Source organism: Serratia sp. JUb9 (assembly GCF_014298095.1).
Classification (GTDB): domain Bacteria; phylum Pseudomonadota; class Gammaproteobacteria; order Enterobacterales; family Enterobacteriaceae; genus Serratia_B; species Serratia_B rhizosphaerae.
In genome coordinates this window covers 4,588,944-4,704,286 of record NZ_CP060416.1, presented here as the reverse complement: position 1 = coordinate 4,704,286, position 115,343 = coordinate 4,588,944, and the positions used below count along the sequence as shown (strand labels likewise).

Genomic DNA, 115,343 nt, shown 5'->3' with positions numbered 1-115,343 from the left:
TCGATGCCGGTGCGGAATATAACGGTTATGCAGCGGACTTGACGCGCACCTATGCGGCGGACGGCGATAGCGATTTCGCCGCCCTGATTAAAGACCTCAATGCTGAACAGCTGGCGCTGATCGGCACGCTGAAGCCCGGCGTGCGTTATACCGATTACCACGTGCAGATGCATCAGCGTTTGGCCAGCCTGCTGAAGAAACACCGCCTGGTGAATGACATCAGCGAAGAGGCGATGGTTGAACAAGGGCTGACCTGCCCGTTCCTGCCGCATGGTCTGGGCCACCCGTTGGGGTTGCAGGTGCATGACGCCGCCGGCTTTATGCAGGATGAAAACGGCACCCATCTGGCGGCGCCGGCCAAATATCCGTTCCTGCGCTGTACGCGGGTGCTGCAGCCGGGCATGGTATTGACCATTGAGCCGGGGCTGTATTTTATTGAGTCTCTGTTGGCGCCGTGGCGCAGAGGCGAGTTCGCCAAACACTTTGCCTGGGAGCGCATTGATATGCTGAAGGCTTACGGCGGCATCCGCATTGAAGACAACGTCGTGATTCATGAAAAGCGGGTGGAAAACATGACGCGCGATCTTAATTTGGCGTGATGGAAGCATACCCGGTTCCTGCAGAGGCTATCAGCGTCAGTGAGGAGATAAAGAAAAGCCGCTTTATTACGCTGTTGGCACCGACCTGCGGTGTGGAAGCGGCTAAAGCTTTTATTCAGCGGGTCAGAGAAGAGCATCCAACGGCCCGGCACCACTGCTGGGCTTTTGTCGCCGGCGCGCCGGAGGATTCGCAGCAGTTGGGGTTTTCCGACGACGGCGAGCCTTCCGGCACAGCAGGGAAACCGATCCTGGCCCAGCTGATGGGCAGCGGCGTGGGGGAGATAACCGCAGTGGTGGTACGCTACTACGGCGGGATTAAATTAGGCACCGGTGGCCTGGTCAAGGCCTACGGCAGCGGGGTACAGCAGGCGTTAAAGCTGCTGCCGTTGGTCAGCAAAGTGCCGCAGTTGGAATATACTTTGCAATGCGACTATGCGCAGCTGGCGTTGGTTGAGAACCTGCTACAGCAAATGGAAGGGCGGATTCTGCACGGCGAATACGGTGCGGATGTTGTGTTGCATCTGGCCTTGCCGGCAACGGAAACCGAGACCTTTGGGAATAAATTACGTGATCTGAGTCGCGGTAATTTGCAATTAACCCCCATTTCGCAATAATTCCCTCCAATTAAATTGCTAAGGATCGTGTGAAATGCATTTTCGCGCCATAACCCGTATCGTAGGTGTATTGGTCATCTTATTCTCCGGGACAATGTTCCTCCCTGGGCTGGTGGCGTTGATTTACCGCGATGGCGCGGGACGGGCATTTACGCAGACCTTCTTTGTCGCTGTCACTATCGGCCTACTGCTGTGGTGGCCGAACCGTAAACAAAAGCATGAGCTGAAGCCGCGCGAAGGATTTCTGATCGTGGTGCTTTTCTGGACGGTGCTGGGCAGCGTGGGGGCTTTACCCTTCCTGTTTTCTGAGCGGCCCAATCTCTCGCTTACCGATGCATTTTTCGAATCCTTTTCCGGTTTGACCACCACTGGCGCAACGACGCTGGTCGGGTTGGACTCGCTGCCAAAAGCCATTTTGTTCTACCGGCAGATGCTGCAGTGGATGGGCGGGATGGGGATCATCGTGCTGGCGGTCGCTATTTTACCTATTCTCGGCGTCGGCGGGATGCAGCTGTACCGTGCAGAAATGCCGGGGCCGTTGAAAGACAATAAAATGCGTCCGAGGATTGCGGAAACGGCGAAAACACTGTGGCTTATCTATGTGCTGTTGACCTTAGCCTGCGCATTGGCACTGTGGGGTGCCGGGATGTCGGCGTTCGACGCTATTGGTCATAGCTTTTCAACCATCGCCATTGGCGGTTTCTCCACCCACGACGCCAGCATCGGCTATTACGCCAGTCCGACAATTAACACCATCATCGCCGTGTTCCTGCTGATTTCCGGCTGTAACTATGGTTTGCACTTTGCGTTATTGAGCGGCCGCAGCCTTAAAGTGTACTGGCGCGACCCTGAATTCCGCATGTTTATCTTTGTGCAATTGACGCTGGTGGTGGTGTGTTCGGTGATCCTGTGGGGGCATGGCGTCTATCAGTCAGGTATGGAAACGATCAACCAGGCGTTTTTCCAGGTGGTGTCCATGGCGACGACGGCAGGTTTCACGACTGACAGCATCGCCAAATGGCCGCTGTTCTTGCCTATGTTGCTGCTGTGTTCCGCCTTTATCGGCGGCTGCGCCGGTTCTACCGGCGGTGGCTTGAAGGTAATCCGCATTTTACTGCTGTATCTGCAGGGGTCGCGTGAACTGAAAAGGCTGGTGCATCCCAATGCGGTGTATACCATTAAGCTGGGTAACCGTGCGTTACCCGAACGTATATTAGAAGCAGTATGGGGGTTCTTCTCCGCTTACGCGCTGGTGTTTATCGTCAGCATGCTGGCGATTATCGCTACCGGTGTAGATGATTTCTCCGCCTTTGCTGCCGTGACCGCCACGCTGAACAACCTGGGCCCGGGTCTGGGGGTTGTCGCCGATAACTTTACGACTATGCCGCCGCCGGCGAAGTGGATACTGGTGTTGACGATGCTGTTCGGGCGCCTTGAAGTTTTCACACTGCTGGTTCTGTTTACGCCGACCTTCTGGCGTGAATGATCCTAGATAAGGAGTAACGCCATGAAGGCACTGATTCTCTATTCAAGTCGCGATGGGCAGACTCACGCAATCGCTTCTTATATTGCGAACAAACTGCAAGAGGCGATGTGCTGTGATGTGGTCGATCTGCTTCAGGCGGAAAACGTCGATCTCAGGCAGTATCAACGCATCATGATCGGCGCCTCGATTCGCTACGGGCATTTCCATCCTGGGTTGGATAAGTTTGTAAAACGTCATGCTGAACGCCTGAACCAAATGCCGAGCGCCTTTTTCTCAGTCAACCTGACGGCGCGCAAGCCAGACAAGCGTTCACCCCAAACTAATCCTTATACCCGTAAGTTCCTGCTGTCTTCGCCATGGCAACCGACACAGTGTGCGGTCTTTGCCGGCGCGCTGCGTTATCCGCGTTATCGCTGGTTCGACCGTATTATGATTCAGTTCATTATGCGTATGACCGGGGGAGAAACGGATAGCAGTAAAGAAGTGGAGTACACGGATTGGCGTGAGGTCGAGCGCTTTGCCCAGGAATTTCGCCAGCTTTAGTATGAAAAGTGACAAAAACGCTGGCTTGAGCAGCGTTTTGTTGAAAAAGAAGGCAGTTGAAAAATTTTTTGAAATTAGGGGTTGCGGCGTTCTGAGAACTCCCTATAATGCGCCTCCACTGACCGGGAACAACGACTGACAAGCCGCCGGGTCAGCGAGAAGAAAGCGAAATAAACGCTTGACTCTCCGGGCGAAAAGCGTAGTATACGCAGCCCGCGCCGATGAGAATTATCTCCGGCGATGCTCTTTAACAATTTATCAGACAATCTGTGTGGGCACTCACAAGACGATATCCAGCATCCTCGGATGCAAAAAAAATATCAAGTCTTGAAGAGTGACTAACTGAAGTAAAATTCATGCAGTAAATCTTTGAGCAACAGCTATTAACTTAGCGAATCAAGCTTTTAATTGAAGAGTTTGATCATGGCTCAGATTGAACGCTGGCGGCAGGCCTAACACATGCAAGTCGAGCGGCAGCGGAAAGTAGCTTGCTACTTTGCCGGCGAGCGGCGGACGGGTGAGTAATGTCTGGGAAACTGCCCGATGGAGGGGATAACCACTGGAAACGGTGGCTAATACCGCATAACGTCTTCGGACCAAAGTGGGGGACCTTCGGGCCTCACACCATCGGATGTGCCCAGATGGGATTAGCTAGTAGGTGGGGTAATGGCTCACCTAGGCGACGATCCCTAGCTGGTCTGAGAGGATGACCAGCCACACTGGAACTGAGACACGGTCCAGACTCCTACGGGAGGCAGCAGTGGGGAATATTGCACAATGGGCGCAAGCCTGATGCAGCCATGCCGCGTGTGTGAAGAAGGCCTTCGGGTTGTAAAGCACTTTCAGCGAGGAGGAAGGGTAGTGTCTTAATACGGCATTACATTGACGTTACTCGCAGAAGAAGCACCGGCTAACTCCGTGCCAGCAGCCGCGGTAATACGGAGGGTGCAAGCGTTAATCGGAATTACTGGGCGTAAAGCGCACGCAGGCGGTTTGTTAAGTCAGATGTGAAATCCCCGAGCTTAACTTGGGAACTGCATTTGAAACTGGCAGACTAGAGTCTCGTAGAGGGGGGTAGAATTCCAGGTGTAGCGGTGAAATGCGTAGAGATCTGGAGGAATACCGGTGGCGAAGGCGGCCCCCTGGACGAAGACTGACGCTCAGGTGCGAAAGCGTGGGGAGCAAACAGGATTAGATACCCTGGTAGTCCACGCCGTAAACGATGTCGATTTGGAGGTTGTGCCCTTGAGGCGTGGCTTCCGGAGCTAACGCGTTAAATCGACCGCCTGGGGAGTACGGCCGCAAGGTTAAAACTCAAATGAATTGACGGGGGCCCGCACAAGCGGTGGAGCATGTGGTTTAATTCGATGCAACGCGAAGAACCTTACCTACTCTTGACATCCAGAGAACTTTCCAGAGATGGATTGGTGCCTTCGGGAACTCTGAGACAGGTGCTGCATGGCTGTCGTCAGCTCGTGTTGTGAAATGTTGGGTTAAGTCCCGCAACGAGCGCAACCCTTATCCTTTGTTGCCAGCGGTTCGGCCGGGAACTCAAAGGAGACTGCCAGTGATAAACTGGAGGAAGGTGGGGATGACGTCAAGTCATCATGGCCCTTACGAGTAGGGCTACACACGTGCTACAATGGCGTATACAAAGAGAAGCGAACCTGCGAAGGCAAGCGGACCTCATAAAGTACGTCGTAGTCCGGATTGGAGTCTGCAACTCGACTCCATGAAGTCGGAATCGCTAGTAATCGTAGATCAGAATGCTACGGTGAATACGTTCCCGGGCCTTGTACACACCGCCCGTCACACCATGGGAGTGGGTTGCAAAAGAAGTAGGTAGCTTAACCTTCGGGAGGGCGCTTACCACTTTGTGATTCATGACTGGGGTGAAGTCGTAACAAGGTAACCGTAGGGGAACCTGCGGTTGGATCACCTCCTTACCTAAAGATATCCTGACTGTGCAGTGTCCACACAGATTGTCTGATGAAAAAGTAACGAGCAGAAATACCTTTATAGGCTTGTAGCTCAGGTGGTTAGAGCGCACCCCTGATAAGGGTGAGGTCGGTGGTTCAAGTCCACTCAGGCCTACCAAATTCTTCCTTATGCTGCGTTATGCTCTCGGTCGTTTACCAAAGTAAACTTCCCGGTCGCATGCCTTGCCTAAGAAAGAATTAACTCTTTACGAGTTGGTAATAACAAAGGTATTGCACGCGATTATATGGGGCTATAGCTCAGCTGGGAGAGCGCCTGCCTTGCACGCAGGAGGTCAGCGGTTCGATCCCGCTTAGCTCCACCATATAAGTCCGAAAATCAATACTTCAGAGTATATTGGCAACAGTATGCTGCGAAGTATTTTGCTCTTTAACAATCTGGAACAAGCTGAAAATTGAAACATGGCAGCTGAAACTTGTCCCCCGTAGACGTTCGGGATGAGGAGTAACCTGTCATAGAGTCTCTCAAATGTAGCAACGCGACGATGTCGAAAGACACCTTCGGGTTGTGAGGTTAAGTGACTAAGCGTACACGGTGGATGCCTAGGCAGTCAGAGGCGATGAAGGGCGTGCTAATCTGCGAAAAGCGTCGGTAAGGTGATATGAACCGTTATAACCGACGATACCCGAATGGGGAAACCCAGTGTGTTTCGACACACTATCATGTCATGAATACATAGTGGCATGAGGCGAACCGGGGGAACTGAAACATCTAAGTACCCCGAGGAAAAGAAATCAACCGAGATTCCCCCAGTAGCGGCGAGCGAACGGGGAAGAGCCCAGAACCTGAATCGGCTTGTGTGTCAGTGGAAGCGTCTGGAAAGTCGCACAGTAAAGGGTGATAGTCCCGTACACGAAGATGCACAGGTCGTGAGTTCGATGAGTAGGGCGGGACACGTGTTATCCTGTCTGAATATGGGGGGACCATCCTCCAAGGCTAAATACTCCTGACTGACCGATAGTGAACCAGTACCGTGAGGGAAAGGCGAAAAGAACCCCGGCGAGGGGAGTGAAATAGAACCTGAAACCGTGTACGTACAAGCAGTGGGAGCACCTTCGTGGTGTGACTGCGTACCTTTTGTATAATGGGTCAGCGACTTATATTTTGTAGCAAGGTTAACCGAATAGGGGAGCCGTAGGGAAACCGAGTCTTAACTGGGCGTCTAGTTGCAAGGTATAGACCCGAAACCCGGTGATCTAGCCATGGGCAGGTTGAAGGTTGGGTAACACTAACTGGAGGACCGAACCGACTAATGTTGAAAAATTAGCGGATGACTTGTGGCTGGGGGTGAAAGGCCAATCAAACCGGGAGATAGCTGGTTCTCCCCGAAAGCTATTTAGGTAGCGCCTCGTGAACTCATCTTCGGGGGTAGAGCACTGTTTCGGCTAGGGGGCCATCCCGGCTTACCAAACCGATGCAAACTCCGAATACCGAAGAATGTTATCACGGGAGACACACGGCGGGTGCTAACGTCCGTCGTGAAGAGGGAAACAACCCAGACCGCCAGCTAAGGTCCCAAAGTCATGGTTAAGTGGGAAACGATGTGGGAAGGCACAGACAGCCAGGATGTTGGCTTAGAAGCAGCCATCATTTAAAGAAAGCGTAATAGCTCACTGGTCGAGTCGGCCTGCGCGGAAGATGTAACGGGGCTAAACCATGCACCGAAGCTGCGGCAGCGACGCTTATGCGTTGTTGGGTAGGGGAGCGTTCTGTAAGCCGTTGAAGGTGTGCTGCGAGGCATGCTGGAGGTATCAGAAGTGCGAATGCTGACATAAGTAACGATAATGCGGGTGAAAAACCCGCACGCCGGAAGACCAAGGGTTCCTGTCCAACGTTAATCGGGGCAGGGTGAGTCGACCCCTAAGGCGAGGCTGAAAAGCGTAGTCGATGGGAAACAGGTTAATATTCCTGTACTTGGTGTTACTGCGAAGGGGGGACGGAGAAGGCTAGGCTAGCCGAGCGACGGTTGTCTCGGTTTAAGCGTGTAGGGGGAGTGACCTGGTAAATCCGGTTACTTGTTAACCCTGAGGCGTGATGACGATGCACTACGGTGCAGAAGTAGTTGATGCCAAGCTTCCAGGAAAAGCCTCTAAGCTCCAGGTAACACGAAATCGTACCCCAAACCGACACAGGTGGTCAGGTAGAGAATACCCAGGCGCTTGAGAGAACTCGGGTGAAGGAACTAGGCAAAATGGTGCCGTAACTTCGGGAGAAGGCACGCTGGCGCGTAGGTGAAGTCCCTTGCGGATGGAGCTGAAGCCAGTCGCAGATACCAGCTGGCTGCAACTGTTTAATAAAAACACAGCACTGTGCAAACACGAAAGTGGACGTATACGGTGTGACGCCTGCCCGGTGCCGGAAGGTTAATTGATGGGGTTATGGGTAACCAGAAGCTCTTGATCGAAGCCCCGGTAAACGGCGGCCGTAACTATAACGGTCCTAAGGTAGCGAAATTCCTTGTCGGGTAAGTTCCGACCTGCACGAATGGCGTAATGATGGCCAGGCTGTCTCCACCCGAGACTCAGTGAAATTGAACTCGCTGTGAAGATGCAGTGTACCCGCGGCAAGACGGAAAGACCCCGTGAACCTTTACTATAGCTTGACACTGAACATTGAGCCTTGATGTGTAGGATAGGTGGGAGGCTTTGAAGTGTGGACGCCAGTCTGCATGGAGCCAACCTTGAAATACCACCCTTTAATGTTTGATGTTCTAACTCGGCCCCCTAATCGGGGGTGAGGACAGTGTCTGGTGGGTAGTTTGACTGGGGCGGTCTCCTCCCAAAGAGTAACGGAGGAGCACGAAGGTTAGCTAATCACGGTCGGACATCGTGAGGTTAGTGCAAAGGCATAAGCTAGCTTGACTGCGAGAGTGACGGCTCGAGCAGGTGCGAAAGCAGGTCTTAGTGATCCGGTGGTTCTGAATGGAAGGGCCATCGCTCAACGGATAAAAGGTACTCCGGGGATAACAGGCTGATACCGCCCAAGAGTTCATATCGACGGCGGTGTTTGGCACCTCGATGTCGGCTCATCACATCCTGGGGCTGAAGTAGGTCCCAAGGGTATGGCTGTTCGCCATTTAAAGTGGTACGCGAGCTGGGTTTAGAACGTCGTGAGACAGTTCGGTCCCTATCTGCCGTGGGCGTTGGAAGATTGAGAGGGGTTGCTCCTAGTACGAGAGGACCGGAGTGAACGCACCACTGGTGTTCGGGTTGTCATGCCAATGGCATTGCCCGGTAGCTAAGTGCGGAAAAGATAAGCGCTGAAAGCATCTAAGCGCGAAACTTGCCTCAAGATGAGTCTTCCCTGGGCCTTTAAGGCCCCTGAAGGAACGTTTAAGACTAAGACGTTGATAGGCTGGGTGTGTAAGTGCAGCGATGCATTGAGCTAACCAGTACTAATGAACCGTGAGGCTTAACCTTACAACACCGAAGGTGTTTTAGAGACGGATGACAAAATCGTCGGGAACGATTTTGAACAACGCGGAGCGTTGGCCCCGAAGGGGTGAGTATCAGGATGATACGAATAATTTTCAGCGAAGTTCCGAGATTGGATTGACTGGCGACGTGGAAGCGTTGCGGGTTGATTGAAACAGAATTTGCCTGGCGGCAATAGCGCGGTGGTCCCACCTGACCCCATGCCGAACTCAGAAGTGAAACGCCGTAGCGCCGATGGTAGTGTGGGGTCTCCCCATGCGAGAGTAGGACACTGCCAGGCATCAAACAAAGTAAGAAGCCTCATGCGAAAGCATGAGGCTTTTTGCGTTATTCATCGCTAAATAATCTGTAATATCCATGCCTGGTGACCCAGTAATAATACGTATAGTTGGGTTATTGTTTATTCAGTCGATGTTTATCCATTGGGAAAGCATATAAAGCTGAAATAAATTACTACGCTAATAAACAATGTATTTATACGTTTCCTCTACGACTGTGTTATTAGTCTGATCGCGTGCAGAATAATTTTCTATTGCCATGAGTCTGGAATTATTGCGATATTTCATCCAGATAGATTGAGAGTCACCTTGCTTTGTTTCATGATTTTGCCTGCTACTACGCATTATCAAAAAACAAATAATAGCCACAAAAATTTATTCGAGTAGACTAAGTGCAATTATTCCGGAATGGGTATTCAATATCATGTCTACTGAAAGCGCGTCTTTAAAAAATCACAATACCTTTGCGCTCCCGGTCAATGCAGCGCAATTGGTCATTGCAGAGAACATCGAGTTAATGATTAAGGTCTGGCAGAAGACGAAAAAACGTCAAGAGCCGCTGCTGGTTCTTGGAGAGGGCAGTAATGTCCTGTTTTTAGAAGACTTTGCTGGCACGGTCATGATTAACCGCCTGCACGGTATTAAGGTCAGGGAAGAGCAGGATAGCTGGCATCTTCATGTCAGCGCCGGTGAGAGCTGGCATGAGCTGGTAAAAAGAACGCTCGACGGCGGTATGCCCGGTTTGGAAAATCTGGCTCTGATCCCTGGCTGCGTCGGTTCGGCTCCTATCCAGAATATCGGCGCGTATGGCGTTGAATGGAAAGATGTCTGTGAATACGTCGACCTGCTCAATCTGACGACCGGAGAGATCGATCGGATGGTGCCTGAACGCTGCAACTTTGGCTACCGGGAAAGTATTTTCAAACATCAGTTTAAAGTCGGCTATCTCATCGTTGCCGTCGGTATACGGCTGAATAAACAGTGGCAGCCGCTATTGAGCTATGGCGATCTGACTAAGCTGGATAAAGAGACGGTAACGCCGCATCAGGTATTTGACGCAGTTTGCGCGATGCGTCGCAGTAAACTCCCGGATCCGAGAGAAACCGGCAACGCCGGCAGCTTTTTCAAGAATCCGGTGGTGGAGAAGGAGCAGGCCACAGAACTGTTAGCTGCTTACCCTGCTATGCCGCATTTCCCGCAGGCGGATGGTCGGGTGAAACTGGCCGCAGGGTGGCTGATCGATCAATGCGCGTTAAAAGGCTATCGTATCGGCGGGGCTGCGGTGCATAGTAAGCAGGCGCTGGTGTTGATTAACCAGGATAATGCCGTTAGCCAGGATATCGTTGCGCTGGCGCGCCACGTGCGCAACACGGTTGCAGAGAAGTTTAGCGTCTGGCTTGAACCTGAGGTGCGCTTTATTGCATCGGCAGGTGAAGTAGACGCTGTAGAGGCTATTTCATGAGAGATACGACGGTTCCATTAAAGCTCATCGCCATGCTGGCCGATGGAGATTTCCATTCGGGTGAACAGCTGGGTGAATATTTGGGCATGAGCCGTGCCGCGGTTAACAAGCATATTCAAACCGTCAGAGAGTGGGGCGTAGACGTGTTTACCGTCCCGGGGAAAGGCTACAGCCTGCCGGCGCCGATTCAACTGCTGGAAGCGCAGCGTATTACAGCATTGCTGGATGAGAAGCAGGTGACGGTGTTGCCGGTAGTGGATTCAACCAACCAGTATTTGCTCGATCGTATCGCCAGTTTGCAATCCGGCGATGCCTGTGTGGCAGAATATCAGCAGGCGGGGCGAGGTCGTCGCGGGCGCCAGTGGGTGTCTCCGTTCGGTGCCAACCTCTATTTGTCGATGTTTTGGCGTTTGGAGCAGGGACCGGCGGCGGCGATTGGCCTTAGTCTGGTGATCGGCATCGTGATGACCGAGGTGCTGCAGCGTTTGGGGGCAGAAAAAGTCCGGGTGAAGTGGCCGAATGATCTTTACCTGAATGACCGAAAACTGGCGGGTATTCTCGTTGAATTGACCGGTAAAACCGGCGATGCTGCACAGATTGTGATCGGCGCCGGTATCAACCTGGCAATGCGGGATACGCAGAGCGACAGTATTAATCAGGGTTGGATTAACCTACAGGAGGCAGGGATTGCTATCGATCGCAATGAGCTTGCCGCTACGTTACTCAATGAGATGCGTCAGTCATTGCGGCAGTTTGAAAGTGAAGGACTGTCGCCTTTCATTGCACGTTGGCGTGAGCTGGATAACTTTATCGATCGTCCGGTCAAACTCTTGATTGGTGAGCAGCAGATCCTGGGGATTGCGCGCGGCATCGATCAGCAGGGTGCATTGCTGCTTGAACAGGATGGCGTGATCAAACCCTTTATCGGCGGTGAGATCTCATTACGCAGTGCCGAGTGATCGTGTAGCCAGCAGGGGACACGGTTGTCCCCTGCAAAACGCTACTTTCTAAGGCGCACATGCTCGACGGCATGATTGGCGCTTTTTGTCATGATCAGACTGGCGCGCTCACGCGTCGGCAGAATATTCTGTTGTAAATTTAAGCCATTAATCTCATTCCATAGCTGAGTGGCGATTTTCACCGCTTCACTCTCCGAGAGTTTGGCATAGTTATGGAAATAGGAGTTTGGGTTGGAGAACGCGCCCTGGCGGAACTTCAGGAAGCGGTTGATATACCAGGTCTGCAGCAGATCGGCAGGTGCATCGACGTAAATAGAGAAATCGACAAAGTCTGAGACAAAGACGTGGTGTGGGTCGTGCGGATAGTCCATGCCGCTTTGCAGAACGTTCAGGCCTTCCAGAATCAGAATATCCGGCTGTTCAATGACCTTATTGCCATCGGGCACGACGTCATAAATCAGGTGTGAGTAAACCGGTGCGGTGACGCGTTTAGCGCCTGATTTCACTTCTGAGACAAATTTCACCAGGCTATGCATGTCGTAAGACTGCGGGAAGCCTTTCTTTTTCATCAGACCGCGTTCGTTCAGTACTCTGTTGGGGTGCAGGAAGCCATCGGTGGTGACCAGTTCAACGCTGCGATGTTCCGGCCAGCTGCTAAGCAGCGCCTGCAGCAGACGTGCGGTGGTGCTTTTACCTACGGCAACGCTGCCGGCGATGCCGATCACATAGGGAATTTTCTGCCCGTCGGTGCCAAGAAATTGCTCCAGAACGGCCTGACGGCGTAGATTGGAACTGATGTAAAAGTTCAACAGTCGCGACAAGGGGAGGTAGATCTGCGCGACTTCCTCTAAAGAGAGATCTTCGTTAATCCCTTTCAGTTTAACAATTTCTTCTTCTGATAACGTCAGCGGCACCGAATCTCGCAACGCAGCCCATTGGGTACGATCGAACTGTAGGTACGGCGTTGCTAAAGATTGATCTCTTTTTATCATAAGCCAAATTCTGCCTGTTAACGCAGGTTGGGAAAGGCGCCGGACGCCAACTCCAGATAATAAACAAGCTGCATATTATAGACAGCTTCGTTTTTGGCGTAGACTTTTTTCAACTTTGTTGTCGATTGCGGTGAGAGAATGGTAATTGTGCGAACGGGCACGCACTTGTGAATGCGTGCGTTACAAGGCGATATCAGAGAAAAGTAATGATACCGCGCGGGGTTCAGCTGGCCAGTGAGCGGGATGCCGGATTGACCGCGAACAGTCGCTTATAGTAAATCACGGTAGGGTGGTAATAACCATCTGGGGTGGCGGCGTAGTCCGGCAGTTCTCCGAGGCAGTGGTACCCCATGGCACGATACAGCGATTCGGCGATGCTGCCAGCTTGCGTATCGAGATAGAGCAGGCCGCGCTGATGCTGTAGCGCCGTATTTTCCACGGTTTTCATCAGCGTGCGGCCGATGCCTTGACGACGCGCCTGGCTGTGCACCAGGAGCTTTTGAACCTCTGCGCGGTTGCGCCCATTGGGTTTTTGGCACAGTTCCAGCTGCACGCAACCGGTAACACCGCTTTCGTCTCTGGCAATCCATAACAGTAGCTCGCCTTTCGCCAGCGCCGGGCGCAGGCCGTGGAAGTAGCTGGCCGCCTCTTCTGGCGTAATGTCCTCGGTATAGCCGATTGATGCGCCCCCTTTTACGGCATCCAGCAGCAGTGCTGCCAACTCGCTGCGGTAGACCGGTAGCGTACTGGCATTTATCGGTACAATTTTCATCAACAACTCCTTGGTTAATGCGGGTAAGAAACCCATGCAATAAGCACGCCAACCGTCCGAAGCCACTGCTGATACGTCAACGGGGTGACGTACGTTTGCGCGTCTGCACCATCATGGGGCGCCATGCTCGCTGATGATGCAGGCGTTGAAGAAAGGGGGAGACACCGTCAGTTGATCGCACTGAGCCGGCCGACACGCAGAAACATCGGCTCAAGACTTGCAAAAAGCGGATGAAATTGTACAGAATGGTCGTCGCGTTTGATGGTTATTTGCGCGCGGAGCGAGCTGAATCCGCTGCAAAATGCAAAAATCGACTGTTTTATGAGCGAAAGTGCGCAGAACGCAATTTTTTTGTTGCATAGCCCGCGCTCTCTACCTAGAATGCGCTGCACTTGATGCCGGCTTAGCTCAGTAGGTAGAGCAACTGACTTGTAATCAGTAGGTCACCAGTTCGATTCCGGTAGCCGGCACCATCAAGTACCTGTAGTTAAAATCTGGTGGGGTTCCCGAGCGGCCAAAGGGAGCAGACTGTAAATCTGCCGTCACAGACTTCGAAGGTTCGAATCCTTCCCCCACCACCATTTTTAACCTTGTTAGTAAGGTTAAACCGCACGGCAGCCAGTATGATGAATGCCGGGCGGGGAAGGTAAACCGGTTTGCACAGCGTGTTTAAGGCTGTACAAAACGAAGGGTGAGGAATTCAGCGACCAACCGTCCTTTCCCCATCCCAATATCTGCAGAAAAATCAGGTAGCCGAGTTCCAGGATGCGGGCATCGTATAATGGCTATTACCTCAGCCTTCCAAGCTGATGATGTGGGTTCGATTCCCACTGCCCGCTCCAAGATGTGCTGATATAGCTCAGTTGGTAGAGCGCACCCTTGGTAAGGGTGAGGTCGGCAGTTCGAATCTGCCTATCAGCACCACTTCTTATTTTCTCGCCCCCTGATTCTCTTTCTGTTCTGAATTCAGCAAGCATTAAGCTTGGTTGATGTGGTGATACCACCGATTTATCCGTGTCTTAGAGGGACAATCGATGTCTAAAGAAAAGTTTGAACGTACAAAACCGCACGTTAACGTCGGTACTATCGGCCACGTTGACCATGGTAAAACAACGCTGACCGCTGCAATCACTACCGTACTGTCTAAAACCTACGGCGGTGCTGCTCGCGCTTTCGACCAGATCGATAACGCGCCAGAAGAAAAAGCTCGTGGTATCACCATCAACACTTCTCACGTTGAGTATGACACCCCGACTCGTCACTACGCGCACGTTGACTGCCCAGGGCACGCCGACTACGTGAAAAACATGATCACCGGTGCAGCGCAGATGGACGGCGCAATCCTGGTAGTAGCAGCGACTGACGGCCCAATGCCTCAGACCCGTGAGCACATCCTGCTGGGCCGCCAGGTAGGCGTACCTTACATCATCGTATTCATGAACAAATGCGACATGGTAGATGATGAAGAGCTGCTGGAACTGGTAGAGATGGAAGTTCGCGAACTGCTGTCTGCTTACGATTTCCCTGGCGACGACCTGCCGGTAATCCGTGGTTCCGCGCTGAAAGCGCTGGAAGGCGAAGCCGAGTGGGAAGCGAAGATTGTTGAGCTGGCAGAAGCGCTGGACAGCTACATCCCAGAGCCAGAGCGTGCTGTAGACAAGCCGTTCCTGCTGCCAATCGAAGACGTCTTCTCCATCTCCGGTCGTGGTACCGTTGTTACCGGTCGTGTAGAGCGCGGTATCATCAAAGTCGGTGAAGAAGTTGAAATCGTTGGTATCAAAGACACCGTTAAGTCTACCTGTACTGGCGTAGAAATGTTCCGCAAACTGCTGGACGAAGGCCGTGCTGGTGAGAACGTAGGTGTTCTGCTGCGTGGTATCAAGCGTGAAGAAATCGAACGTGGTCAGGTACTGGCGAAGCCAGGTTCAATCAAGCCGCACACCCAGTTCGAATCTGAAGTGTACATTCTGTCCAAAGACGAAGGCGGCCGTCATACTCCGTTCTTCAAAGGCTACCGTCCACAGTTCTACTTCCGTACAACTGACGTGACCGGTACCATCGAACTGCCAGAAGGCGTAGAGATGGTAATGCCAGGCGACAACGTGAACATGGTAGTAACCCTGATTCACCCAATCGCGATGGACGACGGTCTGCGTTTCGCAATCCGTGAAGGCGGCCGTACCGTAGGCGCGGGTGTTGTTGCTAAAGTTATCGCTTAATCGCTGATAACATTTGACGCGACACGCGGTAAAAGGGCATCATTTGATGCCCTTTTTCTACGCTGTGAACTAGAACCTATCTCATCAGCGATTTTACGTTCATAATCATTGGTGAGATGGGCTCTTAAAAGCGTATTGACAGGGTACGTCATCGCGTAAAACACCGAATGCTGTTTGAAGAGCATCTAATCGGTTTGGTTTGCCTCGCAATGCGAGGCAAAGTTGTTTGTTCTGAATCATAAGTGACAGGTTGGTTTATGAGTGCGAATACCGAGGCTCAAGGGAGCGGGCGCGGCCTGGAAGTGATGAAGTGGCTAATCGTCGCCGTTCTGTTGGTTGTGGCTATTGTCGGTAACTATTACTACCGCGATTTCAGCCTGCCATTGCGTGCGCTGGCTGTGGTTGTGGTGATTGCTATTGCGGGCGCCATCGCCCTGATGACGACCAAAGGTAAAGCCACCGTAGCGTTCGCGCGTGAAGCGCGTACCGAAGTACGTAAAGTGATTTGGCCAACGCGCCAGGAAACGCTGCACACCACATTGATCGTTGCCGCGGTAACTGCCGTGATGTCTTTGATTCTGTGGGGGCTGGATGGCGTTCTGGTCCGTCTGGTATCGTTTATTACTGGCCTGAGGTTCTAAAATGTCTGAAGCTCCAAAAAAACGTTGGTACGTCGTTCAGGCGTTTTCTGGTTTTGAAGGTCGCGTAGCGCAATCGCTGCGTGAACACATCAAACTGCACGATATGGAAGAGCTGTTCGGCGAAGTCATGGTGCCTACGGAAGAAGTGGTTGAAATCCGTGGTGGCCAGCGTCGTAAGAGCGAACGCAAATTCTTCCCGGGTTACGTGCTGGTTCAAATGGTGATGAACGATGCCAGCTGGCACTTGGTGCGCAGCGTTCCGCGCGTGATGGGCTTTATTGGCGGTACGTCGGATCGCCCTGCGCCAATCAGCGACAAAGAAGTTGACGCCATCATGAACCGCCTGCAGCAGGTTGGCGATAAGCCACGTCCGAAAACGCTGTTCGAACCGGGTGAACTGGTGCGCGTTAACGACGGTCCGTTTGCTGACTTTAACGGCGTGGTGGAAGAAGTGGATTACGAAAAGAGCCGCCTGAAGGTTTCCGTTTCCATCTTCGGTCGTGCAACGCCGGTAGAACTGGACTTCAGCCAGGTGGAGAAAGGCTGATCGTTTAATCATCAGCTATCCGGGCTTTACGTCTTGTATGAGGCGCGAAATTAAACTATAATTTCGCGCCTTTTGTTTTTAGAGGCCTTGCTCATTGGTTTGAGCGGGGTGAAACACGGGGAGCCTCTTGCGAGGCGATACTACCCATACGAGGAAATTTCAATGGCCAAGAAAGTACAAGCCTACGTTAAGCTGCAGGTTGCAGCTGGTATGGCTAACCCGAGCCCGCCAGTCGGTCCAGCTCTGGGTCAGCAAGGTGTTAACATCATGGAATTCTGTAAGGCGTTCAATGCTAAGACTGACAGCATTGAAAAAGGTCTGCCGATCCCGGTTGTTATTACCGTTTATTCTGATCGCTCCTTCACCTTCGTTACCAAAACTCCGCCAGCAGCAGTTCTGCTGAAAAAAGCGGCTGGTATCAAGTCTGGTTCTGGCAAGCCGAACAAAGACAAAGTCGGTAAAGTGACCAGTGCTCAGGTACGTGAAATCGCAGAAACCAAAGCTGCGGACATGACTGGTTCCGACGTTGAAGCGATGATTCGCTCCATCGAAGGTACTGCTCGTTCCATGGGCCTGGTAGTGGAGGATTAATAGATGGCTAAGCTGACCAAGCGCATGCGCGTGATCCGTGACAAAGTTGATGCTACTAAACAGTATGACATCACCGAAGCTGTTGCTCTGCTGAAAGAGCTGGCCACCGCTAAATTCGTAGAAAGCGTAGACGTTGCCGTTAACCTGGGCATCGACGCGCGTAAATCTGATCAAAACGTTCGCGGCGCTACCGTTCTGCCACACGGCACCGGTCGCAGCGTACGCGTTGCCGTCTTCGCTCAAGGCCCTAACGCTGAAGCTGCAAAAGCAGCTGGCGCAGAGCTGGTAGGCATGGAAGATCTGGCCGATCAGATCAAGAAAGGCGAAATGAACTTTGACGTTGTTATCGCATCTCCAGATGCAATGCGCGTTGTTGGCCAACTGGGCCAGGTTCTGGGTCCACGTGGCCTGATGCCAAACCCGAAAGTGGGTACCGTTACGCCGAACGTTGCTGAAGCAGTGAAAAACGCTAAAGCAGGTCAGATTCGTTACCGTAACGACAAAAACGGCATCATCCATACCACTATCGGTAAGGTTGATTTCGAAGCAGCTCAGCTGAAAGAAAACCTGGAAGCCCTGCTGGTTGCGCTGAAAAAAGCGAAACCATCTCAGGCTAAAGGCGTTTACATCAAGAAAGTTAGCCTCTCCACCACCATGGGTGCTGGCGTTGCTATCGATCAGAGCGGCCTGACTGCTGTAGCGAGCTAATCGTTTAGACGATTAATCGCTTTGACTTGGGGCATATTTTCGCCTAGAATCTTATGCCCCAAGGTTCTGCCGTTTTTATCGGCGGGACACAAGAATTTTCGGTTGGAGCCTGGCCTAATCCAGGCCTCCGTCCAAGACCGCAGGTGTATCGCAAGATACTTAATTTTCCTGCGTAGACGGTGACAGAGCCTAAAGAAATTTTTTATAAAAGAATGTCTTTGCTGGATTCTGCTCACCGTGTTAAGCCGCTTGATCTGCTGTTTCGGCAGCGATTAAGTGAAGTGAGTTCCGGGGATGTTCCCCGGCTAATCCAGGAGCAAAAAGCTAATGGCATTAAATCTTCAAGACAAACAAGCGATTGTTGCTGAAGTCAACGAAGTAGCCAAAGGCGCGCTGTCTGCGGTTGTTGCGGATTCCCGCGGCGTTACCGTAGGTAAAATGACTGAACTGCGTAAAGCAGGTCGTGAAGCTGGCGTTTACATGCGTGTTGTTCGCAACACCCTGATGCGTCGCGTTGTTGAAGGCACTCCATTCGAATGCCTGAAAGACACGTTTGTCGGTCCAACCTTGATTGCATTCTCTACTGAACACCCGGGCGCTGCTGCTCGTCTGTTCAAAGAGTTCGCGAAAGCGAATGCAGAGTTCGAGGTTAAAGCTGCGGCCTTTGAAGGTGAGCTGATCCCTGCGGCGCAAATCGACCGCCTGGCAACGCTGCCAACTTACGAAGAAGCAATCGCACGCCTGATGTCGACCATGAAAGAAGCCGCTGCCGGCAAACTGGTTCGTACTCTGGCTGCTGTGCGCGATCAGAAAGAAGCTGCATAAGCCGCTCTTTCTTAGCCTTTGCTAACGTATTTAAACTATTTCTGAATCTTAGGAACAATTGTTATGTCTATCACTAAAGACCAAATCCTGGAAGCAGTAGCTGCTATGTCCGTAATGGACGTTGTTGAGCTGGTTTCCGCTATGGAAGAAAAATTCGGTGTTTCTGCTGCTGCTGCTGTAGCTGTTGCTGCTGGCGGTGCTGCTGAAGCTGCTGAAGAGAAAACTGAATTCGACGTTATCCTGAAAGCTGCAGGCGCTAACAAAGTTGCTGTTATCAAAGCAGTACGTGGCGCTACCGGCCTGGGTCTGAAAGAAGCTAAAGACCTGGTTGAATCTGCTCCAGCCGCTCTGAAAGAAGGCGTGAGCAAAGATGACGCTGAAGCTCTGAAAAAATCTCTGGAAGAAGCTGGCGCTGAAGTTGAAGTTAAATAAGCCAACCCTTCCGGTTGCAGCCTAAGCGATTAGGCTGATGGCTGGTGACTTTTTAGTCACCAGCCTTTTTGCGCTGTAGGGCGCCAGTAGCGTTTCACACTGTTTGGCTACTGGATTGCCTCCCAATATTTGTTTCTATCGACGACTTAATATACTGCAGCTGTGCGCTCCAGGAGTTCTGGGGGCAGGTGCAATGAAATGGTTTAAGAGTGATAGCAAGAGGTATTGCGGAAAGTGTCCTCGCTTTCCGGTCGACAAAATAGTGTTGCATGAACTGTCCTAATCGGACGGACAGAGAGGTTCTACTTTTCAGCGAGCTGAGGAACCCTATGGTTTACTCCTATACCGAGAAAAAACGTATTCGTAAGGATTTTGGTAAGCGTCCACAAGTGTTGGATGTGCCATATCTCCTTTCTATCCAGCTTGACTCGTTCCAGAAGTTTATCGAGCAAGATCCAGAAGGGCAGTACGGCCTTGAAGCCGCCTTCCGTTCTGTATTCCCAATCCAGAGCTACAGTGGCAATTCGGAGCTGCAATACGTTAGCTACCGTCTTGGTGAGCCGGTGTTCGACGTCAAAGAGTGCCAGATTCGTGGTGTGACGTTCTCTGCACCGCTGCGCGTTAAACTGCGCCTGGTCATCTATGAGCGAGAAGCACCAGAAGGTACGGTCAAAGACATCAAGGAACAAGAAGTCTACATGGGCGAAATTCCGCTCATGACCGAAAACGGTACCTTTGTTATTAACGGTACTGAGAGGGTTATCGTATCCCAGCTGCACCGTAGTCCTGGCGTATTCTTCGACAGCGATAAGGGTAAAACCCACTCTTCGGGTAAAGTGCTGTATAACGCACGCATCATCCCTTACCGCGGTTCTTGGTTGGACTTCGAGTTTGACCCGAAAGACAACCTGTTCGTGCGTATCGACCGCCGTCGTAAACTGCCGGCCTCGATCATTCTGCGCGCGCTGAACTACACCTCAGAACAGATCCTTGACCTGTTCTTCGAGAAAGTTGTTTTCGAAATCCGCGACAACAAGCTGCAGATGGAGCTGGTTCCTGAGCGTCTGCGTGGTGAGACCGCTTCGTTTGATATCGAAGCCAACGGCAAAATCTACGTTGAGAAAGGCCGTCGCATCACCGCTCGCCATATCCGTCAGCTTGAAAAAGACGATATCAAGAGTATCGAAGTGCCGGTTGAGTACATCGCGGGCAAAGTGGTCGCCAAAGACTACATCGATACCAATACCGGCGAACTGATCTGCTCCGCCAACATGGAGCTGTCGCTGGATCTGCTGGCGAAGCTGAGCCAGTCTGGTCACAAGCGTATCGAAACGCTGTTCACCAACGATCTGGATCACGGCGCCTACATCTCCGAGACGCTGCGTGTCGACCCGACCAATGACCGCCTGAGCGCGCTGGTTGAGATCTACCGCATGATGCGTCCTGGCGAGCCACCGACGCGTGAAGCAGCAGAAAGCCTGTTCGAGAACCTGTTCTTCTCCGAAGACCGCTACGATCTGTCCGCGGTCGGCCGTATGAAGTTCAACCGTTCTCTGCTGCGCGACGAGATCGAAGGTTCAGGTATCCTGAGCCAGGAAGACATCATCGATGTGATGAAGAAGCTCATCGACATCCGTAACGGTAAAGGCGAAGTGGACGATATCGACCACCTCGGCAACCGTCGCATCCGCTCCGTGGGCGAAATGGCTGAGAACCAGTTCCGCGTAGGTCTGGTGCGCGTTGAGCGTGCGGTGAAAGAGCGTCTGTCTCTGGGCGACCTGGACACCCTGATGCCTCAGGACATGATCAACGCCAAGCCGATTTCGGCGGCGGTGAAAGAGTTCTTCGGCTCAAGCCAGCTGTCCCAGTTTATGGACCAGAACAACCCGCTGTCCGAGATCACGCACAAGCGTCGTATCTCCGCATTGGGCCCGGGCGGTCTGACCCGTGAGCGCGCCGGCTTCGAAGTACGTGACGTACACCCAACCCACTACGGTCGTGTATGTCCAATCGAAACCCCGGAAGGTCCGAACATCGGTCTGATCAACTCCCTGTCCGTGTACGCACAGACTAACGAGTATGGCTTCCTGGAAACCCCGTACCGCCGCGTGCGTGACGGCGTGGTTACCGATGAAATCAATTACCTGTCCGCCATTGAAGAAGGCAACTTTGTTATCGCCCAGGCTAACTCCAACCTGGATGATGACGGCCGCTTCGTGGAAGACTTGGTCACCTGCCGCAGCAAGGGCGAATCCAGCCTGTTCAGCCGCGATCAGGTTGACTATATGGACGTTTCCACCCAGCAGGTTGTATCCGTTGGTGCGTCTCTGATTCCATTCCTGGAACACGATGACGCCAACCGTGCATTGATGGGTGCGAACATGCAACGTCAGGCGGTGCCAACCCTGCGTGCTGACAAGCCGTTGGTCGGTACCGGTATGGAACGCGCAGTAGCGGTTGACTCCGGCGTAACCGCCGTTGCCAAACGCGGCGGTGTGATCCAGTACGTGGATGCTTCCCGTATCGTTATCAAAGTTAACGAAGACGAGATGTACCCGGGCGAAGCAGGCATCGACATTTATAACCTGACCAAGTACACCCGTTCCAACCAGAACACCTGCATCAACCAGATGCCATGTGTCAATCTGGGCGAGCCTATCGAGCGCGGCGACGTGCTGGCAGACGGCCCGTCTACCGATCTGGGTGAACTGGCGCTGGGTCAGAACATGCGTGTGGCGTTCATGCCTTGGAACGGTTACAACTTCGAAGACTCCATCTTGGTGTCCGAACGCGTAGTCCAGGAAGACCGCTTCACCACCATCCACATCCAGGAACTGGCTTGCGTGTCGCGCGACACCAAACTGGGGCCTGAAGAGATCACCGCCGATATCCCGAACGTGGGTGAAGCTGCGCTCTCTAAACTGGATGAATCCGGTATCGTATACATCGGTGCGGAAGTGACCGGCGGCGACATTCTGGTTGGTAAGGTAACGCCGAAAGGCGAGACCCAGCTGACGCCAGAAGAGAAACTGCTGCGTGCGATCTTCGGTGAGAAAGCGTCCGATGTGAAAGACTCTTCTCTGCGTGTGCCGAACGGCGTTTCCGGTACCGTTATCGACGTACAGGTCTTTACCCGCGATGGCGTGGAAAAAGACAAGCGTGCGCTAGAAATCGAAGAGATGCAGCTGAAGCAGGCGAAGAAAGACCTGACTGAAGAACTGCAGATCCTGGAAGCCGGTCTGTTTGCGCGTATCCACGCGGTGCTGGTTGCCGGCGGCGTTGAAGCTGACAAGCTGAGCCAACTGCCGCGCGATCGCTGGCTGGAACTGGGCCTGACCGACGAAGAGAAGCAAAACCAGCTGGAGCAGCTGGCCGAGCAGTACGACGAACTGAAAGCCGACTTCGAGAAGAAACTGGAAGCCAAGCGTCGTAAGATCACCCAAGGCGACGATCTGGCACCTGGCGTGCTGAAAATCGTCAAGGTGTACCTGGCGGTTAAACGTCAGATCCAGCCGGGTGATAAAATGGCAGGTCGCCACGGTAACAAGGGTGTTATCTCCAAGATCAACCCGATCGAAGATATGCCTTACGATGAAAACGGCACGCCGGTAGACATCGTACTGAACCCGCTGGGCGTACCATCACGTATGAACATCGGTCAGATCCTGGAAACCCACCTGGGTATGGCGGCGAAAGGCATTGGTGAGAAGATCAACCAGATGCTCAAGCAGCAGCAGGAAGTGGCCAAACTGCGTGAATTCATCCAGAAAGCCTACGATCTGGGTGACGACGTTTGCCAGAAAGTCGACCTGAACACCTTCAGCGATGACGAAGTGATGCGTCTGGCAGAGAACCTGAAAAAAGGTATGCCAATCGCAACGCCGGTGTTCGATGGTGCGAGAGAGACTGAAATCAAGAAACTGCTGGAAATGGGCGGTATCCCGACCTCCGGTCAGATTACGCTGTTCGATGGCCGTACCGGCGAGCAATTTGAGCGCCAGGTAACCGTAGGCTATATGTACATGCTGAAACTGAACCACCTGGTTGACGATAAAATGCACGCTCGTTCAACCGGTTCTTACAGCCTGGTTACGCAGCAGCCTCTGGGTGGTAAAGCGCAGTTCGGTGGCCAACGCTTCGGTGAGATGGAAGTGTGGGCGCTGGAAGCATACGGCGCAGCTTATACCCTGCAGGAAATGCTTACCGTTAAGTCGGATGACGTTAACGGCCGTACCAAGATGTACAAAAACATCGTGGATGGCGACCACCGTATGGAACCGGGCATGCCGGAATCCTTCAACGTATTGTTGAAAGAGATCCGCTCGCTGGGTATCAACATCGAACTGGAAGACGAGTAATCGGCTTTCAGCCTCAGGCTCCTCGCCTAGGAGCCTGAGCGTGGTTGTTCAGGTCACACGGGAAGAGGCGATGTTTGCCTCTTCCCAACAGGTTTAACTCCGACAGGAGCCAATCCGTGAAAGACTTATTGAAGTTTCTGAAAGCGCAAACTAAGACCGAAGAGTTTGATGCGATCAAGATTGCTCTGGCATCGCCAGACATGATCCGTTCGTGGTCGTTCGGTGAAGTTAAGAAGCCGGAAACCATTAACTACCGTACGTTCAAACCAGAGCGTGACGGTTTGTTCTGTGCCCGTATCTTCGGGCCGGTAAAAGATTACGAGTGCCTGTGCGGTAAGTACAAGCGCTTGAAGCACCGCGGCGTTATCTGTGAGAAGTGCGGCGTTGAAGTGACCCAGACCAAAGTGCGTCGTGAGCGCATGGGCCACATCGAACTGGCTTCCCCAACCGCGCATATCTGGTTCCTGAAATCGCTGCCGTCCCGCATCGGTTTGCTGCTGGATATGCCGCTGCGTGACATCGAACGCGTACTGTACTTCGAATCCTACGTAGTGGTTGAAGGCGGTATGACCAACCTCGAGCGCCGTCAGATCCTGACCGAAGAGCAGTATCTGGACGCGCTGGAAGAGTTCGGTGACGAATTCGACGCCAAGATGGGTGCAGAAGCGATCCAGGCCCTGTTGAAAAACATGGATCTGGAGCAAGAGTGTGAAACTCTGCGCGAAGAGCTGAACGAAACCAACTCCGAAACCAAGCGTAAGAAGCTGACCAAGCGTATCAAGCTGCTGGAAGCGTTCGTACAGTCCGGCAACAAGCCGGAGTGGATGATCCTGACCGTGCTGCCGGTACTGCCGCCGGATCTGCGTCCGCTGGTTCCGCTGGATGGCGGTCGTTTCGCGACCAGCGATCTGAACGATCTGTATCGTCGCGTCATCAACCGTAACAACCGTTTGAAGCGCCTGCTGGATCTGGCCGCGCCGGACATCATCGTGCGCAACGAAAAGCGTATGCTGCAAGAAGCGGTAGATGCGCTGCTGGATAACGGCCGTCGCGGTCGTGCGATCACCGGTTCCAACAAACGTCCTCTGAAATCTTTGGCCGACATGATCAAAGGTAAGCAGGGTCGTTTCCGTCAGAACCTGCTCGGTAAGCGTGTTGACTACTCCGGCCGTTCCGTTATCACCGTTGGTCCATACCTGCGTCTGCACCAGTGTGGCCTGCCGAAGAAAATGGCGCTGGAGCTGTTCAAACCGTTCATCTACGGCAAGCTGGAGCTGCGTGGCCTGGCCACCACCATCAAAGCCGCCAAGAAAATGGTTGAGCGCGAAGAAGCCGTCGTCTGGGATATCCTGGATGAAGTGATCCGCGAACACCCGGTACTGCTGAACCGTGCACCAACCCTGCACCGTTTGGGTATCCAGGCTTTTGAACCGGTACTGATCGAAGGTAAAGCCATCCAGCTGCACCCGCTGGTTTGTGCGGCGTATAACGCCGACTTCGATGGTGACCAGATGGCTGTTCACGTACCGCTGACGCTGGAAGCCCAGCTGGAAGCGCGTGCGCTGATGATGTCGACCAACAACATCCTGTCTCCGGCGAACGGCGAGCCAATCATCGTTCCGTCTCAGGACGTTGTACTGGGTCTGTACTACATGACCCGTGACTGTGTTAACGCCAAAGGCGAAGGCATGGTGCTGAGTGGTCCTAAAGAAGCCGAGCGTATTTACCGCGCTGGCCTGGCCTCGCTGCATGCGCGCGTTAAAGTGCGTATCACTGAAGAAGTGAAAGATGCGGAAGGCGAGTGGACGACGCAGACCAGCCTGGTGGACACCACCATCGGCCGCGCCATCCTGTGGATGATCGTGCCGAAGGGCCTGCCGTACTCTATCGTTAACCAGCCGTTGGGCAAAAAAGCGATCTCCAAGATGCTGAACACCTGTTACCGCATCATGGGGCTGAAGCCGACCGTTATCTTTGCTGACCAGATCATGTACACCGGTTTTGCTTACGCAGCCCGTTCAGGCGCTTCCGTAGGCATCGACGACATGGTTATCCCGGCGAAGAAAGCCGAGATCATCGAAGAAGCGGAAACCGAAGTTGCCGAGATCCAGGAGCAGTTCCAGTCTGGTCTGGTTACCGCCGGCGAACGCTACAACAAGGTTATCGATATCTGGGCTGCGGCCAACGAACGCGTTGCTAAAGCGATGATGGAAAACCTGTCGGTAGAAGACGTGGTTAACCGTGACGGCGAAGTGGAACAGCAGGTTTCCTTCAACAGCATCTTTATGATGGCCGACTCCGGTGCGCGTGGTTCCGCCGCTCAGATTCGTCAGCTGGCCGGTATGCGTGGCCTGATGGCGAAGCCGGACGGTTCCATCATCGAAACGCCAATCACCGCGAACTTCCGTGAAGGTCTGAACGTACTCCAGTACTTCATCTCCACGCACGGTGCGCGTAAAGGTCTGGCGGATACCGCACTGAAAACCGCGAACTCCGGTTATCTGACGCGTCGTCTGGTTGACGTTGCGCAGGATCTGGTGGTGACCGAAGACGACTGTGGCACCCACGACGGCATCCTGATGACCCCGGTCATCGAAGGTGGCGACGTGAAAGAGCCGCTGCGTGAGCGCGTACTGGGTCGTGTGACCGCTGAAGAAGTGTTGAAGCCGGGTACGGCAGATATTCTGGTTCCGCGTAACACCCTGCTGAACGAAAAATGGTGTGATCTGTTAGAAGAAAACTCCGTTGACAGCGTGAAGGTTCGCTCCGTCGTTAGCTGTGAAACCGACTTCGGCGTGTGTGCAAACTGCTATGGTCGTGACCTGGCGCGTGGCCACATCATCAACAAAGGTGAGGCCATCGGCGTTATCGCGGCACAGTCCATCGGTGAGCCGGGTACCCAGCTGACGATGCGTACCTTCCACATCGGTGGTGCGGCATCGCGTGCGGCTGCTGAATCCAGCATCCAGGTGAAAAACAGCGGTAGCATCAAGCTGAGCAACGCCAAATTCGTTGTGAACAGCAGCGATAAGCTGGTGATCACCTCGCGTAACACCGAGCTGAAACTGATCGACGAATTCGGCCGTACCAAAGAAAGCTACAAGGTGCCTTACGGCGCCGTGATGGCGAAAGGTGACAACGCGGAAGTGACCGGCGGCGAGACCGTTGCGAACTGGGATCCGCACACCATGCCGGTAGTCAGTGAAGTGAGCGGTTTCATTCGCTTCGCCGATATGATCGACGGCCAGACGATTACTCGTCAGACCGACGAATTGACCGGTCTGTCATCGCTGGTGGTTCTGGATTCTGCAGAACGTACCGCGGGCGGTAAAGATCTGCGTCCTGCGCTGAAAATTGTTGACGCCAACGGCGACGACGTCCTGATCCCAGGCACCGATATGCCTGCTCAGTACTTCCTGCCGGGCAAAGCGATTGTTCAGCTGGAAGACGGCGTACAGATCGGTTCGGGTGATACCCTGGCGCGTATTCCGCAGGAATCCGGCGGTACCAAGGATATTACCGGTGGTCTGCCGCGCGTTGCGGATCTGTTCGAAGCACGTCGTCCGAAAGAGCCGGCAATCCTGGCTGAAATCAGCGGGATTATCTCGTTCGGTAAAGAGACCAAAGGCAAACGCCGTCTGGTTATCACTCCGCTGGACGGCAGCGATGCCTACGAAGAGATGATTCCAAAATGGCGTCAGCTCAACGTGTTTGAAGGCGAACGCGTCGAACGTGGTGATGTGGTTTCCGATGGTCCAGAGTCGCCGCACGACATTCTGCGTCTGCGTGGTGTGCATGCGGTTACCCGCTACATCACCAACGAAGTGCAGGAAGTTTACCGTCTGCAAGGCGTTAAGATTAACGATAAGCACATCGAAGTTATCGTTCGTCAGATGCTGCGTAAAGGCACCATCGTTAGCGCTGGTGGCTCTGAGTTCCTGGAAGGCGAGCAGGCTGAAGTGTCTCGCGTCAAGATTGCCAACCGCCAGCTGGAAGCAGATGGCAAGTTGGGTGCAACCTTCGCGCGCGACCTGCTGGGTATCACCAAGGCATCCTTGGCGACCGAGTCCTTCATCTCTGCTGCATCGTTCCAGGAAACGACGCGCGTTCTCACCGAAGCGGCGGTTGCCGGTAAGCGTGATGAACTGCGTGGCCTGAAAGAGAACGTCATCGTGGGCCGTCTGATCCCAGCCGGTACCGGTTACGCTTATCATCAGGACCGCATGCGCCGTCGTGCACAGGGCGAAGCACCGGTTGTTCCGCAGGTGAGCGCGGAAGAAGCGACTGCCAACCTGGCCGAATTGCTGAATGCAGGCCTGAACGGTAACGGCGACGAGTAATCGCGCCGCGGCCCGGTACGCCGGGCCAGTATTGATAAACCGTCCCTTTGGGGGCGGTTTTTTTTTGCCTGCGGACGGGTGCCGGGTGGGAGAAATGGAACCGGAGACGCATGGCGCTCTGGCCATACGCTCCGGGGTTGGTAAGGCAAGGTTATCAAGAGGGGGAGATAACCTTGGTTGGCTTCGGGATTGATAACCAACGCCGCCACTTTACGTCAATGGTCGGCGGCGGCCAGCGGTGTTTACCGAGGCTGCGCGCCGTTTCCAGCACTTTTCTCTGGCCGTTGAAAACGTTGCCGTTTATTGCGGTGCGCGTCCCAGATAGCTATCCCAGTCTTTCCATACCGGCTGCAGCCCTGCCTTGTCGATCGCCTGGGCAACCTGTTGCGGGGAGCGGCCGTCGTGCGGCTCAAACTGTTCCAGTTCCGGCGGCACATCGTCAGCGTAACCGCCCGGCTGCGTTTTGGAGCCGGCGCTGACGCTGTTAATGGCTAGCGGGATCACGTGATCGCGAAAATGCGGCGATTCGCGTGTGGACAGGGACAGTTCGACGTCAGGCGCAAACAGCCGGAAGGCGCAAATCAGTTGCACCAGCTGCGCTTCATCCATCAGTGACGCCGGTTCGATACCGCCGGCGCACGGCCGCAGACGCGGGAACGAAATCGAATAGCGGCTCTGCCAGTAGGTTTGCTGCAGATAGGCCAGATGCTCCGCCAGCAGATAGCAATCGGTGCGCCAGCTGTTGGACAGGCCGATCAGCGCCCCCAGCCCGATCTTGTCGATCCCGGCGCGCGCCAGGCGATCCGGCGTCGCCAGCCGCCAGTGGAAATCCTGCTTCTGTCCGCGCAGATGGTGCTGCTGATAGGTGGCCGGATGATAGGTTTCCTGATACACCAGCACGCCGTCCAGCCCCAGGGTTTTCAGCTCCGCATACTCCTCCTGCGACATCGGCTGCACTTCCATCATCAGCGAACTGAACTGAGAGCGGATCTGCGGCAGATGGCGGCGAAAATAGTCCATGCCGACCTTAGTCTGGTGTTCGCCGGTGACCAGCAGCAGGTGCTCGAAACCCAGCGCCTTGATGGCGCGGCACTCTAGGGCGATCTCGTCGGCGTCCAGCGTTTTGCGCTTGATACGGTTGCTCATGGAAAAACCGCAGTAAGTGCAGTCATTGGCGCACAGGTTGGATAGGTAGAGCGGGACGTAGAAGCTGACCACGTTGCCGAAACGCTGGCGAGTCAGCTGTTGGGCGCGTTGCGCCAGCGGTTCGAGGTAGGGAGCCGCCGCCGGTGAAATCAGCGCCATAAAATCGTCCCGCGTCAGCTTCTCTGCGTTCAGCGCCCGCTCCACATCGCGCGCCGTTTTGCTGTTGATGCGCAGGGTGATGTCATCCCAGTCAAAGGTTTGCCAGCGTTGCGAGAAATCATCCGCCATCAGTCCACCTCCGCCGATTGGCTGAGAAATGCGGTCAGCGGGCTGGAGGCGGCCGCGCTGCGCTGGCTGTGGCCGAGGCCTGCCTGGCGCGCCAGCTCGCCGGCCTCCAGCGCCAGGCGGAAAGCCTGCGCCATATGTACCGGGTTGCGGGCGACGGCGATAGCGGTATTCACCAGCACCGCGTCGGCGCCCAGCTCCATTGCTTCCAGTGCGTGGCTGGGGGCGCCGATGCCGGCGTCAACCACCACCGGCACGTTGGCCTGCTCGATAATGATCTCCAGAAAATCGCGGGTGCGTAGCCCGCGGTTGGAGCCGATCGGCGCGCCCAGCGGCATCACCGCAGCGCAGCCCGCTTCCTCCAGCCGTTTGCACAGCACCGGGTCGGCGCCGCAGTAAGGCAGCACCACAAACCCCTCTTTGACCAGCGTTTCCGCAGCTTTCAGCGTTTCGATCGGGTCGGGCAGCAGGTACTTCACGTCCGGGTGGATTTCCAGCTTCACCCAATGGGTGCCGAGGGCTTCGCGCGCCAGCCTGGCGGCGAATACCGCTTCCGCGGCGGTTTTGGCGCCGGAAGTGTTGGGCAGCAGACGCACGCCCAACTGCCGCAGCGGCGCGAGAATGGCGTCGTTGCCGCCTTGCAGGTCGACGCGCTTCATGGCCATGGTCACCAGCTGTGAGCCGGACGCCTGCAGCGCGTCAAGCATCAGCGCCGGGGTGGCGAACTTGCCGGTGCCGGTGAGTAAGCGTGAGGTAAAGGTGGTATCGGCGATTTGCAGCATATCAGCCTCCGGCAATCGCTTGGAAAAGCAGGATGTCATCGCCGTCCTGCACCAGATGATTGGCCCAGTCGGCGCGTGGGATGATGACGTGATTGATGGCGAGCGCGGTACCCGGCTGGTCGCGCGTCAGCTGCGACAGCAGGGCGCTGACGCTGAGCGGCGCCGCCAGCTCCAGCGTTTGGTCATTCAGGCGGATTTGCATAGATCGCCTCCGCAGATGGGGCACGACTGGGCTTTGCTCAGCTGCAGCGTATGCCAGCTTTGCTGTTTGCCATCGAACAGGCGCAGCTTGCCGCTGAGCGCGGAGGGCATGCCCGCCAGCATCTTGATGGCTTCCAGCGCCTGCAGCGTACCGATGACGCCGACCACCGGGCCGAGTACGCCGGCGGTGCGGCAGTTGCGCTGCGGCTCCGTCTGGTCAGGGTACAGGCAGGCGTAACATCCCTGCTGGAACGGCGGGGTGATGACCAACAACTGCCCGCTGAAGCCGACCGCGCTGCCGCTGATAAGCGGCTTGCCGGCGGCCACGCACGTGGCATTGATTGCGTGGCGGGTCGCCATATTGTCGCTGCAGTCCAGCACCAGATCGGCGCGCGCCACCGCCTGTTGCAGTTCTGCGCCCTGCAGGCGCTGCGCCAGAGCGATCGACTCGACCTGCGGATTAAGCGCCTGCAGGTGGCGTTGGGCCAGTTGGGCCTTCCCGTGCGGCACGTCGGCGCTGCGGTAGAGGATCTGCCGCTGCAGATTGGTGAGATGCAGCTGGTCATCGTCCGCCAGCAGCAGCGTTCCGACGCCGGCGGCGGCCAGATACAGCGCCGCCGGCGATCCCAACCCGCCCAGGCCGACGATCAGCACGCTGGCGCCTTTGAGTTTTTCCTGCCCGTCGGGGCCGATGTCTTCCAGCAACAGCTGCCGGCTGTAACGTAAGAATTCGTGATCGCTGAGCATACCGTTACTCCTTGCCTTCAATCAGGCGCAGCAGTTCCGCCGTAGCGGCCCGCCAGTCCGGCGCCTGGGTGATGGCACTCACCACCGCCACGCTGCCGACGCCGCAGGCCAATACCGCCGGGACGCGATCGAGGCTGATGCCGCCGATCGCCACCGTGGGATACGCCGCCAGCGTCGCCACGTGGCGCTTCAGCTCCGCCAGCCCCTGGGGGGCGGAAGGCATATCCTTGGTCTGGGTGGGAAAGATGTGGCCGAGCGCAATATACGAGGGCTGCACCGCTTTGGCGCGCGCCAGTTCGGCATCGTCATGGGTTGATACGCCAAGACGCAGCCCGGCGCGATGGATGGCTGCCAGATCGGTGCTGTCCAGATCCTCCTGCCCCAGATGGACGCCGTAGGCGCCGTGTTTGACCGCCAGCCGCCAGTAGTCATTGATAAACAGACGGGCGTTGTAGCGTTTGCCGAGGGCGATGGCGGCGATAATGTCGGCTTCGACCTGCTCATCCGGTTGGTTCTTAATCCGCAGCTGGATGGTGGTGACGCCTGCGTCCAGCAAGCGTTCGATCCACATGACGCTGTCCACCACCGGGTACAGCCCGAGGCGGTGCGACGTGGCGGGAAACGGGCTTGATAACTCAGCCATTGTTGTCCTCCTGCAGCGCTGCGGCGCTGTGGTACAGCTCGCTGCCGCGTGAGCGGAATTCGGCGGACATTTTTTCCATGCCGGACAGCACTTCGATCGGTTTGGCGGCTTCCTGTGCGGCGGCATAGTCGCGCACTTCCTGTGAAATCTTCATCGAACAGAATTTCGGCCCGCACATTGAGCAGAAATGGGCGATTTTGCCGGATTCCTGCGGCAGCGTCTCATCGTGATAGGCGCGGGCGGTGGCGGGATCCAGCGCCAGGTTGAACTGGTCTTCCCAGCGGAACTCAAAGCGCGCCTTGGACATGGCGTTATCGCGGATCTGCGCGCCGGGGTGGCCTTTCGCCAAATCCGCGGCGTGCGCGGCTATTTTATAGGTAATCAGCCCCTGTTTGACGTCTTCTTTGTTCGGCAGCCCCAGGTGCTCTTTCGGCGTCACGTAGCACAGCATGGCGCAGCCGAACCAGCCGATCATCGCGGCGCCGATGCCGGAGGTGAAGTGGTCATAGCCCGGCGCGATATCGGTGGTCAATGGCCCCAGCGTATAGAATGGCGCTTCATGGCAGTGCTCCAGCTCTTCGGTCATATTGCGGTGGATCATATGCATCGGCACGTGGCCCGGGCCTTCGATCATCACCTGTACGTCGTATTCCCAGGCGATTTTGGTCAGTTCGCCCAGCGTATGCAGCTCGGAGAACTGCGCTTCATCGTTGGCGTCCTGTACCGAGCCAGGGCGCAGGCCATCGCCCAGCGACAGTGAAACGTCGTAGGCGGCGCAGATCTCGCAGATTTCGCGGAAGTGTTCATACAGGAAGTTTTCCTGATGATGCGACAGGCACCATTTGGCCATGATCGAGCCGCCGCGTGAGACGATGCCGGTCAGGCGTTTGGCGGTCATCGGCACATAGCGCAGCAGCACACCGGCGTGGATGGTGAAATAATCGACCCCTTGCTCCGCCTGCTCCAGCAGCGTGTCGCGGAACATTTCCCAGGTTAGGTTTTCCGCTACGCCGTTCACTTTTTCCAGCGCCTGATAGATGGGGACGGTGCCGATCGGCACCGGGCTGTTGCGCAGGATCCATTCGCGGGTTTCGTGGATATAGCGGCCGGTGGAGAGGTCCATCACGGTATCCGCGCCCCAGCGGGTGGACCACACCAGTTTTTCCACCTCTTCCTCGATGGAGGAGGTCACCGCAGAATTGCCGATATTGGCGTTTACCTTCACCAGGAAGTTGCGACCGATAATCATCGGTTCAGATTCCGGGTGGTTAATGTTGGCCGGGATAATGGCGCGGCCAGCGGCCACCTCCTGACGGACAAACTCCGGCGTAATGTTTTCCGGCAGGTTGGCGCCCCAGCTTTGGCCCGGATGCTGCTGGCGCAGCACCTCACTGCGGATGCGCTCACGGCCCATATTTTCGCGGATGGCGATAAATTCCATCTCCGGCGTGACGACGCCGGCGCGCGCATAGTGCAGCTGGGTGACGCATTTGCCCGACTGCGCTTTGCGTGGCTGCGGCAGATGTTCGAAACGCAGGTGGTCTAACCCCTCATCCGCCAGACGCTGCTGGGTAAAACCGGAGCTGACGTGGGCCAGCGTCTCGGTATCGTCGCGCTCTGCGATCCAGCCGGCGCGCAGCTTGTCCAGGCCGCGGTGTACGTCCAGTTGGGACGCCGGGTCGCCGTAAGGGCCGGCGGTATCATAGACCGGTACCGCCTCATTCGGTTCATATTGCGGTTCGTCTTTACTGCCGCCGATTAAGGTCGGGCTGAGCTGGATCTCGCGCATCGGCACCTGCAGATCGGGGCGCGATCCTTGCAGATAGATGCGGCGGGAGTTGGGGAAAGCGACGCCCTGAAGGTTGTCGATAAACTGCTGCGCGGCTTCACGCTGTACTTTACGGGGACGCTGGTTGTTATTAGACATAGCAAATTCCTACAAGTCGGGTGAGTTGGGAAAATTGCTTGTCTGGAGCTCGGAGGGAGTAACGATGTTGGCCGATCGGCAGACGCTGGTGGAAGGTCTGCCGCTGGCGATAGATTACTCTTGTTCCCTTCGCGGGTATTAACCCGATCAGGTTCCGCGGATCCCGAATTAACGGTCTCAGCCTGGCCGACTTGATAACAAGCCTGGCGCTAGGCACTCCGACAAGAGCCCCCAGTATAGAAGGGCATTATTGTTTGCTGCAAGGGAAAGCTATTGGACCAGGTTGCCTTTTTCCGCTTCCTGTTGGCCGGGCTGCCAGGTTTCAGTGAGCAGCTGAATCAGGCGATCTTCCAGTGCGAAGCGGGCGGCCAGCGTTTCGCCGATGTCCGACAGCGCCTGATGGAACGCCAGACAGAGATCCTGATCGATCTCGGTGTCGGCATAGCGATCGTGGAACGCCATCACCTGTTCGGTATTGATCCACAACTTGGGATAAATTTGGGTGGCGAAAGACATTTTAGGACTACCGGCGCCTTCCACCTGCTTGATGACTCTGTCATAGATATGAAAATGCCCTGCGGAGAGATAATCCACCAGATTGTGGCAAAAGTTCTCCAGCGCTTTTGCATTAAGCGGCGTATGCTTTTCTTTATTCGGCTTAATGCCGACGAGCGTGCAGTAAGCAACCAGCAACTGCTTACGTGCCTCAAGCCATTGATCAACTAATTCATTACTACCACCAACGCGCTGAGTCAGGCTTTCCAAGTGGTTGAGCATTGTTGACTCCGTAAGTAAGAAAAAGTAACGGTAAGTTATAAAAATGTAACAGTGCCGATTTCTAGAGTGCCAGTGAAGCTGAGGTTGTGCAACAACGATATGGAACTTGCATTAACAGGTAACGAAAAGGGCTGGTGGATCGTCAGCCATGAAAACAAACTTTGGTTACCAAACGGTGAATTGCCGTTTGGTGCTGCCGATAAATGGGGCCTGCGCGGCGAAGCGGCGCGGCAAATTGGCGAGTGGCAAGGGGCGCCGGTCTGGCTGGTGCGCCGCGCTATGGCGCAGGAGATGGGGTCGGTACGGCAGCTGCTGGATCTCGACCGCGCCCTGTTCCAGTTAGCCGGGCGCGGGGTGCAGCTGGCCGAATTTTATCGTTCCCATCAATTTTGCGGCTACTGTGGCCATAAGATGCACCTGAGCCGCAGTGAGAATGCTTGCCTGTGCGGCCACTGTCGCGAACGTTATTATCCGCAAATCGCCCCCTGCGTGATTGTCGCCATTCGCCGCGATGATGAAATCCTGCTGGCGCAGCACGTACGCCACCGCGGCGGCATCCATACGGTGCTGGCCGGTTTTGTCGAGGTAGGGGAAACGCTGGAGCAGGCGGTGGCCCGCGAAGTGATGGAGGAAAGCAATATTGAAATCAAAAACCTGCGCTATGTCTCCTCCCAGCCCTGGCCGTTCCCGCAGTCGCTGATGATGGCCTTTATGGCGGATTATCATCGCGGCGAACTGCGTCACGATCCCAAGGAACTGCTGCATGCCGGCTGGTATCGCTACGATCGGCTGCCCCTGCTGCCGCCGCCGGGTACCGTGGCGCGGCGTTTGATTGAGGACACCGTGGTGCTGTGCCGGGACGCATGATGCGCTGGCGCTTTGGTACAACGCCCATTCTTTTGGGTATACAATAGCGCCAGCTGAATTAAGGGAGCCAATAATGACTGAGTTGAAGAACGATCGTTACCTGCGTGCGCTGTTGCGCCAGCCGGTGGATGTTACCCCCGTATGGATGATGCGCCAGGCCGGTCGTTATTTGCCGGAGTATAAAGCCACGCGGGCGCAGGCCGGCGACTTTATGTCGCTGTGCAAGAACGCCGAACTGGCCTGTGAGGTGACGCTGCAGCCGCTGCGTCGCTATGCGCTGGATGCCGCCATCCTGTTTTCCGACATTCTAACCATTCCTGACGCCATGGGGCTGGGGCTCTACTTTGAAACCGGCGAAGGGCCGCGTTTCTCATCGCCGATTACCTGCCGCGCCGATGTAGAAAAGCTGCCGCTGTTCGATCCGGAGGTGGAGCTGGGCTATGTGATGAACGCGGTGCGCACCATCCGCCGCGAGCTGAAAGGCCAGGTGCCGCTGATCGGCTTCTCCGGTAGTCCGTGGACGCTGGCGACCTATATGGTTGAAGGCGGCAGCAGCAAGGCGTTTACCAAACTGAAAAAGATGATGTACGCCGAGCCGCAAACCCTGCACCTGCTGTTGGACAAGCTGGCGGACAGCGTGATTTTGTATCTGAATGCGCAAATCCGCGCGGGCGCGCAGTCGGTCATGGTGTTCGACACCTGGGGCGGCGTGCTGACCGGCCGTGATTACCGCGAATTCTCGCTGAACTATATGCATAAAATCGTCGATGGCCTGCTGCGCGAGCATGACGGTCGCCGGGTGCCGGTGACGTTGTTCACCAAAGGCGGCGGCCAGTGGCTGGAAGCGATGGCGGCGACCGGCTGCGATGCGCTGGGCCTGGACTGGACCACCGATATTGCCGATGCGCGTCGTCGGGTCGGCGATCGGGTGGCGCTGCAGGGCAATATGGATCCGTCGATGCTTTACGCCGCGCCGCAGCGTATTGAACAGGAGGTGGAAACCATCCTGTCCGGCTTCGGCCACGGCGAAGGGCATGTGTTCAACTTGGGCCACGGTATTCATCAGGACGTGCCGCCGGAAAACGCCGGCGTGTTTGTCGAGGCGGTGCACGCGCTGTCGGCCAAATATCATCGTTGATCCCGTGCTTCAGCGATAGCGCTACAAGGAGAGTTGCCATGATTGATACCCAGACGCTGCGCGCCGAGCAGTTACAGCGCGCCGCAGACGTGATTCGCCAGGACCAGTTGGCGGTCGACCCGCCGGCCTTTATCGCCGGCTGCGACGTGGGGTTCGAACAGGAAGGCGCAGTAACGCGCGCCGCTATCGCGATTCTGCGTTATCCGTCGCTGGAGCTGGTGGAATACCAGATTGCGCGTATTGCCACCACCATGCCGTATATTCCCGGCTTTCTCTCGTTTCGTGAATACCCGGCGCTGCTGGCGGCCTGGGAACGGCTACGGCAGAAGCCCGATCTGATTTTTGTCGACGGCCACGGCATTTCGCATCCGCGTCGCCTCGGCGTGGCCAGCCACTTCGGGCTGTTGGTCGATGTGCCGACCATCGGCGTGGCGAAAAAACGGCTGTGCGGCAAGTTTGAGCCTTTGAGCGCAGAAGTCGGCGCCAAAAGCGCGCTGATGGATAAGGGAGAACAGCTGGGCTGGGTATGGCGCAGCAAGGCGCGCTGCAACCCGCTGTTTATCGCCACCGGGCACCGCGTCAGCGCCGACGGTGCGCTGGCCTGGGTGCAACGCTGCATGGCGGGCTACCGTTTACCTGAACCGACGCGCTGGGCGGACGCCATTGCCTCGCGCCGGCCGGCCTTTCAGCGCTGGCTGGCTGCGCATCCGGAGGTGTCGCCATGCGTATTTTAGGTTACACTGCGCCGCAGACTCAGCGAGTGAGACAAAATAATGCTCCGTAATCCAATTCATTTACGCTTAGAAAAGCTTGAAAGCTGGCAACATTTGACCTTTATGGCTAGTCTGTGCGAGCGTATGTATCCGAATTACCAGATGTTCTGCCTGCAAACCGAGTTTGGCGACCCGCAGGTGTACCGCCGAATCCTGGATTTGATTTGGGAGACGCTGGTAGTGAAAGACGCCAAGGTCAACTTCGACAGCCAGCTCGAGAAGTTGGAGGAAGCGATTCCGGCGGCGGAAGATTACGATCTTTACGGCGTTTACCCGGCGATTGATGCCTGTATCGCATTAGGGGAACTGATCCATTCGCGCCTCAGCGGGGAGACGCTGGAGCACGCCATCGCCATCAGCGAAACATCAATTCGTACCGTGGCGATGTTGGAAATGACCCAGGCCGGGAAAGAAATGACCGATGAAGAACTGAAGGTTCTGCCGGCGGTTGAGGAAGAATGGGACATCCAGTGGGAAATTTTCCGCCTGCTGGCAGCCTGCGAAGAGCGCGATTTAGACCTGATTAAAGGGCTACGCGCAGACCTTCGTGAGGCTGGCGTGAGCAATATTGGGATAAATTTAGCGCAATAAGGCAAGAAAACGTGATTTAACGCCTGATTTGTCATGCCTTAAGGCTTCACATCCGCACCCTGTCTGGTCTACATTTGGGGGGCGTAAAAAAAGTGGCTATCGGTGCGTGTATGCAGGAGAGTGCTGTCAATCGGCATATCCGTCGCACTCGATGCTTTGCAAACGATAAACACACTGTAAGGATAACTTATGAACAAGACTCAACTGATTGATGTAATCGCGGACAAGGCTGACCTTTCCAAAGCACAAGCTAAACTGGCTCTGGAATCTACCCTGGCTGCTATTACTGAGTCTCTGAAAGAAGGTGATGCGGTACAATTGGTTGGTTTCGGTACTTTCAAAGTAAACCATCGTGCAGAGCGCACTGGTCGCAACCCACAGACTGGCAAAGAAATCAAAATTGCAGCGGCTAACGTACCCGCGTTCGTTTCTGGCAAAGCACTGAAAGACGCAGTTAAATAAGACTGCGTGTTGGTGAAAAGATTAAACAGAGGGGCTTTGAAGCCCCTTTTGTTTGTGCGCAGGGCGCTGGCAGCCATTGGCATTGCCAGCGTCCTGAGCGCATGTAGTTGGCATCATACTCCCCCCGCCTTTACCGCCAGCGGCTACGTGGCCGATCAGGGCGTAATCCGCCTGTGGCGTAAAGACGACGAACAACAGCGTCCGGCAGTGTTGGTAACCGTATACAGCCCCTACCGCGGCGTTGGCACCGTGACAACCCGCTATGACTATCAACACGGCGCGCTGAGGCAAATCAAGCGTACTGACGCCGACGGCGACCGCGACTCTATTCAACTGCGTTTTACCGATGACGGTACGGTCAGCTTTATGCAGCGCCAGCTGGCGACGCGGCGTGAACCGCTGTCTGCGGACGATATCGCTCGTTATCAATATCAGGCGCGCCGCGTACTGGCACTAAGCGATGCGTTGCGGGCCGGCAGAGTGACCTTATATCAGGGGCGCTGGCAGCAGGACGGAGTGAAAACCTGTGCCGGGCAGTGGCGTGACCCGGAACTGGGCGACAGAGCGACGGCGTGGATTGAGCGCCGGGCGCAAAACAGCGCAGGGCCGGTCAGCGTGGCCTGGCTGGAGGCGCCGGAAGGGCGTCAGCTGTTGCTGGTGGCGAACGAAGATTTCTGTACCTGGGAACCGCAGGAAGACGCGCTGTAACAGAAGGGGACAGGACGCGGCGAACGCGCCCTGCCATGCAGCGTGATTTACTTGCCGCGCGCAATCGCGCGATAACCGATATCTTTCCGGCAGAAGCTGTCCTGCCACTCAATACCCGCCGCCAGTTGATAAGCGCGTTGCTGCGCCTGCGCCACCGTCTCGCCCAGCGCCGTCACACACAGTACGCGTCCGCCGCTGGTAACGACTTCGCCATCTTTCAACTGCGTGCCGGCATGGAAGACTTTACCGTCGGCGCTCTCCTGCTGCGGCAGGCCGTGAATCGCATCGCCGGTGCGGTAGTCGCCAGGATAGCCGCCGGCAGCCAACACCACGCCAAGAGCGGGGCGCTCATCCCACAGGGAAGTCTGTTGATCCAGCGTGCCCTCAGCACCTGCCAGGCACAGCGCCACCAGATCGGAGCGCAGGCGCAGCATGATCGGCTGGGTTTCCGGGTCGCCGAAGCGGCAGTTGAATTCGATCACTTTTGGCTGACCCTCGGCGGAGATCATCAGACCGGCGTACAGGAAACCGACATAGGTGTTGCCTTCTGCCGCCATGCCGCGCACCGTTGGCCAGATCACCTGATCCATCACCCGCTGGTGGATTTCGTCGGTAACCACCGGCGCCGGCGAGTAAGCGCCCATGCCGCCGGTGTTCGGGCCGGTATCGCCGTCGCCGACGCGCTTGTGATCTTGGCTGGTGGCCATCGGCACCACGTGTTCGCCATCCACCATAACGATAAAGCTGGCTTCTTCGCCATCCAGGAACTCTTCAACCACAATCCGGTGGCCGGCGTCGCCAAAGGCGTTGCCCGCCAGCATATCGCGCACGGCGTCTTCTGCCTGCTGCAGCGTCAGGGCGACGATGACCCCTTTGCCTGCCGCCAGCCCGTCGGCCTTAATCACGATCGGCGCGCCTTTGCTGCGCACGTAGTCCAGCGCCGTGTCTACGTCGGTAAAGTTTTGGTACTCCGCCGTCGGGATCTGATGGCGGGCAAGGAAATCTTTGGTAAATGCTTTGGAGCCTTCCAACTGGGCGGCGGCCTGCGACGGACCGAAGATTTTCAGGCCGGCGGCCTGGAAGGCGTCGACCACGCCGATTACCAGCGGTGCTTCCGGCCCGACAATGGTCAGGCCGATGTCGTGGCTCTGGGCAAAGGCGAGCAGCGCCGGGATGTCGGTGGCGGAAATGGCTACGTTTTCCAGATTGCTTTCCAGCGCGGTGCCGGCATTGCCGGGGGCGACGTACACTTTATCAGCCAGCGGCGACTGGGCGGCTTTCCAGGCCAGCGCGTGTTCACGCCCGCCGTTACCGATAACTAAAATATTCATCAGGTGCTCCACAAAAAACGGCGTGCGCCACGCGGCGCACGCAATAACAGGGGATTAATGGCGGAAGTGGCGCATGTCGGTGAAGATCATGGCGATGCCGTGCTCGTTGGCGGCGGCGATCACTTCGTCGTCGCGAATGGAGCCGCCCGGCTGGATCACGCAGGTGATGCCCACCGCGGCTGCGGCATCAATGCCGTCGCGGAACGGGAAGAAGGCGTCGGAGGCCATTGCGGAGCCTTTCACTTCCAGCCCTTCATCGCCTGCCTTGATGCCGGCGATTTTGGCGGAGTAAACGCGGCTCATTTGGCCGGCACCAATGCCGATGGTCATATTGTCGCGTGCATAGACGATAGCATTGGACTTCACGAACTTGGCTACTTTCCAGCAGAACAGCGCATCACGCAGCTCTTGCTCGCTTGGCTGGCGCTCGGTGACGACGCGCAGGTCATCTGCGGTCACCATGCCCAAATCGCGATCCTGCACCAGCAGGCCGCCGTTGACGCGTTTGAAGTCCAGGCCGGCAACGCGCTGCTGCCATTGTCCGCAGGCCAGTACGCGCACGTTCTGTTTGGCGGCCAGCAGGCTGCGTGCTTCTTCGCTGACGTTTGGCGCGATGATCACTTCAACGAACTGGCGGCTGATAATGGCCTGCGCGGTGGCGGCGTCCAGCTCACGGTTAAAGGCGATGATGCCGCCGAACGCGGAGGTCGGGTCGGTTTTGTAAGCGCGCTCGTAGGCCGCCAGAATGTCATCGCCAATTGCCACGCCGCACGGGTTGGCATGTTTGACGATTACGCAGGCCGGCTCGGCGAACTCTTTTACGCACTCCAGCGCGGCGTCGGTATCCGCGATATTGTTGTAAGAGAGCGCTTTACCCTGCAGCTGCTGCGCCGTGGCGACGGACGCCTCCTGCAGATTCTCTTCTATATAGAAGGCGGCCTGCTGGTGGCTGTTTTCCCCGTAGCGCATATCCTGCTTCTTCACGTAGTTCAGATTCAGTGTGCGCGGGAAGCGGCCGGCAGGCTGTTCGGTATCGCCGTGGTAAGCCGGCACCAGCGTGCCGAAGTAGTTGGCAATCATGCTGTCATAGGCGGCGGTATGCTCAAAGGCTTTGATCGCCAGATTGAAGCGGGTGTTGAACAGCAGGGAGCCGTCGTTGTTATCCATCTCGCCAATAATTGCCGCGTAGTCGCCGCTCTTTACTACGATGGCAACGTCTTTATGGTTCTTGGCGGCAGAGCGCACCATGGTCGGCCCGCCGATATCGATGTTTTCCACCGCGTCTTCCAGCGAGCAGTCCGGGCGTGCAACGGTCTGTGCGAAAGGGTACAGGTTGACGACCACCATATCGATCGGCTGGATCGCATGTTGGTTCATGATGGCGTCATCCTGGCCGCGCCGGCCGAGAATGCCGCCGTGTACTTTGGGATGTAGGGTTTTGACTCGTCCGTCCATCATCTCCGGGAAACCGGTATAGTCGGACACTTCGGTGACAGGCAGGCCGGCATCAGCCAGCAGGCGGGCGGTGCCGCCGGTAGACAGAAGTTCAACGCCGCGCTGTGACAGCGCCTGCGCAAATTCAACGATACCGGCTTTGTCAGAAACGCTGAGCAGGGCCCGGCGGATTGGACGAGGTTGTTGCATGGTTTTATCCCTTGGCTTTTGAGTCGCAATATAAAGAGCGTTACGTGAATCTCTACCTTTTGGCTCTCTATATAAAGAGAAACAGGAACAGATTCAGGTAACGCCCCCATAAAGGGGGATCGTTTCATCGCCGGGAATTGTAGCGAAAACGTTTGCGTGGCGCTCGTAAATTTTCCGCTCAAATACCTTCTGTGGATAAGTTTGTGCAAAAGTGGGTATAAGGGCGGCTTTTGCTGTGGAATGCAGCAAACGAACGTTTTTGTTGAAAATACCTGTTGCGGCCTGCGCGGAACTCCCTATAATGCGCCTCCATCGACACGGAACATGTGAACAACATCACAGAGTATCCGGGGTCGACAGAGAAAAAATTCTGAAAAAATGAATTGACTCTGAAAGAGGAAAGCGTAATATACGCCACCTCGAGTTAGCAAGCGAAAGCGCGTAACTCACTGCTCTTTAACAATTTATCAGACAATCTGTGTGGGCACTCACAAGACGATATCCAGCATCCTCGGATGCAAAAAAATATCAAGTCTTGAAGAGTGACTAACTGAAGTAAAATTCATGCAGTAAATCTTTGAGCAACAGCTATTAACTTAGCGAATCAAGCTTTTAATTGAAGAGTTTGATCATGGCTCAGATTGAACGCTGGCGGCAGGCCTAACACATGCAAGTCGAGCGGCAGCGGAAAGTAGCTTGCTACTTTGCCGGCGAGCGGCGGACGGGTGAGTAATGTCTGGGAAACTGCCCGATGGAGGGGGATAACCACTGGAAACGGTGGCTAATACCGCATAACGTCTTCGGACCAAAGTGGGGGACCTTCGGGCCTCACACCATCGGATGTGCCCAGATGGGATTAGCTAGTAGGTGGGGTAATGGCTCACCTAGGCGACGATCCCTAGCTGGTCTGAGAGGATGACCAGCCACACTGGAACTGAGACACGGTCCAGACTCCTACGGGAGGCAGCAGTGGGGAATATTGCACAATGGGCGCAAGCCTGATGCAGCCATGCCGCGTGTGTGAAGAAGGCCTTCGGGTTGTAAAGCACTTTCAGCGAGGAGGAAGGGTAGTGTCTTAATACGGCATTACATTGACGTTACTCGCAGAAGAAGCACCGGCTAACTCCGTGCCAGCAGCCGCGGTAATACGGAGGGTGCAAGCGTTAATCGGAATTACTGGGCGTAAAGCGCACGCAGGCGGTTTGTTAAGTCAGATGTGAAATCCCCGAGCTTAACTTGGGAACTGCATTTGAAACTGGCAGACTAGAGTCTCGTAGAGGGGGGTAGAATTCCAGGTGTAGCGGTGAAATGCGTAGAGATCTGGAGGAATACCGGTGGCGAAGGCGGCCCCCTGGACGAAGACTGACGCTCAGGTGCGAAAGCGTGGGGAGCAAACAGGATTAGATACCCTGGTAGTCCACGCCGTAAACGATGTCGATTTGGAGGTTGTGCCCTTGAGGCGTGGCTTCCGGAGCTAACGCGTTAAATCGACCGCCTGGGGAGTACGGCCGCAAGGTTAAAACTCAAATGAATTGACGGGGGCCCGCACAAGCGGTGGAGCATGTGGTTTAATTCGATGCAACGCGAAGAACCTTACCTACTCTTGACATCCAGAGAACTTTCCAGAGATGGATTGGTGCCTTCGGGAACTCTGAGACAGGTGCTGCATGGCTGTCGTCAGCTCGTGTTGTGAAATGTTGGGTTAAGTCCCGCAACGAGCGCAACCCTTATCCTTTGTTGCCAGCGGTTCGGCCGGGAACTCAAAGGAGACTGCCAGTGATAAACTGGAGGAAGGTGGGGATGACGTCAAGTCATCATGGCCCTTACGAGTAGGGCTACACACGTGCTACAATGGCGTATACAAAGAGAAGCGAACCTGCGAAGGCAAGCGGACCTCATAAAGTACGTCGTAGTCCGGATTGGAGTCTGCAACTCGACTCCATGAAGTCGGAATCGCTAGTAATCGTAGATCAGAATGCTACGGTGAATACGTTCCCGGGCCTTGTACACACCGCCCGTCACACCATGGGAGTGGGTTGCAAAAGAAGTAGGTAGCTTAACCTTCGGGAGGGCGCTTACCACTTTGTGATTCATGACTGGGGTGAAGTCGTAACAAGGTAACCGTAGGGGAACCTGCGGTTGGATCACCTCCTTACCTAAAGATATCCTGACTGTGCAGTGTCCACACAGATTGTCTGATGAAAAGAACGAGCAAAGCGTCGATGCGTTGGGGGTACGGTGACAAATAACACTGTCGCTCGATTTTCCTGGGAAAATCTCGCCCTTACACGAAATTAGCGAATCAGTGATTCGCTAAGCAAATTTCGTGTCCCCTTCGTCTAGAGGCCTAGGACACCGCCCTTTCACGGCGGTAACAGGGGTTCGAATCCCCTAGGGGACGCCACTTGCTGATATCGGGTGAAAGACGGTATCAAACGATATCTCAAAACTGGCTTGCGAGTCATGTTTGAGATATTTGCTCTTTAACAATCTGGAACAAGCTGAAAATTGAAACATGGCAGCTGAAACTTGTCCCCCGTAGACGTTCGGGATGAGGAGTAACCTGTCATAGAGTCTCTCAAATGTAGCAACACGACGATGTCGGAAGACACCTTCGGGTTGTGAGGTTAAGTGACTAAGCGTACACGGTGGATGCCTAGGCAGTCAGAGGCGATGAAGGGCGTGCTAATCTGCGAAAAGCGTCGGTAAGGTGATATGAACCGTTACACCCGACGATACCCGAATGGGGAAACCCAGTGTGTTTCGACACACTATCATGTCATGAATACATAGTGGCATGAGGCGAACCGGGGGAACTGAAACATCTAAGTACCCCGAGGAAAAGAAATCAACCGAGATTCCCCCAGTAGCGGCGAGCGAACGGGGAAGAGCCCAGAACCTGAATCGGCTTGTGTGTCAGTGGAAGCGTCTGGAAAGTCGCACAGTAAAGGGTGATAGTCCCGTACACGAAGATGCACAGGTCGTGAGTTCGATGAGTAGGGCGGGACACGTGTTATCCTGTCTGAATATGGGGGGACCATCCTCCAAGGCTAAATACTCCTGACTGACCGATAGTGAACCAGTACCGTGAGGGAAAGGCGAAAAGAACCCCGGCGAGGGGAGTGAAATAGAACCTGAAACCGTGTACGTACAAGCAGTGGGAGCACCTTCGTGGTGTGACTGCGTACCTTTTGTATAATGGGTCAGCGACTTATATTTTGTAGCAAGGTTAACCGAATAGGGGAGCCGTAGGGAAACCGAGTCTTAACTGGGCGTCTAGTTGCAAGGTATAGACCCGAAACCCGGTGATCTAGCCATGGGCAGGTTGAAGGTTGGGTAACACTAACTGGAGGACCGAACCGACTAATGTTGAAAAATTAGCGGATGACTTGTGGCTGGGGGTGAAAGGCCAATCAAACCGGGAGATAGCTGGTTCTCCCCGAAAGCTATTTAGGTAGCGCCTCGTGAACTCATCTTCGGGGGTAGAGCACTGTTTCGGCTAGGGGGCCATCCCGGCTTACCAAACCGATGCAAACTCCGAATACCGAAGAATGTTATCACGGGAGACACACGGCGGGTGCTAACGTCCGTCGTGAAGAGGGAAACAACCCAGACCGCCAGCTAAGGTCCCAAAGTCATGGTTAAGTGGGAAACGATGTGGGAAGGCACAGACAGCCAGGATGTTGGCTTAGAAGCAGCCATCATTTAAAGAAAGCGTAATAGCTCACTGGTCGAGTCGGCCTGCGCGGAAGATGTAACGGGGCTAAACCATGCACCGAAGCTGCGGCAGCGACGCTTATGCGTTGTTGGGTAGGGGAGCGTTCTGTAAGCCGTTGAAGGTGTGCTGCGAGGCATGCTGGAGGTATCAGAAGTGCGAATGCTGACATAAGTAACGATAATGCGGGTGAAAAACCCGCACGCCGGAAGACCAAGGGTTCCTGTCCAACGTTAATCGGGGCAGGGTGAGTCGACCCCTAAGGCGAGGCTGAAAAGCGTAGTCGATGGGAAACAGGTTAATATTCCTGTACTTGGTGTTACTGCGAAGGGGGGACGGAGAAGGCTAGGCTAGCCGAGCGACGGTTGTCTCGGTTTAAGCGTGTAGGGGGAGTGACCTGGTAAATCCGGTTGCTTGTTAACCCTGAGGCGTGATGACGATGCACTACGGTGCAGAAGTAGTTGATGCCAAGCTTCCAGGAAAAGCCTCTAAGCTCCAGGTAACACGAAATCGTACCCCAAACCGACACAGGTGGTCAGGTAGAGAATACCCAGGCGCTTGAGAGAACTCGGGTGAAGGAACTAGGCAAAATGGTGCCGTAACTTCGGGAGAAGGCACGCTGGCGCGTAGGTGAAGTCCCTTGCGGATGGAGCTGAAGCCAGTCGCAGATACCAGCTGGCTGCAACTGTTTAATAAAAACACAGCACTGTGCAAACACGAAAGTGGACGTATACGGTGTGACGCCTGCCCGGTGCCGGAAGGTTAATTGATGGGGTTATGGGTAACCAGAAGCTCTTGATCGAAGCCCCGGTAAACGGCGGCCGTAACTATAACGGTCCTAAGGTAGCGAAATTCCTTGTCGGGTAAGTTCCGACCTGCACGAATGGCGTAATGATGGCCAGGCTGTCTCCACCCGAGACTCAGTGAAATTGAACTCGCTGTGAAGATGCAGTGTACCCGCGGCAAGACGGAAAGACCCCGTGAACCTTTACTATAGCTTGACACTGAACATTGAGCCTTGATGTGTAGGATAGGTGGGAGGCTTTGAAGTGTGGACGCCAGTCTGCATGGAGCCAACCTTGAAATACCACCCTTTAATGTTTGATGTTCTAACTCGGCCCCCTAATCGGGGGTGAGGACAGTGTCTGGTGGGTAGTTTGACTGGGGCGGTCTCCTCCCAAAGAGTAACGGAGGAGCACGAAGGTTAGCTAATCACGGTCGGACATCGTGAGGTTAGTGCAAAGGCATAAGCTAGCTTGACTGCGAGAGTGACGGCTCGAGCAGGTGCGAAAGCAGGTCTTAGTGATCCGGTGGTTCTGAATGGAAGGGCCATCGCTCAACGGATAAAAGGTACTCCGGGGATAACAGGCTGATACCGCCCAAGAGTTCATATCGACGGCGGTGTTTGGCACCTCGATGTCGGCTCATCACATCCTGGGGCTGAAGTAGGTCCCAAGGGTATGGCTGTTCGCCATTTAAAGTGGTACGCGAGCTGGGTTTAGAACGTCGTGAGACAGTTCGGTCCCTATCTGCCGTGGGCGTTGGAAGATTGAGAGGGGTTGCTCCTAGTACGAGAGGACCGGAGTGAACGCACCACTGGTGTTCGGGTTGTCATGCCAATGGCATTGCCCGGTAGCTAAGTGCGGAAAAGATAAGCGCTGAAAGCATCTAAGCGCGAAACTTGCCTCAAGATGAGTCTTCCCTGGGCCTTTAAGGCCCCTGAAGGAACGTTTAAGACTAAGACGTTGATAGGCTGGGTGTGTAAGTGCAGCGATGCATTGAGCTAACCAGTACTAATGAACCGTGAGGCTTAACCTTACAACACCGAAGGTGTTTTAGAGACGGATGACAAAATCGTCGGGAACGATTTTGAACAACGCGGAGCGTTGGCCCCGAAGGGGTGAGTATCAGGATGATACGAATAATTTTCAGCGAAGTTCCGAGATTGGATTGACTGGCGACGTGGAAGCGTTGCGGGTTGATTGAAACAGAATTTGCCTGGCGGCAATAGCGCGGTGGTCCCACCTGACCCCATGCCGAACTCAGAAGTGAAACGCCGTAGCGCCGATGGTAGTGTGGGGTCTCCCCATGCGAGAGTAGGACACTGCCAGGCATCAAATAAAGTAGAAAGCCTCATGCGAAAGCATGAGGCTTTTTGCGTTTTTGGCCGTTAGGATCGCTTACCTGTATTTTACTCTTATCGACCATTAAAAGGCCCAGTAGGGCCTTTGAGTCACGGGTGTTTGCTTCCTTGAATTACCGACTAATGAGAACTTCCCTGGGAAATCCCGAGCCCGGTTTGCGAACGAACAAACTGGGAGCGGAAGCGCTCACGCTCCTGCTGACCCGTCAATGAACTATCGGTGACGGAGAACAGCCAGGTACCGATAAAGGCTACGATCATGGAGAACAGCGCCGGGTATTCGTACGGATAGATAGGCTTCTCATGGCCCAGAATCTCTACCCAGATCGTTGGCCCCAGAATCATCAGAAGCACCGCAGTCAGCAGACCGAGCCAGCCACCGATCATGGCGCCGCGGGTTGTCAGACGGGACCAGTACATAGAAAGAATAATGATCGGGAAGTTACAACTGGCGGCGATGGAGAAGGCCAGCCCGACCATAAAGGCGATATTTTGTTTTTCGAATAGGATCCCCAAGCCAATGGCGACGATCCCCAGCAGTACCACGGTAATTTTCGACACCCGCAGCTCTTCTTTCTCGGTCGCCTTGCCGTTTTTGACCACGCTGGCGTAGAGATCGTGCGATACCGCAGAAGCCCCGGCTAATGTCAGACCGGCAACAACCGCCAGGATGGTGGCGAACGCGACGGCAGAGATAAAACCAAGGAAGAAATTACCGCCAACTGCATTGGCTAAGTGAACGGCGGCCATATTGGTGCCGCCAAGCAGAGCGCCGGTGGCATCTTTAAAGGCAGGGTTAGCGCTGACCAGCAGGATGGCGCCAAAGCCGATAATAAAGGTCAGAATATAAAAGTAGCCAATAAAGCCGGTGGCGTAGAACACGCTTTTCCGTGCTTCTTTAGCATCGCTGACGGTGAAGAAGCGCATCAGGATATGCGGCAGACCGGCGGTACCGAACATGAGTGCCAGGCCCAGCGAGAGTGCGGATATTGGGTCGGAGACCAGCCCGCCGGGGCTCATGATTTTGCCCCCTTTCGGGTGCACCTTCACGGCTTCGGCAAACAGCGTATTAAAGTCAAAATTGACCGACTTCATCACCATCAGTGCCATAAAACTGGCGCCGGCCAGTAGCAAAACGGCTTTGATAATCTGTACCCAGGTGGTGGCCAACATCCCGCCAAACAGAACGTACATCACCATCAAAATACCGACCAAAATAACCGCTACGTGGTAGTTCAGCCCGAACAGCAGCTCGATCAGTTTGCCGGCGCCGACCATCTGGGCAATCAGATAGAGCGCAACCACCACCAGAGAACCGCATGCTGACAGCAGACGAATCGGTTTTTGCTGCAGTCGGTACGATGCGACGTCGGCAAAGGTATAGCGCCCCAGGTTACGTAGCCGTTCGGCGATCAGGAATAGGATAATCGGCCAACCAATCAGAAAACCAATGGAATAGATCAGTCCGTCGTAGCCGGAGGTATAAACCAATGCGGAAATGCCGAGAAACGAGGCGGCGGACATAAAGTCACCGGCGATCGCCAGCCCGTTTTGAAAACCGGTGATACGACCGCCGGCGGTGTAGTAATCCTGGCGGGAGCGGGTGCGTTTGGAGGCCCAGTAAGTGATGTACAGCGTCGCACCGACGAACAGGACAAACATCACGATGGCTTGAATATTTAACGGCTGGCGCTGTACCGCACCGGTGATGGCATCAGCATTGGCCAGTGTTGGCAGCAGCAGGGCGGCAATGGCAAGTAAGTATCTCATTGTTTCACCTCACGCAGAATCTCTGCCGTCAGGCGATCAAACTCGCCGTTAGCACGGAACACGTAGATACCGGTCAAGACAAAAGAGATGACGATCAATCCAACGCCGACGGGAATACCTCGGGTGATGGTGGAGCCGGCGGCGATGGGGGTACCCAGCCACTGCGGCGCGAAGGCGATCAGTAGGATAAAGCCGACGTATAGCGCCAGCGTGATTAACGACAGTAGCCAGGCGAAACGGCCACGTTTGCGCACCAGCTCCTTAAAGCGCGGGTTTTGCTCAATTCCCTGGTAAATGGTGTCATTCATTGTATGTCTCCAAAAGGCATTGATTGCGAACGCCGCGCTATATCCGCAGCCTTTCAGGATACCTACATCTGTTCCGGCATTTGTTTCAGGCAGATACCGGGTAATTCATTCAGACGCAGACTGCAACCTGAACACTTTCGGAGATAGCGGCCGCCGGCCGGACATGCACCGGGCGGCCGGGAACGGCAAAAAATTACGACGGTACTTTCATTGATTGTTTTTCTTCCAACAGCTTGTCGACAACCGCCGGATCTGCCAGCGTCGAGGTATCACCCAGATTGCTGGTATCGCCGGCGGCTATTTTGCGCAGAATACGCCGCATGATTTTGCCGGAGCGGGTTTTCGGCAGAGAGTCGGTCCAGTGCAGGATATCCGGTGTGGCGATTGGCCCTATCTCTTTACGCACCCAGTTGCGTACCTCGGTATAGAGCTCCGGCGTCGGTTCTTCACCGTGATTCAGTGTGATATAAGCGTAAATCGCCTGGCCTTTAATATTATGTGGAATACCGACCACTGCGGCTTCAGCGATTTTCGGGTGGGCAACCAGCGCCGACTCGATTTCTGCCGTTCCCAGACGGTGGCCGGAAACGTTCAGCACATCATCGACGCGGCCGGTAATCCAGTAATAGCCGTCTTCGTCGCGTCGTGCGCCATCGCCGCTGAAGTACATCTCTTTAAAGGTCGAGAAATAGGTCTGTTCAAAGCGCGCGTGATCGCCAAACAGCGTCCGCGCCTGGCCAGGCCAGGAGTCGACCATCACCAGATTGCCCTCGCAGGCGCCTTCCTGCGGCGTACCGGCATTATCGACCAGCGCCGGCTGTACGCCGAAGAACGGCTTCGTGGCGGAACCGGCTTTCAGCTCGGTAGCGCCGGGCAGCGGGGTGATCATAAAACCGCCGGTTTCGGTCTGCCACCAGGTGTCCATGATCGGACACTGGCCGTTGCCAATCTTTTCGTAGTACCACTCCCAGGCTTCCGGGTTAATCGGTTCGCCCACCGAGCCCATAATGCGCAGCGAGTCGCGTTTGGTACCTTCAATCGCTTTGTCGCCCTCCGCCATCAGCGCACGGATCGCCGTTGGTGCGGTATACAGAATATTAACCTGATGTTTGTCGATGACCTGCGACAGACGATTAACTCCGGGATAATTCGGCACGCCTTCAAACATCAGGGTAATGGCGCCGCAGGCCAGCGGACCATACAGTAAATAGCTGTGGCCGGTAACCCAACCGACGTCGGCGGTGCACCAGTAAATGTCGCCATCATGGTAGTCGAAGACGTATTTGAAGGTCATCGCCGCATAGACCAGATAGCCGCCGGTAGTATGCAGTACGCCCTTCGGTTTACCGGTCGAACCGGAGGTATAGAGGATAAACAGCGGATCTTCGGCATTCATCTCTTCCGGCGGACACTCTGCAGAGACCCCGACGGTCAGCTCGTGCCACCAGAGGTCGCGGCCTTCCTGCCAGTAGCCGGGTTTACCGGTACGTTGGAAAACCACCACATTGTCGACGCTGGTCACCCCTGGATTTTTCAGTGCGTCATCCACATTCTTTTTCAAGGGAACGGAACGGCCGGCGCGCAGGCCTTCATCGGCGGTGATCACCAGGCGGGCGTTGGAGTCGATAATGCGTCCGGCCACCGCTTCCGGTGAGAAGCCGCCAAAGATCACGGAGTGCACCGCCCCGATACGAGCGCAGGCCAGCATCGCTACCGCCGCCTCTGGCACCATAGGCATATAAATCGCCACGACGTCGCCTTTCTTCACCCCCAGACTTTTGAGCACGTTGGCAAATTGGCAGACATCGTGATGCAGTTGCTTATAGGTCACATGCTTGGATTGGTTCGGGTCGTCACCTTCCCAGATAATGGCGGTTTGGTCGCCGCGGGTGGCCAGATGGCGATCCAGGCAGTTGGCTGCCAGGTTGAGAGTGCCGTCTTCAAACCAGCGGATGCTGATATTCCCCGGCGCGAAAGAGGTGTTTTTTACCTGAGTATAAGGCTTGATCCAGTCAACAATCTTGCCGTGTTCTCCCCAGAAGGCCGCCGGGTCTTGCACCGATTGCAGATAGTATTGCTGGTATTGTGCCGGGCTAATCAGGGCATGTTCCGCAATTGCGGCAGGAATCGCATGTTTGTGCAGTTGGCTCATAGCTTTTACTCCTTGTTATAAGTTGTTAATGATATGTCAACTGGTGGTTAAGTATAGTTTGCTATGATTCTTTGTTCCTTTTTTGCGCGATAGATCACGCAACGAAGATATTGATTTGTAATAGTTACTGGCGAATTGACGGGGAGATCTGCGAGGTTAATGTGTCTTTACGGGGGAGTTCACAGTTTTTGACAACAAACCCGTATTTAAAGAACAAAAAAACATAAAGCAAGGGATGTTAAAAACGTCATGAGATATTGCATTTAGCATGGCTAAAACTGTTTCGTAATAATGTGGTTATTAATATTCCTATTCGGTATTAATTAGGCATGATATCTATGAATTGTTTTTTCTTAAAAGTTAAACGTAACGCAATAAAAAAACACCGTGAAGTACGCAATAAATACATCCAGTATTTGTAAGGATTCCCTTCTTTTGACAATCATTCATCCGCCATGTAGGCAAATGTAATTTATTGTTTTAGTATTAAAATTTGTAAGTTTGTGTAAGTTTCAGGAAGTTCCAACCATACGCTTAAATATGCATATTACGTGATGGGTCACGCATTTCCTTATTGCCGATAAATTGAACGATCTGTTTGTTTTATAGCTTAACGCACAGTGAATTATGTATTTAATAACAACGAATTATGTTAATGGAAATTATTGAGAAGTTAGCATTTCCTGCAGCGGCGCGCTTTTTGCAGGTGAAACAAGGCTTGCAGAGCATAGGCTTCAGATGGTACAGATTTAACCCGCAACACTGACAGGGCAAGTGAACGTTACATTAAATTAACATAAACCTGTATTGAATTGATTAAGTATTTCATCTGGAGTTGTTGGTAAAAAATACTTCAGAGGAATGCTTTGAGGACTTTTTTGGGTATGAGAAGTGTGAAAATTAGCCTTGCTTGGCAAATCTTGATTGCGTTGGTGCTAGGGATTGTTGTTGGAGCGATCCTGCACAATCAGACGGACTCTCGCGAATGGCTTGTTAATAATATTCTTAGCCCCGCCGGGAATATTTTTATCAGCCTGATTAAAATGATTGTCGTGCCAATCGTTATTTCTACCTTAGTCGTCGGTATTGCCGGCGTCGGCGATGCGAAGAAATTGGGCCGCATTGGTTTGAAAACCATTCTCTATTTTGAGGTGATAACCACCATCGCGATTGTGGTGGGGTTGACCTTGGCGAATGTTTTCCAACCCGGCCACGGCATCGATATGTCAACGCTGACTACCGTGGATATCTCCCAGTATGAGAAAACCACCGAACAGGTACAGAGCGGCTCTCACAGCCTGGTAAGCACTATTTTATCGCTGATCCCGTCCAACATATTCGCATCGATGGCAAAAGGCGACATGCTGCCGATTATCTTCTTCTCGGTACTGTTTGGCTTAGGGCTCTCTTCCCTGCCCAAGGAAACGAAAGAGCCGCTGCTGAACGTCTTTAAAGCGGTTTCTGAAACCATGTTCAAAGTAACGCATATGATTATGCGTTATGCGCCGGTCGGGGTCTTTGGCCTGATTGCGGTAACCGTCGCAAACTTTGGTTTTGCCTCGTTATTGCCGCTCGCCAAGCTGGTGCTGTTGGTGTATGTGGCCATCGCCTTCTTCGCCCTGGTGGTGCTCGGAACGGTGGCGCGAATGTGCAAACTGCGCATCTGGACGCTGATCCGAATCCTGAAAGACGAGCTTATTCTGGCCTATTCCACTGCCAGTTCGGAAACGGTGCTGCCGCGCATTATTGAAAAAATGGAAGCCTACGGTGCGCCGAAATCGATCACCAGCTTTGTGGTGCCGACCGGGTACTCGTTTAACCTGGATGGTTCCACGTTGTACCAGAGCATTGCCGCCATCTTTATTGCCCAGCTCTACGGTATTGAACTGTCAATCGGTCAGGAAATCGTGTTGGTGTTGACGCTGATGGTGACGTCAAAAGGTATTGCCGGCGTACCGGGCGTTTCCTTCGTTGTGCTGCTGGCAACGCTGGGTAGCGTGGGGATTCCGCTGGAAGGGCTGGCCTTTATCGCTGGCGTCGACCGCATCCTGGATATGGCGCGTACGGCGTTGAACGTTGTCGGCAACGCGTTGGCTGTGCTGGTCGTCTCCAAGTGGGAGCGCCAGTTCGACAGCAGTAAAGCGCTGGCCTATGAGAAGGAATTCCTTGCGGGCAAAGTAAAAACAGCAAGACAATCTTAATATTGCCTCTCGCTAATTATTAAAAAAGCCCGCCATTGGCGGGCTTTTTTTGTGATGTGATGCCAGCGATTGCCCTTTGAGTGTAAAGTTTCTTCAGTAAGCACTTACTTTAGTTTTTTAATACTACGGTATCATTTTTTTATTGTTAAAAATCATTGTGATTAGTAACGATTGTTAAAAGTTCCCACCTTTTTTTACTTGCCTTAATCCTCGCTGCCTCTATTTTTAATAAAGGGTTTTCCTTCTTTAGGAACGATCCTGCATGACATGAAAATGTCATGTATTAGCTTCAAGCCTTTATCGACATCATAAGTTTTTTTTATGTTATTGGCCCTGGGCGGGTAGGTGAAAGCCTGTTTGTCCCCAACAGAGAGAAGCATGCTGTGACAATACTCAAACCCCTAATAGCCAGGAATCGCAGCTGGGCGTTGCAACAGCGCCAGCGCAATCCTCATTATTTCCGTAAGCATATCGCCGGTCAGCAGCCACATGCGCTGTGGATAGGTTGTTCCGATAGCCGGGTTCCGGCGGAGGTGCTGACCGGCGCACACCCGGGTGAGCTGTTTGTACACCGTAATATCGCCAATATGGTTTTACAGGATGACGATAGCCTGATGAGCGTATTGCAGTACGCGTTGGACTATCTGCATGTCTCCGCAATCGTGCTGTGCGGCCACTATGGTTGTGGCGGCGTGCAGGCCGCAGTTAATCTGCCCGATCTGCCGTTGTCGCAGGAGAACAGCGCGTTAGCAAGGCGTCTGAAAAATTTGCGTCAGTCGCTGGCGAGCGAACTGCCGCAGTATCAGCAGAGTGAAGAGGATGAGACGCAGCGCTTGAATCGCGTGATCGACGCGCACGTGGTGACCCAGTTTGCTCATCTTGTCGACTGCCAGCCGGTGCAACAGGTCTGGCAACAGGGCCGCACTCTGGATGTATTCGGCTGCGTTTACGATTTGCATGACGGGCATCTGAAGGAGCTGATTCATCAGGACAGTGCGGAGGTGCATAATGAGCTTAAGCACTCTGCGTAATGATATTCCCGCAGGGATCGTCGTGTTTTTGGTGGCTTTACCGCTCAGTCTGGGCATTGCTCAGGCGAGTGGCGTGCCGCCGTTTGTCGGACTGCTGACCGGTGTGATTGGCGGTCTGGTGGTCACATTACTTAGCCCGTCGCGTTATGCGGTTAGCGGGCCGGCCGCCGGATTGGTAACCATCGTCGTCGGGGCGATGGAAACGCTCGGATCATTTTCTTTGCTGCTGGTCGCGCTGATTATGGCGGGGGTACTGCAGCTTATTTTCGGTTTGTTGCGTGCCGGACGCTTTATTTCATTGGTGCCCGGGACGGTTATCCAGGGCATGCTGGCGGCGATTGGCCTGTTGCTGATTATGCAACAGATACCGGTCGCGCTGGGTTATCAGGGCGAAGAGGGCCTGTCAGGGCTGTTTAGCGCCGCAGGTCAGATGTTGTCGCCGGCTTCGGTCGTGGTCGCGTTGGGTGCACTGTTTATTCTTTGGGCCTGGACGACGGCGCCGGTGAAGCGCATAAAAGTGATGACGTATATCCCCGGGCCGTTGGTGGCGGTACTGTGGGGCGGTTTGGCCGTGGTATTCGGCGAACGCCTGATGCCGGAGTTTATGGGCAATATCTCACGCATTGCCTTACCCCAATTCGACAGCGTTGACGAATTGGGCGCGCAGTTCAGCCGGCCGGACTGGCAGGGGGCATGGAGTAACCCTGCCGTTTATGTGATCGCGGTGACGTTAGCGTTGGTGGCCAGCCTGGAAACCTTGCTCAGTCAGGAAGCGTTGAAAAAGCTTAAATCGCAGACACCAGCACCATCGCCGGATAAAGAAATGCGCGCGCAGGGTGTCGGTAACATGCTGAGCGGATTTTTGGGCGGTTTGCCCATCACCGCCGTTATCGTGCGGAGTTCGGTCAACGTAAATGCAGGAGCACGCAGTAAAGTTTCTATTTTACTGCACGGGGTTCTGTTGCTGTTGTGCGGTGTGTTCTTCAGCGATTTGTTGAACGTCATTCCGTTAGCAAGCCTGGCGGCGGTACTGCTGTATACCGGCTATAAACTGGCTTCTCCGGCGTTGTTTGCCGTACAGTGGCGTATGGGACTGGCGCACTTCGTACCGTTTATCGTCACCGTTGGCGGGATTATTATCTTCGGCATGCTGGCGGGGATCGCAATTGGTCTGATGGCGCAGGTTCTGTGCAGCACCTACAAAAGCCATCACAATGCGCTGCAGCTGGCGCAGTATGACGATCACTATGTGGTGCGTTTTCATCAGAATCTGACCTTCCTGCATAATCCGCGGCTGCAGAGCGTATTGGCGCAGATTCCTGATAACTGCGTGGTGATTGCGGAATGCGACAATGCAGAATATATCGATCCTGACGTACGTGCCATGCTGGCGGACTTCGGTGCGAGTGCGGCAACGCGCGGCATCACGCTGAACCGCTGGCCGGTGTAGGTGAGATAATGGCGTGAGGAGCATATTCATCACACTTTGCTGATTACGCCGTAAACAGAAAACCCCAGGCTGCGTTTTGCGCAGCCTGGGGTTTGCTTATCGTTCAGCTTATTTGGCTGGACGACGGCCAAAGATGCCGCCGAAGATGCCGCCCAGTACGGACAGACCAGCTTCGATAACTTCACCGATGCCGTTGCCCAGGTTGGCAGCTGCGTCTTTAGCGCCTTTGATGCCAAAGTTTTCGATCAGTGCACCGATGCCGTTGCCCAATGCTTTTGCTGCATCAGCAATTGGACCTGCGCCAGAAACGTCCTGTAATTCGACTTTATTTAATTCTCTCATAATCATCATCCTTTTATATGACAGGTTTGTTTTTTCAACGTGAAGAAATAAATGGCGCCCAAGTTAAATTGGCCGGACAAGATATTTCGATGACTACTTTTATCCAAGCTGTAATTAAAATCAACATAAAACACCCTGCACATGGTATTTTATGATGATTCCTGATGTATGGTCGGAAATATCCTTATTCCTTGTGGTTGATGGAGACGGTGATATTTATTTATTTCTGGACTTTAAAACGCCCTCCCGGTTATATTTTATATAATTATCACGTTAGATGATGGTTTGGTGTTGACGATTCGATTTTTATAATTCGTGGTTATGTTTATATCGAAAATATATTTTCCTGTGAATTAATTTTAATTAGCAGGATGATTTTGTTGGTTTTTTTAGTGGAACTGCAAATCAGCTTGGATAATCGAAGGTGCTTGTATGGATACAATTGGCAGGGTTATTGAGGAGTTTTTCCCGGGGCAGGATATGTCTCCTCGCCGGCGTAGGTTAATTAAATGGGTGTTCGGCGAAGAAAAGATTGCGCCAGTATTACAAAAAGCCAAAGGAAAGCAAGGGCTTGATTGGGTTGATTCGGTAGTCGATACCCTGCAGTTGCGCTTTGAGGCACACGGTGGCGATTACGATAATATCCCCAGCCAGGGGCCGCTGATTGTGATTGCCAATCATCCTACGGTTATCGATGGGTTGGCGTTAATGAGCACGATTTCACGTGTGCGTAAAGATGTGAAGATAATTGCTAACCATGTATTAACCTTTTTGTTTCCGCAAATAAAAGATATCTCGATCGGCATCAGAAATATGCACGGTAAGATGAGCCATAGGCAATTTAAAGAGATGAGCGACCACCTGGAAAAAGGGGGCGTTCTGCTGATCTGCCCGGCAGGGCGATTAGCCGGCCTGTCGCTGGGCGGGCTGCGGGAGTCGCCATGGCATCCGGGGTTCATTCACCTGGCGCGTCGTACCCGGGCGACGCTGTTGCCTGTGCATATTCGCGGCATCAACAGCGTTTGGTATTACATGGCAGCGCTTGCCTGGCGTCCCTTGTCTAATCTAATGATTTTCCGTGAAATAGCCCGACATCAGGGCAGTACGCTACGTATGAGGATTTGTCAGCCAATCGGCGTTTCAGCCCTAAAGACGGATGAAGCGCTGGAGACGTTGGCTGCCGATTGCCGGGCTCATCTTTTGAGCGTCGGTAAGGGGAAACCGGGAGTGGTGCCTACATTGCCGGCGCTTGCCGCTCCGGAATCGAGAAGCCTGCTGGCTAATGCACTGAGTCGGTGTGAAGTGTTGAAAACGCTTGGTGATGGTAAACGGATATACCTGTATCGTTATCAGGACGAGGCGTATTCGCCAATTTTACAGGAGCTGGGCCGGCTGCGTGAAGCCTCATTCCGCGCCTTGGCGATGGGATCCGGGGAAAAGCGCGATAATGACGTTTACGATCCGGACTATTACCATGTGATACTCTGGGATCCGCAGGCATTGGAAATTGTTGGCGCCTACCGTATTGTGCCGGCAGGCGAGCAGATCGCCAGGCGTGGCGTAGAAGGTCTGTATAGCTATTCCCTCTTCCAGTATACCCGCCTCTTAACGGCTGACGTCGCCGAAAGTTTTGAAGTCGGGCGTGGGTTTATTCAGCATCAATATCAAAAAACCAATGCGCTGGATGCATTATGGAAAGGTATTTTCTGTTTTTCTCAGCGTTATCCTGATTATAAAAATCTGCTGGGGGTATTAACGATTCCCAAAAACTATTCTGTTTCAGCGCAGCGATTGATTATTGATTTCTACCAATGCTATTTCTCCGCGCCGCATCAGGCCGGCTTAATGGCGGGAGAGGCGAACTGGCCGAACAGCACATCCGGTACGCTGTTTTCCGGCGATGACTTTCGCGCCGACTGGAAGCGGCTGAATACGCTACTGGATGAAGCCGGCTATCAACTGCCATGGCCATTTAAGCAGATGGCGCGCTGGTTTTACCTTGGCGGTTCAATGTTGCTTGGGTTTAAGGACGACCAGAGTTTTAATTCTATTGCCGGCTTGAGTATTTGCAAACTGGCGGCGCTGAAGAAAAGTTATCAATCCCACTATATTAAAACGGCGTAATTATTTATCGAGAGAAATACGTCGCTGCCTCTTGGTATATAGGAATATCTTCAATGAACCTTACTGGTAAGGCTGTGCTGATTATTATTTTTTCTTTGCTGTGCTCGGGCTGTAGGGATACATCGCCCGATGCATTTTCCGGCTATGCCAATGGTGAATTTATCTATCTCTCTTATCACGCCAGTGAAAAGATTGAGAAGGTTCTGGTTAATAAAGGCGCTTGGGTCGAGAAGGGACAACCCTTGGCTACCATGGAGTCTTTTAACGCCGATAATGCGCTGCGTATTGCAGAGAAGAATTATATGGCTGAACGCGCCCTGTTGCAGGATTTGCGTTCTGGCGATCGTGATAAGGAGCTGGACGTGGTGCGTGCACAGTTAACGCGGGCGCGTGCCGCAGCCAAACTGGCAAAACGTCAACTGGAAAGAAATCAGCCTCTTTATACCAAGCATGTTATTTCCGCCACGGAGTGGGAGGGGATGGAAGCGGATTATGCACAGAAGATTGCGCAGGTTAATGAGCTGTCGCATCAACTGAGTGCCAAGGCGCTACCGGCGCGGCAAGAGCGGATTAACAACCAGTCGGCGCGGGTGGCATCCGCCAGGCTGCAGCTGGACAAAGCGCGTTGGGATTTGCAGCAAAGCCAGATTGTCGCACCGGAGTCGGCATTGGTTTATGACGTTATTTATCGCCCCGGCGAGCGTCCCGCTGCCGGTAAACCCATTATCAGTCTGCTGCCGCCGGAAAATATCAAGGTCCGTTTCTTTGTACCGGAAAAGGATCTGGGAGCGCTACATGTGGGTTCACGCATCGATATTCTTTGTGACGGCTGCGCAGAGCCGATCGCGGGGACGGTTCACTATCTCAGTCCGCAGGCGGAATACTCTCCACCGGTGATTTACAGCACCAAACGCCGTGAAAAACTGGTGTTCATGGCTGAGGCGCGACCGGAGCTTGTTCAGGCGCAGCGGATGAAGATTGGCCAGCCGGTGCAGGTGAGGCTCGTTCACGATGAATGACTGGTGCATTGATGTTCACAAGTTGAATAAACACTTTGGCGCCAATCATGCGGTGAGGGATTTTTCTTTACGCATTGGCAAAGGCGAGATTTACGGCTTTCTGGGGCCGAACGGCAGCGGTAAAACCACCTCGATACGCATGATGTGCGGCTTGATCACGCCGGATTCCGGCAGCGGCTCTTGCCTGGGGATGGACATATTTACCCAGCGTGAAGCGATTAAGCGGCGCATTGGCTATATGACCCAGCATTTTTCAATGTGGGGTAATTTGACCATTCGGGAAAATTTATTATTTATTGCACGCCTGCACAATCTTGACCGGCGTAAGCAGCGTATTGAGCGCGTACTGGAGGAGATGGGGCTGGCGTCCCGCCAGCATCAGCTGGCGAAGGTGCTGTCCGGCGGCTGGAAGCAAAGGATGGCGCTGGCCGCCTGTATGCTGCACGAACCTGAGCTGCTGTTTCTGGATGAACCGACGGCTGGGGTTGATCCCAAGGCGCGGCGCGAGTTCTGGCAAACGCTGCATCACCTCTCTGACGCCGGCATCTCCATTCTGGTCAGCACGCACTATATGGATGAAGCGGAGCGCTGCCATAAAGTGGCGTACCTTTCCTACGGCACCCTGCTGGCCAGCGGCGCCATCGCAGATATTATCCAGGCGCAAAATCTCACCACGATCCAGGTGCGCGGCAAGGGATTGACGGAGTTGGAAAGCCGGCTGCAAGCCCTGCCAGAGATCGAGCAGACGGTCATCTTCGGCAATGCGCTGTATGTTACCGCCTGCAATGGCGAACGGCTGCACGGTTTACTGACGGCACGGTTGCCGGTGGGGTATGAACTGTGCCAGGTGCCGACTCAGCTTGAGGATGCGTTTACCTACCTGATGAAGAGTAGCGATGAAAAAACCAATGATTAACTTTTCGCTCACGCGCTGGCTGGGGGGGGTGATCAAGGAGATCCATGAACTGCGCCGGGATCGGGTGAGTTTCAGCATGGTGTTCCTGACGCCGCTGTTCCAACTGATCATTCTGGGCTATGCAGTGAATATGGATCCGCGCCATGTGCCGGCGGCGTTGTTGAACTATGACTCGGGGCATCTGAGCCAGGTGTTTATCAGTGCAGCACAGAATACTCAATATTTCTCCCTGCAGCCGGCAGCCTCGGAGCAGGAGGCGGAAAAGGCTTTTGTGCGGGGTGATGTGATCTTTATCGTGACCATCCCGGCGGACTTCAGCCAGAAGATTTTGCGTGGTGAAAAGCCGCAGTTGCTGATCCAAAGCGATGCTATTGATCCGATCGCCGGCGGCAACGCGCTGAGTGCCATCGCGCAGGCGTCAAAAAATATGTTTCAGTACGATCTGCCGGAGTCACTGCGGGGCAGGGAAGGGACGGAGAACTTCGAGCTGGTGGTGCACCGGATGTTCAACCCGGAGGGGATCACACAGTACAATACTATTCCCGGGATTATCGGCTCGATCCTGAGTACCACCATGATCCTGATGACCGCGCTGGCGATCACCCGTGAGCGTGAGAGCGGTGCGATCGAAAACCTGCTGGTATCGCCGGTGACCGGGCTGGAGGTGATCGTCGGTAAGATCACGCCTTATGTGCTGATCGGCATGTTCCAGTCGGTAATGATCCTGCTGTGCGCGGTATATCTGTTTAATATTCCGCTGCTGGGGAACGTGTTTTTACTCCTGACGGTGCTGACGGTCTATATTTTTCTGTGCCTGTCGGTCGGCATCACCATTTCCAGCATTGCGCAAAGCCAGCTGCAGGCGTTGCAGATGTCGTCGTTCTACTTTATTCCCTCGGTGCTGCTGTCCGGCTTTATCAGCCCGTTTATCAGCATGCCGGCCTGGGCGCAGGCGATCGGTTCATGCCTGCCGCTGACCTACTTTATTCGCTTAATCAAAGGGGTGATGCTGAAGGGCTACACGCTGGCGGAGCTGCTGCCGGATTTTCTGCCGCTGCTGGGGCTGGCGGCGGCGGTGATTTTTATCGGCCTGCGTACCTACCGCAAAACGCTGGACTGATGAGAACGGATAGCCCATTCCAGAAAGCGAAAAACCCGCCATAGGCGGGTTTTTCTGAATATGGTGCCCGGACTCGGAATCGAACCAAGGACACGGGGATTTTCAATCCCCTGCTCTACCGACTGAGCTATCCGGGCAACGGGCTGCATTAAACCGTAAAGCCCGGTTGGCGTCAATCGCTTTATGACATAAACGTGAAAAAAACAGCGTCGTTTGCTGTCTTTTCATTCAGATTGCGTGAAGTTTATCCTTAAGCAGGATAATCAGCGCGTTATATGGCCGGATAGCGCTGTAATCACCTAGCCCAAGGCACCGTGTTTGCGGCACTGGGCCACCTGCAGAATGTCTTCCGCCAGGCGTTTGGCGACGGAAACATCCTGAAGCTGTCGTTTGATCAGCAATTTGCTCAGGCAGCCTTCCTGAATCAGCTCCATCTGCTGGGCCACCATATCGGCGTCGTCGGCGTCCATTTCCCGCAGCAGGTCGCGGGTCAGCGCCAGCGAGCTCATCTTCTGCTGCTCTGCGAGCTGGTGGATCGGATGGTCATCCTCCGGGAAGAAGCTGCAGGCGGCAATAAACAGGCAGCCGGGATAGCGACCGTTCTGTACGTATTCCGCCAGCACGTCATAGCGCGCCAGCAGTTTTTGCTGCGGCGTCAGCGTCTCATCCAGCAGCAATTGCCGGCGCCAGGCGTCGATCTGCTGCCCGTGATGGCGCAGGCAGTCATACAACAAGGCTTCCGCATCCGGCCAGTAGGGCTTGAAATCAGCAGGTTGTACGTCGAGCTTCTCTGCCAGCATTTCCAGCGTGGTGTTCGCCAGACCTTGCTGTTCCAGCAACCCCAGCGCGGTATCAAGAACATGTTCGCGTTGCACCTGTGTTCCCCTCCAAATTCTGCTTCTGCACCTCAGTGTCGTTTACTGCACAGTTTTCTGCAAATGTGCGTTAAACGTCTGGGCATTCATAAAACCGGTAACGCGATTGGCCGTTTGCTCATGGCCGTTACGGTCAAAGAACAAAATGGTGGGCAATCCCAAGACCTGTAGATGTTTCAGCAGCGCCGCCTGTTCGGCGCTGTTGGCGGTGACGTCAGCCTGCAGCAGCACCGTGTCGGCCAGGCTGGCCTGCACGCCGGCGTCGCTGAAGGTGTACTTCTCAAACTCTTTGCAGGCGACGCACCAGTCGGCGTACAGATCCAGCATCACCGGCTTACCCTGCGCCTGCCGCAGCGCCTGATTCAACTGTTCTACGTTGCTGATGCGGGTGAACGCCAGGTGCGGCTGGACGGCCTGCTGCGCGGCGCCGGGGCCAAACGCCCAGTCCTGTAGCGGGCGGGCGGCGATCACCGCTGCGGCCAGCAACAGTAGCTGCAGCGCGCGGGTCCAGCCGCGTGAGCTTTTCAAACTCAGCGCGAAGGCCCAGCCGAAGAACGCCAGGCCGAGCAGGCTCCACAGGCGCAGCCCCCACAGATCGCCGATCACCCGCTCCAGCAGGAACACCGGCAGGGCCAGGATGACAAAGCCGAAGGCCTCTTTCACGTACTGCATCCACGGCCCGCTGCGCGGCAGCAGTCGGTTGCCGAACAGCGTGACGATAATCAGCGGAATGCCCATTCCCAGCGCGTACAGGTACAGCGTGCCGCCGCCGGCCCACATATTGCCGCTTTGCGCGATATACAGCAGGATGGCGCTGAGCGGTGCGGTGGTGCAAGGCGAACAGATCAGCCCGGCCAGCGCGCCCATCACAAAGACGCCGAACAGCGAGCCGCCGCGCTGAGTGTTGCTCCAGTTGGCCAGCCGCGTCTGCAGTGAGGAAGGCAGCTGCAGCGAATAGCAGCCAAACATCGACAGCGCGAGGGCGATAAACAGCGCGGAGAGGCCAATCAGCACGTACGGATGCTGCAGCGCCGCCTGGAACTGCAGGCCAGCGGCGGCCACCACCAGGCCCAGCAGCGTGTAGGTCAGCGCCATACCCTGCACATACACCACCGCCAGCAGCAGGATGCGCCCGCTGCTGTGCGGTCGCTCCCGGCCGAGGATAATGCCGGAAATCAGCGGGTACATCGGCAGGACGCAGGGGGTAAATGCGATGCCGATACCGATCAGCAGCGCCCACAGCGGTGAAAACGGCAGGCTGGTGGGAGCGGGCGTTGCCGGCGTCGCGCTGGCCGGCGTTGGCGGGGATGACGCCGCCACGGCGTCCAGCGGAATCACACGGGTTTCCGGCGGGTAGCAGAAACCGGCGGCGGCGCAGCCCTGATAGGTGACGCTCAGGCTGGCGTTCGCCGAGGCCTGCCGCAGCGTCAGCGGCAGCTGCAACTGCTGTTGATAAATCTCGGTCTCGCCGAAGAATTCGTCTTTATGGCTTATCCCTTTCGGCAGGCTGAAGTCGGCCAGCTGCGCCTGCTGCGGCACCAGTTTTATTTGCTGGCGATACAGATAATAGCCGGGGCGGATCTGCCAGTTCAGCGTCAGTTGCTGGCCCTTTTGCTGGAAGTCGAAGGCAAATGCCCGATCGACCGGCACAAACTGGCTGCCGCCGCCGTTGCTGAACAGCGAGGCCTGCACCGTCTGCGGCAGGAAGAACAGGCTGCACAGCAGGAAAATCAGTTTAATGATGCGTTGATCCATAACAAATAGTCTTTATCTCCGGCCATCACCGGCAGTACCAGCAGCTCGGGCGTCTGGTACGGGTGATGTTGTTTCAGATAGCTGAGCAGGGCGTGTTGATGCTGGCGATTGCTTTTGAACAGCATCTGGACTTCGTACTCCTGTTCCAGTTTCCCTTCCCAGTAATACAGCGATGACGCGCCGGGCAGCAGCGTGGCGCAGGCGGCCAGCTTTTCACCCAGCACGCGGGCCGCCAGCTCCTGAGCGCTGGCCTCATCCGGTGCGGTACAAAGTATGACGACGGCTTCGCAATCAGACATCTTGACTCCCTCTCAACCCGATTCTCTGCAGAGCACTATACCCTGAAGGCCTGGCGGCTAGAAGGCGAGTTTATCACCAGCGCGGATACCGCAGGAAATACGGGGCCTGACGGCCCCGTGGAGAGTTACAGCATGATGCCGCCCAGCAGGAAGCCGAGCACTACGGAGAGGATGACGCCGATGGTGCCGGGAATAAAGAACGGGTGGTTAAACACGAAACGGCCGATACGGGTGGTGCCGGTATCGTCCATCTGCACTGCGGCGACCAGCGTCGGATAGGTCGGCAGAATAAACAGGCCGGATACCGCCGCGAAAGAGGCGACGGCCGTCAGCGGGCTGACGTTCAGCGCCAATGCCATCGGCATCAGCGCCTTGGCGGTGGCGGCCTGGGAGTAGAGCAGCGCCGAGCAGAAGAAGAAGATCACCGCCAGCAGCCATGGGTGCGCCTGAATCACACTGCCGGCGGTCTCTTTGATCCAGTCCAGGTTGGCCTGTACGAAGGTGTCGCCCAGCCAGGCCACGCCCAGGATACAGATACAGGCGCTCATGCCGGCCTTGAAGGTGCTGGAGTTCAGCACGGCGTCGGTATCGACGCGGCACAGCAACGTGGTCAGGGTGGCGACACTCAGCATGATGATCAGAATAGCGTTGGTGGTGTTCATCAGCGGCTTGGCGACCAGCCCCAGCCCCGGGCTGTTGATGATGGCGTAGGCCACCACGCACAGCACGCCCAGCAGGAACAGCAACACTGATGACTTGGCGCGCGGTTTAATCTCCATCACCTTGTTGCCGCGCAGGGTTATCAGGCCTTCTTCCAGTCGTTTCAGGTAGACCGGGTCGTTAGACAGTTTGGAGTCGAACAGCCAGGTGACCAGCAGCGACATCAGCAGCACCGCCAGGAAGGTCGACGGAATGACCACCATCAGCAGATGCAGATAGCTGACGCCGTGGCCTTCCATCACCGAGGACATATAAACCACGGCGGCGGAAATCGGCGATGCGGTAATGGCGATCTGGGCGGAGACGACGGCGGTAGAGAGCGGTCGGCAGGGTTTAATGCCTTGCTCTTTCGCCACTTCGGCAATCACCGGCAGCGCGGAGAGGGAAATATTGCCGGTGCCGGCAAAGATGGTCAGGAAGTAGGTGACCACCGGCGCCAGGATGGTGATGTGTTTTGGATTTTTACGCAGTAACTTCTCGGTTTGCTGGACCAGGTAGTCCATACCGCCCGCGACCTGCATCGCGGAGATGGCGGCGATCACCGCCATAATGATGGAGATTACGTCAAAGGGGATATTGCCCGGCTTTACGCCGATCATCGCCAGAACTAAAACCCCAAGGCCCCCTGCAAAGCCAATGCCGATACCGCCCAGTCTGGCCCCGAGAAAAATGGCCAGCAGAACGATGATCAATTCCACCGCTAACATAGTGTTGCTCCTCGCAATAAAGTTTTTATATTCGCCATCTTTCAGGCTGCCGTTTGCCCGGCCGTACGTATCCGCCGTTCCATCGGCGTGTTCGCTGCGCCGTGACGGGGGCGCGACAACCCGAATAACTTTGGTTATATGAAAATGAAACGTTAAAAATTTGTGGGCGCTAGAAAGTAAAAAGGCACGCTATCCAGAGGATTTAGCGTGCCTTTCAGGCTACCGGATGTATCTGTTATTGTTCGTTTTCATCTGTATAGCGTTTTGCTTTATAGGCCGGATGTTTTAAGTTCTCGACGGAGAAGATGTCATCCAGTTCGGCTTCCGTCAACAGGCCGCGCTCCAATACCACTTCCCGCACGCTTTTACCGGTTTCCGCACAAATCTTACCGACGATGTCACCGTTGTGGTGGCCGATAAACGGATTCAGGTAGGTCACGATGCCGATAGAGTTGAAGACGTAGTGTTCGCACACTTCCTTATTGGCGGTAATGCCGTTGATGCATTTCTCCAGCAGGTTATAACTGGCGTTGGTGAGGATGTGGATAGACTCGAACATCGCCTGGCCGATCACCGGCTCCATCACGTTCAGCTGCAGCTGACCTGCTTCGGACGCCATGGTAACGCAAGTATCGTTGCCGATCACTTTAAAGCACACCTGATTGACCACTTCAGGCACCACCGGGTTGACCTTGGCCGGCATAATGGAGGAGCCAGCCTGCAGTTCCGGCAGGTTGATTTCATTCAGGCCGGCGCGCGGGCCGGAGGAGAGCAGGCGCAGGTCGTTGCAGATTTTGGACATTTTCACGGCCAGACGCTTCAGCGCACTGTGCACCATGACGTAAGCGCCGCAGTCCGAGGTGGCCTCAATCAGATCTTCGGCCGGCACGACCGGCAGGTTGCTGACTTCCGCCAGCTTTTGCACTGCCAGCTGCTGGTAGCCGTCCGGCGTATTCAGCGCGGTGCCGATGGCGGTCGCACCCAGGTTGACTTCCAGCAGCAGCTCCGCGGTGCGGCGCAGGTTGCGGGTCTCTTCATTCAGCAGCACGCTGAAGGCGTGGAACTCCTGGCCGAGCGTCATTGGCACGGCGTCCTGCAGCTGGGTGCGGCCCATCTTCAGGATATTTTCAAATTCTTTGGCTTTACGTTCGAAGCCTTCACCCAGCTGGTTGATGGCGTCGATCAGCTTCATCACCGAGGCGTAAACCGCAATGCGGAAGCCGGTCGGATAAGCGTCGTTGGTGGACTGGCTCTTATTCAGGTGATCGTTCGGGTTCAGATACTGGTATTCCCCTTTCTGATGCCCCATCAGCTCCAGGCCGATATTTGCCAGCACTTCGTTGGTATTCATGTTCAGCGAGGTGCCCGCGCCGCCCTGGAAGACGTCCACCGGGAACTGGTCCATACATTTACCTTTATCCAGCACCTCATCACAGGCCAGGATAATGGTATCGGCGATCTTGCGCGGAATAGTTTGTAGCTCTTTATTCGCCAGCGCGGCCGCTTTTTTCACCATCACCATGCCGCGGACAAACTCAGGAACATCGCTGATTTTGCTGTTGCTGATATAAAAGTTTTCAATCGCACGCAGAGTGTGAACACCGTAGTAGGCATCTGCGGGTACTTCACGTGTTCCGAGCAAATCTTCTTCGATACGAATATTGTTTGACATGAGAACCTTCTCTATGTAGCTACCGAATTATTTATTTTGTTAGTTAATTTATGTTGCCGTGAGCGCCAACCGCCGCAGTATCAACCTAAACGGTCGGAGCTGCGCCGATCATATGCTGCTTCGCAATAAATGAATGAACACAGATCACTATCTGAACGTTCAAAAACCACAGCTTTTGCATTCCGTGATCTGATTCACATTTATCAGTGTAGCCATTTAAAAGAGACCAGCCGGTTGAAAAGCCGCTCGGCTACCCTCATTGTAATTAACTCGACCTGTTTTATCAGGCCACTTTATTATTCTCGTATGCGCCCGGAGCGGGTACGCGAAGCTATCTGATAGGAGAACACGGTGCGCTGGTTACCGTTTTTGCTGATATTTCTGCTGGTATACATTGAAATATCGTTATTTATCAAAGTCGCCGCCGTATTGGGCGTCGCCGTCACCCTGCTGCTGGTGATTTTCACCTCCTGTGTCGGGATATCGCTGGTGCGCAACCAGGGAATGAAAACCTTTGTGCAGATGCAGCAGAAGCTGGCGGCCGGCGAAAGCCCGGCGGCCGAAATGGTGAAAAGCGTTTCGCTGGTGATGGCGGGCTTCCTGCTGTTGGTGCCGGGCTTCTTTACCGATTTCCTCGGCCTGCTGCTGTTGCTGCCGCCGGTGCAGAAAACGCTGACCCTGAAGCTGATGCCGCATTTGTCGGTTTACCGCCCCGGCGGCCGGGGGCCAGGTGGTGATGCGGCCAACGGCAATACTTTTGACGGTGAATTCCAGCGTAAGGACGACGATCGCCATACGCTGGAACACCGCCCGGACGATCATGACAAACGTGACGATCGTTAACGGACGTCTGTCGTATTTCACAGTGAATCACCACGCGGCCTTCTGGCCGCGTTTTTGTGTGGGCGATCGCAATTACTCCGTCGGTTAAAAATTTTTTTTTCCCGCCCCCTTGAAGGGGGTTGGAATGCCCCCATCTCAAAACCCACGAGGCCGGTAAACATGATAATCCGGTGCACAACCCTAAATCTGAGACAGACCTTCTTACAGGAGAGCGTTCAATGAGTATTCGTCCATTGCATGACCGCGTTATCGTCAAGCGCAAAGAAGTTGAATCAAAATCTGCTGGCGGCATCGTACTGACTGGCTCTGCGGCGGGTAAATCCACTCGTGGCGAAGTAGTGGCCGTTGGCAAAGGGCGCGTTCTGGAAAACGGAAATATTCAACCGCTGGATGTGAAAATCGGCGACATCGTGATTTTCAACGACGGTTACGGCGTGAAAGCCGAGAAGATCGACAATGAAGAAGTGTTGATCATGTCCGAAAGCGACATCCTGGCAATTGTTGAAGCGTAATTACGCTTTATCTTCTGAACTGAAAAGAATTGAAGGGAAATACCAATGGCAGCTAAAGACGTAAAATTCGGCAATGACGCACGCGTAAAAATGCTTAACGGCGTGAACATTCTGGCGGACGCGGTAAAAGTCACCCTGGGCCCGAAAGGCCGTAACGTAGTGCTGGACAAATCTTTCGGCGCGCCAACTATCACCAAAGACGGCGTATCCGTAGCGCGTGAAATCGAACTGGAAGACAAGTTCGAAAACATGGGCGCACAGATGGTGAAAGAAGTTGCCTCCAAAGCGAACGACGCTGCGGGCGACGGCACCACCACCGCAACCGTTCTGGCGCAGGCCATTGTGAACGAAGGCCTGAAAGCCGTTGCTGCGGGCATGAACCCGATGGATCTGAAGCGCGGCATCGACAAAGCGGTTATTGCAGCGGTAGAAGAACTGAAAAAACTGTCCGTACCTTGCTCTGATTCCAAAGCGATTGCACAGGTCGGCACCATCTCTGCAAACTCCGACGAAACCGTGGGTAAACTGATTGCAGAAGCGATGGAAAAAGTCGGTAAAGAAGGCGTTATCACCGTTGAAGAAGGCACCGGCCTGCAGGACGAGCTGGACGTGGTTGAAGGTATGCAGTTCGACCGCGGCTACCTGTCCCCATACTTCATCAACAAGCCGGAAACCGGTTCTGTCGAGCTGGAAAGCCCGTTCATCCTGCTGGCTGACAAAAAAGTTTCCAACATCCGTGAACTGCTGCCAGTACTGGAAGCCGTAGCGAAAGCCGGCAAACCGCTGCTGATCGTTGCTGAAGACGTTGAAGGTGAAGCGCTGGCTACGCTGGTGGTGAACACCATGCGCGGCATCGTGAAAGTGGCTGCGGTTAAAGCGCCAGGCTTCGGCGACCGTCGTAAAGCCATGCTGCAGGATATTGCTACCCTGACTGCCGGCACCGTGATCTCTGAAGAGATCGGCATGGAACTGGAAAAAACCACGCTGGAAGACCTGGGCCAGGCCAAACGCGTTGTGATCAACAAAGACACCACCATCATCATCGATGGCGTCGGCGACGAAGCGACCATCCAGGGCCGCGTAGCGCAGATTCGCCAGCAGATCGAAGAAGCGACCTCCGACTACGATCGTGAAAAACTGCAGGAGCGTGTTGCTAAACTGGCAGGCGGCGTTGCCGTTATCAAAGTTGGCGCAGCTACCGAAGTTGAAATGAAAGAGAAGAAAGCCCGCGTTGAAGATGCCCTGCACGCGACCCGTGCTGCGGTTGAAGAAGGCGTGGTTGCCGGCGGCGGCGTTGCGCTGATCCGCGTAGCCAGCAAAATTGCCGAGCTGAAAGGCGACAACGAAGATCAGAACGTGGGTATCAAAGTTGCGCTGCGCGCGATGGAAGCGCCACTGCGCCAGATCGTGGTCAACGCCGGTGAAGAAGCTTCCGTTATCGCTAACAGCGTGAAAGCGGGCGAAGGCAGCTACGGTTACAACGCTTACTCTGAAGAGTACGGCGACATGATCGGCATGGGCATCCTGGATCCAACCAAAGTAACCCGTTCTGCACTGCAGTACGCGGCATCCGTGGCTGGCCTGATGATCACCACCGAGTGCATGGTTACCGATCTGCCGAAAGAAGATAAAGCCGACATGGGCGCTGCAGGTATGGGCGGCATGGGCGGTATGGGCGGCATGATGTAATCATCCCCCTTCACGCTTGCGTGAGTGAAAACCCCGGCCTGGCGCCGGGGTTTTTTTATGGGGTCGCTTTTTCGTGCATTGGCGCACCGTGTTTGGCGATATTTTTACCGGCCGGACGGATTTAGCGTGTAAACTGTTACCTCATCAACTGTCGCTCTATGCGTTGACCAAGTATACGTGGCAACGGAAGCTTAAGAGGTAGCATTGCTTTCTGATAAGCTTTTGCGTAATTCTCAACATTATATGGGGAACAAGATGCGGACTAAAGCCTTACTGGGACTTTCGGCGGCGTTGCTGCTGGCAGGATGCAGCACCACTCATCAACTGACCAGCGCAGGTCAGCAGGTTAAATTTACCGATACCAAACCGGCGGCGGAATGTCAGCTGGTAGGGGAAGTCACCGGCACTCAGAGCAACTGGCTGTCCGGCAGTAATGCAGAAAGCGGCGGCCTGCGCGGCGCGGCCAATGATCTGCGTAACAAGGCGGCTGAAATGGGCGGCAACGTGATTTACGGTGCGACCAGCCCAAGCCAGAATCTGCTCTCCAGCTTTGCGCCTCTGGACAGCAAAATGATGGGTCAGGTTTATAAATGCCCATAACGGCTCCGCGCCGTTAACCAGCGAGATAAAAAAGAGGAATGCCTGCGCATTCCTCTTTTTTTCGCTTATGGCTGGGGCCCGTCCTGCGCCAGCCGCAGATCCAGCGGCGTTTTGCTGGCTTCACCGCCGATTTCCCGCGTCAGGCGCGGCACCAGATAGCCGGACACCTTGCTCAGCAACTGCTGCATGATATGGCGCGCGTCATCGTCGCTGACCATAAAGTGGGCTGCGCCCTGCACCTTATCCAGCACGTGAATATAATAGGGTAGAATACCGGCATCAAACAGGGCGTTGCTCAGCGCCGCCAGCGTATCGGCATGGTCGTTGACGCCGCGCAGCAGTACGCTCTGATTGAGCAGGGTGACGCCGGAACGGCGCAGTTGCGCCATGCTGGCCGTCAGCGCCGCATCAATTTCATTGGCATGGTTAATATGGGTCACCATCAGCACCTGCAGGCGTGATTGGGACAACCGCTGGCAGAGTTCATGGGTGATGCGCGCCGGGATCACCACCGGTAAACGGGTGTGGATACGCAGGCGCTTTACATGCGGAATGGTTTCCAGCTCGCCGATCAGCCAGTCGAGTTCATGATCTTTCGCCATCAGCGGGTCGCCGCCGGAGAAGATGATCTCGTCCAGTTCAGGGTGTTGGCGGATATAGTCCAGCGCCTGGCGCCAGTTGGCCTTATTGCCCTGGTTATCCTGATAAGGAAAGTGACGACGGAAGCAGTAGCGGCAATTGACGGCGCAGCCGCCCTTTACCAGCAGCAGGGCGCGGTTACGATACTTGTGCAACAGGCCGGGCACCACGCTGCGCTGTTCATCCAACGGATCGGTGGTAAAGCCGGCGGCGGTCACAAACTCCTCACTGGCGGTCAGCACCTGACGTAACAGCGGGTCGCCGGCGTCGCCAGCGCGCATGCGGGCGACAAACGCGCGCGGCACGCGCAGCGGGAACAGGCGGCGCGCATCGCGTCCCTGAGGCAATTGCGGATGCGTGTTCAGTGACAGAAGCCGCAGCAATTCATCGGGGTCGGTAATAACATCGGCGAGTTGATGCAACCAATCTTCTCTATCTGCGATGTTTTGGGTTACAATATGTGCCATTTTTTTGGCTAAGCTACCAATTTAAAATTCAGAGGGCCATTATGGCGACTTATTCTAGCAACGATTTCCGTTCGGGTCTTAAAATCATGTTTGAAGGCGAACCTTATGCTGTGGAATCCAGCGAGTTCGTGAAACCAGGTAAAGGTCAGGCGTTCGCCCGCGTAAAAATGCGCCGTCTGCTGACCGGCACCCGCGTGGAAAAAACCTTTAAATCTACCGATTCTTGCGAAGGCGCAGACGTAGTAGATACCAACATGAACTACTCGTACACCGACGGCGAGTTCTATTACTTCATGCACCCTGAAACCTTCGAACAGTATCAGGTTGACGGCAAAACCGTATCCGACGCGGCAAAATGGCTGCAGGACAATGCGGAATGTATCATCACCCTGTGGGATGGCCGTGCTATCGCCGTTCAGCCGCCGAACTTCATCGAAGCGGAAATCACTGATACCGATCCAGGCCTGAAAGGCGATACCGCAGGTACCGGCGGTAAGCCAGCTACGCTGTCTACCGGCGCCGTGGTTAAAGTACCGTTGTTCGTACAGATTGGCGAAGTGATCAAAGTTGACACCCGCTCTGGCGAATACGTGTCACGCGTTAAATAAGCATCAAAGCGGGGGAGTCATCGGATTCCCCCGTTTTATTTTATTCCCTTGATAGTTGGCAGAATTTGCATGATGAAGAAAACTCTGTTGGCCGTTATTTCCTTGACGCTGCTGCTGTCGTTAAGCGGTTGCAACACCTTCCGTGGTTTTGGCCAGGACGTTCAGCATCTTGGCGGTGCGATCTCCCGTGGCGCGAGCTAAGCTGCCGTCCATAGCACACACCATTTCTTGCGCAACGCCCGCCAATATTGACTACGCTTAGAGAGCCGTATCTTTTCATCACTGATAAATAAGGAAGTCTTATGCTGAAGAAAAGTATCCTTGCTATGTGCTCCGTGCTGTTCCTGTTTTCGCTGACCGCGTGCAATACCACCGAAGGCATCGGTAAGGATGTACAGGCCGGCGGCGAAGCGATTCAACGCAGCGCGCAATAGCGTCACGCTCTAATGTCTGTGGTATTCCATTAGCAATCACGGGCGTTGTTCTCTGTTCCCTGGCGGTGGAATACCCTGTATGCATAGCTTTTGTGCGGCGCCGGTATGTTCCGCAGACGCCATTTTGGCGATATAATCCATAACTTCACTCAGCCAGGTTGGACGACCTTCCTGCGCTTCCTGCTGTCCGGGGACGACCCCACCTAATCCTGGAGCCGTTTCATGGCGTGGATCATTCTTGTTTTTGCCGGTTTACTGGAAGTTGTCTGGGCGATAGGCCTGAAATATACCCACGGTTTTACCCGTTTGACGCCAAGCATTATTACCATCGCCGCGATGGTGGTGAGTATGTTGCTGTTGGCGAATGCGATGAAAACGCTGCCGGCCGGCACGGCCTATGCGGTATGGACCGGCATCGGCGCGGTAGGCGCGGCGGTGATGGGCATGATATTGCTGGGCGAATCGACCAACATGATGCGCATTCTTAGCCTGTGCCTGATCATTGCCGGGATTTTGGGGCTGAAATTCAGCAGTCACTGATGCGGTAAATACCAGGGGCGGCCGGATAGCTTGGCCGCCCCTGGTGGTTATAGCGTCACGACGCCGATCAGCGCGACGACGCTCAGGATGGCCGCCAGGCCGTAGAACACCCACTTACCGGCCGGCACGTGGATTTTCAGGTCGTGCATCGCGTGGTGGATACGGTGCAGGCCGCACCACAGCGGCAGAATGATCATCAGCAGCAGGAACAGGCGGCCGATCAGGCTCTGGCTGAACGTCAGTACGCGTTCATAGCTCAGCGCATCGCCCGGAAACAGCCCCAGCGGCAGCAAAATACCCAGCAGCAGCACGATCACCGGTGCCACGATGGCGCCCCACATGCCGCCGGCGCCGAATAGCCCCCAGAAGATCGGCTCGTCGGAGCGTTTAGGTGCGTGATTAATCATATTTCCTCCCAATTACAGTAGCGCGACGGCGAGAACGACCAGCGTGACCAGAATGGTCACCGCCCATAGGGCTTTGACGATCGGGCCGGGGCCCATTTTCTCGTTGTTGACCACGATATTGGCCGCTTTAGGCGCCAGATCGAACCAGGTTTTGGTGTGCAGCAGCGCCGCCAGCAGGGCGATGATATTAATCAGCAGCACCAGCGGATTTTGCAGGAAACCGACGAATCCGGCCCAGCTCTCCGCGCCGCCCTTCAGGGCAAAGACGCCGTAAATCATCAGGATGCTGAACCACACCGCCGGCACGGAGGTGCCTTCACGCAGCATATAGAAACGGTAGAACCCCAGTTTTTGCCACCAGTTGGGCGCCATGGCGCGCACATAAGGCTTACGTTGTGTTGTCATTGCACTCTCCTCTCCCTTATTGCGGCTTCAGCATGGCGATCATAAAGTCGGTAGCGCTTTCAACTTTGCCTTGTTGAATCGCGGCGGCCGGGTCGACGTGTTTCGGGCAGACTTCAGAGCAGTAACCGACAAAGGTGCAGCTCCAGACGCCGTTCTGGCCGTTGAGCTGCGGCATACGCTGCTTTTTGCCGTGGTCGCGGTTATCGAGGTTATAGCGGTGCGCCAGCGTAATGGCGGCCGGGCCGATAAACTCAGGATTCAGGCCGAACTGCGGGCAGGCGGCGTAGCATAAACCGCAGTTGATACAGCCGGAGAACTGGTGGTACTTCGCCATCTGCGCCGGCGTTTGCACGTTGGGCCCGTCTTCCGGCTTGCGATCGTTGCCGATGATGTACGGCTTAATCGTTTCGAGGCTTTCGATAAAGTGGGTCATATCGACCACCAGGTCGCGCTCGATCGGGAAGTTGCCCAGCGCCTCTACCTTCATCCCGCCCGTGTAGTCGCGCAGGAAGGTTTTGCACGCCAGCTTCGGCACGCGGTTGACCATCATGCCGCAGGAGCCGCAGATCGCCATGCGGCAGGACCAGCGGTAGGACAGATCCGGCGCCAGGTGATCCTTGATATAGCCCAGCGCATCCAGCAGCGAGGTCTGCTCGTCATAAGGCACGCTATAGGTCGCGAAATGTGGTGCGTCATCGCTTTCCGGGTTATAACGCATGACCTCGATTTTCAGCGTTTTCATCTCAGCCATTCGTCTGCTCCTTCTCCTTTTTTTCCTGCGCATCGGCCTCTGCGCCATATACGCGCTTGGCCGGCGGCAGTTTGGTAATTTTCACATCGCTGTATTCCAGGCGCGGCGCGCCGTCGGCGTGGTGAAACGCCAGCGTATGTTTGAGGAAATTGACGTCATCACGCTCGGTGCAGCCGTTATCCAGCCGCTGGTGGGCGCCGCGCGACTCTTTGCGGTTAAAAGCGGAGTGCGCCATGCATTCCGCTACGTCCAGGCCGTGCCCCAGTTCGATGGTGTACAGCAGGTCGGTATTGAAGACGCTGGAACGATCGGCAATCTTGACGCGTTTAAAGCGTTCTTTCAGCTCCGCCAGCTTGTCGATAGTTTTCTGCATCAGTTCCGGCGTACGGTAGATGCCGCAGCCTTCCTCCATCGACAGGCCCATTTCGTCGCGGATTGCCGACCAGCTTTCGTCGCCTTCCTGCGCCATCAGGGTATGGAGGCGCTGCTCGACATCGCGGCTTTGCGCCTCCAGCGCGCCTCCGTTGGCCGGCGTACTCTCCAGTGCGCGCTGCGCGGCATGTTCGCCCGCCACGCGGCCGAACACCACCAGTTCCGCCAGCGAGTTGGAGCCGAGACGGTTGGCGCCGTGCAGGCCGACGGAGGAGCATTCACCCACCGCATACAGGCCCTTGATGCGGGTTTCGCAATTCTGGTCGGTTTCAATACCGCCCATGGTGTAGTGCGCGGTCGGGCGCACCGGGATCGGTTCTTTCACCGGATCGACGCCGACATAAGCCTTGGCCAGCTCACAGATAAACGGCAGGCGTTCGAGCAGCTTCTTCTCACCGAGGTGGCGCAGATCCAGATAGACCACGTCGCCGCGTGGCGTGGCGATGGTGCGACCGGCGCGCCATTCATGCCAGAAGGCCTGAGAGACTTTGTCGCGCGGCCCCAGCTCCATATATTTGTTTTTCGGCTCGCCGAGCGGCGTCTCCGGCCCCATGCCGTAATCCTGCAAATAGCGATAACCGTCTTTGTTCACCAGAATGCCGCCTTCGCCGCGGCAGCCTTCGGTCATCAGGATGCCGGAGCCGGGCAGGCCGGTAGGGTGATACTGCACAAACTCCATGTCACGCAGCGGTACGCCGTGACGGAAGGCTATGCCCATACCGTCACCGGTGACGATACCGCCGTTGGTGTTGTAGCGATAAACGCGGCCGGCGCCGCCGGTGGCCATCACCACCGCGTTGGCGCGGATTTGCACCCGGGTGCCTTCCATCATATTAATGGCGACCAGGCCGCGCGCCTGACCGTCATCGACCAGAATGTCGAGAACGAAATGTTCATCGAAACGTTGAATTTGCGGGTATTTCAGCGAGGTCTGGAACAGGGTGTGCAGCATATGGAAGCCGGTTTTATCGGCGGCAAACCAGGTGCGTTCGATTTTCATGCCGCCAAAACGGCGCACGTTGACCGAACCGTCCGGTTTACGGCTCCACGGGCAGCCCCACTGCTCCAACTGGGCCATTTCACGCGGGCAGTGATGCACGAAGTGGTCCACCACGTCCTGTTCGCACAGCCAGTCGCCGCCGGCGACGGTATCGTTAAAGTGATAATCGTAGGCGTCGTGCTCCTGGGTCACAGCGGCGGAACCGCCCTCGGCGGCCACCGTGTGGCTGCGCATGGGGTAGACTTTTGACACCAGCGCGATTTTTAAAGTGGGGTTGGCTTCCGCGGCGGCAATCGCCGCACGTAAACCCGCGCCCCCGGCGCCAATAATGGCGAGATCGGCGTTAAAGGTTTGCACTGCACTCCTCCAGTATTCTTGTCAGAACGGCTGATTAACTTTCAATGCTTAAGATTCAGGAATCATTCGGATGCTAATTAAAAACGCCGGTAATTGATGGACTTGGCCCCCATGCACAGATAACTCCCGGCAAATATTGGGGATTAATATACCCAAAGTTGAGTAGGTGAAATTTGATGTGATCGATTATTTTGTCGTTTATTACGCTTGCCGGAGGCCTTACTGTAAAAAACGGTATCGCGCTCTCATTCCACTTCTATTTGCCTTATTCACAGCGGTTTATATAGCCGTTACTGTTTTTATGTTTTTAATTGGCTGATGGCCGGCTACGGCAAGAATTTGTTTGCCCGGCGGGATGCGAGTAGACTGCATGCCCTGTTTGATTTCGGAGTAATTACCATGAGCGAAGCGGCAAGCTGGCAGCCAAGTGCACCCATCGCCAATTTGTTGAAACGCGCAGCGATTCTCGCTGAGATTCGGCGCTTTTTCGCCGATCGCGGCGTATTAGAGGTGGAAACGCCGGCGATGAGCCAGGCGACCGTCACCGATGTCCATCTGGTCCCGTTTCAGACGCAGTTTGTCGGCCCGAACGCGGCGGATGGCATGACGCTGTACATGATGACCAGCCCGGAATATCACATGAAGCGTTTGCTGGCAGCCGGCAGCGGCCCGATTTATCAGTTGGGGCGGGCTTTCCGCAATGAGGAGGCCGGACGCCACCACAACCCTGAATTCACCATGCTGGAGTGGTACCGTCCACATTACGATATGTACCGGCTGATGAATGAAGTGGATGACTTATTGCAGCAGGTGCTGGACTGCGACAGTGCGGAAACGCTGTCCTACCAACAGGCGTTCCAGCGCCATCTGGAGATTGACCCGCTGTCGGCGGATAAGGCGCAGCTGCGCGAAGCTGCCGCCAAGCTGGATCTCAGCAATATCGCCGATACGGAAGAGGATCGCGATACGCTGCTGCAGCTGCTGTTTACCTTCGGCGTAGAGCCGCACATCGGCCGTGAGAAGCCGGCGTTCGTCTACCATTTCCCGGCGTCACAGGCGGCGCTGGCGGAGATCAGTACGGAAGATCACCGCGTGGCGGAGCGTTTTGAGGTGTATTTTAAAGGCATCGAACTGGCGAACGGCTTCCGCGAGCTGACCGACAGCAATGAGCAGCGTCAGCGTTTTGAGCAGGATAACCGCAAACGCGCGGCGCGCGGCCTGCCGCAGCAGCCGATTGATTATCATCTGCTGGATGCGTTAAGCCACGGTATGCCCGAGTGCGCCGGCGTGGCGCTGGGGGTCGATCGCCTGGTGATGTTGGCGCTGGGGGCAGAAAGCCTGAGTGAAGTGATTGCATTCCCGGTGACGCGAGCCTGATTGGCAGCGTTGTCCGCAATGAAATAAAAAGGCCGACATGATGATGTCGGCCTTTTTTGTGCTTACAGGCTGCCGGAGCTGCGCTTGGTGCTTGGCGTCGGCGTAGAGGACACTGCGCGGCCGTCGTGGTTGGTGATGCGCGACAGGGTGTCGGTGCGCACCTGGAACGGCGGGTACGGCAGGGTAATGCCGTGTTCGCGGTAGCCGGCCAGGATCAACTGGTGCATCTCGTGGCGCAGCGGCATACGGTGCCCCATCTCGGCGGCGTAGATACGCAGTTCAAAGATCTGGATACCCTGCTGCAGATCGACCAGATAGACCTCCGGCGGCGGGTTATCCAGCACCAGCGAGCAGCGATGGGAGGCGTCGGTGAGGATTTTGGTCACCTCCTCGCTGTTGGCTTCCGCCGGCGCCGGTACGGTCAGCACCACGCGGGTGATGGCGTCGGACAGCGACCAGTTGACGAACTGTTCGGTGATAAACGCCTTGTTCGGCACGATGATCTCTTTGCGGTCCCAGTCGGAAATCGTGGTGGCGCGGGTATTGATCTTGGTGACGCTGCCGGTCAGGTTGCGGATCGTGACGGTATCGCCGATGCGGATCGGTTTTTCAAACAGAATGATCAGGCCGGAGATGAAGTTGGAGAAGATCTCCTGCATGCCGAAGCCGAGGCCGAAGGTCAGAGCGGTGACCACCCACTGCAGTTTCGACCATTCGATGCCGATCCAGGAGAAACTGAGGATAGCGCCGAACAGCAACAGCAGATATTTGGTGATGGTGGTAATGGCGTAACCGGTGCCGGGAGACAGATCCAGATGCTGCAGCACCGCCAGTTCCAGCAGCGCGGGCAGATTGCGCACCAGTTGGGTAGTGACCATGATCACCAGCACCGCGATCAGCACTGCGCCAAGGGTGATCGACTGAACGCTGTCAATGCCGTTGCTGGTGGAGGTCACGTTCCACAGGGAGATGTTTTCCAGGAAAGCAAAGGCGGAATGGATCTCCGACCACAGGAAGATCACCGACACCAGCGCGATCATCGTCAGGATCGAACGCACCAGCCGCAGCGACTGGGCGCTGATCGCATCCAGATCGATTTCTGTCTCATCGACATCGACGGTGCCTTCATTACTGCCGGTAACGTGCGTATTGCCGGCTTCGTCTTCCCCGCGCGCGCGCTGGGCGAGAATCTCGGCGCGCCGCTGTTTGGCGCGGTCAAAGGCGATGCGTCGGCGCTGAATCAGCATCCAACGGCGGATGATGTGGTAGACCACCAACAGGAAGAACCAGATGGCGACCGAGGTTTCCAGACGCGCCAGCAGGGCCTGGGCGGTGGCGAGGTAGCCGATGGCGGCCGCCAGCGCTGCCAGCAGCGGCGCAGACATCAGTACGCCCCACAGCGCGGTGTTCACCATATTTTCGCCGGAGCCTTTCTTATCCAGATAGAGCGGGATACCGGCGCGCTTCAGGCTGCTGGTCACCAGCAGCAGGGCGACGCACAGCAGGATGAAGCACAGGCGTCCCAGCGTGTTGGAGAATTCGCGGTCGTTGAGGTTATCGAAGGTAATCAGCGCCATAATCAGCGGCACAATCAGCCAGATCGACATTTTGTAATAGCGCATGGCGCGGGAAACCTGCTGCGCCGGCCAGCCGAAGTGCACAATAAACAGCCCGCGCGGGTGGGCGAAGGTGGCGCTGATCATACAGACCCACAGGATTGGCAGGGTGGCGGTCACGCCGTCGCCGATCGCCACGGCGACCGGATAAGGCCAGGCATTTTGCAGGCCGAAGCCCAGCGCTGCCCACAGCACCGGCAGCGGCAGCGCCACCAGAATAGACCAGAAGACGTTGCGCAGGGTCAGATAGAACTGATCCTGAGTGACCTTGCCGACCTTACTGCTCGAACGTTCCAGAAATGCGTGATAGTGCTTGCGGGTGCTGATGCTGAATATCACCAGCAGCAGGGCGCCGAAAATGGGCACCAGCGTGCTACGGCTGGTCACCATCATCACAAAGGCGCTGCTCAGCTGAGCCAGGGTATCCAACGACAGCAGGCGGGTCAGATCGTGCGCCACGTTTATTGGGTAGGAGAGCGTCAGCGGGCTGACGTCCGGCACCCAGAACAGATAACGGTGGGTGGCGTCTTTGATCTCATTGAGCGCGTCGACCAGCTGCGTGTTGGCCACCTTCAGCTTGGTCAGCTCAAGAATTTGCGTATCGCAGCCGGACAGCAGGGAATTAAGTAGCTCGCGCTGGGTGCGCAGCTGCGCGTCGATAATCTGCTGCTGCCCCGGCGTCAGGTCGGAGCCGTCGTCCTGTTTAAGGCTTTGCGCGCGCTGCGGCAGTTTTTCCAGCTGGTTTTCAAACTGCAGGCGCTGCACGCGCAGCTGCGCCATATCGCTGTCCAGCTGCTGCGGTTTGGGCATTTCCGGCAGCGTCGACACCTGCGCGCGCAGCGTTTCGCCCAGCACCGGCGACGAACCCAGCCATTGCGCCTGCTCGATGATGGTGCTCATTGCCTGGCGCACCTGCAGGGTTTGCGAGGCGGCCTGGCGCTGCTGCGAAGAGATCAGATCCATGCGCTGCGCCTGGTTGTTCAGCGCGGTGGACAATTCACGGTTGATTTGCAGCTGTTCGCTGATGCTTTTCGGCAGCTCGCCGCTCTGTTCGGCCAGCTGTTCGGTTTTTTTCAGCGCCAGTTCGGCTTCGCGCTGACGCTGGTTATTCAGGTTATTGCGCAGCGCCTGCAGCTGAATATCCAGCTTTTCATGGCGCTTTTTAAATACTTCGGCACGCATGCGCGCCAGCTCCTGCCGGTTGTTGGCTGACAGCTGTGCAAGATCCAGTTCATTGACCTTGGCCTTGCGCGCGGCGGATTCGGTCTGCAGCAGATACAGCTGCGCCAGCGCCTGCGGTTTGGTCGGGTTTGGCGGCAGCGCCTGCAGGCGGCGCTGGGTTTCCGTCAGTGCGCGCCGGGCCTCGGTCTGTTGCTGTGGCAACTGGCCGAGTGAGTCGCTGATCTCGCGCGAACGGTCCTGCTCCTGCTGCATCAGGCGCGCCTGTTCCAACAGCTGGCTACTGGTCTGCAGAATTTGCTGTTCCAGCTCGCTGGTAGGCAGATTGTCGCCGTTCGGCAGGATTTTGGCGCTTTCGACCGTTAACTGACGGCGCAGCTGCTGCGCCATCTTGGGAAAGTCGTCGATCACTTTCTGATACTGTTCCGTACGCGTCAGGGATTCTGTGCGTTCGGCCAGCCGGTTGAGGGCGCTTTGCAGCGCCTCAACCGTTTCCGCCTGATTGGGTGCGTTCTTGTTGCTTTCTGCCTGTTTCAGCTCCTGTTTGAGCTGTGACTCGCTAGGCAGCGCCGCCGCCAGCGCCGGCTGAGCCAGTAAACAACCGAGCAATAACGTGGTGATAATCAGGCGCACGGCATCATTCCTTTAGGTTTGCGGCGCTTCTGCCGCGTCACGCGCGGTAGCCGCTTCGGCAAAGGCTTCGCCCATACGGGTCACGGTGCCGTTGTTCAGGCGCGGTTCGAAATGCACGCTGTTGGCGGTAAACAGGTTGATCACCGTCGACCCCAGCTTAAAGCGGCCCATTTCAGCGCCTTTTGCCAGCGTAATGGCGTCGTCTTCACCGGCCGCCGGATAGGTCCAGCGCTTGATAATGCCTTCGCGCGGCGGGGTGACGGTGCCGGCCCAGACGGTTTCAATACTGCCGACGATGGTGGCGCCGACCAAAATTTGCGCCATCGGCCCGAACGCCGTGTCGAAGACGCAGATCACGCGTTCATTACGGGCGAACAGGTTAGGCACGTTGGCGGCGGTCAGCGGGTTGACCGAGAACAGGTCACCCGGTACGTAGATCATTTCGCGCAGCACGCCGTCGCACGGCATATGCACGCGGTGATAGTCTCGCGGCGCCAGATAGGTGGTGGCGAACAGGCCGTTGCGGAAGGTGTCCGTCAACTGATAGTTACCGGCCAGCAGCGCCTCCAGGCTGTAGTGATGCCCCTTGGCCTGGAAGATTTGATCGTCGCGGATCAGGCCAAGCTGGCTGATGGCGCCGTCAGCCGGCAGCGCCAGCACGTTGGCTTCGCTGACGACGGGACGCGCGCCGTCGCGCAGCGGGCGTACAAAGAATTCGTTGAAGGTGGCGTATGAGGTCAAATCCGGGTTCTGCGCTTCCTGCATATCCACGCGGTAATAGCGGGCGAACAGTTTTACCACCTGCTGTGTCAGCCAGCCGGCCTCTTTGTCTGCGCCCCAGCCGGCCAGACGGGTCAGCGCCAACTTCGGCAGCCAGTATTGTAATTTGATTTTGATGCTATCCAGCACGTTAACCTCTTAAAAAGGGGGTAAAAGGCGCGCATTGTAACGACCCGCAGATCGCTGTCAACGTTCGCCCGATTGCGTTAACCGTTGGCGTCCAGCAGGTTCTTGCGAACCTTGACCTGCGCCATACTTTCCAGAATACGGTGATAGTTATCGAACCGCTCTTCGGCGATGTCGCCGCGCTCCACCGCCGCGCGGAGGGCGCAGCCGGGATCGTTGTCGTGTTTGCAGTCGCGGAATTTACAGCCGCCCAGATAATCGCGGAACTCGACGAAACCCTGGGTGATCTGTTCCGGCTCCAGGTGCCACAGGCCAAACTCGCGCACCCCCGGCGAGTCGATAACATCGCCGCCGTGCTGGAAATGGTACAGCCGCGCCGCGGTGGTGGTGTGCTGGCCGAGGCCGGAGACATCGGAAACGTTATTCACCAGAATCTGTTCGTCGGACGGCGGCAGCAGGGCGTTCAGCAGGCTGGATTTCCCTACGCCTGACTGCCCGGCGAAAATACTGATGCGCCCCGCCAGCGCCTGCTCGAATTCCGCCATGCCTTCGCGGGTACGGCTGGAAACCTCCAGCACCCGGTAGCCGATGCGGCGGTAAATATCCATCATGCCGTCAACCAGCTGGCGCGCTTCATCATCCAGCAGGTCGATTTTGTTCAGCACGATCAGCGGCTCGACATCCAGCGTTTCGCAGGCGACCAGATAACGATCGATAATGTTCAGCGACAGTTCCGGCAGGATCGCCGAGACGATCACGATCTGATCGATATTGGCGGCGATCGGTTTGACGCCGTCGTAAAAATCCGGGCGCGTCAGCACCGAGCTGCGCTCATGCACAGCTTCGACGATGCCTTTTACTCCTTCATGGTTGCCAAGGCCGGGACGCCAGACTACGCGGTCGCCGGTCACCAGCGAACGCAGGGTGCGACGAATATTGCAGCGATGCTGGCTACCGTCTGCTGCTTCAACGTCGGCGTGCATGCCAAAGCGGCTGATGACGATCCCCTCTTGCGGTTCACCCAATTGGCTATCGTCCAGTTCCGGTTTGTTATCAGTGCGCTTCAGGCGACGCTGATGGTTCGCCTGCACACGGCGTTGTTGACCTTTAGACAGTTTGTTTTTGCTCACTGCGCCTCACTCTTCGGCTTTATATCGCTCTATCGCTCGTTGCGACTAAAAAGACTATGATACACGCTATTTTATATTAAATAACCGTTGTTGGCTGCCGCGCGCCGTTGCGGAATATTTGCCGCCGCCGGCCGGCGCAGGGTTGTCTTGGAGCTTACAGGCAGGAACTATCATGACCGCAAACGAAAATAACCTGATTTGGATCGATCTGGAAATGACCGGTTTGGATCCCGAGCGTGACCGCATTATCGAGATTGCAACGCTGGTGACGGACGCCAATCTGAACATCCTGGCGGAAGGGCCGGTGATCGCCGTGCATCAGTCAGACGAACAGCTGGCGCTCATGGATGACTGGAACGTGCGCACCCACACCGGCAGCGGGCTGGTGGAACGGGTGAAGGCCAGCACCGTTGACGACCGGGCAGCGGAACTGGCGACCATTGCGTTTCTTGAGCAGTGGGTGCCGGCGGGCAAATCGCCGATTTGCGGCAACAGCGTGGGCCAGGACCGGCGTTTTCTGTTCCGTTATATGCCGTTGCTGGAAGCCTACTTCCACTACCGCTATCTGGATGTCAGCACGCTGAAGGAGTTGGCGCGCCGCTGGAAGCCGGAAATTCTGGCCGGCTTTAAAAAGCAGGGCACCCATCAGGCGCTGGACGATATCCGTGAGTCGGTGGCGGAGCTGGCCTATTACCGCGAGCATTTTATTCAGCTGTAAGCTGCAGATAGCCGTTAGACGTTCAGAAAATGCCGCTTTTCGCCGCTTAATTCGCCACATTGGCGCATTAAGCAGCAATCAAACAAAAAAAGCGATTTTTTGCGTTTAGGGGCTTGCGGCAAAAAGGAATTCTCGTATAATGCGCACCCCGTACCGATGAAGAATTTCGAAAAGTTCAGCTATCGATACGACGCGGGAATAGCTCAGTTGGTAGAGCGCAACCTTGCCAAGGTTGAGGTCGCGAGTTCGAGCCTCGTTTCCCGCTCCAAATTCAGCAATGTCGCACTATGCGGCATGATGAGTAACAAGCAGTAACCAGCAGTAACCATGCGACGCGGGAATAGCTCAGTTGGTAGAGCGCAACCTTGCCAAGGTTGAGGTCGCGAGTTCGAGCCTCGTTTCCCGCTCCAAAATTTCAAAGGCCATCTTCATTTTTGGCCGGATGCTGTAAAGCATCTCTTGTGTGCGGGAATAGCTCAGTTGGTAGAGCGCAACCTTGCCAAGGTTGAGGTCGCGAGTTCGAGCCTCGTTTCCCGCTCCAATTTTCTCCCCCTGAATGAACCCATACCGCCTGAAAAGGTGCGGTAACGCGTCTTCTCTCTTATCCTTGCGAAAAATCTTGTAAACAGAGTTATCCACAGGCTGGATGGGTAATACCTCTTGGATAAAAAAACAACGTTACCAGAATGAAATATTTATCTTTTTGATATTAAAGAATATTTATTAATTTGAAAACGTTATCCCGATCACTTGCTCTTTTTGTGACGTTTGAAAGACAACGGGTTTTTATTTTTATACACAAGTCCACAGGTGACCTTCAGGACTGGCCGATAGGTCTGCCATTGGCATTAGGCATCTCTGGGTAATCCTTTTTCCACAGCGCGTATTAACCGTTTTTTCTGCGGGCTTTGTACTTCAATGCGGTGTTCGGTACGGCGGGCGAGCTGCTGTTGCAGCGCCCACTCGATATGTTCATCCAGCAGTTCGCTTTGCCCCAGCCGCGTGCGCAGGGCGCTGAGAATCGCTTCCTGATACGGCGCATTGCCGAGCGCAACGGCAATGTTACGCAACCAACGCAAATGGCCGATGCGGCGAATCGCCGAGCCTTCGGTGATGCGCAGAAATTTCTCTTCACTCCAGGAAAACAGATCGATCAGCTGCGGAGCGTGCAGCGCCGCGCGCGGGCTGAAATCTGTTTCGTCGGTCAGCTGTGAGAAACGGTTCCACGGGCAAATCAGCTGGCAGTCGTCGCAGCCGTAAATACGGTTGCCCATGAGCGGGCGAAACTCTTCCGGAATGGCGCCTTCCAACTCAATGGTCAGATAAGAGATACAGCGCCGGGCGTCAACGGTATATGGCTCGACGATGGCGCCGGTCGGGCAGGTGGTGATACAGGCCACACAGCGTCCGCACTGCTCTTCCTGAGGCTGGTCGACCGGCAGAGGCAGATCCACGAGCAGTTCACCGAGGAAGAACCATGAACCGGCTTCCCGATTGAGAATTAGCGAGTGCTTACCAACCCAGCCAATCCCGGCTTTGGCGGCTAACGGGCGCTCCATAATCGGCGCCGAATCGACAAACGGACGAAAATTCAGTTCGCCGCAATACTGCTGGATCTGTTCGCCGAGTTTTTTCAGGCGCTGACGCAGCAGTTTGTGATAATCACGCCCCAGTGCATAGCGGCTGACATAGCCGAGCTGCGGATTGTTCAGCGTGCTGGCGAACGCCGCTTTGGCCGGCAGGTAGTTCATGCGCACGCTGATCACCCGCAGAGTGCCGGGCAGCAGCTCATGCGGCCGGGCGCGCAGCATGCCGTGGCGCGCCATCCATTCCATCTCGCCGTGGTACTGCTTATCAAGCCACGCCTGCAATTTGGGCTCTTCTGCGCTCAGATCGGTATCGCAGATACCAACCTGCTGGAATCCTAGCGATTGCCCCCATTGCTTGATATGTTGGGCGAGTTGATTGAGATCGAGAGGGTGTGTCATGACGGGCCATAGTGAGAAACAATACGCTGTCAGTTTACCACACTCTGTCTGGCCTGCGGACTGGATCCGACAGGCGGAGCCGTTAGCGGCGGCGGCGGCCGGGATATCGCTGTACGAACTGATGCTGCGTGCAGGCCGGGCGGCTTACCAACTGGCTTGCGATCGCTATCCGACTGCGCGTCATTGGCTGGTGCTGTGCGGGCATGGCAATAACGGCGGTGATGGCTATGTGGTCGCGCGTCTGGCCACCGAAGCCGGCGTGCGGGTGACGCTGATCGCCAGCACAGGTTCGCGCCCCTTGCCAGAGGAGGCAGCGGCGGCGCGCCAGGCCTGGCTGGATGCCGGCGGTCTGGAACTGGCGAGCGACAGCCGCTGGCCGGCGGATATCGACCTGATCATCGATGGCCTGCTGGGCAGCGGGCTGACGAGCGCGCCGCGTGCGCCGGTGGCGGCATTAATCGAGGCGGCCAATCACAGCGGGCTGCCGATTGTGGCGCTGGATATTCCCTCCGGACTGCTGGCGGCCAGCGGCGCGGTTCCCGGTGCGGCGATCCGCGCCGCGCACACCATCACCTTTATCGGATTGAAGCCGGGCCTGCTGACCGGCCAGGCGCGCGATTGGGTCGGGCAACTTCATCAGAGTACGCTAGGATTATCTGACTGGCTGGCACAGCAACCGGTGCAGATTCAGCGCGTTAGTGCGCCCGATCTGGCGGGATGGCTGCCACCGCGCCGTCCGTGTTCTCATAAAGGCGAACACGGGCGCCTGCTGTTGGTCGGTGGCGATCGCGGCTTTGGCGGTGCGATACGTATGGCCGCTGAAGCGGCGCTGCGCAGCGGTGCAGGTCTTGTGCGAGTACTTACTCACTATGAGCATGTGGCGCCGCTGCTGACGGCGCGTCCCGAGCTGATGGTGCAAGCGCTGGATGACGAGGCCCTGCAGCGGGCGCAGGCGTGGGCTGATGTCACGGTAATTGGCCCGGGTCTTGGGCAGGAGGCGTGGGGTCAGAATGCGCTGAAAGTTCTCCAATCCAGCGATAAACCAACATTATGGGATGCTGATGCGCTTAACCTGCTGGCATTAAATCCCGAGAAGCGTCAGAATCGTGTTATTACGCCGCATCCCGGCGAAGCGGCGCGGCTGTTGGGCTGTAGCACCGCTGACATTGAAAGTGATCGCTTACTTGCCGTGCGACGTTTGGCGGCGGAGTATGGCGGCGTTGCGGTGCTGAAAGGCGCGGGGACGCTGATCGCCGATGAGCACGGCGCGATGGCGATTGCCGATGTCGGCAACCCAGGTATGGCGTCCGGCGGTATGGGCGACGTGCTGGCGGGTATTATCGGCGGATTGCTGGCGCAAAAGCTCTCGCTGTATGATGCCGCCTGCGCCGGTTGTGTGGTCCACGGCGTTGCCGCAGATAGCGTGGCGGAAAAACAGGGCACCAGAGGGTTGCTGGCGACCGATTTACTGCCGGCGATCCCCTATTACGTTAATCCTCAGTTGGCAAAATAGATATTATCGAATGAAAGAACTCGTGTTACCTCTGCCGGATGAGGCAGCGACGGTTGAATTGGGAGCCGCGTTGGCGCAGGCGTGCGATCGGGCCAGCGTCATTTACCTGTATGGGGATTTGGGCGCCGGTAAAACGACCTTCAGCCGCGGTTTCCTGCAGGCGCTGGGCCATCAGGGCAATGTGAAAAGCCCGACCTATACGCTGGTGGAGCCTTATGCTCTGGAGCCGCTGTCGGTTTATCACTTTGATCTGTATCGGCTGGCCGATCCTGAAGAACTCGAATTTATGGGCATTCGCGACTACTTCGCGCAGAATGCCATTTGCCTGGTGGAATGGCCGCAGCAGGGCGCGGGTGTCTTGCCGCCGCCGGATTTGGCGCTGCATCTGAGCTACCAGGATCAAGGCCGGGAAGCGCGTCTGGACGCACTGTCCGACTATGGCAGCCAACTCATCGACCGAATCCACGGGTAACAGGGATGACGCCAACATGATGTATGGACTAAAGAAAATCCTCGGCATGGCGCTGATCGTCGCGATGGGGCTGTTTGGCCCGTCGTTGGCGCAGGCGGCGTCATCGTCGCTGGCGGATATCAAAGTCACCAACGCCCAGCGCGAGGCGACCGTCGCGGTCAGCTTTAACGGCCCGCCGGCCTATGCGTTCTTCCCGCTGCACGGGCCGGAGCGCGTAGTGCTGGACGTCAATCAGAGCGGCAAAGTCAGCGGCCTGCCGCTTAACTTCAGCGGCCAGAATCTGGTGAAACGCATCCGCTCCAGCGCGCCGAAAGACGCGCAGAGCGTGCGCCTGGTGTTTGAGCTGACGCAGCGCGCGAAAACCCGCGCGGTCACGCGGCAGAACGGCAACGTGTATACCGTGGTGTTTACCATTGCCGCCACGGGCAGCAATAACGTTGTGCGCCAGGCGCCCGCGCCGGCGGCCAGTAAGCCGCTGGCCAGTAAACCGCTGGTGACGAAAACAGAAGAACCGGTGCGCCATGTGGCGTCTACCCGCTCATCCGGCAGCAATCCGTTCAAGGAAAAACCGACCGTGGTAGCCGGCACAGCAACGGCGGAAACGCCGCGCAGCAGCCGCGTGTCCGCCGGTTCGGGCAACCGCGTCGTGGTGGCGATCGACGCCGGCCACGGCGGCCAGGATCCCGGCGCGCTGGGGCAAAACGGGTTGCGTGAAAAGAACGTAACCATTGCCGTTGCCCGCCGTTTGGAGACGTTGCTGGAGAAAGATCCGATGTTCAAACCGGTGCTGACGCGTACCGGCGACTATTTTGTGTCGGTAATGGGGCGTTCGGAAGTGGCGCGTAAGCAAGGGGCTAATGTGCTGGTGTCGATCCACGCGGACTCGGCGCCAAACCGAAGAGCGACCGGTGCGTCAGTATGGGTGTTGAATAACCGCCGTGCCAACAGTGAAATGGCCAACTGGCTGGAACAGCATGAGAAACAGTCCGAGCTGCTGGGCGGCGCGGGCGATCTGCTGGCCAGCAATCAGGCCGATCCGTATCTCAGCCAGGCGGTGCTGGACTTGCAGTTCGGCCATTCGCAGCGCGTGGGCTATGATGTGGCGGTGAAGGTGCTGAGTGAAATGCAGACTATCGGCGTGCTGCACAAGAGCCGTCCGCAGCCGGCCAGTCTTGGCGTGCTGCGCTCGCCGGATATTCCTTCCCTGCTGGTGGAAACCGGCTTTATCAGCAACCCTTCGGAGGAGCGACTGCTGGGCAGTAGCGACTATCAGGAAAAGCTAGCCAAGGCGATTCATCGCGGTCTGCGCAGCTACTTCCTGTCGCATCCGCTACAAGCCGACCCAAAGGTGGAAAACCGACCGCTGGACGTCGCAGCGGCGGTTAACACGGCTTCACCAGACGTTAGCAGCAGTTACCGGGGTAAAACGCAGATTCACGTTGTGCGCAGAGGGGAAACGCTCTCTGCAATTGCCCGCCGTTACGGCACCAGCATGACGGCGTTGCATAACCTCAATAAATTGAAGAAAGACGGCGTATGGGTAGGACAGCGCCTGAAAGTGCCGGCGGCGGGCGCCGCTGCCGGCAGTCAGCACATCGCCAAAACGCACGGCGGCGTGAGCAAACCGTCGCGGCATAAAGTGGTGCGCGGTGATACGCTGTCTTCTATTGCCGTACATTATGGCGTTAGCGTCAGTGCCCTGAAAAGCGCCAATCGCCTGAAGTCGGACGTCGCGCCGCTGGATCGGACGCTGACCATTCCGCATACCTGAACCATCAAGGGGAACCCGCATGTCAATCCAGGTGTTACCGCCACAGCTTGCCAACCAGATCGCCGCCGGAGAAGTGGTTGAGCGGCCTGCGTCGGTCGTGAAAGAGCTGGTGGAGAACAGCCTGGATGCCGGGGCCACGCGCATTGATATTGAGATTGAACGCGGCGGCGCCAAGCTGATCCGTATTCGCGATAACGGCTGCGGTATTGGTAAGGAAGAGCTGGCGCTGGCGCTGGCGCGGCACGCCACCAGTAAAATCACCACCCTCGACGATCTGGAAGCGATCGTTAGCCTGGGCTTTCGCGGCGAAGCGCTGGCCAGTATCAGCTCGGTATCGCGCCTGACGCTGACTTCGCGCACTGCCCAGCAGCAGGAAGCCTGGCAGGCTTATGCCGAAGGGCGCGAGCAGGCGGTGACGGTCAAGCCGGCGGCGCATCCGATAGGCAGCACGCTGGAGGTGCTGGATCTGTTTTACAATACGCCGGCGCGGCGTAAATTCATGCGCACCGAAAAAACCGAATTCGGCCATATCGACGAAGTGGTGCGACGCATTGCGCTGGCGCGTTTCGATGTGGCAATCACGCTCAGTCACAATGGCAAGCTGATGCGTCAGTATCGTGCGGCGAAAGAAGAGAGCCAGCATGAACGCCGTCTTGCCAGCATCTGCGGCCCGGCGTTTTTACAGCATGCGCTGGCGGTTTCCTGGCAGCACGGCGATTTAACCATCCGCGGCTGGGTGGCGGCCCCTGCAGGTGCGCGGGCGCTTGGCGATATGCAGTACTGCTACGTCAACAGCCGGATGATGCGCGACCGGCTGATCAACCACGCGATCCGCCAGGCGTATCAGGACCAGCTGCAGGATGAGCAGCAGCCGGCATACGTGCTGTATCTGGACGTCGATCCGCATCAGGTGGACGTCAACGTGCATCCCGCCAAGCATGAGGTGCGTTTTCATCAGGCGCGTTTGGTGCATGATTTTATCTATCAGGCGGTGACTACGGTGCTGCAGCAGGTGGGGCAGGAGCCGTTGCCGCTGTCGGAAGAAGCGGAGCAGCAGGAGCCCGCGCCGGCCTGGCAGCCGGAAAACCGCGTCGCCGCCGGCGGCAATCACTTTTCTCAGCCCGTGCCAGAGAGCGCGCCACGGCGTGAAACGGCATCTTCCGCACCGGTGCGTGAGCGTGCGCCGCAGGGCTATCACGGCGGCGCCGGCTACCAGAAGCGTGAAGGCGAGCTGTATGGGCGCCTGATGCAGGCGACGCCTGAACCGGCGCCGGCCGCTGCCAAAGAGAAACCGCTGCTGTTCCCGTCGGCGAAAACGACACAGGTACCGCAGGAGCCGGCATTGGCCGGCAGCCAGCATGGTTTCGGCCGGGTATTGATGGTGTACCCGCCGTGCTACGCGCTGATGGAGCAGCAACAGCGTCTGTCGTTGCTGAACCTGCCGGTGGCCGAGCGCTGGCTGCGCCAGGCGCAGCTGACGCCGCCGGAAGAGGGGCTGCGCCCGCAGCCGCTGCTGATCCCGGTAAAACTGACGCTGGAAAAGGCGGAGGTTGCCGCCTGCACGGCGCATCAGGCGCTGCTGGTGAAAATGGGGATGGAGCTGCAGGTCGATCACGGGCGTGTGACGTTGCGCGCAGTGCCTTTACCGTTACGCCAACAAAATTTACAAAAGTTGATTCCGGAACTGTTAGGCTATCTGGCCGACCATAAAGCGATGTCGCCTGAGGTGCTGGCCACCTGGTTTGCCCGCCATCTTGGCAGTGAACATGAACAGTGGAACGCCTCGCAAGCGATACAATTACTGACCGACGTTGAACGACTTTGCCCGCAGCTGGTCAAAGCGCCACCGAGCGGTCTCTTACAACCTGTTGATTTACAGGCTGCACTGGCAGCCCTTACACATGACTGAAACAGCAATAACGCCGCGGCCTCCGGCGATTTTTATCATGGGGCCGACAGCGTCGGGCAAGACCGCATTGGCGATGGCGCTGCGCGAGCAGCTGCCGGTAGAGCTGATTAGCGTCGATTCGGCGCTGATTTATCGCGGGATGGATATCGGCACCGCCAAGCCGAGCGCCGAAGAACTGGCGCAGGCGCCGCATCGGCTGATAGATATCCGCGATCCCGCTGAGGCGTATTCCGCCGCGGACTTTCGCGCCGACGCGCTGAAAGAGATGGCCGAGATTACCGCCGCCGGGCGCATTCCGCTGCTGGTGGGTGGCACCATGCTGTATTTCAAGGCGTTGCTGGAGGGGCTTTCCCCGCTGCCGTCCGCTGATGCGGCGGTGCGTGAACGTATTGAACAGCAGGCGGCGGAGCAAGGTTGGGAGGCGCTGCACCAGCAGTTACATCAGATAGATCCGGTAGCGGCGTTAAGAATTCATCCGAATGATCCGCAGAGACTGACCAGAGCACTGGAAGTTTTTTTTATTTCGGGTAAAACTTTAACGGAACTGACTAAAATTTCGGGTGAATCGTTGCCGTATCATGTTCACCAATTTGCGATAGCGCCGAACAGCCGTGAGTTGTTACATCAACGCATTGAGCTGCGGTTCCATCAAATGTTGGCGGCAGGTTTTGAGACGGAAGCGCGCGCACTTTTCGCGCGGGGTGATTTGCATACGGATTTGCCTTCCATTCGCTGTGTCGGTTACCGCCAGATGTGGTCATATTTGTCTGGCGAAATTAGTTACGATGAAATGGTTTATCGTGGTATTTGCGCAACGCGTCAGTTGGCCAAACGTCAAATGACCTGGTTACGGGGCTGGGAGTCAGTCCGCTGGCTGGACAGCGAAAAGCCGGGAGAGGCTTTGGCGTCGGTGACACAGGTTGTTAGTGCATAGGCTGATTGATTGTGTACAATTGATGAGTATTCAGCGCGCAAATTTTTTTAGGTCGTACATTTTAGAGCCGACAGGTTCTTAGTTACAAACAACAAGCAAATAAGGAAAAGATAGAATGGCTAAGGGGCAATCTTTGCAAGATCCGTTCCTGAACGCATTGCGTCGTGAACGTGTTCCGGTTTCTATTTATTTGGTGAATGGTATTAAGCTGCAAGGCCAGATTGAGTCTTTTGACCAGTTTGTCATTCTGTTGAAAAACACAGTAAGCCAGATGGTATATAAGCACGCTATTTCTACCGTTGTCCCATCGCGCCCGGTTTCGCATCACAGCAACAATCCGAGCGGCGGCAGCAATAACTATCACCATGGTAATAATCCGTCTGCGCAGCAACAGCCGCAGCAGGAAAGCGATGACGCTGAATAAGGCGCATTGCAAGACAACCATGACGGGGAACGTAAGCAGCCTTGCGCTGTTTATGTCCCCCACACTCGCGGTTGATATCCGTTTGAGAGGTTGCACGCTTGTTTGACCGTTATGAAGCCGGTGAGCAGGCCGTACTGGTTCATATCTATTTCTCGCAGGACAAAGATACGGAAGATCTCAGCGAATTCGAGTCGCTGGTTTCTTCAGCCGGTGTTCAGGCTTTGCAAGTGGTGACTGGCAGCCGCAAAGCCCCGCACCCGAAGTACTTTGTCGGTGAAGGAAAGGCCGAAGAAATTGCAGATGCGGTGAAAGCCAGCGGCGCGTCTGTTGTCCTGTTTGATCATGCCCTTTCCCCGGCGCAGGAAAGAAACCTTGAGCGTCTGTGTGAATGCCGGGTTATCGACCGCACCGGGTTGATTCTAGACATCTTTGCCCAGCGCGCCCGTACTCATGAAGGCAAGCTGCAGGTAGAGCTGGCGCAGTTGCGCCATATCGCCACGCGTTTGGTGCGTGGTTGGACGCACCTGGAGCGCCAGAAAGGGGGGATCGGCCTGCGCGGGCCGGGGGAAACCCAATTAGAGACCGACCGTCGTTTGTTGCGCGATCGTATCAGCTTGATTCTGCGCCGCCTGGAGCGGGTAGAGAAGCAGCGTGAACAAGGCCGACGGGCGCGTACCCGCGCCGACGTGCCGACCGTCTCACTGGTCGGCTATACCAACGCCGGCAAGTCCACCCTGTTCAACCGTATGACATCCGCCGAGGTTTACGCGGCGGATCAGCTGTTTGCCACGCTGGATCCCACCTTGCGACGCATCGACGTCGCAGACGTCGGCGATACGGTGTTGGCGGATACCGTAGGGTTTATTCGACATCTTCCGCACGACCTGGTCGCCGCCTTTAAGGCGACGCTGCAGGAAACGCGGCAGGCATCGTTGCTGCTGCATGTGATCGACGCCGCAGATAGCCGCGTTGACGAGAACATTGAAGCCGTAAACAGCGTGCTGACAGAGATCGAGTCGGACGAGATACCTACACTGTTGGTGATGAACAAAATAGATATGCTGGATGATTTTGTTCCGCGTATCGACCGCAACGATGAAAATTTACCGATCCGCGTGTGGCTGTCCGCCGTCAGCGGGGAAGGTATTCCGTTGTTGTATCAGGCGTTGACGGAGCGCTTATCGGGGGAAATCGCGCATCATGAGCTGCGCTTACCGCCACGGGCAGGCCGTCTTCGTAGCCGTTTTTACCAGCTTCAGGCAATCGAAAAAGAGTGGAACGAAGAAGACGGCAGCATTGGCATGGTGGTGCGTATGCCGATAGTGGAGTGGCGTCGCCTGTGTAAACAGGAACACGATCTGATTAACTTTATAGTATGATCATATCCTGTTACATTTGTGCACTCGGTCTGCGGGCATTATAGGGGCGGCAAATTTTTGCTGTGGCCCGCGCGTGAACCTGAAGTACCCAATCACAGAATAATGGAGCTAAAACATGGCGTGGAATCAGCCCGGTAATAACGGACAGGACCGCGACCCGTGGGGGAGCAGCAATAATAATGGCGGCAACTCTGGCGGTAACAAAGGCGGTCGTGATCAAGGGCCACCTGATTTAGACGATATCTTCCGCAAGCTGAGCAAGAAATTGAGCGGCCTGGGCGGAGGCAAAGGCTCTAACGGCAATAGCGGTGGCAGCGGCGCGGGCTTCAGCGGCCGTATCATCGGCATCGCGGCGGTTGCTGTGGTGGTGATTTGGGCGGCCAGCGGTTTCTATACCATTAAGGAAGCTGAGCGCGGCGTGGTCACACGCTTCGGCAAGTTCAGCCATCTGGTGCAGCCGGGCCTGAACTGGAAGCCGACCTTTATTGATGAAGTGCGTCCGGTGAACGTGGAGTCGGTGCGCGAACTGGCTGCATCCGGCGTGATGCTGACTTCCGATGAGAACGTGGTGCGGGTCGAGATGAACGTGCAGTATCGCGTGACCGATCCGGAAGCGTACCTGTTCAGCGTGGTGAACGCTGACGACAGCCTGAGCCAGGCGACCGACAGTGCCCTGCGCGGCGTGATCGGCAAGTATTCCATGGACCGCATCCTGACTGAAGGGCGTACCGTGGTGCGTAACGATACCCAACGCATGTTGGAAGAGACCGTGCGTCCGTACAAAATGGGCATCACGCTGCTGGACGTCAACTTCCAGGCGGCGCGTCCGCCGGAAGAGGTGAAGGCGTCATTCGATGATGCTATCGCAGCACGTGAGAACGAGCAGCAGTACATCCGTGAAGCGGAAGCCTACGCCAACGAAGTTCAGCCGCGTGCGAACGGTCAGGCGCAGCGTCTGTTGGAAGACGCCAAAGCGTATAAAGACCGTACCGTCCTGGAAGCCCAGGGTGAGGTGGCGCGCTTTGCCAAACTGCTGCCGGAATACAAGTCAGCGCCGGAAATTACCCGTGAGCGTCTGTATATCGAAACCATGGAAAAAGTCCTGAGCCATACCCGCAAGGTGCTGGTGAATGACAAAGGCAACAACCTGATGGTGCTGCCACTGGAGCAGATGCTGCGCGGCCAGGCCGGCGCATCCAGCGACAGCGGCAACAAAGACACCAGCCTGATTCGTCTCAACCCTGCGCCGTCGACTTCCGGCAGCAACGCCGGCAGCAAACCGCAGAACAGCGGTTCGGTTATGGACCAACGCCGGGCGAATGCGCAGCGTGACGATACCACTCGCGTAGGGAGACAATAATCAATGCGTAAGTCTTTTGTAGTTATCCTCCTCGTGGTGCTGGTGGCGCTTTATGCTTCACTGTTTGTGGTGCAGGAAGGCCAGCGCGGCATCGTTCTGCGCTTCGGCAAGGTACTGCGTGATGACGAAAACAAACCGCTGATTTATGCGCCGGGCCTGCACTTCAAGATCCCGTTTATTGAATCGGTGAAAAATCTGGATGCGCGCATTCAGACCATGGAGAATCAGGCCGATCGCTTCGTGACCAGCGAGAAGAAAGACCTGATCGTCGACTCCTACCTGAAATGGCGCATCAGCGACTTCAGCCGTTACTATCTGGCGACCGGCGGCGGCGACGTCTCCCAGGCCGAGGTACTGCTGAAGCGTAAGTTCAGTGACCGTCTGCGTTCTGAAATCGGCCGTCTGGATGTGAAAGACATCGTGACCGACTCACGCGGCAAGCTGATGTCCGACGTGCGTGATGCGTTGAACACCGGTACGCTGAATAACGGCGAAGAGTTGCCGAAGACCGAAGCCGACGACGCTATCGCCTCTGCGGCGGCGCGTGTTGAGCGTGAAACCACCGGCAAACAGCCGCAGGTGAATCCGAACAGCATGGCGGCGCTGGGTATTGAAGTGGTTGACGTGCGTATCAAGCAGATCAACCTGCCGGCGGAAGTGTCCGATGCCATTTACCAGCGTATGCGCGCGGAGCGTGAAGCGGTAGCACGTCGTCTGCGTTCGCAGGGCCAGGAAGAAGCCGAGAAGCTGCGCGCCAGCGCGGACTACGAGGTAACGCGTACGTTGGCGGAAGCCGAGCGTCAGGCGCGTATCACCCGCGGTGAAGGGGATGCCGAAGCGGCCAAGCTGTTTGCCAACGCGTTCAGCCAGGATCCTAACTTCTATGCCTTTATCCGTAGCCTGCGTGCTTATGAAGCCAGCTTCAAAGAGAACCAGGACGTGATGGTGCTCAGCCCGGACAGCGATTTCTTCCGCTATATGAAATCGCCGGATTCGTCGCGTAAATAAGGCGTTAAAACAGTGACCGGGGGTCCGTGTTAGCACGGGCCCCTTCTTTTTTGGGGTAAGGCATGAATGCAACAATTTGGCTGGCGTTAGGTTTGGTTCTGGTGCTGGAAGGTCTGGGACCGATGCTGTTTCCGCGCGCCTGGCGTAAAATGATCCTGACGATTTCGCAATTACCGGACGCCACGTTGCGTCGTTTCGGCGGTGGAATAGTGGTTGCCGGCATCGTGATCTACTATATGTTGAGCACGCGCCTTGGTGGCTGAAGTTTAGCCGAAAAAATACGCAATCGTATGCGAAAAGTGCTGAAACTCTGAAATTACGGTGCTAGAATCCATTTTTAAGCAATCGGTGATTTCGAAAAATGGGTAAGAACGTCGTCGTACTGGGCACCCAATGGGGTGACGAAGGTAAGGGCAAGGTCGTTGACCTGCTGACTGAACGGGCTAAATATGTTGTGCGCTACCAAGGTGGCCATAACGCTGGCCACACTCTGGTTATCAACGGTGAAAAAACCGTTCTTCATTTGATTCCCTCTGGCATCCTGCGTGAAAACGTCACCAGCATCATCGGCAACGGTGTTGTACTGGCGCCTGACGCGCTGATGAAAGAAATGGGCGAACTTGAAGCGCGCGGCGTCCCGGTACGCGAGCGTCTGTTGTTGTCCGAAGCCTGTCCGCTGATCCTGCCTTACCACGTTGCGCTGGATGTGGCCCGTGAAAAAGCGCGCGGCGCGAAAGCCATCGGCACCACCGGCCGCGGTATTGGCCCGGCTTACGAAGATAAAGTTGCCCGTCGCGGTCTGCGCGTTGGCGATCTGTTCGATAAAGAGTCTTTCGCGGTTAAGCTGAAAGAAATCATCGAATACCACAACTTCCAGTTGGTTAACTACTACAAAGCCGAACCGGTCGACTTCCAGTCTACGCTGGACTACGTGATGTCCATTGCCGATATCCTGACCGCAATGGTGGTTGACGTTTCCGAACTGCTGGACGGCGCGCGTAAGCGTGGCGACCTGATCATGTTCGAAGGCGCGCAGGGTACGCTGCTGGATATCGACCACGGTACCTATCCGTACGTCACCTCGTCCAACACCACCGCTGGCGGCGTTGCCACCGGCTCCGGCATTGGTCCGCGTTACGTCGATTACGTGCTGGGCATCGTGAAAGCCTACTCGACCCGCGTTGGCGCAGGTCCGTTCCCGACCGAACTGTTTGACGAAACCGGCGAGTTCCTGTGCAAACAGGGCAACGAATTCGGCGCTACCACCGGCCGTCGTCGTCGTACCGGCTGGCTGGATGCGGTTGCCGTGCGTCGTGCGGTACAGATCAACTCCCTGTCCGGCTTCTGCCTGACCAAGCTGGACGTGCTGGATGGTCTGAAAGAAGTGAAAATCTGCGTGGGCTACCGCATGCCAGACGGCCGCGAAATGAACACCACACCGCTGGCGGCAGAAGGTTGGGAAGGTATTGAACCGATCTACGAAAGCATGCCTGGCTGGAGCGAAACCACCTTTGGCGTAAAAGAGTACAGCAAGCTGCCGCAGGCGGCGCTGAACTACATCAAGCGTCTTGAAGAGCTGACCGGCGTACCGGTAGACATTATCTCTACCGGCCCGGACCGCAGCGAAACCATGGTTCTGCGCGACCCGTTCGACGCATAATCGGTTTTTCTGCATGAAGCAAACCGGGCTGAGTCCCGGTTTGTTTTTTTCCGGCTTGCGCTCTGTCGGCCGTGCCCGTATCACTGAATTGAGTCAACACAGCGCGTATGGCGCTGAGGATAGCGGTTATTCCCACTCTCTGCGGTTCCCGTCAAAACACCGTCACCGTTCTGTCGTAAAGTCTTTCATGCGCTAAATAATTAGCGGCAAACTCACCGGCTGGTTTATTATCCAATAGCAATCTTTTGAAAAATGCCGAAAGCGGCACATTAAACGCAAACGGGCCCTATCGTGCCCAGAGGTAAACGTGCAGTTAACAAGTTTTACTGATTATGGCCTGCGGGCGCTGATTTATCTGGCATCGCTCCCGAAGGATAAAATGACCAGCATTTCGGAAGTGACCGAGGTGTATGGCGTATCCCGCAACCATATGGTGAAAATAATCAACCAACTGAGCCGTATTGGCCTGGTTACGGCCGTACGCGGTAAAAATGGCGGCATCCGGCTAGGCAAACCGGCTGAAACCATTCGTCTTGGCGACGTGGTGCGGGCGCTGGAACCGCTTGCCCTGGTTAACTGCAGCAGCGATTTTTGCCACATCACCCCGGCCTGCCGACTGAAGCAGGTACTGCAACAAGGGGTACAGAATTTCCTTGAAGAGTTGGATAACTACACTTTGGCCGATATGGTTGAAGATAATCCGCCGCTCTACAAGCTATTGCTTGTCGAATAAAACGTCGTTGAGAAGACAAGGCTCAGCGACATCCTGCTGATGACAACGGAGGAACCGCAATGTCACAAGATCCATTCTTGGAACGAGAAGCAGAAAAATACGAATCCCCAATCCCGAGCCGCGAATTCATCCTTGCCCATTTGGCCAAGCGTGAGACGCCGGCCAGCCGCGAAGAGCTGGCAAAAGAACTGAACCTGACCAGTGATGAACATCTGGAGGCGCTGCGTCGCCGCCTGCGCGCCATGGAGCGCGATGGTCAGCTGGTGTTTACCCGCCGCCAGTGCTACGCGCTGCCGGAGCGGCTGGATCTGCTGCGCGGCACGGTGATCGGCCACCGCGACGGCTATGGTTTTTTGCGCGTTGAAGGGCGCAAAGACGACCTGTATCTCTCCGCAGAACAGATGAAAATGGCAATCCACGGCGATGTGGTGCTGGCGCAGCCGCTGGGTGCGGATCGTAAAGGACGGCGCGAGGCGCGCATTGTGCGGGTGCTGGTGCCGAAAACCAGCCAGATTGTCGGCCGCTTCTTTATGGATGCCGGCACCGGTTTTGTAGTGCCTGACGACAGCCGCCTGAGCTTTGACATCCTGATCCCGAACGATGCGGTAGCCGGTGCGCGCATGGGCTATATGGTGGTGGTTGAGCTGACCCAGCGTCCGACGCGCCGCACCAAGGCAGTAGGGAAAATCGTCGAGATCCTCGGCGATAAAATGGGCACCAGCATGGCGGTGGATATCGCGCTGCGCACCCATGAAATTCCTCATACCTGGCCGCCGCAGGTGGAGAAACAGGTGGCCGATCTCAGCGAGCAGGTGCCGGAAGAGGCCAAACAGGGGCGCGTGGATCTGCGTAAGCTGCCGCTGGTTACCATCGACGGCGAAGACGCCCGTGATTTCGATGACGCCGTTTACTGCGAGAAAAAGCGCGGCGGTGGCTGGCGGCTGTGGGTAGCCATTGCCGACGTCAGCTACTACGTGCGTCCGGGCACCGCGCTGGATGACGAGGCGCGCGGCCGAGGCAACTCGGTATACTTCCCGTCGCAGGTGGTGCCGATGTTGCCGGAAGTGTTGTCCAACGGACTGTGCTCGCTGAACCCGCAGGTCGATCGCCTGTGCATGGTGTGTGAAATGACCATCTCCGCGCAGGGGCGCCTCTCCACCGCCAAGTTCTATGAGGCGGTGATGAGCTCTCATGCGCGTCTGACCTATACCAAGGTGTGGCACATTCTGCAGGGCGACCAGGAGCTGCGTGAGCAGTATCATCCGCTGGTCAAGCACCTGCAGGAACTGCACAACATGTACAAGGTACTGGATCAGGCGCGCGCCGAGCGCGGCGGCATCGCGTTTGAGACCGAAGAGGCCAAGTTTATTTTCAATGCCGAGCGTCGCATTGAACGCGTGGAGCCGACGGTGCGCAACGACGCGCACAAACTGATCGAAGAGTGCATGATCCTGGCGAACATCGCCGCGGCGCGCTTTGTTGAGAAGCGTAACGAGCCGGCGCTGTTCCGTGTGCACGATCGTCCGAGCGACGATCATATCTCCGCACTGCGCAGCGTACTGGGCGAGCTGGGGCTGACGCTGGGCGGCGGCAATAAGCCGCAGCCGAAGGATTACGCTACGCTGATGGATGAAGTGGCCGATCGCCCGGATCATGAAATGCTGCAGACTATGCTGCTGCGTTCGATGAAGCAGGCGATTTACGATCCGGAAAACCGCGGCCACTTCGGTTTGGCGCTGTCATCGTACGGCCACTTTACCTCGCCGATCCGCCGTTATCCCGATCTGGCGCTGCACCGGGCGATTAAATACCAACTGGCGAAAGAGCACGGCGAGCCTCAGCATCGCTGGACGCCGACCGGCGGCTGGCACAGCGATCTCGACGAGATGCTGCAGCTGGGTCTGCACTGCTCGATGACCGAGCGCCGTGCCGATGAAGCCACGCGCGACGTGGCCGACTGGCTGAAGTGCGACTTTATGCAAGACCACGTCGGCGAACAGTTTACCGGCATTATCGCCAGCGTAACCGGCTTTGGCTTCTTCGTCCGCCTGAACGATCTGTTTATCGACGGTCTGGTGCACGTCTCGACGCTGGATAACGATTACTACCGCTACGATAATATCGGTCAGCGGCTGATCGGCGAATCTTCCGGAATGGTTTATCGTCTGGGTGATACGGTGGAAATCCGCGTTGAGGCGGTGCATATGGATGAGCGCAAGATTGATTTCGTGCTGATCTCCAGCACCCGCAAGCCGCGCGGCGAAGGTAAAACCGAACGCGAGCGGGCAAAGAAAGGCGGGCAGCGTACGCTGCGTGACGGCAACGGCAATGGCCGTAAGCGTCGCGGCGGCAAAGCGCCGGCCAACTTTGAGCCGGACAGCGCCTTCCGTAAGGATGACGCCAAGCCAGCGGGCAAAGTGAAGAAAGACAAGAAGGCCAAAGCGAAGAAAGCATCGGCCAAAACCAAAAAGATTGCCGCGGCCACCAAGGCCAAGCGTGCCGGCAAGACGAAAGGTGCGGAGCAGGGCTGACCTGCCGCACGGTAATTATCACCGGCCGACCGACGTCGGCCGCACGGTTAAAAGAGCATCATGAGCGAAATTATTTACGGTATCCACGCCGTTAAAGCCCTGTTGGAACGTGACCCGCAACGCTTCCTGGAAGTGTTTATCCTGAAAGGCCGTGACGACCGCCGTCTGCAGCCGTTGATCGCCGAGCTGGAAGCCACCGGCATCGTGATTCAGGTGGCTAACCGCCAGTGGCTGGATGACAAGGTGGAAGGTGCGGTGCACCAGGGGATCGTCGCCCGCGTACGCGAAGGCCGCCAGTATCAGGAAAATGACCTGCCGGGGCTGCTGGAAAGCGTCGATACGCCTTTTCTGCTGATTCTGGACGGCGTGACCGACCCGCATAACCTTGGCGCCTGCCTGCGCAGCGCCGACGCAGCCGGCGTGCATGCGGTGATCGTACCGCGCGATCGTTCCGCGCAGCTGAACGCGACGGCGAAGAAAGTGGCCTGCGGCGCGGCGGAAAGCGTGCCGCTGATCCGTGTCACTAACCTGGCGCGCACCATGCGTTTGCTGCAGGAGATGAACGTGTGGATTGTCGGTACCGCCGGCGAAGCCGATCATACGCTGTATCAGAGCAAGCTGACCGGGCCGATGGCGCTGGTGATGGGCGCAGAAGGCGAAGGCATGCGCCGTCTGACGCGCGAGCACTGCGATGAGCTGATCAGCATTCCGATGGCGGGCAGCGTTTCCTCGCTGAACGTGTCGGTCGCCACCGGCGTTTGCCTGTTCGAAGCGGTGCGCCAGCGCAGCTGATCCCTGCGGGTCAGGCATCGTCTGGCCCGCTGTTTTCCCCCGCCTATATCCCATCCTGTGCGCCGCCCTGCGGCAGAAATCGTCACGTCGGCCATACTGTTTGCTGAGGTCTTGAACAGGGAGCAGGTCTATGGTCTGGCATACGCACGATGTCTTTAATCAGCCCAAACCGCTGGGCAACAGCAACCTTTTTCTTTCCGATACGCCGCTGCGCGAGGCGGTGCAGCGCGAGCAGGCCGGCTGGGACAGCGAGGTGTTGGCCTCGCTGGGACAACAGCTGGGCACCCAGGAATCGTTAGAGCTGGGGCGGCTGGCCAACGCCAACCCGCCGGAGTTATTGCGTTACGACGCCTGCGGCCAGCGGCTCGACGACGTTCGCTTCCATCCCGCCTGGCACATTCTGATGCAGGGGCTGGTGGCTAACCGGGTACACAACCTGCCGTGGGAGGAGGAAGCGCGCGTTGGTTCGGTGGTCGCCCGTGCGGCGCGTTTTATGCTGCATGCGCAGGTGGAGGCCGGCACGCTGTGTCCCATCACCATGACTTACGGCGCCACGCCGCTGTTGCAGCGCACCCTGCCGGCGGTGTTCAGCGACTGGCTGCCGCCGCTGCTGTCCGACCGTTATGATGCCCATCTGCTGCCGGGGGCGCAGAAGCGCGGCCTGTTGATCGGCATGGGCATGACGGAAAAGCAGGGCGGTTCCGACGTGCTGAGCAACACTACCACCGCGACGCCGCTGGCCGGACGTGGCAACGGCGAGCTTTACCGCCTGGTGGGGCACAAATGGTTTTTCTCGGTGCCGCAGAGCGATGCGCATCTGGTGTTGGCGCAGACCGGCGGCGGGCTGTCCTGCTTTTTCCTGCCGCGTATCCTGCCCGACGGCACGCGTAATGCGGTGCGGCTGGAGCGGCTGAAGGACAAGCTCGGCAACCGTTCAAATGCCAGCAGCGAGGCGGAGTTTCTTGACGCCAGCGCCTGGCTGCTGGGCGACGAGGGCGATGGCGTGCGGCAAATCCTCAAAATGGGCGCGCTGACCCGCTTTGACTGTGCGCTCGGCAGCCACGGGCTGATGCGTCGTGCGCTGTCGGTGGCGCTGTATCACGCCCATCAGCGCCAGGCCTTCGGCAAAACGCTGATCCAACTGCCGCTGATGCGCCAGCAGCTGGCGCGTATGGCGCTACGGCTAGAGGCGCAGGTCGCGGCGCTGATGCGGTTGGCGCGCGCCTATGGCGACGTTGGCAGCCCGTTGGCGCAGGGGCTGAGCCGCATTATGACGTCGGCGGCGAAGTTTGAAGTCTGCCGTCAGGGGAGCCCTTTTGTCGCCGAGGCGATGGAGGCGCTGGGCGGCATCGGCTATTGCGAAGAGAGCGAACTGCCGCGTCTGTATCGCGAGATGCCGGTCAACAGCATTTGGGAAGGTTCGGGCAATATTATGAGCCTGGACGTGTTGCGCGCCTGGACGAAAAGCAGCGCGGTACAGGAGGCGGTACAGCAGGAGTTCAGCGAGGTCAAAGGGCAGAACCGCCACTTCGATCGCCAGTGGCGACAGCTGATGCAGCAGCTGCGTAAGGGACAGGAGGCGCAGGGGCGGAGCATGACGGCGCAGCTGTTTAATCTGTTTGCGGCGGCGCAGCTGTTGCGCAGCGCAGCGCCGCCGCTGGCGGAGGCCTGGTGTCAGATGGCGTTGGATGCGCGCGGCGATCGCGTACTGCCGGAGATGCTGTGCGCATCGCTGCTTGACAGAGCGATGGGCGGCTAGGCATAAAGTAGCGCCGGCGTGAAACATTTTGTCACACGGCATCGGCCCGTAAAGGGATAACGACTCTCGTTCAGGAAGGATTATATGGATATCATTAGCGCACTGGCGGCGTTTGCCGCCTACTTTTTCAGTGGTTTTGCCATGGTGCTGGTCTTTTTGTTTATCTACACCCGCATCACGGCGCATGACGAATGGGCATTGATTAAACAGAATAATCAGTCTGCCGCATTCGGTTTCGTCGGCGCCTGTCTGGGGTACGTGATTCCCCTGGCCAGCGCGGCGATCAACTCGGTCAGCCTGCTGGATTACGTTATCTGGGGCGCGGTCGCGCTGGTGGTGCAATTGCTGCTGTTTGCCGCAGTGAAAGTCTATATGCCGCGCATCAGCGATAAAATTGAGGCCAACCATTTGGCGGCGGGGATTTTCCTCGGCGGCGTCTCCATCAGCGGCGGCGTATTGAATGCGGCGTGCATGACATATTAATCAATTAACGAAAACGGAAGGTACAGGCCATGGCCGGCAAACGGCGCGCGCAGACGGCGCGCAACACGCAGAGTACACCCGCGTTCAAGCGTTATTCATCACCGTCGACCACACGCAAGTCGCCGCAGCTGTTGACGCTGGTGTTGATGGGCGGCGCAGCCGGCGCGGTGTGGTATAGCCTGGATGACCCCGCGCCCGAGCAGGCGGTGATTTATCATTCGGTGTCCGCCTGCGTGGATGCCGGCAATAGTCGGGCAGTGTGCCAGAACAGCTATCAGCAGGCGCAGGAAGCGCTGCGGCTCGGTAGCCTGGGGTTTACTCGGATAGACAGCTGCGAGTCCCACTACGGCGCGTATAACTGCACCTATGATTTACCTACGCAACACTTTATCCCGAGGATGGCGGGCTTTACGCTGGCGACGAATGCTCAGGATGATGAAAGCGGTGCGTCTTCCTCCTCGTCCGGAGGTAGCTATTACGGCGGCGGTGCAAGTTCGCGCGCGCGTCCCTTCTTCCGCTCGCGCGACAGGTTCAATGAGCTGCAAACGCCGGGTGACCGCGAAAGCTGGCGCCTGAAAAGCGCGGGCAACGTTCAGCCGGCGTCGGCGCAGACGGTCTCACGCGGCGGTTTTGGCTCTTCATCGCGCAGTTGGGGGGGGTAACGGTGCTACGTTTACCGATGACGCCGCGCCGCAACCTGGCAGACATCGCCGCCCGTTACGGTTTCCACTTTCATATCATCGACGGCGAGCCTTATTGGGATGAGTCGCGCGCCTACCGTTTTACCCTGCAACAGATAGAACAGGGGATTGAAGCACCGACCGAAGAGCTGCACGCCATGTGTCTGGATCTGGTCGGTCGAGTGGTGGCGGACGATGCCCTGCTGACGCAGCTGGCGATCCCTGAACTTTACTGGGATGCCATCGCCGCCAGCTGGCGGCGGCAAGAGCCGTCGCTGTATGGCCGGATGGATTTTGCCTGGGGAGGCAGCGGGCCGGTGAAGCTGCTGGAGTATAACGCCGATACCCCGACCTCTTTGTACGAAAGCGCATTTTTCCAATGGCTCTGGCTGGCGGACTCGGTGGCGGCCGGGCGCATTCCGGCAGGGGCAGACCAGTTTAACTCCCTGCAGGAACAGCTGATCCAGCGCTTTGCGCTGTGGCGCAGCGCCGATCCGCTCTACTTTTGCTGCTGTCGCGATTCGCAGGAGGATCGCGGTACCGTGCGTTATCTGGAGGACTGCGCGCGTCAGGCCGGGCTGGACACCCGTTTTCTGCATATGGAGGAGATTGGTCTCGGCGTTGGCGGCGTATTTACCGACCTGCAGGATCGGACGTTGCGTCAGGCGTTTAAGCTCTATCCGTGGGAATGGATGATGCGCGACGATTTCGGCCCCGCGCTGCGCGGCGGCCGTACGCAATGGCTGGAGCCGCTGTGGAAAAGCATCGTGAGCAACAAGGGGATTCTGCCCTTGCTGTGGCGTTGGCACCGCGGCCATCCGAACCTGCTGCCGGCCTATTTTGCCGAGGAGGTGCAGCGGCCGGGCTGGCGACTGGCGCAAGAGATGGGCGCGCAGTGGCGCGGTTTTGTACGTAAGCCGCTGTATTCCCGCGAAGGCGCCAATGTGGCGATGTTCAGCGATCGGGACGGGTTGCGCTGTGAGGCGATGACCGGCGGCGACTATGCGCAGGAAGCGCAGATTTGGCAGGCCTGCGCGCCGCTGCCGCGTTTTGGCGATGACTATACGCTGATCGGCAGCTGGCTGGTGGGCGATCGGGCGGCAGGCATCGGTCTGCGGGAAGATAATTCGCCGATCACCAAAGACACGTCACGCTTTGTGCCGCACTTTATCGCTTAGCGATACAAAATGGCCTGTGAGTACCACTGTCCGGGCACCACGGTTTCGCTGTTCATAATAATCAGGTAGTAGCGGGCGCCGCTGGCGGTGGCCTTTTTCTGGATGGCGTCTTCCACGTTCATCGGGCTGCCGTGCACCAGCGCGCTGACGGTGGTCATCTTTTCCAGACCAAAGGTCTGCGCCCGGATGACCTCCTGCGCCTGTCCGGCAATTGGCGGCGGCGGCGGTTTGGGCGTGGTGGTCATCAGGCCGCAGCCGGATAACGCGGCCAGCAGCGTCAGCAGCGTCAGCAGGGCGGCAGTGCGTGTAAGAGTCATCGGCGACCTCGCTATTTTCATCGCAATACCCCAAGTGTAATGCTTAAGCATAAGCTGGAACAGAATGAGCTAATGCTCACGGCGTTTTTTTGCCATGATAGAGCGGCTTGCGGAGCAATAAGAGGTTTATCGATGGTTGAGCTATTTGACGAACGCGTTGGGGAAATTGCGGTTATTCATGCGGTGCCGGCCGGGAAATATGAGCACCCCCTGCCGACGGTGTTCTTTTATCACGGTTACTGCTCATCGAAAGAAGTGTATGCCTATTTTGGCTATGCGCTGGCGAAGGCCGGATTCCGCGTGATATTGCCGGACGCCGCTCAGCATGGCGAACGCTATCATGGCGATGAGCAGCGGCGGCTGGCGCAGTTCTGGGACATCCTGAAAAGCAATATCGACGAACTGCCGGCGCTGCAGACGCATTTTGCACAGCGCGGGCTGATTGACGGTGCGCGCGTCGGCGTTGCCGGGGCGTCGATGGGCGGCATGACCACGCTGGGAGCGCTGACACGCTATCCGTGGATCGCCGCGGCGGCCAGCCTGATGGGGTCCGGTTCGTTTACCTCGCTGTCACGCACGCTGTTTCCGCCGCTGGATGCACACGGGCAACCGCTGGCTGACGCGCAGCATGCCGCATACCTGGCGCCGCTGGCGGATGATGAGTTTGAGCGGCAGTGGGATAAGTTGGCCGAACGCCCGCTGCTGTTGTGGCACGGCGAGGCCGATGATGTGGTGCCCGCGGCGGAAAGCCTGCGACTGGCGCAGGTGTTGCGCGAACGCGGTCTGGCCGAGCGGCTGACGGTGGCGGTTGAGGCGGGCGTGAAGCACCGCATTACGCCGGCGGCGCTGGACGCCTGCGTGGGTTTTTTCCGCGCCGCGTTATAAAAAAGCCCCCTGCAAGCAGGGGGCGTTGGGTTGGATTACCATTTTAGACTGCCGCTTTTGGCTGCGGCTTGGTTCCCTGGCGTTGATCGTTCGGTTAGCGGTACAGTTCGGCGCTGACGTGAATCGACGCGTTGCTGCCCGGCTCATGCATGGCGATGACGCGATAAGCGCCGGCGCCGCGTCGTTCGGCGATTTGTCTGACCTGCGCCTCGGCGTCGTCGGGAGACACCACGTTGCGGTTCAGGGTGACAAACCCGATGCTCTGGCGCTGTGAAGCCTGGCGGGCGTCGATCTCTTCTGCGGCCATCGCACCGCTGGAAAACAGCAATACTGCAAGCATGGCGAGAGTGGCGTGTTTCATAAAGCCTCGCTTAACTCTTTGGCCCGGTCGGTCCGGCAGCGATGATCGTGGGGCAAAAAGTTATTTGTCTGTCTTGAATAACCTTGAATCTGTTCGTCGCGCTGTCTGCGGCGGATATGTTTAATTCTAGTCCGTTCTCACAGATAAAAAAGCGCAGCTATTTGATGGGGTTTTTCAAAAAATATGAATAAAGCGTCGCGGTTGATGATGATTTTATTGAAAGATTCCCGCCTGTGCGGCCGCGTGTCCTTGCTGCTTTGCCATGGCAAATTGTGCGGTTTTTACTTTCCCGCCGCCTGACGGTGAATAAATCCCACTCTGTTCTTGAGTTTCCGCCCCTGCGCCAGTATGATTACGCGTCATTTTTCAGCCGCACACAAACACGTTCCTTGCTTCCATGGGCCGCGGTTGACCCTGACAGGAGGCTGAATAATCCGTAAGGAGCAATTCGATGCGTCATTACGAAATCGTTTTTATGGTCCATCCTGACCAAAGCGAACAGGTTCCGGGCATGATCGAGCGTTACAGTGCTACCATCACTAACGCGCAAGGTCAGATTCACCGTCTGGAAGACTGGGGCCGCCGTCAACTGGCTTACCCGATCAACAAACTGCACAAAGCTCACTACGTTCTGCTGAACGTTGAAGCTCCGCAGGAAGCGATCGATGAGCTGGAAACTAACTTCCGCTTCAACGACGCCGTTATCCGCAGCATGGTTATGCGCGTTAAGCACGCGGTAACTGAAGCATCTCCAATGGTTAAAGCGAAAGACGAACGTCGTGGCGAGCGCCGCGAAGAGTTCTCTAACGAAACCACTGAAGAAGCAGATGCTGGGGATTCTGAAGAGTAATTGCCGCCGTGACGACTAATCGTCTGGTTTTGTCTGGCACGCTGTGCAAGCAACCGGTGCGAAAGGTAAGTCCTTCCGGCATTCCCCACTGCCAGTTTGTGCTTGAGCACAGATCGACGCAGACAGAAGCCGGATTCAGCAGACAAGCATGGTGCCGCATGCCCGTGGTTGTCAGCGGACAACAGTCACAAGCACTGACTCAAAGATTAACGGTCGGCAGTCAGGTTACCGTTCAAGGTTTTGTTAGCTGCCATCAAGGGCGCAACGGCCTGAACAAATTGGTCCTGCATGCCGAGCAGATTGAATTGATAGATTCTGGAGACTAGCCAAATGGCACGTTATTTCCGTCGTCGCAAGTTCTGCCGTTTCACCGCGGAAGGCGTTCAAGAGATTGACTATAAAGACATCGCTACGCTGAAAAACTACATCACTGAAAGTGGTAAGATTGTCCCGAGCCGTATCACCGGTACTCGTGCAAAATATCAGCGCCAGCTCGCCCGTGCTATCAAGCGCGCGCGCTACCTGTCTTTGTTGCCGTACACTGATCGTCATCAGTAATCGGCCACTGTCCATTAACGACTTTGAGAGGATAAGGTAATGCAAGTTATTCTGCTTGATAAAGTAGCAAACCTGGGCAGCCTGGGTGATCAAGTTAACGTTAAAGCGGGCTACGCCCGTAACTTCCTGGTACCACAGGGCAAAGCTGTTCCTGCTACCAAGAAAAACGTCGAGTTCTTCGAAGCACGCCGTGCTGAACTGGAAGCCAAACTGGCTGACGTTCTGGCTGCTGCTGAAGCGCGCGCAACCAAGATCAACGAACTGGCGACAGTTACCATCGAGTCTAAAGCAGGCGACGAAGGTAAACTGTTCGGCTCTATCGGCACCCGCGACATCGCTGACGCAGTTACCGCTGCAGGCGTTGACGTTGCCAAGAGCGAAGTTCGCCTGCCGAACGGCGTTCTGCGTACCACTGGTGAGCACGAAGTGCACTTCCAGGTACACAGCGACGTGTTCGCACAGCTGAATGTAGTTGTGGTTGCTGTCGCTTAATCGCGATTGCCACCCAAGCAAAACGCCAGCCTCGTGCTGGCGTTTTGCTTTTCTGTCGCCGGTAAAATGCGTTATGGTGCCAGGAACGACAAGGAGGCAACGATGACGCAGATCCGATTACTGCGGGTGTATGACTTCAGCGGCCCGGCGCCGCACTGTTTTCTTATCGATCGGCTGTGGCCGCGCGGCATCAGCAAGCAGCGGCTGGAAGGCGTTGAATGGCTGAAAGAGGTGGCGCCCAGCGGTGAACTGCGCCAGTGGTTCCATCATCATACTGACCAGTGGGACGCGTTTGTCGCGCGCTATCGGCAGGAGTTGGCTACCAGCAGCGCCTGGCAGCCGCTGACAGCGCTGTTGCGGCAGGGCGAGTGTCTGACCCTGCTGTACGGCAGCAAGGACACACAGCACAACCAGGGCGTTGTGCTGCGCGATTTCCTCCTGGAACGGTTGTCGGCTTAGCGCTGGCGGCGGTAGCCGCCATCGGACTGACGACGGAAGGTCACCTGATTATTGTCGAGCGTGGTGACTGACAGCGCGATAATCACCCCGTTGCTATCCCGTTCGATACGCACTTCCTGCCCGGCTTTCAGATTGCTCAGCGGCTTATCATTGCCTTCCACCTGTGCCATGGCGAACACCTCGTTGACCGGAAGACTGTTGTCGCGGAACAGCTGCGCCAGCGTCTGGCCGGGCTGAATGCGGTAACGCTGCCACTGACCGGCGGGATCCGATGCTGTGGCGGGCGGCTGCGCATCCGTCTGTTGCACGTTTTGCGGCTCACGACCGTACGGGCGCTCATCGCGCTCCGGCGAATAGGGCCACAACAGCGAGAGCAGCAGCACGGCGCCGAAGATGATGACCCAGCGGCGGTGGAAATAGGGCAAAGGTTCCAGCCAGCCGAAGCCGTCCGGCAAATGCCAGATTTTCAACAGTAGCGCTTTGATTCCCTGTCCCTGACCGCTTGCAGGCGGCTGCTGCGAATCCGACCCTGCGGACATCTGCCGTGGTGCGCCGAACTTCAGGCGTTGGCTGATACGTTGCCAGACGCGTAGCAACGACCGCTGGGTGCGGGTGGTTTTCCTTCTCCTGGGCGCGATTCTGCCCATGGTGACCTCTCTTCAACTGCGTAAATTGCCACAGTACCAAATGGTGTGCCGACGGTCCGATGACCCGCTTTCAGTATAGTCCGCTAACTGTTTGATGTGAAAGGCAGCTGCGTGATTGCACGGCGGACGCGGCAACGGGGATTAACAGAAGGCCATTGTTTCTTTTTCTACGCGAAAAGTCATCATTCTCGACACAAGATTTTACCCGGCTTTCCGGCGCTGTTATGCTGCGCCTTCGACTTTTTACAGACTTAAGGAAAACCCCATGACAACCCCTTCTTTTGACAGCGTTGAAGCGCAAGCAAGCTACGGGATTGGTTTACAGGTCGGCCAGCAACTGCAGGAATCCGGTCTGGAAGGTTTACAACCGGATGCTCTGCTGGCTGGTCTGCGTGACGCGCTGGAAGGGAATGCCCCGGCGGTTCCCGTTGACGTCGTACATCGCGCGCTGCGTGAAATCCACGAGCGTGCGGATGCCGTACGTCGTGAGCGTCAGCAGGCGATGGCGGTAGAAGGCCAGAAATTCCTGGAAGAAAACGCTAAGCGTGATGATGTGACGCTGACCGAATCCGGCCTGCAGTTCTCCGTGCTGCAGCAGGGCAACGGCCCAATCCCGTCCCGTCAGGACCGCGTGCGCGTACACTACACCGGCCGTCTGATTAACGGCGATGTGTTCGACAGCTCCGTTGAGCGCGGCCAGCCGGCCGAGTTCCCGGTGACCGGCGTGATTGCAGGCTGGATCGAAGCCCTGACGCTGATGCCGGTTGGCTCCAAGTGGCAGCTGTATATCCCGCACAACCTGGCCTACGGCGAGCGTGGTGCCGGTGCCGCTATCCCACCGTTCAGCGCGCTAGTGTTTGAAGTTGAACTGCTGGAAATCCTGTAAGCGGGATTGACGAAACAGGGCGCCAGACGGCGCCCTGTTTGTTATTTAGCGCGCTGCCTCTGCGGGCGGCGTTTGCAGGCCGACCTGATAAATCGCAAAACCGATGCTGTCGTTGCCGACAGGCTTCAGCGGGTAACGGGCGTTTTGCCGGATAAACGCCGCGGCCTTGTCGCTTGGTGAGGTTTCAAAACGGATATCCAGCGGCTGGGCGGCGTCGATGTTGGCCAGACGCCAGTTGTTGTCCGCCTGCGGATGCACCGCCCCGTGTTTTTTACTCTCTGCGCTAATATAGGCCGACAGTACGGCGCGGTTTTCATCCGGCGAGGCGAAGGCGATGTGTTTGTCGCCGGTGCCGGCAAACTTGCCGCCATAGGCGCGGTAGTTGTTGGTAGCCACCAGGAATGTGGCGTTCGGGTCGATCGGTTTGCCGTTGAAGGTCAGCTGTTTGATCCGTTCCGCTTTATCATTGATTAACTGACATTCACCGTCGTAGCGCGCCGGTTGGCTGACGTCTACCTGGTAGCTGACGCCGTCAATCACGTCGAAGTTATAGGTGCGGAAGCCGTCCCAGTTAATCAGGCTCTGCGGCTTACTGCTGTTGACGTCGATGCGGTTAAACTGCCCGGCGGAGCACTCCAGCCACTCTTTCACCTCTTTACCGCTGGCTTTGACCACCACCAGCGTATTGGGGTAGAGATACAGATCGGCCGCGTTGCGGAAGGTCAGCTGTCCCTTTTCCACTTCCACAAAGCTGGCCGGATCGTTTTTGCGGCCGCCGACCTTGAACGGCGCGGCGGCGGACAGCACCGGCAGATCCGCCAGATCCGGATCGCCCTGAATGTAGTGCTCCACATAGGCTTTCTGCGCGTTGTTGACGATCTGCACCGTCGGATCGTCCTGCACCAAAGCCAGATAGCTGTACATATTGCCGTCGGACTTGCCGATCGGCTGGCTGACGAACTCGCGGGTGCCCTTATGATCGTCGGCCAGCACCTTCACCAGACCGGCGTCTTCCGCCGCCAGCGAACGTTTGGCGGCGCTGTCGTAAATCGGCCGCGCCTCGGCCTTGGCACGGGTGACCGCCCAGCGGCCGCTGTCGTTACTGAGCTGTAAATCCACCACGCCGAGGTGATCGCCCCATTGGCCCGGCATCACTGCCGGTACGCCGTTCAGCAGGCCCTGCTCAATATCGGCGCCTTTAATCGCGGCGAAGTCCTTACTGGGAAAGACTGCGTGGGCGTGGCCGAACATAATGGCGTCGATGCCCGGCACCTGGCTGAGGTAGTAGACCGAATTTTCCGCCATGGCTTTATAAGGCGCGCTGGAGAGGCCGGAGTGGGGAATGGCGATCACCAGATCGGCCCCTTGCTGACGCATTTCCGGCACGTAGCGTTTGGCGGTGGCGGTAATATCATTGACCGTGACCTTACCCTGCAGGTTGGCCTTGTCCCAGACCATAATTTGCGGCGGGACGAAACCGATATAGCCGATGCGCAGCGTGTGCGTGTGGCCGTCGCGGTCTTTTACCGGCGTATCGACGATAATATACGGAGTGAACAGCGGTTTCTGGGTTTTGCTGTCGATAACGTTGGCGTTAACGTAGGGGAACTTGGCGCCGGCGAGGGCGGTTTGCAGATAATCAAGGCCGTAATTGAATTCGTGGTTGCCGATATTGCCTACCACATAATCCAGCTGGTTCAGCGCCTTGTAGACCGGGTGTACGTCGCCTTTGCGCAACCCCTTGGCCGCCATATAGTCCGCCATCGGGCTGCCCTGAATAATATCGCCGTTGTCGACCAGCACGCTGTTAACCGCCTGCTGGCGCGCCTGCTGAATCAGGCTGGCGGTACGCACCAGCCCAAATTTCTCGGTGGGCTTATCCTTATAGTAATCAAAGTCCATCATATTGCCGTGCAGGTCGGTGGTTTCCAG

At 56.2% G+C, this 115,343-nt stretch carries 96 protein-coding genes, 11 tRNA genes, 6 rRNA genes and 1 riboswitch (2 of these 114 cut by a window edge); of the genes, 79 read left to right on the top strand and 34 right to left on the bottom strand.

Annotated features, from left to right (window positions below; genetic code table 11):
- The 11 genes from pepQ to birA all read left to right on the top strand — a co-directional run.
- Positions 1 to 599, top strand: the 3' portion of a protein-coding gene (gene pepQ, locus HF675_RS22230) for a Xaa-Pro dipeptidase (RefSeq protein ID WP_187043796.1). 733 nt of this gene lie to the left of the window's left edge; only the last 599 of its 1,332 coding nucleotides appear in the window; its start codon lies off the left edge, out of view; it ends in the stop codon at positions 597 to 599.
- Complete coding sequence (locus tag HF675_RS22225; protein ID WP_187043795.1) at positions 599 to 1,213, top strand: IMPACT family protein; 615 nt, start codon at positions 599 to 601, stop codon at positions 1,211 to 1,213. The genes pepQ and HF675_RS22225 overlap by 1 nt, the downstream gene beginning before the upstream one ends.
- A 34-nt stretch (positions 1,214 to 1,247) precedes the next feature.
- Entirely contained in the window at positions 1,248 to 2,699 is a 1,452-nt protein-coding gene (trkH, locus tag HF675_RS22220; RefSeq protein ID WP_105229420.1) for a Trk system potassium transporter TrkH, read from the top strand.
- A 21-nt stretch (positions 2,700 to 2,720) separates the two neighbouring features.
- On the top strand, positions 2,721 to 3,242 hold the full coding sequence (gene hemG / locus HF675_RS22215; RefSeq protein WP_105229421.1) for a menaquinone-dependent protoporphyrinogen IX dehydrogenase: 522 nt from the start codon (positions 2,721 to 2,723) through the stop codon (positions 3,240 to 3,242).
- 405 nt (positions 3,243 to 3,647) lie between these two features.
- Positions 3,648 to 5,188: ribosomal RNA gene (locus tag HF675_RS22210) — 16S ribosomal RNA — on the top strand.
- A gap of 74 nt (positions 5,189 to 5,262) precedes the next feature.
- A tRNA-Ile gene (locus HF675_RS22205) sits at positions 5,263 to 5,339 on the top strand.
- 129 nt (positions 5,340 to 5,468) lie between these two features.
- Positions 5,469 to 5,544: transfer RNA gene (locus tag HF675_RS22200), tRNA-Ala, on the top strand.
- 207 nt (positions 5,545 to 5,751) lie between these two features.
- Positions 5,752 to 8,659, top strand: a 23S ribosomal RNA gene (locus tag HF675_RS22195).
- A gap of 179 nt (positions 8,660 to 8,838) precedes the next feature.
- Positions 8,839 to 8,954, top strand: a 5S ribosomal RNA gene (rrf, locus tag HF675_RS22190).
- Together the 16S, 23S and 5S rRNA genes with 2 tRNA genes alongside form the textbook arrangement of a ribosomal RNA operon.
- A gap of 422 nt (positions 8,955 to 9,376) precedes the next feature.
- On the top strand, positions 9,377 to 10,414 hold the full coding sequence (gene murB / locus HF675_RS22185) for a UDP-N-acetylmuramate dehydrogenase (protein WP_105229422.1): 1,038 nt from the start codon (positions 9,377 to 9,379) through the stop codon (positions 10,412 to 10,414).
- Positions 10,411 to 11,373 carry a bifunctional biotin--[acetyl-CoA-carboxylase] ligase/biotin operon repressor BirA gene (gene birA / locus HF675_RS22180; protein ID WP_105229423.1) on the top strand — a complete coding sequence of 321 codons (963 nt, stop codon included), beginning with the start codon at positions 10,411 to 10,413 and terminating at the stop codon, positions 11,371 to 11,373. Before murB ends, birA begins: the two co-directional genes overlap by 4 nt.
- 41 nt (positions 11,374 to 11,414) lie before the next feature.
- On the opposite strand, the gene coaA is transcribed toward birA, so the two are convergent.
- Complete coding sequence (gene coaA, locus HF675_RS22175; protein ID WP_105229424.1) at positions 11,415 to 12,365, bottom strand: type I pantothenate kinase; 951 nt, start codon at positions 12,363 to 12,365, stop codon at positions 11,415 to 11,417.
- A gap of 223 nt (positions 12,366 to 12,588) precedes the next feature.
- Positions 12,589 to 13,137 carry a GNAT family N-acetyltransferase gene (locus tag HF675_RS22170; protein ID WP_105229425.1) on the bottom strand — a complete coding sequence of 183 codons (549 nt, stop codon included), beginning with the start codon at positions 13,135 to 13,137 and terminating at the stop codon, positions 12,589 to 12,591.
- A gap of 397 nt (positions 13,138 to 13,534) precedes the next feature.
- On the opposite strand from HF675_RS22170, the gene HF675_RS22165 reads away from it, so the two are divergent.
- From HF675_RS22165 to rpoC, 13 genes are all read left to right on the top strand, one after another.
- Positions 13,535 to 13,610, top strand: a tRNA-Thr gene (locus HF675_RS22165).
- 23 nt (positions 13,611 to 13,633) lie between these two features.
- Positions 13,634 to 13,718, top strand: a tRNA-Tyr gene (locus HF675_RS22160).
- 186 nt (positions 13,719 to 13,904) lie between these two features.
- Positions 13,905 to 13,979 (top strand) — tRNA-Gly (locus tag HF675_RS22155).
- Between the two features lie 6 nt (positions 13,980 to 13,985).
- Positions 13,986 to 14,061, top strand: a tRNA-Thr gene (locus HF675_RS22150).
- A gap of 110 nt (positions 14,062 to 14,171) precedes the next feature.
- Positions 14,172 to 15,356, top strand: a complete 1,185-nt coding sequence (tuf, locus tag HF675_RS22145; protein ID WP_105229426.1) for an elongation factor Tu — start codon at positions 14,172 to 14,174, stop codon at positions 15,354 to 15,356.
- 257 nt (positions 15,357 to 15,613) lie between these two features.
- A complete protein-coding gene (gene secE / locus HF675_RS22140; RefSeq protein ID WP_105229427.1) occupies positions 15,614 to 15,997 on the top strand; it encodes a preprotein translocase subunit SecE in 384 nt (127 codons plus the stop codon).
- A gap of 1 nt (position 15,998) precedes the next feature.
- Complete coding sequence (nusG, locus tag HF675_RS22135) at positions 15,999 to 16,544, top strand: transcription termination/antitermination protein NusG (RefSeq protein ID WP_004929914.1); 546 nt, start codon at positions 15,999 to 16,001, stop codon at positions 16,542 to 16,544.
- Positions 16,545 to 16,706: 162 nt separating this feature from the next.
- Positions 16,707 to 17,135, top strand: coding sequence for a 50S ribosomal protein L11 (gene rplK / locus HF675_RS22130; RefSeq protein ID WP_004089458.1), 429 nt, complete (start codon positions 16,707 to 16,709; stop codon positions 17,133 to 17,135).
- Positions 17,136 to 17,138: 3 nt separating this feature from the next.
- Positions 17,139 to 17,843 (top strand): 50S ribosomal protein L1, encoded by a 705-nt coding sequence (gene rplA / locus HF675_RS22125; protein ID WP_105229428.1) that lies wholly within the window; start codon positions 17,139 to 17,141, stop codon positions 17,841 to 17,843.
- A gap of 327 nt (positions 17,844 to 18,170) precedes the next feature.
- Positions 18,171 to 18,668 carry a 50S ribosomal protein L10 gene (gene rplJ, locus HF675_RS22120; RefSeq protein WP_015344224.1) on the top strand — a complete coding sequence of 166 codons (498 nt, stop codon included), beginning with the start codon at positions 18,171 to 18,173 and terminating at the stop codon, positions 18,666 to 18,668.
- Between the two features lie 63 nt (positions 18,669 to 18,731).
- On the top strand, positions 18,732 to 19,100 hold the full coding sequence (gene rplL, locus HF675_RS22115) for a 50S ribosomal protein L7/L12 (protein WP_015344225.1): 369 nt from the start codon (positions 18,732 to 18,734) through the stop codon (positions 19,098 to 19,100).
- Between the two features lie 329 nt (positions 19,101 to 19,429).
- Positions 19,430 to 23,458, top strand: coding sequence for a DNA-directed RNA polymerase subunit beta (rpoB, locus tag HF675_RS22110; protein WP_105229429.1), 4,029 nt, complete (start codon positions 19,430 to 19,432; stop codon positions 23,456 to 23,458).
- A gap of 116 nt (positions 23,459 to 23,574) precedes the next feature.
- Positions 23,575 to 27,798, top strand: a complete 4,224-nt coding sequence (gene rpoC, locus HF675_RS22105) for a DNA-directed RNA polymerase subunit beta' (protein ID WP_105229430.1) — start codon at positions 23,575 to 23,577, stop codon at positions 27,796 to 27,798.
- A gap of 300 nt (positions 27,799 to 28,098) precedes the next feature.
- Here the strand turns inward: rpoC and thiH are convergent, their stop codons facing one another.
- From thiH to rsd, 7 genes are all read right to left on the bottom strand, one after another.
- Positions 28,099 to 29,232: a 2-iminoacetate synthase ThiH gene (gene thiH / locus HF675_RS22100; protein ID WP_105229431.1), complete on the bottom strand. Its 1,134-nt coding sequence runs from the start codon at positions 29,230 to 29,232 to the stop codon at positions 28,099 to 28,101.
- On the bottom strand, positions 29,232 to 30,011 hold the full coding sequence (locus tag HF675_RS22095) for a thiazole synthase (RefSeq protein ID WP_187043794.1): 780 nt from the start codon (positions 30,009 to 30,011) through the stop codon (positions 29,232 to 29,234). The genes thiH and HF675_RS22095 overlap by 1 nt, the downstream gene beginning before the upstream one ends.
- A 1-nt stretch (position 30,012) precedes the next feature.
- Positions 30,013 to 30,213 carry a sulfur carrier protein ThiS gene (gene thiS / locus HF675_RS22090; protein ID WP_105229433.1) on the bottom strand — a complete coding sequence of 67 codons (201 nt, stop codon included), beginning with the start codon at positions 30,211 to 30,213 and terminating at the stop codon, positions 30,013 to 30,015.
- Positions 30,198 to 30,959 carry a HesA/MoeB/ThiF family protein gene (locus HF675_RS22085; protein ID WP_105229434.1) on the bottom strand — a complete coding sequence of 254 codons (762 nt, stop codon included), beginning with the start codon at positions 30,957 to 30,959 and terminating at the stop codon, positions 30,198 to 30,200. The genes thiS and HF675_RS22085 overlap by 16 nt, the downstream gene beginning before the upstream one ends.
- 4 nt (positions 30,960 to 30,963) lie before the next feature.
- Positions 30,964 to 31,602: a thiamine phosphate synthase gene (thiE, locus tag HF675_RS22080; protein WP_105229435.1), complete on the bottom strand. Its 639-nt coding sequence runs from the start codon at positions 31,600 to 31,602 to the stop codon at positions 30,964 to 30,966.
- A complete protein-coding gene (gene thiC, locus HF675_RS22075; protein WP_187043793.1) occupies positions 31,595 to 33,529 on the bottom strand; it encodes a phosphomethylpyrimidine synthase ThiC in 1,935 nt (644 codons plus the stop codon). Before thiC ends, thiE begins: the two co-directional genes overlap by 8 nt.
- 107 nt (positions 33,530 to 33,636) lie before the next feature.
- Positions 33,637 to 33,760, bottom strand: a riboswitch (TPP riboswitch).
- 39 nt (positions 33,761 to 33,799) lie between these two features.
- Positions 33,800 to 34,306 carry a sigma D regulator gene (gene rsd / locus HF675_RS22070; RefSeq protein ID WP_105229437.1) on the bottom strand — a complete coding sequence of 169 codons (507 nt, stop codon included), beginning with the start codon at positions 34,304 to 34,306 and terminating at the stop codon, positions 33,800 to 33,802.
- A 99-nt stretch (positions 34,307 to 34,405) separates the two neighbouring features.
- On the opposite strand from rsd, the gene nudC reads away from it, so the two are divergent.
- The 6 genes from nudC (at position 34,406) to HF675_RS22040 (ending at position 38,845) form a co-directional block, all read left to right on the top strand.
- Positions 34,406 to 35,173 carry an NAD(+) diphosphatase gene (gene nudC, locus HF675_RS22065; protein WP_111736251.1) on the top strand — a complete coding sequence of 256 codons (768 nt, stop codon included), beginning with the start codon at positions 34,406 to 34,408 and terminating at the stop codon, positions 35,171 to 35,173.
- A 73-nt stretch (positions 35,174 to 35,246) separates the two neighbouring features.
- Complete coding sequence (hemE, locus tag HF675_RS22060; protein ID WP_105229439.1) at positions 35,247 to 36,311, top strand: uroporphyrinogen decarboxylase; 1,065 nt, start codon at positions 35,247 to 35,249, stop codon at positions 36,309 to 36,311.
- 41 nt (positions 36,312 to 36,352) lie between these two features.
- Positions 36,353 to 37,045 carry a deoxyribonuclease V gene (nfi, locus tag HF675_RS22055; protein WP_111738005.1) on the top strand — a complete coding sequence of 231 codons (693 nt, stop codon included), beginning with the start codon at positions 36,353 to 36,355 and terminating at the stop codon, positions 37,043 to 37,045.
- Positions 37,046 to 37,084: 39 nt separating this feature from the next.
- Complete coding sequence (locus HF675_RS22050; RefSeq protein WP_105229440.1) at positions 37,085 to 37,675, top strand: YjaG family protein; 591 nt, start codon at positions 37,085 to 37,087, stop codon at positions 37,673 to 37,675.
- Between the two features lie 189 nt (positions 37,676 to 37,864).
- Positions 37,865 to 38,137: a nucleoid-associated protein HU-alpha gene (hupA, locus tag HF675_RS22045; protein ID WP_004957785.1), complete on the top strand. Its 273-nt coding sequence runs from the start codon at positions 37,865 to 37,867 to the stop codon at positions 38,135 to 38,137.
- Positions 38,138 to 38,173: 36 nt separating this feature from the next.
- Positions 38,174 to 38,845 carry a DUF1481 domain-containing protein gene (locus tag HF675_RS22040; RefSeq protein ID WP_238404492.1) on the top strand — a complete coding sequence of 224 codons (672 nt, stop codon included), beginning with the start codon at positions 38,174 to 38,176 and terminating at the stop codon, positions 38,843 to 38,845.
- A 47-nt stretch (positions 38,846 to 38,892) separates the two neighbouring features.
- Here HF675_RS22040 and purD read toward each other — a convergent pair whose 3' ends face one another.
- Together purD and purH are read right to left on the bottom strand one after the other, a co-directional pair.
- On the bottom strand, positions 38,893 to 40,176 hold the full coding sequence (gene purD, locus HF675_RS22035) for a phosphoribosylamine--glycine ligase (RefSeq protein ID WP_187043792.1): 1,284 nt from the start codon (positions 40,174 to 40,176) through the stop codon (positions 38,893 to 38,895).
- Positions 40,177 to 40,230: 54 nt separating this feature from the next.
- Positions 40,231 to 41,820 (bottom strand): bifunctional phosphoribosylaminoimidazolecarboxamide formyltransferase/IMP cyclohydrolase, encoded by a 1,590-nt coding sequence (purH, locus tag HF675_RS22030; protein WP_111736254.1) that lies wholly within the window; start codon positions 41,818 to 41,820, stop codon positions 40,231 to 40,233.
- Positions 41,821 to 42,433: 613 nt separating this feature from the next.
- Here purH and HF675_RS22025 point away from each other — a divergent pair.
- The 4 genes from HF675_RS22025 (at position 42,434) to rrf (HF675_RS22010) (ending at position 47,648) form a co-directional block, all read left to right on the top strand.
- A 16S ribosomal RNA gene (locus HF675_RS22025) occupies positions 42,434 to 43,975 on the top strand.
- Between the two features lie 173 nt (positions 43,976 to 44,148).
- Positions 44,149 to 44,224 (top strand) — tRNA-Glu (locus tag HF675_RS22020).
- Between the two features lie 221 nt (positions 44,225 to 44,445).
- Positions 44,446 to 47,353: ribosomal RNA gene (locus HF675_RS22015) — 23S ribosomal RNA — on the top strand.
- 179 nt (positions 47,354 to 47,532) lie between these two features.
- Positions 47,533 to 47,648: ribosomal RNA gene (gene rrf / locus HF675_RS22010) — 5S ribosomal RNA — on the top strand.
- A 150-nt stretch (positions 47,649 to 47,798) separates the two neighbouring features.
- Here rrf (HF675_RS22010) and actP read toward each other — a convergent pair.
- The 3 genes from actP to acs form a co-directional block, all read right to left on the bottom strand.
- Complete coding sequence (gene actP, locus HF675_RS22005; RefSeq protein ID WP_187043791.1) at positions 47,799 to 49,448, bottom strand: cation/acetate symporter ActP; 1,650 nt, start codon at positions 49,446 to 49,448, stop codon at positions 47,799 to 47,801.
- A complete protein-coding gene (locus HF675_RS22000; protein WP_015344244.1) occupies positions 49,445 to 49,756 on the bottom strand; it encodes a DUF485 domain-containing protein in 312 nt (103 codons plus the stop codon). Before HF675_RS22000 ends, actP begins: the two co-directional genes overlap by 4 nt.
- 193 nt (positions 49,757 to 49,949) lie before the next feature.
- Positions 49,950 to 51,908, bottom strand: coding sequence for an acetate--CoA ligase (acs, locus tag HF675_RS21995; protein ID WP_187043790.1), 1,959 nt, complete (start codon positions 51,906 to 51,908; stop codon positions 49,950 to 49,952).
- 884 nt (positions 51,909 to 52,792) lie between these two features.
- Between acs and gltP the strand changes: the two genes are divergently transcribed.
- The 3 genes from gltP (at position 52,793) to HF675_RS21980 (ending at position 56,590) form a co-directional block, all read left to right on the top strand.
- Complete coding sequence (gene gltP, locus HF675_RS21990; RefSeq protein WP_105229446.1) at positions 52,793 to 54,109, top strand: glutamate/aspartate:proton symporter GltP; 1,317 nt, start codon at positions 52,793 to 52,795, stop codon at positions 54,107 to 54,109.
- 383 nt (positions 54,110 to 54,492) lie between these two features.
- Entirely contained in the window at positions 54,493 to 55,140 is a 648-nt protein-coding gene (locus tag HF675_RS21985; RefSeq protein WP_105229447.1) for a carbonic anhydrase, read from the top strand.
- Positions 55,118 to 56,590 (top strand): SulP family inorganic anion transporter, encoded by a 1,473-nt coding sequence (locus HF675_RS21980; protein WP_105229448.1) that lies wholly within the window; start codon positions 55,118 to 55,120, stop codon positions 56,588 to 56,590. The genes HF675_RS21985 and HF675_RS21980 overlap by 23 nt, the downstream gene beginning before the upstream one ends.
- A 108-nt stretch (positions 56,591 to 56,698) precedes the next feature.
- Here HF675_RS21980 and HF675_RS21975 read toward each other — a convergent pair whose 3' ends face one another.
- Positions 56,699 to 56,932, bottom strand: coding sequence for a hypothetical protein (locus HF675_RS21975; protein ID WP_105229449.1), 234 nt, complete (start codon positions 56,930 to 56,932; stop codon positions 56,699 to 56,701).
- 432 nt (positions 56,933 to 57,364) lie between these two features.
- Between HF675_RS21975 and HF675_RS21970 the strand changes: the two genes are divergently transcribed.
- Genes HF675_RS21970 through HF675_RS21955 form a run of 4 tightly spaced genes read left to right on the top strand, consistent with a single transcriptional unit; the run spans position 57,365 to position 62,111 of the window.
- A complete protein-coding gene (locus HF675_RS21970; protein WP_187043789.1) occupies positions 57,365 to 59,056 on the top strand; it encodes a lysophospholipid acyltransferase family protein in 1,692 nt (563 codons plus the stop codon).
- A gap of 53 nt (positions 59,057 to 59,109) precedes the next feature.
- Positions 59,110 to 60,075 carry an HlyD family secretion protein gene (locus tag HF675_RS21965; protein WP_105229451.1) on the top strand — a complete coding sequence of 322 codons (966 nt, stop codon included), beginning with the start codon at positions 59,110 to 59,112 and terminating at the stop codon, positions 60,073 to 60,075.
- The gene (locus HF675_RS21960; RefSeq protein ID WP_105229452.1) at positions 60,068 to 60,991 is read left to right on the top strand and encodes an ABC transporter ATP-binding protein; all 924 of its coding nucleotides are present in this window, start codon (positions 60,068 to 60,070) and stop codon (positions 60,989 to 60,991) included. The genes HF675_RS21965 and HF675_RS21960 overlap by 8 nt, the downstream gene beginning before the upstream one ends.
- On the top strand, positions 60,972 to 62,111 hold the full coding sequence (locus HF675_RS21955) for an ABC transporter permease (protein ID WP_255427311.1): 1,140 nt from the start codon (positions 60,972 to 60,974) through the stop codon (positions 62,109 to 62,111). Before HF675_RS21960 ends, HF675_RS21955 begins: the two co-directional genes overlap by 20 nt.
- A gap of 61 nt (positions 62,112 to 62,172) precedes the next feature.
- On the opposite strand, the gene HF675_RS21950 is transcribed toward HF675_RS21955, so the two are convergent.
- From HF675_RS21950 to aspA, 6 genes are all read right to left on the bottom strand, one after another.
- Positions 62,173 to 62,248, bottom strand: a tRNA-Phe gene (locus HF675_RS21950).
- Positions 62,249 to 62,410: 162 nt separating this feature from the next.
- Entirely contained in the window at positions 62,411 to 62,986 is a 576-nt protein-coding gene (locus HF675_RS21945; RefSeq protein WP_111737877.1) for a transcriptional regulator, read from the bottom strand.
- 42 nt (positions 62,987 to 63,028) lie between these two features.
- Positions 63,029 to 64,741 (bottom strand): protein-disulfide reductase DsbD, encoded by a 1,713-nt coding sequence (locus HF675_RS21940; protein ID WP_111737876.1) that lies wholly within the window; start codon positions 64,739 to 64,741, stop codon positions 63,029 to 63,031.
- Positions 64,717 to 65,040 (bottom strand): divalent cation tolerance protein CutA, encoded by a 324-nt coding sequence (cutA, locus tag HF675_RS21935; RefSeq protein WP_105229456.1) that lies wholly within the window; start codon positions 65,038 to 65,040, stop codon positions 64,717 to 64,719. The genes HF675_RS21940 and cutA overlap by 25 nt, the downstream gene beginning before the upstream one ends.
- Before the next feature lie 125 nt (positions 65,041 to 65,165).
- Positions 65,166 to 66,467, bottom strand: coding sequence for an anaerobic C4-dicarboxylate transporter (locus HF675_RS21930; protein ID WP_105229457.1), 1,302 nt, complete (start codon positions 66,465 to 66,467; stop codon positions 65,166 to 65,168).
- A 235-nt stretch (positions 66,468 to 66,702) separates the two neighbouring features.
- Positions 66,703 to 68,139, bottom strand: a complete 1,437-nt coding sequence (gene aspA, locus HF675_RS21925) for an aspartate ammonia-lyase (protein ID WP_105229458.1) — start codon at positions 68,137 to 68,139, stop codon at positions 66,703 to 66,705.
- A gap of 351 nt (positions 68,140 to 68,490) precedes the next feature.
- Here aspA and HF675_RS21920 point away from each other — a divergent pair, with 351 nt between their 5' ends.
- The 4 genes from HF675_RS21920 to HF675_RS21905 all read left to right on the top strand — a co-directional run bounded on the left by HF675_RS21920 (position 68,491) and on the right by HF675_RS21905 (position 71,783).
- Positions 68,491 to 68,982 (top strand): FxsA family protein, encoded by a 492-nt coding sequence (locus HF675_RS21920; protein WP_105229459.1) that lies wholly within the window; start codon positions 68,491 to 68,493, stop codon positions 68,980 to 68,982.
- Between the two features lie 218 nt (positions 68,983 to 69,200).
- Positions 69,201 to 69,494, top strand: a complete 294-nt coding sequence (locus HF675_RS21915) for a co-chaperone GroES (RefSeq protein WP_105229460.1) — start codon at positions 69,201 to 69,203, stop codon at positions 69,492 to 69,494.
- Positions 69,495 to 69,539: 45 nt separating this feature from the next.
- The gene (groL, locus tag HF675_RS21910) at positions 69,540 to 71,183 is read left to right on the top strand and encodes a chaperonin GroEL (RefSeq protein ID WP_105229461.1); all 1,644 of its coding nucleotides are present in this window, start codon (positions 69,540 to 69,542) and stop codon (positions 71,181 to 71,183) included.
- 255 nt (positions 71,184 to 71,438) lie between these two features.
- Entirely contained in the window at positions 71,439 to 71,783 is a 345-nt protein-coding gene (locus HF675_RS21905; protein WP_105229462.1) for a DUF4156 domain-containing protein, read from the top strand.
- A 65-nt stretch (positions 71,784 to 71,848) separates the two neighbouring features.
- Here HF675_RS21905 and epmB read toward each other — a convergent pair whose 3' ends face one another.
- Positions 71,849 to 72,889 (bottom strand): EF-P beta-lysylation protein EpmB, encoded by a 1,041-nt coding sequence (gene epmB / locus HF675_RS21900; RefSeq protein WP_105229463.1) that lies wholly within the window; start codon positions 72,887 to 72,889, stop codon positions 71,849 to 71,851.
- Between the two features lie 41 nt (positions 72,890 to 72,930).
- Here epmB and efp point away from each other — a divergent pair, with 41 nt between their 5' ends.
- The 4 genes from efp (at position 72,931) to sugE (ending at position 74,471) form a co-directional block, all read left to right on the top strand.
- Positions 72,931 to 73,497, top strand: coding sequence for an elongation factor P (gene efp / locus HF675_RS21895; protein ID WP_105229464.1), 567 nt, complete (start codon positions 72,931 to 72,933; stop codon positions 73,495 to 73,497).
- A gap of 69 nt (positions 73,498 to 73,566) precedes the next feature.
- Entirely contained in the window at positions 73,567 to 73,698 is a 132-nt protein-coding gene (locus HF675_RS21890) for an entericidin A/B family lipoprotein (RefSeq protein WP_041411700.1), read from the top strand.
- 101 nt (positions 73,699 to 73,799) lie between these two features.
- Positions 73,800 to 73,931, top strand: a complete 132-nt coding sequence (locus HF675_RS21885) for an entericidin A/B family lipoprotein (protein ID WP_054306510.1) — start codon at positions 73,800 to 73,802, stop codon at positions 73,929 to 73,931.
- A gap of 222 nt (positions 73,932 to 74,153) precedes the next feature.
- Positions 74,154 to 74,471 (top strand): quaternary ammonium compound efflux SMR transporter SugE, encoded by a 318-nt coding sequence (sugE, locus tag HF675_RS21880; protein ID WP_105229465.1) that lies wholly within the window; start codon positions 74,154 to 74,156, stop codon positions 74,469 to 74,471.
- 47 nt (positions 74,472 to 74,518) lie between these two features.
- On the opposite strand, the gene frdD is transcribed toward sugE, so the two are convergent.
- Genes frdD through frdA form a run of 4 tightly spaced genes read right to left on the bottom strand, consistent with a single transcriptional unit; the run spans position 74,519 to position 77,823 of the window.
- Entirely contained in the window at positions 74,519 to 74,878 is a 360-nt protein-coding gene (frdD, locus tag HF675_RS21875; protein ID WP_187043788.1) for a fumarate reductase subunit FrdD, read from the bottom strand.
- Between the two features lie 12 nt (positions 74,879 to 74,890).
- Entirely contained in the window at positions 74,891 to 75,283 is a 393-nt protein-coding gene (gene frdC / locus HF675_RS21870; protein WP_105229467.1) for a fumarate reductase subunit FrdC, read from the bottom strand.
- A 16-nt stretch (positions 75,284 to 75,299) separates the two neighbouring features.
- Positions 75,300 to 76,034 (bottom strand): succinate dehydrogenase/fumarate reductase iron-sulfur subunit, encoded by a 735-nt coding sequence (locus tag HF675_RS21865; protein ID WP_187043787.1) that lies wholly within the window; start codon positions 76,032 to 76,034, stop codon positions 75,300 to 75,302.
- Positions 76,027 to 77,823, bottom strand: a complete 1,797-nt coding sequence (frdA, locus tag HF675_RS21860) for a fumarate reductase (quinol) flavoprotein subunit (RefSeq protein WP_187043786.1) — start codon at positions 77,821 to 77,823, stop codon at positions 76,027 to 76,029. The genes HF675_RS21865 and frdA overlap by 8 nt, the downstream gene beginning before the upstream one ends.
- 399 nt (positions 77,824 to 78,222) lie before the next feature.
- Between frdA and epmA the strand changes: the two genes are divergently transcribed.
- The gene (epmA, locus tag HF675_RS21855) at positions 78,223 to 79,200 is read left to right on the top strand and encodes an elongation factor P--(R)-beta-lysine ligase (protein WP_105229470.1); all 978 of its coding nucleotides are present in this window, start codon (positions 78,223 to 78,225) and stop codon (positions 79,198 to 79,200) included.
- A gap of 62 nt (positions 79,201 to 79,262) precedes the next feature.
- On the opposite strand, the gene mscM is transcribed toward epmA, so the two are convergent.
- The 3 genes from mscM to rsgA all read right to left on the bottom strand — a co-directional run bounded on the left by mscM (position 79,263) and on the right by rsgA (position 84,664).
- Positions 79,263 to 82,628, bottom strand: a complete 3,366-nt coding sequence (gene mscM / locus HF675_RS21850) for a miniconductance mechanosensitive channel MscM (RefSeq protein ID WP_105229471.1) — start codon at positions 82,626 to 82,628, stop codon at positions 79,263 to 79,265.
- 12 nt (positions 82,629 to 82,640) lie between these two features.
- Complete coding sequence (asd, locus tag HF675_RS21845) at positions 82,641 to 83,537, bottom strand: archaetidylserine decarboxylase (protein ID WP_187043785.1); 897 nt, start codon at positions 83,535 to 83,537, stop codon at positions 82,641 to 82,643.
- A 77-nt stretch (positions 83,538 to 83,614) separates the two neighbouring features.
- A complete protein-coding gene (gene rsgA / locus HF675_RS21840) occupies positions 83,615 to 84,664 on the bottom strand; it encodes a small ribosomal subunit biogenesis GTPase RsgA (protein ID WP_105229473.1) in 1,050 nt (349 codons plus the stop codon).
- Positions 84,665 to 84,836: 172 nt separating this feature from the next.
- Here rsgA and orn point away from each other — a divergent pair, with 172 nt between their 5' ends.
- The 4 genes from orn (at position 84,837) to HF675_RS21820 (ending at position 85,923) form a co-directional block, all read left to right on the top strand.
- Complete coding sequence (gene orn, locus HF675_RS21835; protein WP_105229474.1) at positions 84,837 to 85,382, top strand: oligoribonuclease; 546 nt, start codon at positions 84,837 to 84,839, stop codon at positions 85,380 to 85,382.
- Positions 85,383 to 85,574: 192 nt separating this feature from the next.
- Positions 85,575 to 85,650: transfer RNA gene (locus tag HF675_RS21830), tRNA-Gly, on the top strand.
- A 66-nt stretch (positions 85,651 to 85,716) separates the two neighbouring features.
- Positions 85,717 to 85,792: transfer RNA gene (locus HF675_RS21825), tRNA-Gly, on the top strand.
- Between the two features lie 55 nt (positions 85,793 to 85,847).
- Positions 85,848 to 85,923, top strand: a tRNA-Gly gene (locus tag HF675_RS21820).
- A 307-nt stretch (positions 85,924 to 86,230) separates the two neighbouring features.
- On the opposite strand, the gene queG is transcribed toward HF675_RS21820, so the two are convergent.
- Positions 86,231 to 87,370, bottom strand: coding sequence for a tRNA epoxyqueuosine(34) reductase QueG (gene queG / locus HF675_RS21815; protein WP_105229475.1), 1,140 nt, complete (start codon positions 87,368 to 87,370; stop codon positions 86,231 to 86,233).
- Between queG and nnr the strand changes: the two genes are divergently transcribed.
- From nnr to HF675_RS21725, 18 genes are all read left to right on the top strand, one after another.
- Positions 87,369 to 88,883: a bifunctional ADP-dependent NAD(P)H-hydrate dehydratase/NAD(P)H-hydrate epimerase gene (gene nnr / locus HF675_RS21810; RefSeq protein WP_187043784.1), complete on the top strand. Its 1,515-nt coding sequence runs from the start codon at positions 87,369 to 87,371 to the stop codon at positions 88,881 to 88,883. The genes queG and nnr overlap by 2 nt on opposite strands.
- Before the next feature lie 10 nt (positions 88,884 to 88,893).
- On the top strand, positions 88,894 to 89,355 hold the full coding sequence (gene tsaE / locus HF675_RS21805; protein WP_105229477.1) for a tRNA (adenosine(37)-N6)-threonylcarbamoyltransferase complex ATPase subunit type 1 TsaE: 462 nt from the start codon (positions 88,894 to 88,896) through the stop codon (positions 89,353 to 89,355).
- Positions 89,356 to 89,371: 16 nt separating this feature from the next.
- Complete coding sequence (gene amiB, locus HF675_RS21800) at positions 89,372 to 91,126, top strand: N-acetylmuramoyl-L-alanine amidase AmiB (protein WP_187043783.1); 1,755 nt, start codon at positions 89,372 to 89,374, stop codon at positions 91,124 to 91,126.
- Between the two features lie 19 nt (positions 91,127 to 91,145).
- Positions 91,146 to 93,035 (top strand): DNA mismatch repair endonuclease MutL, encoded by a 1,890-nt coding sequence (mutL, locus tag HF675_RS21795; protein WP_187043782.1) that lies wholly within the window; start codon positions 91,146 to 91,148, stop codon positions 93,033 to 93,035.
- Complete coding sequence (gene miaA / locus HF675_RS21790; RefSeq protein ID WP_105229480.1) at positions 93,028 to 93,969, top strand: tRNA (adenosine(37)-N6)-dimethylallyltransferase MiaA; 942 nt, start codon at positions 93,028 to 93,030, stop codon at positions 93,967 to 93,969. The genes mutL and miaA overlap by 8 nt, the downstream gene beginning before the upstream one ends.
- 115 nt (positions 93,970 to 94,084) lie before the next feature.
- Entirely contained in the window at positions 94,085 to 94,393 is a 309-nt protein-coding gene (gene hfq / locus HF675_RS21785; protein ID WP_015344293.1) for an RNA chaperone Hfq, read from the top strand.
- A 98-nt stretch (positions 94,394 to 94,491) separates the two neighbouring features.
- Complete coding sequence (gene hflX, locus HF675_RS21780) at positions 94,492 to 95,772, top strand: ribosome rescue GTPase HflX (protein ID WP_111737867.1); 1,281 nt, start codon at positions 94,492 to 94,494, stop codon at positions 95,770 to 95,772.
- 115 nt (positions 95,773 to 95,887) lie between these two features.
- Positions 95,888 to 97,132 (top strand): FtsH protease activity modulator HflK, encoded by a 1,245-nt coding sequence (hflK, locus tag HF675_RS21775; protein ID WP_105229482.1) that lies wholly within the window; start codon positions 95,888 to 95,890, stop codon positions 97,130 to 97,132.
- A gap of 3 nt (positions 97,133 to 97,135) precedes the next feature.
- A complete protein-coding gene (gene hflC, locus HF675_RS21770; protein ID WP_105229483.1) occupies positions 97,136 to 98,140 on the top strand; it encodes a protease modulator HflC in 1,005 nt (334 codons plus the stop codon).
- 62 nt (positions 98,141 to 98,202) lie between these two features.
- The gene (locus HF675_RS21765; protein ID WP_015344297.1) at positions 98,203 to 98,403 is read left to right on the top strand and encodes a DUF2065 domain-containing protein; all 201 of its coding nucleotides are present in this window, start codon (positions 98,203 to 98,205) and stop codon (positions 98,401 to 98,403) included.
- Positions 98,404 to 98,501: 98 nt separating this feature from the next.
- On the top strand, positions 98,502 to 99,800 hold the full coding sequence (locus tag HF675_RS21760; RefSeq protein ID WP_105229484.1) for an adenylosuccinate synthase: 1,299 nt from the start codon (positions 98,502 to 98,504) through the stop codon (positions 99,798 to 99,800).
- A gap of 307 nt (positions 99,801 to 100,107) precedes the next feature.
- Positions 100,108 to 100,533 (top strand): nitric oxide-sensing transcriptional repressor NsrR, encoded by a 426-nt coding sequence (gene nsrR / locus HF675_RS21755; protein WP_105229485.1) that lies wholly within the window; start codon positions 100,108 to 100,110, stop codon positions 100,531 to 100,533.
- 59 nt (positions 100,534 to 100,592) lie between these two features.
- On the top strand, positions 100,593 to 103,064 hold the full coding sequence (gene rnr / locus HF675_RS21750) for a ribonuclease R (protein ID WP_105229486.1): 2,472 nt from the start codon (positions 100,593 to 100,595) through the stop codon (positions 103,062 to 103,064).
- 60 nt (positions 103,065 to 103,124) lie between these two features.
- Positions 103,125 to 103,856, top strand: a complete 732-nt coding sequence (gene rlmB / locus HF675_RS21745) for a 23S rRNA (guanosine(2251)-2'-O)-methyltransferase RlmB (RefSeq protein WP_015344301.1) — start codon at positions 103,125 to 103,127, stop codon at positions 103,854 to 103,856.
- A 130-nt stretch (positions 103,857 to 103,986) separates the two neighbouring features.
- On the top strand, positions 103,987 to 105,615 hold the full coding sequence (locus HF675_RS21740; protein WP_187043781.1) for an isovaleryl-CoA dehydrogenase: 1,629 nt from the start codon (positions 103,987 to 103,989) through the stop codon (positions 105,613 to 105,615).
- 84 nt (positions 105,616 to 105,699) lie between these two features.
- On the top strand, positions 105,700 to 106,098 hold the full coding sequence (locus HF675_RS21735) for a DUF350 domain-containing protein (protein WP_105229488.1): 399 nt from the start codon (positions 105,700 to 105,702) through the stop codon (positions 106,096 to 106,098).
- A 29-nt stretch (positions 106,099 to 106,127) separates the two neighbouring features.
- Complete coding sequence (locus HF675_RS21730; RefSeq protein WP_187043780.1) at positions 106,128 to 106,760, top strand: DUF1190 domain-containing protein; 633 nt, start codon at positions 106,128 to 106,130, stop codon at positions 106,758 to 106,760.
- Between the two features lie 2 nt (positions 106,761 to 106,762).
- A complete protein-coding gene (locus tag HF675_RS21725; protein ID WP_111737864.1) occupies positions 106,763 to 107,956 on the top strand; it encodes a glutathionylspermidine synthase family protein in 1,194 nt (397 codons plus the stop codon).
- On the opposite strand, the gene bsmA is transcribed toward HF675_RS21725, so the two are convergent.
- Positions 107,953 to 108,273, bottom strand: a complete 321-nt coding sequence (bsmA, locus tag HF675_RS21720; RefSeq protein ID WP_111737863.1) for a biofilm peroxide resistance protein BsmA — start codon at positions 108,271 to 108,273, stop codon at positions 107,953 to 107,955. The two genes, HF675_RS21725 and bsmA, sit on opposite strands and share 4 nt — an antisense overlap.
- A gap of 132 nt (positions 108,274 to 108,405) precedes the next feature.
- On the opposite strand from bsmA, the gene yjfP reads away from it, so the two are divergent.
- Positions 108,406 to 109,158, top strand: coding sequence for an esterase (gene yjfP, locus HF675_RS21715; protein WP_187043779.1), 753 nt, complete (start codon positions 108,406 to 108,408; stop codon positions 109,156 to 109,158).
- A gap of 94 nt (positions 109,159 to 109,252) precedes the next feature.
- On the opposite strand, the gene HF675_RS21710 is transcribed toward yjfP, so the two are convergent.
- Positions 109,253 to 109,519 carry a DUF1471 domain-containing protein gene (locus HF675_RS21710; RefSeq protein ID WP_105229493.1) on the bottom strand — a complete coding sequence of 89 codons (267 nt, stop codon included), beginning with the start codon at positions 109,517 to 109,519 and terminating at the stop codon, positions 109,253 to 109,255.
- A gap of 451 nt (positions 109,520 to 109,970) precedes the next feature.
- Between HF675_RS21710 and rpsF the strand changes: the two genes are divergently transcribed.
- The 5 genes from rpsF (at position 109,971) to HF675_RS21685 (ending at position 111,878) form a co-directional block, all read left to right on the top strand.
- The gene (gene rpsF / locus HF675_RS21705) at positions 109,971 to 110,369 is read left to right on the top strand and encodes a 30S ribosomal protein S6 (protein WP_105229494.1); all 399 of its coding nucleotides are present in this window, start codon (positions 109,971 to 109,973) and stop codon (positions 110,367 to 110,369) included.
- 8 nt (positions 110,370 to 110,377) lie between these two features.
- Complete coding sequence (gene priB / locus HF675_RS21700; RefSeq protein WP_015344308.1) at positions 110,378 to 110,695, top strand: primosomal replication protein N; 318 nt, start codon at positions 110,378 to 110,380, stop codon at positions 110,693 to 110,695.
- 4 nt (positions 110,696 to 110,699) lie between these two features.
- A complete protein-coding gene (gene rpsR / locus HF675_RS21695) occupies positions 110,700 to 110,927 on the top strand; it encodes a 30S ribosomal protein S18 (protein WP_000135199.1) in 228 nt (75 codons plus the stop codon).
- A gap of 39 nt (positions 110,928 to 110,966) precedes the next feature.
- Positions 110,967 to 111,419, top strand: coding sequence for a 50S ribosomal protein L9 (gene rplI, locus HF675_RS21690; RefSeq protein ID WP_105229495.1), 453 nt, complete (start codon positions 110,967 to 110,969; stop codon positions 111,417 to 111,419).
- A 102-nt stretch (positions 111,420 to 111,521) separates the two neighbouring features.
- Positions 111,522 to 111,878 carry a DUF488 domain-containing protein gene (locus HF675_RS21685; protein ID WP_105229496.1) on the top strand — a complete coding sequence of 119 codons (357 nt, stop codon included), beginning with the start codon at positions 111,522 to 111,524 and terminating at the stop codon, positions 111,876 to 111,878.
- On the opposite strand, the gene HF675_RS21680 is transcribed toward HF675_RS21685, so the two are convergent.
- Positions 111,875 to 112,525 carry an OapA family protein gene (locus HF675_RS21680; protein ID WP_187043778.1) on the bottom strand — a complete coding sequence of 217 codons (651 nt, stop codon included), beginning with the start codon at positions 112,523 to 112,525 and terminating at the stop codon, positions 111,875 to 111,877. The genes HF675_RS21685 and HF675_RS21680 overlap by 4 nt on opposite strands.
- A 265-nt stretch (positions 112,526 to 112,790) precedes the next feature.
- Here HF675_RS21680 and fklB point away from each other — a divergent pair, with 265 nt between their 5' ends.
- Positions 112,791 to 113,411 carry an FKBP-type peptidyl-prolyl cis-trans isomerase gene (fklB, locus tag HF675_RS21675; RefSeq protein WP_015670578.1) on the top strand — a complete coding sequence of 207 codons (621 nt, stop codon included), beginning with the start codon at positions 112,791 to 112,793 and terminating at the stop codon, positions 113,409 to 113,411.
- Between the two features lie 45 nt (positions 113,412 to 113,456).
- Here the strand turns inward: fklB and HF675_RS21670 are convergent, their stop codons facing one another.
- A protein-coding gene (locus HF675_RS21670; protein WP_105229498.1) for a bifunctional 2',3'-cyclic-nucleotide 2'-phosphodiesterase/3'-nucleotidase crosses the window boundary here: on the bottom strand, positions 113,457 to 115,343 show its 3' portion. The gene runs 84 nt beyond the window's last position; only the last 1,887 of its 1,971 coding nucleotides appear in the window; its start codon lies off the right edge, out of view; the stop codon is at positions 113,457 to 113,459.

Bases quoted from the DNA above. Each gene is read 5' to 3' on its own strand.
- hfq (WP_015344293.1), top strand. From the start codon at position 94,085: ATGGCTAAGGGGCAATCTTTGCAAGATCCGTTCCTGAACGCATTGCGT.
- purH (WP_111736254.1), bottom strand. From the start codon at position 41,820: ATGCAACAACCTCGTCCAATCCGCCGGGCCCTGCTCAGCGTTTCTGAC.
- bsmA (WP_111737863.1), bottom strand. From the start codon at position 108,273: ATGACTCTTACACGCACTGCCGCCCTGCTGACGCTGCTGACGCTGCTG.
- purD (WP_187043792.1), bottom strand. From the start codon at position 40,176: ATGAATATTTTAGTTATCGGTAACGGCGGGCGTGAACACGCGCTGGCC.
- HF675_RS21865 (WP_187043787.1), bottom strand. From the start codon at position 76,034: ATGGCTGAGATGAAAACGCTGAAAATCGAGGTCATGCGTTATAACCCG.
- fklB (WP_015670578.1), top strand. From the start codon at position 112,791: ATGACAACCCCTTCTTTTGACAGCGTTGAAGCGCAAGCAAGCTACGGG.
- thiE (WP_105229435.1), bottom strand. From the start codon at position 31,602: ATGGCTGAGTTATCAAGCCCGTTTCCCGCCACGTCGCACCGCCTCGGG.
- HF675_RS22050 (WP_105229440.1), top strand. From the start codon at position 37,085: ATGCTCCGTAATCCAATTCATTTACGCTTAGAAAAGCTTGAAAGCTGG.
- HF675_RS22000 (WP_015344244.1), bottom strand. From the start codon at position 49,756: ATGAATGACACCATTTACCAGGGAATTGAGCAAAACCCGCGCTTTAAG.
- HF675_RS21940 (WP_111737876.1), bottom strand. From the start codon at position 64,741: ATGGATCAACGCATCATTAAACTGATTTTCCTGCTGTGCAGCCTGTTC.
- yjfP (WP_187043779.1), top strand. From the start codon at position 108,406: ATGGTTGAGCTATTTGACGAACGCGTTGGGGAAATTGCGGTTATTCAT.
- thiS (WP_105229433.1), bottom strand. From the start codon at position 30,213: ATGCAAATCCGCCTGAATGACCAAACGCTGGAGCTGGCGGCGCCGCTC.
- birA (WP_105229423.1), top strand. From the start codon at position 10,411: ATGAGAGATACGACGGTTCCATTAAAGCTCATCGCCATGCTGGCCGAT.
- HF675_RS21760 (WP_105229484.1), top strand. From the start codon at position 98,502: ATGGGTAAGAACGTCGTCGTACTGGGCACCCAATGGGGTGACGAAGGT.
- rplA (WP_105229428.1), top strand. From the start codon at position 17,139: ATGGCTAAGCTGACCAAGCGCATGCGCGTGATCCGTGACAAAGTTGAT.
- HF675_RS21960 (WP_105229452.1), top strand. From the start codon at position 60,068: ATGAATGACTGGTGCATTGATGTTCACAAGTTGAATAAACACTTTGGC.
- HF675_RS22095 (WP_187043794.1), bottom strand. From the start codon at position 30,011: ATGCTGCAAATCGCCGATACCACCTTTACCTCACGCTTACTCACCGGC.
- murB (WP_105229422.1), top strand. From the start codon at position 9,377: ATGTCTACTGAAAGCGCGTCTTTAAAAAATCACAATACCTTTGCGCTC.
- rpoB (WP_105229429.1), top strand. From the start codon at position 19,430: ATGGTTTACTCCTATACCGAGAAAAAACGTATTCGTAAGGATTTTGGT.
- epmB (WP_105229463.1), bottom strand. From the start codon at position 72,889: ATGGCACATATTGTAACCCAAAACATCGCAGATAGAGAAGATTGGTTG.
- frdD (WP_187043788.1), bottom strand. From the start codon at position 74,878: ATGATTAATCACGCACCTAAACGCTCCGACGAGCCGATCTTCTGGGGG.
- HF675_RS22085 (WP_105229434.1), bottom strand. From the start codon at position 30,959: ATGCTCAGCGATCACGAATTCTTACGTTACAGCCGGCAGCTGTTGCTG.
- actP (WP_187043791.1), bottom strand. From the start codon at position 49,448: ATGAGATACTTACTTGCCATTGCCGCCCTGCTGCTGCCAACACTGGCC.
- rpsR (WP_000135199.1), top strand. From the start codon at position 110,700: ATGGCACGTTATTTCCGTCGTCGCAAGTTCTGCCGTTTCACCGCGGAA.
- HF675_RS21735 (WP_105229488.1), top strand. From the start codon at position 105,700: ATGGATATCATTAGCGCACTGGCGGCGTTTGCCGCCTACTTTTTCAGT.
- HF675_RS21765 (WP_015344297.1), top strand. From the start codon at position 98,203: ATGAATGCAACAATTTGGCTGGCGTTAGGTTTGGTTCTGGTGCTGGAA.
- HF675_RS21975 (WP_105229449.1), bottom strand. From the start codon at position 56,932: ATGAGAGAATTAAATAAAGTCGAATTACAGGACGTTTCTGGCGCAGGT.
- HF675_RS21955 (WP_255427311.1), top strand. From the start codon at position 60,972: ATGAAAAAACCAATGATTAACTTTTCGCTCACGCGCTGGCTGGGGGGG.
- secE (WP_105229427.1), top strand. From the start codon at position 15,614: ATGAGTGCGAATACCGAGGCTCAAGGGAGCGGGCGCGGCCTGGAAGTG.
- coaA (WP_105229424.1), bottom strand. From the start codon at position 12,365: ATGATAAAAAGAGATCAATCTTTAGCAACGCCGTACCTACAGTTCGAT.
- HF675_RS21965 (WP_105229451.1), top strand. From the start codon at position 59,110: ATGAACCTTACTGGTAAGGCTGTGCTGATTATTATTTTTTCTTTGCTG.
- HF675_RS21685 (WP_105229496.1), top strand. From the start codon at position 111,522: ATGACGCAGATCCGATTACTGCGGGTGTATGACTTCAGCGGCCCGGCG.
- rnr (WP_105229486.1), top strand. From the start codon at position 100,593: ATGTCACAAGATCCATTCTTGGAACGAGAAGCAGAAAAATACGAATCC.
- HF675_RS21680 (WP_187043778.1), bottom strand. From the start codon at position 112,525: ATGGGCAGAATCGCGCCCAGGAGAAGGAAAACCACCCGCACCCAGCGG.
- cutA (WP_105229456.1), bottom strand. From the start codon at position 65,040: ATGTCTGATTGCGAAGCCGTCGTCATACTTTGTACCGCACCGGATGAG.
- HF675_RS21970 (WP_187043789.1), top strand. From the start codon at position 57,365: ATGGATACAATTGGCAGGGTTATTGAGGAGTTTTTCCCGGGGCAGGAT.
- hflK (WP_105229482.1), top strand. From the start codon at position 95,888: ATGGCGTGGAATCAGCCCGGTAATAACGGACAGGACCGCGACCCGTGG.
- rplL (WP_015344225.1), top strand. From the start codon at position 18,732: ATGTCTATCACTAAAGACCAAATCCTGGAAGCAGTAGCTGCTATGTCC.
- HF675_RS22170 (WP_105229425.1), bottom strand. From the start codon at position 13,137: ATGAAAATTGTACCGATAAATGCCAGTACGCTACCGGTCTACCGCAGC.
- efp (WP_105229464.1), top strand. From the start codon at position 72,931: ATGGCGACTTATTCTAGCAACGATTTCCGTTCGGGTCTTAAAATCATG.
- HF675_RS22225 (WP_187043795.1), top strand. From the start codon at position 599: ATGGAAGCATACCCGGTTCCTGCAGAGGCTATCAGCGTCAGTGAGGAG.
- rpsF (WP_105229494.1), top strand. From the start codon at position 109,971: ATGCGTCATTACGAAATCGTTTTTATGGTCCATCCTGACCAAAGCGAA.
- thiH (WP_105229431.1), bottom strand. From the start codon at position 29,232: ATGGCGGATGATTTCTCGCAACGCTGGCAAACCTTTGACTGGGATGAC.
- HF675_RS21915 (WP_105229460.1), top strand. From the start codon at position 69,201: ATGAGTATTCGTCCATTGCATGACCGCGTTATCGTCAAGCGCAAAGAA.
- frdC (WP_105229467.1), bottom strand. From the start codon at position 75,283: ATGACAACACAACGTAAGCCTTATGTGCGCGCCATGGCGCCCAACTGG.
- HF675_RS21885 (WP_054306510.1), top strand. From the start codon at position 73,800: ATGCTGAAGAAAAGTATCCTTGCTATGTGCTCCGTGCTGTTCCTGTTT.
- hemG (WP_105229421.1), top strand. From the start codon at position 2,721: ATGAAGGCACTGATTCTCTATTCAAGTCGCGATGGGCAGACTCACGCA.
- orn (WP_105229474.1), top strand. From the start codon at position 84,837: ATGACCGCAAACGAAAATAACCTGATTTGGATCGATCTGGAAATGACC.
- acs (WP_187043790.1), bottom strand. From the start codon at position 51,908: ATGAGCCAACTGCACAAACATGCGATTCCTGCCGCAATTGCGGAACAT.
- HF675_RS21740 (WP_187043781.1), top strand. From the start codon at position 103,987: ATGGTCTGGCATACGCACGATGTCTTTAATCAGCCCAAACCGCTGGGC.
- HF675_RS21890 (WP_041411700.1), top strand. From the start codon at position 73,567: ATGATGAAGAAAACTCTGTTGGCCGTTATTTCCTTGACGCTGCTGCTG.
- HF675_RS21930 (WP_105229457.1), bottom strand. From the start codon at position 66,467: ATGTTAGCGGTGGAATTGATCATCGTTCTGCTGGCCATTTTTCTCGGG.
- gltP (WP_105229446.1), top strand. From the start codon at position 52,793: ATGAGAAGTGTGAAAATTAGCCTTGCTTGGCAAATCTTGATTGCGTTG.
- sugE (WP_105229465.1), top strand. From the start codon at position 74,154: ATGGCGTGGATCATTCTTGTTTTTGCCGGTTTACTGGAAGTTGTCTGG.
- nudC (WP_111736251.1), top strand. From the start codon at position 34,406: ATGGAACTTGCATTAACAGGTAACGAAAAGGGCTGGTGGATCGTCAGC.
- rplJ (WP_015344224.1), top strand. From the start codon at position 18,171: ATGGCATTAAATCTTCAAGACAAACAAGCGATTGTTGCTGAAGTCAAC.
- queG (WP_105229475.1), bottom strand. From the start codon at position 87,370: ATGACACACCCTCTCGATCTCAATCAACTCGCCCAACATATCAAGCAA.
- nusG (WP_004929914.1), top strand. From the start codon at position 15,999: ATGTCTGAAGCTCCAAAAAAACGTTGGTACGTCGTTCAGGCGTTTTCT.
- thiC (WP_187043793.1), bottom strand. From the start codon at position 33,529: ATGTCTAATAACAACCAGCGTCCCCGTAAAGTACAGCGTGAAGCCGCG.
- groL (WP_105229461.1), top strand. From the start codon at position 69,540: ATGGCAGCTAAAGACGTAAAATTCGGCAATGACGCACGCGTAAAAATG.
- aspA (WP_105229458.1), bottom strand. From the start codon at position 68,139: ATGTCAAACAATATTCGTATCGAAGAAGATTTGCTCGGAACACGTGAA.
- hflC (WP_105229483.1), top strand. From the start codon at position 97,136: ATGCGTAAGTCTTTTGTAGTTATCCTCCTCGTGGTGCTGGTGGCGCTT.
- epmA (WP_105229470.1), top strand. From the start codon at position 78,223: ATGAGCGAAGCGGCAAGCTGGCAGCCAAGTGCACCCATCGCCAATTTG.
- miaA (WP_105229480.1), top strand. From the start codon at position 93,028: ATGACTGAAACAGCAATAACGCCGCGGCCTCCGGCGATTTTTATCATG.
- tuf (WP_105229426.1), top strand. From the start codon at position 14,172: ATGTCTAAAGAAAAGTTTGAACGTACAAAACCGCACGTTAACGTCGGT.
- trkH (WP_105229420.1), top strand. From the start codon at position 1,248: ATGCATTTTCGCGCCATAACCCGTATCGTAGGTGTATTGGTCATCTTA.
- rplK (WP_004089458.1), top strand. From the start codon at position 16,707: ATGGCCAAGAAAGTACAAGCCTACGTTAAGCTGCAGGTTGCAGCTGGT.
- nnr (WP_187043784.1), top strand. From the start codon at position 87,369: ATGACGGGCCATAGTGAGAAACAATACGCTGTCAGTTTACCACACTCT.
- rplI (WP_105229495.1), top strand. From the start codon at position 110,967: ATGCAAGTTATTCTGCTTGATAAAGTAGCAAACCTGGGCAGCCTGGGT.
- mutL (WP_187043782.1), top strand. From the start codon at position 91,146: ATGTCAATCCAGGTGTTACCGCCACAGCTTGCCAACCAGATCGCCGCC.
- HF675_RS21905 (WP_105229462.1), top strand. From the start codon at position 71,439: ATGCGGACTAAAGCCTTACTGGGACTTTCGGCGGCGTTGCTGCTGGCA.
- HF675_RS21710 (WP_105229493.1), bottom strand. From the start codon at position 109,519: ATGAAACACGCCACTCTCGCCATGCTTGCAGTATTGCTGTTTTCCAGC.
- rsd (WP_105229437.1), bottom strand. From the start codon at position 34,306: ATGCTCAACCACTTGGAAAGCCTGACTCAGCGCGTTGGTGGTAGTAAT.
- amiB (WP_187043783.1), top strand. From the start codon at position 89,372: ATGATGTATGGACTAAAGAAAATCCTCGGCATGGCGCTGATCGTCGCG.
- rlmB (WP_015344301.1), top strand. From the start codon at position 103,125: ATGAGCGAAATTATTTACGGTATCCACGCCGTTAAAGCCCTGTTGGAA.
- tsaE (WP_105229477.1), top strand. From the start codon at position 88,894: ATGAAAGAACTCGTGTTACCTCTGCCGGATGAGGCAGCGACGGTTGAA.
- hupA (WP_004957785.1), top strand. From the start codon at position 37,865: ATGAACAAGACTCAACTGATTGATGTAATCGCGGACAAGGCTGACCTT.
- HF675_RS21980 (WP_105229448.1), top strand. From the start codon at position 55,118: ATGAGCTTAAGCACTCTGCGTAATGATATTCCCGCAGGGATCGTCGTG.
- HF675_RS21730 (WP_187043780.1), top strand. From the start codon at position 106,128: ATGGCCGGCAAACGGCGCGCGCAGACGGCGCGCAACACGCAGAGTACA.
- hemE (WP_105229439.1), top strand. From the start codon at position 35,247: ATGACTGAGTTGAAGAACGATCGTTACCTGCGTGCGCTGTTGCGCCAG.